This is a genomic window from Bradyrhizobium sp. Ses1 (genome assembly GCF_059512365.1).
Genome location: NZ_JCAMOQ010000003.1, coordinates 224,062 through 333,101, shown reverse-complemented (window position 1 = coordinate 333,101; position 109,040 = coordinate 224,062). Strand labels below are relative to the sequence as shown.

General features: G+C 62.3%; 94 protein-coding genes and 3 tRNA genes (1 of these 97 running past the window's edge). 39 read left to right on the top strand and 58 right to left on the bottom strand.

Annotation, left to right across the window (positions count from 1 at the left end):
* Positions 1 to 114 precede the first annotated feature (114 nt).
* The 3 genes from AC5ZG5_RS06835 to AC5ZG5_RS06825 form a co-directional block, all read right to left on the bottom strand.
* A complete protein-coding gene (locus AC5ZG5_RS06835; RefSeq protein WP_456641682.1) occupies positions 115 to 1,137 on the bottom strand; it encodes a hypothetical protein in 1,023 nt (340 codons plus the stop codon).
* Positions 1,138 to 1,821: 684 nt separating this feature from the next.
* Positions 1,822 to 2,064, bottom strand: coding sequence for a hypothetical protein (locus AC5ZG5_RS06830; RefSeq protein ID WP_456641681.1), 243 nt, complete (start codon positions 2,062 to 2,064; stop codon positions 1,822 to 1,824).
* Positions 2,065 to 2,227: 163 nt separating this feature from the next.
* Positions 2,228 to 2,734, bottom strand: a complete 507-nt coding sequence (locus tag AC5ZG5_RS06825) for a hypothetical protein (RefSeq protein WP_456641680.1) — start codon at positions 2,732 to 2,734, stop codon at positions 2,228 to 2,230.
* Between the two features lie 317 nt (positions 2,735 to 3,051).
* Between AC5ZG5_RS06825 and AC5ZG5_RS06820 the strand changes: the two genes are divergently transcribed.
* Both AC5ZG5_RS06820 and AC5ZG5_RS06815 read left to right on the top strand, forming a co-directional pair.
* Positions 3,052 to 4,734, top strand: a complete 1,683-nt coding sequence (locus tag AC5ZG5_RS06820) for a hypothetical protein (protein WP_456641679.1) — start codon at positions 3,052 to 3,054, stop codon at positions 4,732 to 4,734.
* Positions 4,735 to 5,769: 1,035 nt separating this feature from the next.
* On the top strand, positions 5,770 to 7,176 hold the full coding sequence (locus AC5ZG5_RS06815; protein WP_456641678.1) for an OmpA family protein: 1,407 nt from the start codon (positions 5,770 to 5,772) through the stop codon (positions 7,174 to 7,176).
* 158 nt (positions 7,177 to 7,334) lie between these two features.
* Here the strand turns inward: AC5ZG5_RS06815 and AC5ZG5_RS06810 are convergent, their stop codons facing one another.
* On the bottom strand, positions 7,335 to 7,721 hold the full coding sequence (locus AC5ZG5_RS06810) for an META domain-containing protein (RefSeq protein ID WP_456641677.1): 387 nt from the start codon (positions 7,719 to 7,721) through the stop codon (positions 7,335 to 7,337).
* A gap of 211 nt (positions 7,722 to 7,932) precedes the next feature.
* Between AC5ZG5_RS06810 and AC5ZG5_RS06805 the strand changes: the two genes are divergently transcribed.
* The gene (locus tag AC5ZG5_RS06805; protein ID WP_456641676.1) at positions 7,933 to 9,021 is read left to right on the top strand and encodes a helix-turn-helix transcriptional regulator; all 1,089 of its coding nucleotides are present in this window, start codon (positions 7,933 to 7,935) and stop codon (positions 9,019 to 9,021) included.
* Between the two features lie 711 nt (positions 9,022 to 9,732).
* Here the strand turns inward: AC5ZG5_RS06805 and AC5ZG5_RS06800 are convergent.
* Positions 9,733 to 11,226: a hypothetical protein gene (locus tag AC5ZG5_RS06800; RefSeq protein ID WP_456641675.1), complete on the bottom strand. Its 1,494-nt coding sequence runs from the start codon at positions 11,224 to 11,226 to the stop codon at positions 9,733 to 9,735.
* Positions 11,227 to 11,609: 383 nt separating this feature from the next.
* Here AC5ZG5_RS06800 and AC5ZG5_RS06795 point away from each other — a divergent pair, with 383 nt between their 5' ends.
* Positions 11,610 to 12,038, top strand: a complete 429-nt coding sequence (locus AC5ZG5_RS06795; RefSeq protein ID WP_456641690.1) for an agmatine deiminase family protein — start codon at positions 11,610 to 11,612, stop codon at positions 12,036 to 12,038.
* On the opposite strand, the gene AC5ZG5_RS06790 is transcribed toward AC5ZG5_RS06795, so the two are convergent.
* Positions 11,984 to 12,313: a hypothetical protein gene (locus tag AC5ZG5_RS06790; RefSeq protein WP_456641674.1), complete on the bottom strand. Its 330-nt coding sequence runs from the start codon at positions 12,311 to 12,313 to the stop codon at positions 11,984 to 11,986. The genes AC5ZG5_RS06795 and AC5ZG5_RS06790 overlap by 55 nt on opposite strands.
* A 125-nt stretch (positions 12,314 to 12,438) precedes the next feature.
* On the bottom strand, positions 12,439 to 12,648 hold the full coding sequence (locus tag AC5ZG5_RS06785; protein WP_456641673.1) for a hypothetical protein: 210 nt from the start codon (positions 12,646 to 12,648) through the stop codon (positions 12,439 to 12,441).
* A gap of 357 nt (positions 12,649 to 13,005) precedes the next feature.
* Between AC5ZG5_RS06785 and AC5ZG5_RS06780 the strand changes: the two genes are divergently transcribed.
* From AC5ZG5_RS06780 to AC5ZG5_RS06770, 3 genes are all read left to right on the top strand, one after another.
* Positions 13,006 to 13,287 (top strand): hypothetical protein, encoded by a 282-nt coding sequence (locus AC5ZG5_RS06780; protein ID WP_456641672.1) that lies wholly within the window; start codon positions 13,006 to 13,008, stop codon positions 13,285 to 13,287.
* A gap of 26 nt (positions 13,288 to 13,313) precedes the next feature.
* On the top strand, positions 13,314 to 14,429 hold the full coding sequence (grrM, locus tag AC5ZG5_RS06775) for a cyclophane-forming radical SAM/SPASM peptide maturase GrrM/OscB (protein ID WP_456641671.1): 1,116 nt from the start codon (positions 13,314 to 13,316) through the stop codon (positions 14,427 to 14,429).
* Positions 14,430 to 14,847: 418 nt separating this feature from the next.
* Positions 14,848 to 15,186 (top strand): GIY-YIG nuclease family protein, encoded by a 339-nt coding sequence (locus AC5ZG5_RS06770; protein WP_456641670.1) that lies wholly within the window; start codon positions 14,848 to 14,850, stop codon positions 15,184 to 15,186.
* A gap of 36 nt (positions 15,187 to 15,222) precedes the next feature.
* On the opposite strand, the gene AC5ZG5_RS06765 is transcribed toward AC5ZG5_RS06770, so the two are convergent.
* Complete coding sequence (locus AC5ZG5_RS06765; RefSeq protein WP_456641669.1) at positions 15,223 to 16,419, bottom strand: hypothetical protein; 1,197 nt, start codon at positions 16,417 to 16,419, stop codon at positions 15,223 to 15,225.
* Between the two features lie 718 nt (positions 16,420 to 17,137).
* Positions 17,138 to 17,350 (bottom strand): helix-turn-helix domain-containing protein, encoded by a 213-nt coding sequence (locus AC5ZG5_RS06760; RefSeq protein WP_456641668.1) that lies wholly within the window; start codon positions 17,348 to 17,350, stop codon positions 17,138 to 17,140.
* Between the two features lie 109 nt (positions 17,351 to 17,459).
* Between AC5ZG5_RS06760 and AC5ZG5_RS06755 the strand changes: the two genes are divergently transcribed.
* Positions 17,460 to 17,777: a hypothetical protein gene (locus AC5ZG5_RS06755; RefSeq protein ID WP_456641667.1), complete on the top strand. Its 318-nt coding sequence runs from the start codon at positions 17,460 to 17,462 to the stop codon at positions 17,775 to 17,777.
* A gap of 159 nt (positions 17,778 to 17,936) precedes the next feature.
* Positions 17,937 to 18,188 carry a helix-turn-helix transcriptional regulator gene (locus tag AC5ZG5_RS06750; RefSeq protein WP_456641666.1) on the top strand — a complete coding sequence of 84 codons (252 nt, stop codon included), beginning with the start codon at positions 17,937 to 17,939 and terminating at the stop codon, positions 18,186 to 18,188.
* Here the strand turns inward: AC5ZG5_RS06750 and AC5ZG5_RS06745 are convergent.
* The 3 genes from AC5ZG5_RS06745 to AC5ZG5_RS06735 form a co-directional block, all read right to left on the bottom strand.
* Positions 18,177 to 19,304 (bottom strand): tyrosine-type recombinase/integrase, encoded by a 1,128-nt coding sequence (locus AC5ZG5_RS06745; protein ID WP_456641665.1) that lies wholly within the window; start codon positions 19,302 to 19,304, stop codon positions 18,177 to 18,179. The genes AC5ZG5_RS06750 and AC5ZG5_RS06745 overlap by 12 nt on opposite strands.
* A 171-nt stretch (positions 19,305 to 19,475) precedes the next feature.
* Positions 19,476 to 19,565: transfer RNA gene (locus AC5ZG5_RS06740), tRNA-Ser, on the bottom strand.
* A 276-nt stretch (positions 19,566 to 19,841) separates the two neighbouring features.
* The gene (locus AC5ZG5_RS06735) at positions 19,842 to 20,579 is read right to left on the bottom strand and encodes a hypothetical protein (RefSeq protein WP_456641664.1); all 738 of its coding nucleotides are present in this window, start codon (positions 20,577 to 20,579) and stop codon (positions 19,842 to 19,844) included.
* A 926-nt stretch (positions 20,580 to 21,505) separates the two neighbouring features.
* On the opposite strand from AC5ZG5_RS06735, the gene AC5ZG5_RS06730 reads away from it, so the two are divergent.
* The 8 genes from AC5ZG5_RS06730 (at position 21,506) to AC5ZG5_RS06695 (ending at position 31,268) form a co-directional block, all read left to right on the top strand.
* Positions 21,506 to 22,399: a septal ring lytic transglycosylase RlpA family protein gene (locus AC5ZG5_RS06730; RefSeq protein ID WP_245474534.1), complete on the top strand. Its 894-nt coding sequence runs from the start codon at positions 21,506 to 21,508 to the stop codon at positions 22,397 to 22,399.
* A 240-nt stretch (positions 22,400 to 22,639) separates the two neighbouring features.
* On the top strand, positions 22,640 to 23,899 hold the full coding sequence (locus AC5ZG5_RS06725; protein ID WP_130223364.1) for a D-alanyl-D-alanine carboxypeptidase family protein: 1,260 nt from the start codon (positions 22,640 to 22,642) through the stop codon (positions 23,897 to 23,899).
* A 1-nt stretch (position 23,900) separates the two neighbouring features.
* Entirely contained in the window at positions 23,901 to 24,587 is a 687-nt protein-coding gene (gene tmk / locus AC5ZG5_RS06720; protein WP_456641663.1) for a dTMP kinase, read from the top strand.
* Positions 24,584 to 25,624 carry a DNA polymerase III subunit delta' gene (locus AC5ZG5_RS06715; protein ID WP_130223368.1) on the top strand — a complete coding sequence of 347 codons (1,041 nt, stop codon included), beginning with the start codon at positions 24,584 to 24,586 and terminating at the stop codon, positions 25,622 to 25,624. The genes tmk and AC5ZG5_RS06715 overlap by 4 nt, the downstream gene beginning before the upstream one ends.
* Before the next feature lie 58 nt (positions 25,625 to 25,682).
* Positions 25,683 to 27,635 carry a methionine--tRNA ligase gene (gene metG, locus AC5ZG5_RS06710; protein ID WP_456641662.1) on the top strand — a complete coding sequence of 651 codons (1,953 nt, stop codon included), beginning with the start codon at positions 25,683 to 25,685 and terminating at the stop codon, positions 27,633 to 27,635.
* A 14-nt stretch (positions 27,636 to 27,649) separates the two neighbouring features.
* Positions 27,650 to 28,441 carry a TatD family hydrolase gene (locus tag AC5ZG5_RS06705; protein ID WP_456641689.1) on the top strand — a complete coding sequence of 264 codons (792 nt, stop codon included), beginning with the start codon at positions 27,650 to 27,652 and terminating at the stop codon, positions 28,439 to 28,441.
* Positions 28,438 to 29,244 carry an MBL fold metallo-hydrolase gene (locus AC5ZG5_RS06700; RefSeq protein WP_130223370.1) on the top strand — a complete coding sequence of 269 codons (807 nt, stop codon included), beginning with the start codon at positions 28,438 to 28,440 and terminating at the stop codon, positions 29,242 to 29,244. The genes AC5ZG5_RS06705 and AC5ZG5_RS06700 overlap by 4 nt, the downstream gene beginning before the upstream one ends.
* A gap of 491 nt (positions 29,245 to 29,735) precedes the next feature.
* Complete coding sequence (locus AC5ZG5_RS06695; RefSeq protein WP_456641661.1) at positions 29,736 to 31,268, top strand: hypothetical protein; 1,533 nt, start codon at positions 29,736 to 29,738, stop codon at positions 31,266 to 31,268.
* A gap of 250 nt (positions 31,269 to 31,518) precedes the next feature.
* Here the strand turns inward: AC5ZG5_RS06695 and AC5ZG5_RS06690 are convergent, their stop codons facing one another.
* The 3 genes from AC5ZG5_RS06690 to AC5ZG5_RS06680 are packed head-to-tail and all read right to left on the bottom strand — an operon-like array spanning position 31,519 to position 36,158.
* On the bottom strand, positions 31,519 to 33,168 hold the full coding sequence (locus AC5ZG5_RS06690) for an acyl-CoA synthetase (protein ID WP_456641660.1): 1,650 nt from the start codon (positions 33,166 to 33,168) through the stop codon (positions 31,519 to 31,521).
* 27 nt (positions 33,169 to 33,195) lie between these two features.
* Positions 33,196 to 35,094 carry a TRAP transporter large permease gene (locus AC5ZG5_RS06685; RefSeq protein WP_456641659.1) on the bottom strand — a complete coding sequence of 633 codons (1,899 nt, stop codon included), beginning with the start codon at positions 35,092 to 35,094 and terminating at the stop codon, positions 33,196 to 33,198.
* Positions 35,095 to 35,138: 44 nt separating this feature from the next.
* Complete coding sequence (locus AC5ZG5_RS06680; protein ID WP_130223376.1) at positions 35,139 to 36,158, bottom strand: TRAP transporter substrate-binding protein; 1,020 nt, start codon at positions 36,156 to 36,158, stop codon at positions 35,139 to 35,141.
* A 502-nt stretch (positions 36,159 to 36,660) separates the two neighbouring features.
* Between AC5ZG5_RS06680 and AC5ZG5_RS06675 the strand changes: the two genes are divergently transcribed.
* Positions 36,661 to 37,563, top strand: a complete 903-nt coding sequence (locus AC5ZG5_RS06675) for a polyphosphate kinase 2 family protein (protein WP_456641658.1) — start codon at positions 36,661 to 36,663, stop codon at positions 37,561 to 37,563.
* A gap of 42 nt (positions 37,564 to 37,605) precedes the next feature.
* Here the strand turns inward: AC5ZG5_RS06675 and AC5ZG5_RS06670 are convergent, their stop codons facing one another.
* Both AC5ZG5_RS06670 and AC5ZG5_RS06665 read right to left on the bottom strand, forming a co-directional pair.
* A complete protein-coding gene (locus AC5ZG5_RS06670; RefSeq protein WP_456641657.1) occupies positions 37,606 to 40,356 on the bottom strand; it encodes a cation-translocating P-type ATPase in 2,751 nt (916 codons plus the stop codon).
* Positions 40,357 to 40,851: 495 nt separating this feature from the next.
* Positions 40,852 to 41,322 (bottom strand): hypothetical protein, encoded by a 471-nt coding sequence (locus AC5ZG5_RS06665; RefSeq protein WP_130223382.1) that lies wholly within the window; start codon positions 41,320 to 41,322, stop codon positions 40,852 to 40,854.
* Positions 41,323 to 41,722: 400 nt separating this feature from the next.
* On the opposite strand from AC5ZG5_RS06665, the gene AC5ZG5_RS06660 reads away from it, so the two are divergent.
* A complete protein-coding gene (locus AC5ZG5_RS06660) occupies positions 41,723 to 42,748 on the top strand; it encodes a pyridoxal phosphate-dependent aminotransferase (protein ID WP_456641656.1) in 1,026 nt (341 codons plus the stop codon).
* Positions 42,749 to 42,757: 9 nt separating this feature from the next.
* Here the strand turns inward: AC5ZG5_RS06660 and AC5ZG5_RS06655 are convergent, their stop codons facing one another.
* Genes AC5ZG5_RS06655 through AC5ZG5_RS06630 form a run of 6 tightly spaced genes read right to left on the bottom strand, consistent with a single transcriptional unit; the run spans position 42,758 to position 49,966 of the window.
* Positions 42,758 to 44,206, bottom strand: a complete 1,449-nt coding sequence (locus tag AC5ZG5_RS06655) for an NAD-dependent succinate-semialdehyde dehydrogenase (RefSeq protein WP_456641655.1) — start codon at positions 44,204 to 44,206, stop codon at positions 42,758 to 42,760.
* Between the two features lie 39 nt (positions 44,207 to 44,245).
* Complete coding sequence (locus AC5ZG5_RS06650; protein ID WP_456641654.1) at positions 44,246 to 45,457, bottom strand: ABC transporter substrate-binding protein; 1,212 nt, start codon at positions 45,455 to 45,457, stop codon at positions 44,246 to 44,248.
* A 35-nt stretch (positions 45,458 to 45,492) separates the two neighbouring features.
* Positions 45,493 to 46,353 (bottom strand): alpha/beta fold hydrolase, encoded by an 861-nt coding sequence (locus AC5ZG5_RS06645; protein ID WP_456641653.1) that lies wholly within the window; start codon positions 46,351 to 46,353, stop codon positions 45,493 to 45,495.
* Entirely contained in the window at positions 46,350 to 46,715 is a 366-nt protein-coding gene (locus tag AC5ZG5_RS06640) for a hypothetical protein (protein WP_456641652.1), read from the bottom strand. Before AC5ZG5_RS06640 ends, AC5ZG5_RS06645 begins: the two co-directional genes overlap by 4 nt.
* Positions 46,708 to 48,798 carry an acetate--CoA ligase family protein gene (locus tag AC5ZG5_RS06635; protein WP_456641651.1) on the bottom strand — a complete coding sequence of 697 codons (2,091 nt, stop codon included), beginning with the start codon at positions 48,796 to 48,798 and terminating at the stop codon, positions 46,708 to 46,710. The genes AC5ZG5_RS06640 and AC5ZG5_RS06635 overlap by 8 nt, the downstream gene beginning before the upstream one ends.
* A 4-nt stretch (positions 48,799 to 48,802) precedes the next feature.
* On the bottom strand, positions 48,803 to 49,966 hold the full coding sequence (locus AC5ZG5_RS06630) for an acyl-CoA dehydrogenase family protein (protein WP_456641650.1): 1,164 nt from the start codon (positions 49,964 to 49,966) through the stop codon (positions 48,803 to 48,805).
* A 106-nt stretch (positions 49,967 to 50,072) separates the two neighbouring features.
* Here AC5ZG5_RS06630 and AC5ZG5_RS06625 point away from each other — a divergent pair, with 106 nt between their 5' ends.
* Positions 50,073 to 50,957, top strand: coding sequence for a LysR substrate-binding domain-containing protein (locus AC5ZG5_RS06625; RefSeq protein WP_035690792.1), 885 nt, complete (start codon positions 50,073 to 50,075; stop codon positions 50,955 to 50,957).
* 13 nt (positions 50,958 to 50,970) lie between these two features.
* Here AC5ZG5_RS06625 and AC5ZG5_RS06620 read toward each other — a convergent pair whose 3' ends face one another.
* Entirely contained in the window at positions 50,971 to 51,810 is an 840-nt protein-coding gene (locus AC5ZG5_RS06620) for a universal stress protein (RefSeq protein ID WP_456641649.1), read from the bottom strand.
* Between the two features lie 141 nt (positions 51,811 to 51,951).
* Entirely contained in the window at positions 51,952 to 52,137 is a 186-nt protein-coding gene (locus AC5ZG5_RS06615) for a hypothetical protein (RefSeq protein WP_130223400.1), read from the bottom strand.
* 251 nt (positions 52,138 to 52,388) lie between these two features.
* Here AC5ZG5_RS06615 and AC5ZG5_RS06610 point away from each other — a divergent pair, with 251 nt between their 5' ends.
* The 4 genes from AC5ZG5_RS06610 to AC5ZG5_RS06595 all read left to right on the top strand — a co-directional run bounded on the left by AC5ZG5_RS06610 (position 52,389) and on the right by AC5ZG5_RS06595 (position 57,783).
* Positions 52,389 to 53,480, top strand: coding sequence for an HlyD family secretion protein (locus AC5ZG5_RS06610; protein WP_456641648.1), 1,092 nt, complete (start codon positions 52,389 to 52,391; stop codon positions 53,478 to 53,480).
* Entirely contained in the window at positions 53,477 to 56,212 is a 2,736-nt protein-coding gene (rbbA, locus tag AC5ZG5_RS06605; RefSeq protein ID WP_456641647.1) for a ribosome-associated ATPase/putative transporter RbbA, read from the top strand. The genes AC5ZG5_RS06610 and rbbA overlap by 4 nt, the downstream gene beginning before the upstream one ends.
* 4 nt (positions 56,213 to 56,216) lie before the next feature.
* Positions 56,217 to 57,344, top strand: coding sequence for an ABC transporter permease (locus tag AC5ZG5_RS06600; protein ID WP_456641646.1), 1,128 nt, complete (start codon positions 56,217 to 56,219; stop codon positions 57,342 to 57,344).
* A 97-nt stretch (positions 57,345 to 57,441) separates the two neighbouring features.
* Positions 57,442 to 57,783 carry a hypothetical protein gene (locus tag AC5ZG5_RS06595; protein ID WP_456641645.1) on the top strand — a complete coding sequence of 114 codons (342 nt, stop codon included), beginning with the start codon at positions 57,442 to 57,444 and terminating at the stop codon, positions 57,781 to 57,783.
* Positions 57,784 to 57,792: 9 nt separating this feature from the next.
* On the opposite strand, the gene AC5ZG5_RS06590 is transcribed toward AC5ZG5_RS06595, so the two are convergent.
* A complete protein-coding gene (locus AC5ZG5_RS06590; protein ID WP_456641644.1) occupies positions 57,793 to 58,599 on the bottom strand; it encodes an enoyl-CoA hydratase/isomerase family protein in 807 nt (268 codons plus the stop codon).
* Positions 58,600 to 58,680: 81 nt separating this feature from the next.
* Here AC5ZG5_RS06590 and nthA point away from each other — a divergent pair, with 81 nt between their 5' ends.
* Genes nthA through AC5ZG5_RS06575 form a run of 3 tightly spaced genes read left to right on the top strand, consistent with a single transcriptional unit; the run spans position 58,681 to position 60,337 of the window.
* Positions 58,681 to 59,301: a nitrile hydratase subunit alpha gene (gene nthA / locus AC5ZG5_RS06585; RefSeq protein WP_456641688.1), complete on the top strand. Its 621-nt coding sequence runs from the start codon at positions 58,681 to 58,683 to the stop codon at positions 59,299 to 59,301.
* A complete protein-coding gene (gene nthB, locus AC5ZG5_RS06580) occupies positions 59,298 to 59,957 on the top strand; it encodes a nitrile hydratase subunit beta (RefSeq protein ID WP_456641643.1) in 660 nt (219 codons plus the stop codon). Before nthA ends, nthB begins: the two co-directional genes overlap by 4 nt.
* The gene (locus AC5ZG5_RS06575) at positions 59,957 to 60,337 is read left to right on the top strand and encodes a nitrile hydratase accessory protein (RefSeq protein ID WP_456641642.1); all 381 of its coding nucleotides are present in this window, start codon (positions 59,957 to 59,959) and stop codon (positions 60,335 to 60,337) included. The genes nthB and AC5ZG5_RS06575 overlap by 1 nt, the downstream gene beginning before the upstream one ends.
* On the opposite strand, the gene queC is transcribed toward AC5ZG5_RS06575, so the two are convergent.
* Positions 60,334 to 61,050, bottom strand: a complete 717-nt coding sequence (gene queC, locus AC5ZG5_RS06570) for a 7-cyano-7-deazaguanine synthase QueC (protein WP_456641641.1) — start codon at positions 61,048 to 61,050, stop codon at positions 60,334 to 60,336. The genes AC5ZG5_RS06575 and queC overlap by 4 nt on opposite strands.
* Between queC and AC5ZG5_RS06565 the strand changes: the two genes are divergently transcribed.
* A complete protein-coding gene (locus AC5ZG5_RS06565; RefSeq protein ID WP_456641691.1) occupies positions 61,049 to 61,249 on the top strand; it encodes a hypothetical protein in 201 nt (66 codons plus the stop codon). The two genes, queC and AC5ZG5_RS06565, sit on opposite strands and share 2 nt — an antisense overlap.
* A 111-nt stretch (positions 61,250 to 61,360) precedes the next feature.
* On the opposite strand, the gene AC5ZG5_RS06560 is transcribed toward AC5ZG5_RS06565, so the two are convergent.
* Positions 61,361 to 61,648: a hypothetical protein gene (locus tag AC5ZG5_RS06560; RefSeq protein WP_456671163.1), complete on the bottom strand. Its 288-nt coding sequence runs from the start codon at positions 61,646 to 61,648 to the stop codon at positions 61,361 to 61,363.
* A gap of 121 nt (positions 61,649 to 61,769) precedes the next feature.
* On the opposite strand from AC5ZG5_RS06560, the gene mazG reads away from it, so the two are divergent.
* Positions 61,770 to 62,600 carry a nucleoside triphosphate pyrophosphohydrolase gene (gene mazG, locus AC5ZG5_RS06555; protein WP_456641687.1) on the top strand — a complete coding sequence of 277 codons (831 nt, stop codon included), beginning with the start codon at positions 61,770 to 61,772 and terminating at the stop codon, positions 62,598 to 62,600.
* 78 nt (positions 62,601 to 62,678) lie between these two features.
* Here the strand turns inward: mazG and hflX are convergent, their stop codons facing one another.
* The 7 genes from hflX to dusB all read right to left on the bottom strand — a co-directional run bounded on the left by hflX (position 62,679) and on the right by dusB (position 72,165).
* Positions 62,679 to 64,061, bottom strand: coding sequence for a GTPase HflX (gene hflX / locus AC5ZG5_RS06550; protein WP_456641639.1), 1,383 nt, complete (start codon positions 64,059 to 64,061; stop codon positions 62,679 to 62,681).
* Positions 64,062 to 64,072: 11 nt separating this feature from the next.
* Positions 64,073 to 64,321 carry an RNA chaperone Hfq gene (gene hfq, locus AC5ZG5_RS06545; RefSeq protein ID WP_027578348.1) on the bottom strand — a complete coding sequence of 83 codons (249 nt, stop codon included), beginning with the start codon at positions 64,319 to 64,321 and terminating at the stop codon, positions 64,073 to 64,075.
* 261 nt (positions 64,322 to 64,582) lie between these two features.
* Positions 64,583 to 65,953, bottom strand: a complete 1,371-nt coding sequence (ntrX, locus tag AC5ZG5_RS06540; RefSeq protein ID WP_130223414.1) for a nitrogen assimilation response regulator NtrX — start codon at positions 65,951 to 65,953, stop codon at positions 64,583 to 64,585.
* Positions 65,954 to 65,969: 16 nt separating this feature from the next.
* Positions 65,970 to 68,348 (bottom strand): sensor histidine kinase, encoded by a 2,379-nt coding sequence (locus AC5ZG5_RS06535; protein ID WP_456641638.1) that lies wholly within the window; start codon positions 68,346 to 68,348, stop codon positions 65,970 to 65,972.
* 191 nt (positions 68,349 to 68,539) lie between these two features.
* The gene (gene ntrC, locus AC5ZG5_RS06530) at positions 68,540 to 69,982 is read right to left on the bottom strand and encodes a nitrogen regulation protein NR(I) (protein ID WP_456641637.1); all 1,443 of its coding nucleotides are present in this window, start codon (positions 69,980 to 69,982) and stop codon (positions 68,540 to 68,542) included.
* 9 nt (positions 69,983 to 69,991) lie between these two features.
* Positions 69,992 to 71,167 carry a two-component system sensor histidine kinase NtrB gene (locus AC5ZG5_RS06525; RefSeq protein ID WP_130223420.1) on the bottom strand — a complete coding sequence of 392 codons (1,176 nt, stop codon included), beginning with the start codon at positions 71,165 to 71,167 and terminating at the stop codon, positions 69,992 to 69,994.
* A complete protein-coding gene (dusB, locus tag AC5ZG5_RS06520; RefSeq protein ID WP_456641636.1) occupies positions 71,164 to 72,165 on the bottom strand; it encodes a tRNA dihydrouridine synthase DusB in 1,002 nt (333 codons plus the stop codon). Before dusB ends, AC5ZG5_RS06525 begins: the two co-directional genes overlap by 4 nt.
* Before the next feature lie 288 nt (positions 72,166 to 72,453).
* On the opposite strand from dusB, the gene AC5ZG5_RS06515 reads away from it, so the two are divergent.
* On the top strand, positions 72,454 to 73,650 hold the full coding sequence (locus tag AC5ZG5_RS06515; protein ID WP_456641635.1) for a bifunctional 2-C-methyl-D-erythritol 4-phosphate cytidylyltransferase/2-C-methyl-D-erythritol 2,4-cyclodiphosphate synthase: 1,197 nt from the start codon (positions 72,454 to 72,456) through the stop codon (positions 73,648 to 73,650).
* Between the two features lie 2 nt (positions 73,651 to 73,652).
* On the top strand, positions 73,653 to 74,255 hold the full coding sequence (locus tag AC5ZG5_RS06510; RefSeq protein WP_130223424.1) for a CinA family protein: 603 nt from the start codon (positions 73,653 to 73,655) through the stop codon (positions 74,253 to 74,255).
* Positions 74,256 to 74,361: 106 nt separating this feature from the next.
* On the opposite strand, the gene AC5ZG5_RS06505 is transcribed toward AC5ZG5_RS06510, so the two are convergent.
* Genes AC5ZG5_RS06505 through lipA form a run of 3 tightly spaced genes read right to left on the bottom strand, consistent with a single transcriptional unit; the run spans position 74,362 to position 76,343 of the window.
* A complete protein-coding gene (locus AC5ZG5_RS06505; RefSeq protein ID WP_208826384.1) occupies positions 74,362 to 74,829 on the bottom strand; it encodes a type II toxin-antitoxin system RatA family toxin in 468 nt (155 codons plus the stop codon).
* Positions 74,829 to 75,368 (bottom strand): P-loop NTPase family protein, encoded by a 540-nt coding sequence (locus tag AC5ZG5_RS06500; protein ID WP_130223428.1) that lies wholly within the window; start codon positions 75,366 to 75,368, stop codon positions 74,829 to 74,831. Before AC5ZG5_RS06500 ends, AC5ZG5_RS06505 begins: the two co-directional genes overlap by 1 nt.
* Positions 75,369 to 75,383: 15 nt before the next feature.
* The gene (lipA, locus tag AC5ZG5_RS06495; RefSeq protein WP_130223430.1) at positions 75,384 to 76,343 is read right to left on the bottom strand and encodes a lipoyl synthase; all 960 of its coding nucleotides are present in this window, start codon (positions 76,341 to 76,343) and stop codon (positions 75,384 to 75,386) included.
* A 132-nt stretch (positions 76,344 to 76,475) separates the two neighbouring features.
* On the opposite strand from lipA, the gene AC5ZG5_RS06490 reads away from it, so the two are divergent.
* Both AC5ZG5_RS06490 and AC5ZG5_RS06485 read left to right on the top strand, forming a co-directional pair.
* Complete coding sequence (locus AC5ZG5_RS06490) at positions 76,476 to 77,087, top strand: DNA-3-methyladenine glycosylase (RefSeq protein ID WP_456641634.1); 612 nt, start codon at positions 76,476 to 76,478, stop codon at positions 77,085 to 77,087.
* Between the two features lie 253 nt (positions 77,088 to 77,340).
* On the top strand, positions 77,341 to 79,593 hold the full coding sequence (locus AC5ZG5_RS06485) for a glycoside hydrolase family 113 (protein WP_456641633.1): 2,253 nt from the start codon (positions 77,341 to 77,343) through the stop codon (positions 79,591 to 79,593).
* Between the two features lie 62 nt (positions 79,594 to 79,655).
* Here the strand turns inward: AC5ZG5_RS06485 and AC5ZG5_RS06480 are convergent, their stop codons facing one another.
* From AC5ZG5_RS06480 to AC5ZG5_RS06440, 9 genes are all read right to left on the bottom strand, one after another.
* Positions 79,656 to 82,529, bottom strand: coding sequence for a valine--tRNA ligase (locus AC5ZG5_RS06480; protein ID WP_456641632.1), 2,874 nt, complete (start codon positions 82,527 to 82,529; stop codon positions 79,656 to 79,658).
* Positions 82,530 to 82,663: 134 nt separating this feature from the next.
* Positions 82,664 to 83,434 (bottom strand): PopZ family protein, encoded by a 771-nt coding sequence (locus AC5ZG5_RS06475; protein WP_456641631.1) that lies wholly within the window; start codon positions 83,432 to 83,434, stop codon positions 82,664 to 82,666.
* Positions 83,435 to 83,831: 397 nt separating this feature from the next.
* Positions 83,832 to 85,211, bottom strand: a complete 1,380-nt coding sequence (locus AC5ZG5_RS06470; protein ID WP_028165630.1) for a TolC family outer membrane protein — start codon at positions 85,209 to 85,211, stop codon at positions 83,832 to 83,834.
* 330 nt (positions 85,212 to 85,541) lie between these two features.
* Complete coding sequence (locus AC5ZG5_RS06465) at positions 85,542 to 86,207, bottom strand: protein-L-isoaspartate O-methyltransferase family protein (protein WP_028165629.1); 666 nt, start codon at positions 86,205 to 86,207, stop codon at positions 85,542 to 85,544.
* Positions 86,208 to 86,342: 135 nt separating this feature from the next.
* The gene (locus AC5ZG5_RS06460) at positions 86,343 to 86,522 is read right to left on the bottom strand and encodes a hypothetical protein (RefSeq protein ID WP_208826368.1); all 180 of its coding nucleotides are present in this window, start codon (positions 86,520 to 86,522) and stop codon (positions 86,343 to 86,345) included.
* 227 nt (positions 86,523 to 86,749) lie between these two features.
* Positions 86,750 to 86,824 (bottom strand) — tRNA-Asn (locus AC5ZG5_RS06455).
* Positions 86,825 to 86,960: 136 nt separating this feature from the next.
* Positions 86,961 to 87,398, bottom strand: a complete 438-nt coding sequence (locus AC5ZG5_RS06450; protein ID WP_456641630.1) for a YybH family protein — start codon at positions 87,396 to 87,398, stop codon at positions 86,961 to 86,963.
* Between the two features lie 12 nt (positions 87,399 to 87,410).
* The gene (locus AC5ZG5_RS06445; protein WP_456641629.1) at positions 87,411 to 87,866 is read right to left on the bottom strand and encodes an SRPBCC family protein; all 456 of its coding nucleotides are present in this window, start codon (positions 87,864 to 87,866) and stop codon (positions 87,411 to 87,413) included.
* Positions 87,867 to 87,886: 20 nt separating this feature from the next.
* Entirely contained in the window at positions 87,887 to 88,219 is a 333-nt protein-coding gene (locus AC5ZG5_RS06440) for an ArsR/SmtB family transcription factor (protein ID WP_130223446.1), read from the bottom strand.
* Positions 88,220 to 88,374: 155 nt separating this feature from the next.
* Between AC5ZG5_RS06440 and AC5ZG5_RS06435 the strand changes: the two genes are divergently transcribed.
* The 3 genes from AC5ZG5_RS06435 to AC5ZG5_RS06425 all read left to right on the top strand — a co-directional run bounded on the left by AC5ZG5_RS06435 (position 88,375) and on the right by AC5ZG5_RS06425 (position 90,373).
* On the top strand, positions 88,375 to 89,196 hold the full coding sequence (locus tag AC5ZG5_RS06435; protein WP_456641628.1) for a phytanoyl-CoA dioxygenase family protein: 822 nt from the start codon (positions 88,375 to 88,377) through the stop codon (positions 89,194 to 89,196).
* A 93-nt stretch (positions 89,197 to 89,289) separates the two neighbouring features.
* The gene (locus tag AC5ZG5_RS06430) at positions 89,290 to 89,502 is read left to right on the top strand and encodes a hypothetical protein (RefSeq protein WP_456641627.1); all 213 of its coding nucleotides are present in this window, start codon (positions 89,290 to 89,292) and stop codon (positions 89,500 to 89,502) included.
* Entirely contained in the window at positions 89,492 to 90,373 is an 882-nt protein-coding gene (locus AC5ZG5_RS06425) for an NAD(P)/FAD-dependent oxidoreductase (protein ID WP_456641626.1), read from the top strand. Before AC5ZG5_RS06430 ends, AC5ZG5_RS06425 begins: the two co-directional genes overlap by 11 nt.
* A 204-nt stretch (positions 90,374 to 90,577) precedes the next feature.
* On the opposite strand, the gene AC5ZG5_RS06420 is transcribed toward AC5ZG5_RS06425, so the two are convergent.
* The 6 genes from AC5ZG5_RS06420 to AC5ZG5_RS06395 all read right to left on the bottom strand — a co-directional run bounded on the left by AC5ZG5_RS06420 (position 90,578) and on the right by AC5ZG5_RS06395 (position 97,289).
* Complete coding sequence (locus tag AC5ZG5_RS06420) at positions 90,578 to 90,961, bottom strand: RidA family protein (RefSeq protein ID WP_456641625.1); 384 nt, start codon at positions 90,959 to 90,961, stop codon at positions 90,578 to 90,580.
* Between the two features lie 16 nt (positions 90,962 to 90,977).
* A complete protein-coding gene (locus AC5ZG5_RS06415; RefSeq protein WP_456641624.1) occupies positions 90,978 to 92,585 on the bottom strand; it encodes an acetamidase/formamidase family protein in 1,608 nt (535 codons plus the stop codon).
* Positions 92,548 to 93,396: a helix-turn-helix domain-containing protein gene (locus AC5ZG5_RS06410; protein WP_456641623.1), complete on the bottom strand. Its 849-nt coding sequence runs from the start codon at positions 93,394 to 93,396 to the stop codon at positions 92,548 to 92,550. The genes AC5ZG5_RS06415 and AC5ZG5_RS06410 overlap by 38 nt, the downstream gene beginning before the upstream one ends.
* Before the next feature lie 83 nt (positions 93,397 to 93,479).
* Positions 93,480 to 94,721, bottom strand: coding sequence for an acetamidase/formamidase family protein (locus AC5ZG5_RS06405; protein WP_456641622.1), 1,242 nt, complete (start codon positions 94,719 to 94,721; stop codon positions 93,480 to 93,482).
* 52 nt (positions 94,722 to 94,773) lie between these two features.
* Positions 94,774 to 96,402: an amino acid ABC transporter permease/ATP-binding protein gene (locus AC5ZG5_RS06400; protein WP_456641621.1), complete on the bottom strand. Its 1,629-nt coding sequence runs from the start codon at positions 96,400 to 96,402 to the stop codon at positions 94,774 to 94,776.
* Entirely contained in the window at positions 96,402 to 97,289 is an 888-nt protein-coding gene (locus AC5ZG5_RS06395) for an ABC transporter substrate-binding protein (RefSeq protein ID WP_456641620.1), read from the bottom strand. The genes AC5ZG5_RS06400 and AC5ZG5_RS06395 overlap by 1 nt, the downstream gene beginning before the upstream one ends.
* Before the next feature lie 566 nt (positions 97,290 to 97,855).
* Here AC5ZG5_RS06395 and AC5ZG5_RS06390 point away from each other — a divergent pair.
* Both AC5ZG5_RS06390 and AC5ZG5_RS06385 read left to right on the top strand, forming a co-directional pair.
* The gene (locus AC5ZG5_RS06390; RefSeq protein WP_028165620.1) at positions 97,856 to 98,038 is read left to right on the top strand and encodes a hypothetical protein; all 183 of its coding nucleotides are present in this window, start codon (positions 97,856 to 97,858) and stop codon (positions 98,036 to 98,038) included.
* Positions 98,039 to 98,147: 109 nt separating this feature from the next.
* Positions 98,148 to 98,221, top strand: a tRNA-Cys gene (locus AC5ZG5_RS06385).
* Positions 98,222 to 98,265: 44 nt separating this feature from the next.
* On the opposite strand, the gene AC5ZG5_RS06380 is transcribed toward AC5ZG5_RS06385, so the two are convergent.
* The 5 genes from AC5ZG5_RS06380 to AC5ZG5_RS06360 all read right to left on the bottom strand — a co-directional run bounded on the left by AC5ZG5_RS06380 (position 98,266) and on the right by AC5ZG5_RS06360 (position 108,178).
* Positions 98,266 to 98,985, bottom strand: coding sequence for a tRNA-uridine aminocarboxypropyltransferase (locus tag AC5ZG5_RS06380; protein ID WP_456641619.1), 720 nt, complete (start codon positions 98,983 to 98,985; stop codon positions 98,266 to 98,268).
* A 34-nt stretch (positions 98,986 to 99,019) separates the two neighbouring features.
* Positions 99,020 to 102,124, bottom strand: a complete 3,105-nt coding sequence (locus AC5ZG5_RS06375; protein WP_456641618.1) for an efflux RND transporter permease subunit — start codon at positions 102,122 to 102,124, stop codon at positions 99,020 to 99,022.
* Positions 102,124 to 105,252 (bottom strand): efflux RND transporter permease subunit, encoded by a 3,129-nt coding sequence (locus AC5ZG5_RS06370; RefSeq protein ID WP_456641617.1) that lies wholly within the window; start codon positions 105,250 to 105,252, stop codon positions 102,124 to 102,126. Before AC5ZG5_RS06370 ends, AC5ZG5_RS06375 begins: the two co-directional genes overlap by 1 nt.
* Positions 105,253 to 105,357: 105 nt before the next feature.
* Positions 105,358 to 106,776 carry an efflux RND transporter periplasmic adaptor subunit gene (locus AC5ZG5_RS06365; RefSeq protein ID WP_456641616.1) on the bottom strand — a complete coding sequence of 473 codons (1,419 nt, stop codon included), beginning with the start codon at positions 106,774 to 106,776 and terminating at the stop codon, positions 105,358 to 105,360.
* Positions 106,766 to 108,178, bottom strand: a complete 1,413-nt coding sequence (locus tag AC5ZG5_RS06360) for an efflux transporter outer membrane subunit (RefSeq protein WP_456641686.1) — start codon at positions 108,176 to 108,178, stop codon at positions 106,766 to 106,768. Before AC5ZG5_RS06360 ends, AC5ZG5_RS06365 begins: the two co-directional genes overlap by 11 nt.
* Before the next feature lie 561 nt (positions 108,179 to 108,739).
* On the opposite strand from AC5ZG5_RS06360, the gene AC5ZG5_RS06355 reads away from it, so the two are divergent.
* Positions 108,740 to 109,040, top strand: partial view of a cysteine synthase A gene (locus tag AC5ZG5_RS06355; protein ID WP_456641615.1) — the 5' end (the start) only. 734 nt of this gene lie beyond the right edge of the window; the window shows 301 of its 1,035 coding nt (coding positions 1-301); its start codon is at positions 108,740 to 108,742; its stop codon lies beyond the right edge, outside the window.

Below are 109,040 nucleotides of genomic sequence, written 5' to 3'. Positions count from 1 at the left end.
TCCGACGGATTGCTCCACCCAACTTAAACACTGGAACTCTGCAAGTCAGCTACCCGCGGTCCTCGCCGGACGGATACGGACAGTGCCTTGACTAGGATCCGAGAGTATGCGGAGTTATCGCCGCACACCGCTGAGCCTTATTAAGCTGGCCAGCTTTCGAGCTTGTAGCGCGCATTCGGTGAACGCGTCGGCTAAGGCCTTGGGCCGGTTACGTGCCTCGTGATCCCAACGAGCGGCCTCACGCTCAAGCTCATCTGCCTGATCATTGTCGTATACTCTATCGAGGTGAGCTTTAAGCTCGGACGACCTCACAGGGGAATCTGAAGCTGCGTGTTGCGGTGAAGCATGATCCACCTGGATTGGAAGGACCGTCGTCAGGTGCTGAAGAACGATCTTCTTCAAGAGATAAAAAAGGCGCTCAACCCTGACAAAGTCCTCGTTTTTTAAGCCTGTAATTCCTAGGGTCGCGGAGCTATTGTCCAGCTTAATGTGTGCACAGAGGTCACGTACTTCGTGGATATAATTCTCTAAACTACGACCCGAGATGTTCAGGCTCCGATATTCTGCCTCATACTGTGACAGGAGTTCCGGCAGGCCCGGCCACTTCTTGCCTATCTTAAATTCCTTCTCCAGAACCTTGTAGACCGACAGATATCGGTACGGAAGCGGCAACGTCGGTTGCTTAGTGTCGCTTAGCAGCTTGAACATTTCTCGGCGGTCAATTGTCTGCTCAAAGAGCAAACCTGCTTTTTTGAATTCCTCTTCATGGTCAGCGACGGAGACGCTCGCGAGTCTTGTGGTCAAGCGAGGCATCCCTTCGGAGTCGCCGTCGGTGCTGATAAGCATTCGCTCTTGGCCGAACCATAAGTGTTCAACGTGCTGATCAGTCGCGAGCCGGAGTGAGGACAGCATGTGCTCCACGAGCTGAGACTCGATCAGAGCTTGCTCACGGGTATATTGACCATCGCCTCCAATCATCTCCGAGCGGATCATCTCGGCAGCCGAGGGGCGTCCAATCACCGTTATCCGAAAATCACCAACGCCCTCGACCGTGCACTGCGCTGTTACAAGATCTCTTGTCCCATCGTCCACATAGGCAGACATTAGCGGAGCGAGTAGCGTATAGTTGTATTTCATGAGCCCCAGTTCCTCGCCTCCCGGTCTTGCACCAAAGGTTGAGTGCAAGACAGCTTGGGCTCACATTCTGCGAAATCCGCGCGCAACCCACAGTCCAAACCAACCAAGAATGAGAAGCAGGGTAGGCGGTCCACCGATCAGAGCGGGATAGATCGCAACCGGAAGAGGATCCTCGCGTGGGTTTGCAGGCGGATAGTCACACCACGGTCCACGCTTGCCCCGTTCCGCGATGCTGCAATCGGCGTCATGCTGAGCCCATATAGCCGCCGACTCGCGTGCTGATGCATCCCGATTCCAAATCAAAACGGCTATTCCCCCGGCAACGCAGAGCCAAGCAACCGAGAGTACGATCCAGAGTCTGAATAAGCCTCGTCCCCAATTCATAACATGAGCGTTGCGCACCTTGATGGCGAGCGCAAGGGGGAGCCGCACCAGCAGGTCAGCGAGTCACTCCGCTCGCGCTTGCCGCCAGCTGCTTGCCTTTGAGCTGTCGTGATCGAGCTGCGCTCGTCCTCAACACCGCGTCCATAGTGGATGGTGTAGGGGTCAACATCCAGCATTAATGGAACGCCCATCTTCCCACCGACGATGGAAGCGAGGAGCTCTACAGCGAAGAACGTGGCGACAGCCAAGAGCCAAGCGAGACCTGTGCGCACGCTATCGGTTTCAGACTGGAAGCTTGCATCAATACCGCGGATTCCGCGTGCCGACCTGGCCGGTGTACGGGTTCACGTTGCCGCGGGTGCTGTAGTTGTCCATCTGCGTGCTGTTCGGATTGGTAGCCACGTAGGGCTGCACATACGTTCCGCTGCTGGTGTAATGTCCCGATACACCGTGGCTGCGCGAATTGGAGCCCGTGCCGTAGAGCTGTGCTTGAGCGCCGGTTGCCGCGATCGAGAGAGCAACGGCCAAGAGAAGTCGTTTCATTGAAAATCCCCCCAGTAGGTTGGTTTTAGAAGCGGCGGGATACAACCATAGCGACTCGGCCGCACGCAATGGCCTCGGCATTAGACGATCGGAGTAGCCTCGGCGCTCTGATCTAAATTTCTTGCCTTATCACCAGACTTCACAGCGACCGGCGCACCGGTCGCTATCGCTCCGCCAGCCGTGCCCTGTAGTTCTTGATCATAGCTTCGGTGACGTCGCCTGGATAGCAAAGCGGTGCGCGGCCGCCGGGGCGGCTATAGGCGCTACGGCCGCCACAGGCCCGTCCATTGCGCATGGAGTCGTCCGGGCAAGCACAGGGGCGCCCGGTGGCATGGTAGGCCCGCCGGCTCTCCTGGATGATTAGGGCGGCGATCGCCGCGGCGGTGAGCACCTCGGCTGTTCGCTTCGCCGGCACCGGCGGTGCCGCTTGCGCCGGCCGCTGGGTGGTTTGCTGGTTCGCTCTCGGCGCGTTGTCCGAGGGGAGAGCAGTGCGCGCCAGCCGGGCGGACTCCTGACGCGGCGACACTGCGGCTCTCGGTGGCGGCTCCTGCGCCCTCGGCAGGGCAGCGACGGGCGCCGCGACGGCAGGAGGGGCAGGGGACGTAGCCGGCCGATAGGAGGCGTAGCCCAACAGGGCCAACCCAGCCGCCGCGATCACGAATTTCCGCATATAGCCCCCTAAGCCGGCGCTGAGATTTCCTCAACTTGCACGCGACTTCAAGAGGCTCAGTGTTCCGCGAAGGGCGGAATTTCAGGTCAGACAGCAAACCGCCTCCCGGCCAAAATTCGGTGGACGCCACGGGAAGGGAAGGGCACTCGTTCTCTTTCTTGAGAATGCCGGCCTCGACCCACGAGAGATCGTCGGTCACGAGTTCTAAACCTCGCGCAAAGCTTGCAAATCAGGTTCAGCTCGCTATCCTGGTGTTTGGAAGCTTGTCAGCGGTCCGCGATCGCTCAATCGGCAACGATGCGCGGCGGGGACAGGTCATGGCGTGTAGCCTGACGATCACTAGCGTCCTGGGCATCCTACCGGTAGCCGGCGTACCGTCCGCCATCCGCGTCACCGGCACCGCCACCGACTGCCCGAAAGTCAACCTAGCGCTCCGCTGCCCCGGCTTCACGCCCGGAATCATCTTTAACGGCAGTGCCGTCGTTGGCTCCGGCGGGGCCTGGAGCGCGGATGTTCCCACGCCCACGGACTCGGGCTGCCTATGCGGCGGCCGCATTGTCATTGACGCGGTATGCAGCACCGATCCCACCTGCACCGCCCACTTCAGCGGCAACTTTGCGTGCGAGGGCGCGCAATGCCCGACGGTGGCGTGGAGCGGGTTCATGATTGGCGATTGCAATCCCGATGGCACGCGCACGGTCAACATCTCGGCCACGGTCACCGCGCCCAGCGCCTGTTCGGCGGAGCTGACAGACGGCACGAACGTACTCGCTACCGTTTCGGGCGCTGGCACGCTGATGCTGACTGGAACAGGCAATTACATCGGCACCGTCACGTTCACCGTCGTCATTATTTCGCCGGCCGGCTGTACTGGCATCTCGCTGCCAATCACGCTTCCTGCTTGCGCGGTGTGCCCGAACGTCGTGTGGGACGCGCCGATGTTCGGAGCCTGCGACAACGCCGGCAATCGCCTGGTGACGGTCACGGCGCATCTCTCCTCGCCCGGAGTGTTCACTGCAGAGCTGCGGCAGAACAACGTCCCACTCGCCACGGGCAGCGGGCCGGGCACGGTCACCCTGACCTTTACCGGGCTTTATCCAGGCGCCAGCATGCAGACCTTCGAGGTCGTGATCACTTCGGCGACCACTTGCGGCACCAGCAGCAACACCGTCGCCGTCCCGACCTGTAACTGCCCAAGCGTCATGTGGGGTGAGCAGATCGACGATTGCGTCAACGGCAACCGTTCGGTGCAGATAACCGCCGAACTGTTCTCGCCCATCATCTACACGGCCGAGCTGCACGGCCCCGGCGGCACGTTAGACACGGTGACTGGCTCCGGCACGCAGACGCTGACGCACACCGACAATTATCCTGGCGGCAGCCCGCAGACCTTCTCGGTGGTCACCACCGCGCCCCCCGGCTGCGCCGATCAATCGCACACCGTGAACGTGCCGTCGTGCGACGGCAACGGTAACGGCGAGGGCGGATTCTGCTTGGGCCTGCGCATCGTGATCGCTGCCGCTGGCGCCATGGCGTTGCTGGCGGTCATCCTCATTGCATGCGTGCCGCAGGCCTGGCTGCCGCTGCTGATCGCGGCCGCCGTGTTTGCCGCGCTCGCCGCCATTGCCTGGATCGTCTGGGCGGTGCTCGGCTGTCCCACGCCGTGCGGATGGGGATATCTGCTGAGCGGACAAGTCATGCTAGGCGCCGGCGTCGCCTCCATCATTCTTTCCGGCTGTTGCTCGTGGATGATCCTCGTCGGCCTCATTGTCGCGGCGCTTGGCTTCGGCTCGCTGATGCTATGGAAGGCCCACTGTAACAAGAGCTGGTGCGCACTGGCCAAGGAAATCACTTATGTGATCGGCGGGATCGTGCTTCCGATCATCAGTGTCGTCGTCGCGATCCCAATCCTAGCCGGTTGCGTCAACGGGGTAGCGAGCGCCGTGATCGGCGGCATATTTGGCCCGATTGCGGTCTACGCTGCAGCCTGCCATCCGTAATATTCGCCAGTGCGGTTCGATAGTGCGCGCGAGTCCGGCGAGGACGACTTGCGGCGCCGCACCTAGGGGGGGTGCTTGTCCCGCCAGCTCCGTAGCGATCGTCTAACCGCGGCACGCTGCTGTTGTCGGTGCACATGGTCACCTCCAATACACGCCCCGCCGCCGCGCCGCCGGCGGTGGGGCGCCGGCTGGGCTACGCTGCTATCATCCGGACCTTGCGTCGGTCACGCCGTGTCGACCAATAGCCCTGCGCCGGAGTAGGAATGGCGTAGAGCTTGCAGATGCGCTTAAGTTTTCGTGCTGGGATCTTAGTATGTGCGGCGACCTTCGACATCGGTGCCCGCCAGAGGAGAACGAAAAGACGCGCGCGAGGAATTCCGGTCCACGCAAGGACTTCCTCATTTCGGAGGCGATCCAGGTTGTCGATGACCTTCTGAGCTGCGTCAGCTTCGATGATCGCGCTTTTGATTTCGGCCGAGAGTTTGATGGCTCGCCGGCGGTGATTGTCGCTGCCAGGCGGGGAAGTTGGACATGTGGCGTTGAGTGCGTTCGCTTACTGAATACGGCGTCGAGGAATGGATCGGCGCGACGACGGTGTTGGGCGCGGTGGTGAGAAAGCGACACCGAGCATCGGCTGCAGGTTGCCCACGTAACGGATAACCACCCGGAATAGCGCGGCCCAAGCTCCTTCTTCAGCGCCTTCCAGTGGCCTCCAGAGATGGGCACGGGATTGCACTTCGGCAGCAGACGAGAGGGCCGGCGGCGGCAAACAGGGCAGAGCCGTGCTGTCGCGCCGGATCGCCGGGCTGGTGGCCAAGACCCCCAAATAGAAATATCGGGGAACATGTGTCGAGTCGTTTCAAGGGAGACTGCGAGACCACGAGAGCCCCGGTCTCGAACTTCCTTGCGGGTCCCGATACCGCCGCCGCCCCGGAGCCAGGATGTAGCCCGTTTGGGGCATGTCACCCGGGGGCGATCCGAGCAAGAGATTTCGGAGAGGGCCAAAAGGGGCCGTAGGCAGATCACGAGGGCGGGATGAAAGCAACAAACGTTCATCTATGGGCGGCGGTCATTCTCTGGTCCGGGATGAACTTCTCTGGAGCTCAGGCCGCCGACCTCGAAGCGGGGGCCGCAGATCGATGGCGCTGCGAGCCTGCGAAGACCGCCGCCGACTACATCAGCCGCGATGACCTGCATCGCTTGAGACAGAGCTCGAAAGAGTTTCTGAAGGAAATCGCTTTCTCGCAGATGTCACTCGAAAATGGAACCGTGGTCGCCGAAGCGTTGCGCATCGGTCCCGCCGGCGCGTTCTCCGCAGCGCGGATTCTCCGCGACTTGGTCATCATCCAGGCTCTCGATCAACAAGCCCGGTGCGGGCCGAGAAGGTGCGACAAGGCAGCCATCATTTCCCAATTCAAAGTCAGCGGCCAGACGGACCCCAACCGCGAATGGGCCAAGATTCGAGACCTCTGGATGGAGCGCCGCGACGATGACGCAAGCGCTGCTCGCTCCTGTCTCGAATTGTGGAAGACCCTTCCGGATGCAACCGAAGCCGCAGTGGCGGAAGCCGCCAAGCTCCCACCCGAACTCGCTGGATTGGAACCTGCCGAGATCAGATTCTGCCTTCCAAAATCGGCTGATTCTTCAAACGATACGTCCGAGGTTTCTGACGAGCAGGTTCGGCAGCTTCGCAGCGACTATCGTCGACGGAGCGAGGTTATTCTTGCGGGAATGAATCCAAAGTATATGGAGCCTCTTGAGGAGGCGCTCCGGGTTGGGCCAAAGGCTGGCTATTTCGCGCATCGTGCGTTGCGCAACCTCGTCATCGTCAAGGAGATGCAAACGCAAAAAACTTGCCCGGCCGGATGGTCGTGTCCTCTGACCGATGACATTAGAGTTCTCAAGCGATCCGATTCATGGCCGGAAACGTTGTCCATCTGGAAGTCGGTTCGCGACACTGACTTTCAGCGATCGCTTGTTTGCATGAAGTACTCGAAGACCCTACCCACTTACGAACTTCCGGTTGAGGTCGCCTCGGTCAAGTATCTCGAAGGCAATGATCGTGCGGCTTGCAACGGCAGCTATGTTCGACAGCCGATATTGGTTCACTTCAAAAAGAACCGATCGATTCTTGATGAAGATCAGGTCGAGAAATTGGCCGAGGCCGTTTCGCTATTGAAGGCATGTCCGGAAATCGGAGTGTTTGTGACGGGGTACGCAGATCCAGATGGCCGCAGATCGTTCAACGAGAGTCTTAGCAAGGCTAGGGCAGCATCGGTCGAGGCCCATCTCGTCCAGAACGGGGTCATGCGTGAGCAAATAGACGCGCGCGGCAAGGGGGTGGCCCAAGGGTCATCCAAGAGATCTTCACAATTGTCGAAAGCCTACGACCGCAGGGCGGAAGTACGGCTTGGGAAGCTGATCGAGGGCAAGCTGCGCTAGCGCTCAATTGATGCATGATCAGGTTCGTACGGCAAATCAGCCTCATTTTTTGACGGTAGTGAAGTACTGCTCCGCGAATTTTCTGTGCTGGATCGCATTGCGGAATTCAGGGTTGGAAAGCTGCTTGAGGAAACCTGGCTTAGCACGCGAAACAGGTGTCACTGCACGATACGGAAGCGCAGACGTCCATACGAGGTTTTGAGAACCAACTCCCTTCCTTCCTTGGACCAGTGACAGTCCGCCAGTATCTTGATGATCGCATCGTCAGCCGTGGTGGCCGGCCCACAGTCGATAAGAGTCATCATCGATTTTGGGGCAGAAAGCTGTGTTCGCGACAACAACATGATCTCGAAGGCAGCCGCGTTGCACCATAGGTGCCCCGAAATGGTGCCGTTCGAGACCATGAGCGTCGGATGATGCAAGGCTCCTTGAACTTGATCAGCGATCAGCGCCAGCTTCTTTCCAACCGGGAAACCGAATTCATTTCCAGCCGATTGATCCGCAGATGAGACCCGTACTGACAGCAGCATAAACATGCCGATCAACAACACCGCTGCGGCGGGCGACGAGAGCCTATTGGCTCTGCATTGCATGCGTGCGCTTACGCGGCTTCGTCGCGATTGGCGTACCGTCTCCGAGACCGGCGTCATCTTGTCAGCCTTACTGTCCAAACCCTTGATAGGCTTCAGATCCTGCGGTAGCATCACCCAGTTGAGCTATGTTTTTCAGGACGTATCAAATCTCGTTCGGTGATGTATGGAACCGTTTGACCGGCAGCGGATCACGCACGCCTTGTCGGCCGCTGCAGTCGACCCCTCCCTCTGGACCATGGCGCTCGAAACGGTAGCTGCATGCACGGGATCGTACGGCGTTGCCGTCTTTCCAGTCGCCGGACCACTGCCGTTTCTCTCGAGCGCTCCATCGATGGAAGAAAGCTTCGACGTGTACGTCCGGGATGGCTGGATCAACCGTGATGAAAGGTATCGCGGAGTGGCAAAATTCATCCGTAATGGCGTGGCCACTGACGACGATTGCGTAGATGCCGAAGTCCGCAAGCGATCACCGTACTACCAAGAGTTCCTGAGGCCCTGCGGGTTCACGGACTGGGCCGGCGTAAGGATCGGCCGCGGTGATCTCGTCTGGAATCTCAGCATCCAGAGGACGAGCGATCAGGGCCCGTTTTCAAATGCCGAACTCAACTGGCTTGCAGGACTGTCGAATGCCTTGGATTCTGTCGTCCAAACCAGTGTCGCCCTCGGGCTGGCGAAAGGGGAAGCGGCCCTCCACGCGTTCGATTTTTCAGAGCGAGCGGCGATCCTACTGGACAGGCGGGGAAGCGTGGTGCGCGCTAATGATGCAGCGGGGCGTCTGATCGGAGAAGACCTGCAGATTTCCGCAGGGAGGGTCGTCTGCCAGGATACCAAGGCAACCGATCAGTTGAACCGCGCGATCAAGACACTGCTCTGGAGTCAGGAGACCTCCACCACGCCTCCGGTCGTCTTTCCCAAAACATCCGGAGGCAAGCTGGTCATTTACCCGATGCGGCTTCCCGGTTCTACGAATTCTCCGCTTTCCGCCTTCCACGCAATCCTGGTGGTATCCGATACGGACGCGGCGCATGCAGCCGCGATGACGACTTTCTGCGATGTCTTCAATTTGACGGCGGCAGAGTCCCGCTTGGCCGTAGCCATCGCGTCCGGCATGGACTTGGAGTCTTTCTCCGCCGAACGCCAAATCTCTAAAGAAACCGTGCGCAATCAACTGAAGGCCATCTTTCAAAAAACCGGGACGAACCGTCAGGCACAACTGGCGGTTACGCTCTCCACGCTCCTTCCGAAGAAGTGACAGTGTGCAAGAGAGTAACCCGATCGGAAGCGCCTATTCGCAAAGACACCGATAGCTGCATGCGTTCAAGTCGCCGGGACAACGAGAAGACGCACATTGGATGTAACCGGGCTTATTGCACCAAAGGCCCTGACGCGTCGACGTGGATTTCGGACCATACTGTTCGGTGCAAGTGTTTCCAATTCTCCACTGATTGCCGGACCAATACCGCGTCCTCTTGCAACTGGCGCTCGCGTCCTCGGTCAGCGCAACGAACATGGAAAGACAGACGATCAAAAGAGCGAAGAGATTTCGCGACATTGAACAATCCACCTATGTCACTCGGCAAAAAACAACAGCCCAGGATTTGAGCAATCCTGGGCTTCAGACGGTGCATCCGTTGAATTACCTGGTCGTGCCAGTTGGACTTGGTTCGGAACACTTGCCCGGAAACTGCTGTCGACCGTCACTGTCCGTGCAGAAACAACTGAATTTGCTTCCGTCAGGTCGCGTGCACTGAAGTGCCTGAGCTGCAGTGACGCCCGAAAGAAGTACAAAAAGAAGGACACCTGATAGCTTAACCATTGATCGCTCCGAAACGGCGTTTCAAACTCTGATGAGAGTGACAGATCGAGTCAGGGATCGCTTGATCCATTCGGGTCATGTGTTCCGGGCGACGGCCAGACCATCAAGAGCGTGAGACGGGCAATCCGCGACAACGGATGCAGGAGGTTATCTGTCCTCAGAAAAGGCAAACCGCAAGGTGTCATCTCGACCACCGGTCACCTTGCACGCAGAGTTCACGATCGGAGCTTTTCCAAACATCGTGACGCCCCGGTCATCTGCATCAACCGGACCACTGACTTCATAAGGTTGCGGGCCGCATGATTTAGTGAAGATGTAGGCCGTGCCTGAATACTTGTCGCCTTGCCTGCGGCCACGAAAGAGGACCGTCCCGTGGGTTACGCCCCTGGACGTCAGGCCTTCACGAGGCGCGTCGTAGACGAATTCTCGCTGCGCTCCCGAAGCGCGAAGGATCATCGTTGATCCATTGTGAGACCAGACTTTTCGGTTAGAGATCTCACACTCATCGAAGGCCGCGCTGCCCGACAATCTCGCACACTTCAGGTCTTCAATCTGTGGCGGATTCCCTCCACCAAGAGCGATCTGTTCTTCCAGATCGAAGTGATAGTTGACGACCATGGATACTGAAAATGCGCCTCTCTCTTGTTCAGAGTAGCTTTCGTTCGATGCCGTCCAATCAATGATGGCCTTGACGGTCGCAACTGGATCTCCCGCTTCTTCATCAGGTTCAACCCGCAACGATCCCTCTCGCACTCGGAAATCTCTGTTGGGCCACCTTTCGGCAAACTTCGTTCGTTTCGCCAAAAATTCCTCAAAAGAGAATAGACGTCGATTTACGTAGACGTCTTCATGGTATAGGAGTTTCAAGCGCGCGAGAGCTTCCGAATTTGGCGACGACCAACTGTCGTAAACCTCCTCAAGGAAACGCTCCATCTGCCTCTTTTCCCAGTTTGCGGCCGGAGCGGATGGGAGGGTACTTGCCAGGCTGTGGTAGAACTCCGAAGCTTTTCTGAAGAGCTCCAGGTGGGCGAGAATTGAGGATGAGCAATTTCCAAACGCATTCCCGCCAGAAACGTAGCCGACGAAGATCCAGCGGCCGTCGGTCGCGCGCACGAATGTTGGCCCGCCGCTGTCACCGTGCTGAACTGGATTAATCCCGTCCTCGTTCCGACCGGTGCACCAAAGCCGGGGCGGTTTATAGACTTCCTCGCCGGATTGAAGCGACGATTTGAGGGACATCTCACCGAACCGTCGCTGTCCATCATTCACGCAGCCCTTCTCTCGTGAGAAATAGTCTCGGCAATAAAAGTTGCCGTAACCGACCGTAATCGCTCGTCGACCGTCGAGATCGCCGAACGTTTTGGGCAACGCGTCATCCGGCAATCGGCCGTCGTGAAGCAATTCCGTAGCCCAGTGCGGGAAGCCAACGACCTCGATGCCTTCGGCGGGCACTATGAACGCGATGTCGTGTTCGGCTTGTTTGTGGAACATCTCATTGGCGTCCGGAGAGTTGGCTGCCTTCGCACGAGTCCAGCTGAGTGCCGCCGCTTTATAGGCTTCCGGGATGAAGATTTGCCTGTGCCCAACCGTTCGGCGGTCGCCGTCCGCATCCGTAAAGATAATCGTCACCTTCCGTGCCATTCCGGAATCGGATTCCCAAACACAGTGAGCGGCTGTTGAGACCATGCCGGCACGACTTACAACGCCCGAGCACCCCCACGTGCTACCGCTCTGCCCCACTGCTTGCAATTGGACAACGAAAGGAAACTGATCTAGCCGATCAACCTCTCCGACAAAGGCAAAGGCTGGGCCGGATAGGCAAAGCAATTGGGCGAGGGCGAACAACCTGGTGAGATGCACGGGGACACCTGCCACTTCCGTTTCGGGTGAGGCTACGCGGACCCGACGACTCCGGCATGCCCCAAATGAGCTAAGCTCACCTTTTCGTGGGTGCCGACTCGGCCGCCCGGGGATGTCAACGTGGGACATCCGGCCGTGCTTCGTCCCGGAAACACGGACGGTGAATCTGCGAAAGAAGCCTGAACTTCTGGGCCAGAATCGCTCCAGTTTTCGCCAAACGTGGCGGCGATACAGTCGCGATCGACCTCAACTTCAACGGCTGGGACGGCTCACGGACTGCGCGGCCAGGCGACCGGCTGGCACGCATCCACGACTTCGATGTGCCCGTGTTCGGAGTGCCGTTCGTCGGCGAGGGCGGTGCCTTCATCACCGACGGCTCCGGTCTTGCGTTGGCGAGCCGGAGCTGTCTACTCCCGCGCAATCCGGATATCCGTTCGATCCGTCTATTGTCTAGCTCGCCGCATCGCGCGAGCTATTGCGGACTCGGTCGCCTTCTTCGATCTCGGCTTCGAGCCGCTCGAAGATCGGAAGTCCTTGGCTACCGCGCTTCCGCGCGGGTCACCGGAGTGATGTCTTTGACCGTACACTCCTGAATGTTCCGCGGATAAAACTTCGTGCCGTCGGGAGTGTAGTCGAAGAAATCCAGAGCAGCGCCGGCGAGAGCGACCACTTTTTCGCTCGCGCGGTGGACATCTGCCTCCATCGGAATCTCGTAGGGTCGGACTTCCCTTGAGATTTCGCGCAGAGCTTGCCTGTTCGTGAAGCGAAGAATCGCCCAGTCATCTCCCCAGTCCAAACCGCCGTACGGGCAAGTCCCGTCTCCCCGTTCAATCTCCTCAAGCTTCTTGCGATAACCGTGATCGGCCATCTCAAAACCCTCATACCTGCGTTGAAACGCGGCCGTTCTGACGGTGATCACGCACTCTTCGGCCTTAGCTGCCGGCTGACACGTTTCGCGATTAAAAAAGACATGAGCTGAAGTCGTTATTACGTTCAGAGAGCCCGGAATTGACCAGTGGCTTGATGGCCATTGCAGCGGATGACGACCGTAGCGGCGTAGCGGCGGGCAATCACTTCCTCGGGTAGGCCCTTCTTCTCTGCGAACTTCGGCAGTGCGTAGCGCTTGGGAGAGTCGATGACTCCGGCAAATGCGTGAGTCGTCACGAACACAGTTGCTAGAGCGAGACCAAGGCGGATCATCATTAGTAACCCCCGGCAGTTCCGTTTGCCGCTAGTTTGGTTTTCCGAGCGAGATGTCGAGCTCTTGGCGAGCCCCTGCTGAAACGGACTGTTGCTGTCCAAATCAGGATCCGTTTCCAAAGCGGTAAATTCCGGTTTGCTTTGATTCAGCGTGGATGAGGCCCGGAGGAGTTTCGTTAATTTCTTCCATGCCCGCGGTGTAGCTAATTAATGCTTTGATGTGCAATGAAGGGATGGAGCTACGAAGCCGTCCATCACATAACCTTTGATTACGCGGTGAGGAGAGCACATGACCCAAATGGGCCATGCAAGGAAGGCATAGAAATGTAATTTCACCTGCTTTCCGGCTGGGAGTTTTTCATGAATCGAAATTTCTTTGCTATTCTCGCCACCATTGTGCTTTCCGGATCCGCGACCGCATCTCCCCACCCCAGTAACGAGTCTCTCAAAGACCGCATCGTGGCCGCTCAGCGCATTATTGACGAAATGACGAAATCGGCAGAACGGCCGCAGGATAGCGCCTGCGACAAGGTGGCTTGGTCTCCCTGGCCTTGGCAGAACTATCGTCCTCGCTGGAACAACTGGAATAACTGGGGCAATTGGAATAACTGGCGTAACTATCGCCCATGGTATAACCGATAGCGGGCGGTGGGGCCGGGGCAACGCGAATGACGTCGCTCAGATACCCTTACCGAACCGAACTCTTGGTCGTGCAGCCCACGCCGTTTTGCAACATAAGCTGCACGTATTGTTATCTGCCTCATCGCAACAGCACGAAGAAGTTGGAGCTCGACGTCGCCGAGCGGGTGTTCAGTCGTGTGTTTTCGTTTCCTACCATACGAGACGCCATCACGATCGTTTGGCACGCTGGAGAGCCAATGGTTATGCCAGTTGGCTATTACGAACAGATGTTTTCGCTTATTCAGCGGACATCTGACGGCATCGCCGTTCAACATGCATTTCAAACAAACGGGACCCTGATCTCCGACGAATGGTGCGATCTAATAAGCAAATGGAGCGTCAATGTCGGAGTCAGTCTGGACGGCCCCGAGCAGTTTCATGATCTACACCGGAAATTCCGTAATGGGACTGGCTCGTTCTCATCAGCATATCGCGGCATCGAACTTCTCCAGCGCCGCCAAATAGATTTCCATGTCATCACGGTGCTAACACAGGGGTCGTTGTCCAGTCCGGAATCCATGTTTGAGTTCTTTTCCAATGCAGGTATCGACAACATCAGTTTCAATATCGAGGAAACGGAAGGAACACACGAGTCGGCGCTCACAAAGCAAAAAGAGTTTGCGACCGAGTATCGTAACTTCTTAACTAAATTTCTTGAGCTTGCATTCGTGCACCGACCGCAGATGTCCGTCCGGGAGTTCGAAAGTTGCACGCAGGCGATCCTGGGTTATGGAAAGGGGCTCAGAAACGAACAAGCGGAGCCACTCTCAATTTTGTCGTTCGACACAAACGGGACGATTTCGACGTTCTCACCGGAATTGCTCGGGATGAAGCATCCGTCGTATGACTTCGAGTTCGGGAATGTTCTTGAGGATAGTTTTGAGGTCATTGCCGAACGCGTTCTTGGCAGTAAGCTCTATTCCGACATCGAGGCGGGTCGCAAAGCGTGCGAACGCCTGTGCGAATATTTCAACGTGTGCGGCGGCGGCGCCCCTGCAAACAAGATATTTGAAAACGGCACGGCCAATTCGACCCAAACTGCATATTGTCGATCCCATCAAATTGCTATTGATGTCGTGCTGGACAAGATTGCAAACCGTTGAATCCCGTGGCCCGCGACGGGCAGTCCGCGGCGTCTGTGGTTCGCGGTGAGAACTTTCACTATCGTAGCGAAACAAGAGTTGTCGTACGCCACCTTCTTCACGATGCCGCTTGGGTAGTGCTGAAGTTGGGTGATAAACTAGGCCGGCAATGAGGTAGCTCCGAGGCGCGACATCCGGCTTGGGATCTACATTGCGACGCCTGCCCACGAAGCCGAAGTCGGGGCGGGGATGCTAGGCGGATTACAAGATGAGCGGACGGTGTGCTTAAGGCTCGTGCAGCTTGCCCTGATTTGCGAGTTCTCATTCGCCGGCTAACCAGCGCTCTGGCTTCTAGAGCTTCGGCTACTGCTTTCGACCGATATCTCACAGGTAAAGCTACGAGAAATAGAGGATTAGGTACCTAGATCGCCGACGTGGGATGACGCGACGACTAGAACCAATGGATCGCATCCACCAATTGAGCGACGCGTCAGTACCATTCAATTTCGATGCCCATGCCCTGTTCTTTTCCAAGGACGCCCTTGGAATAGAATTTGCCATGCGCGATCGATTGTCCAGCGCACGAGTGAATGCCATCAATCAGCGAAGGGAGTATTTCCATGTGACGGCCGCGGATGCGAAATACCACCTCACCGGTTGGCCAGCGAGTAGCTGCAGTTTAATGAGACCCCAGAAGCACTGGAATATCGCCAGACCATCGCGCTTGTGCAGAATGCCAGCGGGCGAATTGCCGGCTAGCATGCCGAGGAGCGGGTAGGTCTGGGCGAGGACATGCGCGCTCAGGCCGCAAAACCTAGTCGGCCTGCGGCTGCTCATCCGAATAGACGCGCTGATAACGCTCGTCCGGCGTCTTCCACGATCGCAAGAAATCTAGCGGATCCTGAGTGCCAAGGAATTGCCTGGCAAGTCTCAAGCGTTCCAGCACCGCGGTTCTCTCTGCCTCCGGCAGGTCGGCTGCGCGTTGCTCCACTCCCGCAAAGAACCGCTCGACGTTCATCACGTTTGACCATTGCTGAATGATTTGTCCGAGATGCTCGTGGCTGTCTTTGATTGATTGCTGTGTGCGGCGCTGGTCCTCTTCTCGCTTTCGCCTCTCTTCGGCAGCGAGCTGCTCTAGACGGGCGATCTCTGCTTTTCGATTGGCTTCTTCTAATCTGACAGCGATCTCGTTGGCTGCTACCTCTACCGATTTTACGATTTGCTTCAGGGCAGATCGAAGCGTTGTGTCTTTCGTGTCTTGCCAGGTTGTTGACCAGTTGACGTGGTAGTATGGGGCGTAGGCGACCAGTCGGAGGCGTCCAGATGGGAGGTCGTGTGTCGTTGTCCAAGTAGTGCGGTCGTCACGATAACGAGAGGGTGCAGGCGGGATGTGGTCAGATTCTCGAATATATTTGCCTCCAGCATATCGGAGCAGCACTTCTTCCGACATTTCGACGACAGCCAGTCCGACTGCTATGCTGCCGATAAAGACAACTGTCGGCGCCTTAGGCGACCAAAGACTGTCAAAATAGCTGCGTGACCGTTTTCCGCCTGACACGCGCTCATCAATTCTGCCTCGACTGAGGTGCTCTCCCCGCGGAGCCAACGTCACTCGATGACCGGCCGATTCGAGGGCGTTGAAAAGATCGTTGGCAAATGTAAGCGCTTTATCGAGGCAATCCTTCGAGGTCGTTATGTCGACCAGCAGCTTTTTATAGGGCTTCAAGTAACCGCTTCTGAACAGGTCGATAGCGCCGTCGTCATTGGTCCGCCTGGTGTGTTGGAAGTGCTCTTTGGCGCCGCGTATTAGGCTATGAACGCGCTGCACTCGCTTCGTGGTGGATGGAGTTTTTCCGTCCGGCAATTTCGCCCAATAGCTTTGTTTGGGCCTGGCGACGGCGTGAATATTGCACATGCTAATCAGGGATCCGCGAGAGACTCCCAACTCCTCCGCGGCCTGAGCCAAAGGTTTGGTCCAAACCAGTTCGGACAGTTCTTCTCTGGTAACCATGCCACATCCTCAAGCGGGGGCGCGCGACGCCGGGTGGATGCTCAAATGGACTGTGCGGTGGAGCAAGTCATGGCTGCATGTTGCCCACAACTCTCGTCAACTTCGCGCCTGCTCGCGCCACGTTCGAGTCGTGGCCATCAAGACCTTCCGCTAGACCGCGGCCAAACCGCAACAAGAATCAGCGCTCCGATAATGAGCAGAACTGTAATCATAGTTTGAAGAATGTCGAAGTTCAGAGTGTCGCGGGCAACAAACAGCCCAGCAATCGGCGCCGCGATGAACGCAAAGATGCGGATGATCCAAGGCATCTAAACACCTGCTCGTTTCCTCTTGCGCGCATCCGCATGCTGTTCGAACATCCCCGCGCGAGTCGTGTTAGGTCAGAGCGAGGCAAGGGAATGACAGCAATCGGGGACGACACTCCGATTACGCTCCGCGAGGCATGCGAGCTGGCGTTCCGCGGAATCGTCACAGAGGCATCCCTTCGTGCCGAACATCGTCGTGGCGCCCTTCAAATCTTCCGGGTAGGGCGGCAAGATTTCACCACGCTCCGGTTTATCCGTGAAATGCGGGAAAGGAAATGCGGCGTTCAAAATCAGGACCTCGAGTCTGGCTTGATCGCGAAACATAGACCGTTATCGACGGCCGAGAAGGAGTCCGCACGGGCTGCAGCAAGAGCGAGCTTCCGGCGGCTAAAGACTTCTTCGCGGCCGGAGCGTCAACGCTTGGCAAGCCGTACGCCTGGCCCACCGTCGATCGATTGACCGTCGCCGAGGAAGATGACGCCTGCCGATTCGAGCGCGCGCTTCATCTTATCTACGCTACTTAGGCGTGCGTCCTGGCCATCCTCAAAACGATTGATCGTGTTCACGCCCACAGTGGCCATCTCAGCCAACTGCTGGGTGCTCCATTTCAGGGCCGCGCGGGCCATTCGGCATTGTTCTGGCTTCATATGGTGAAAATATCACCAAAAATGGTTGACATCAAACCGGTGATCTTATTATGGTTAATGGTGTAATTATCACCACTTGGAGACGCCCATGCGACAGGCTGCCTCAATTCTTACCACCGAATCCGCCCCACCCAGCATTTCCCAACTGCTCTACACGCATGAGAAAGTTTGCAACCTCGCGCGCGGCCCGCTGCCGTCTCGCGTTGTCGACGACTTGCGCGGCACAGCGTACGGGATCCAAAAGGAAATCGTTAATACGCCCGCCGCCGATTGGTCGGAGTTTGCCGCGAAGGTGCGCCTGCTGTTCGATGAGTTGACCACCGATCCGACTGAAGGCTGGTTGGATGCGATCAGGGAAGGCGTGCGGGCCGATATTGAGCGGCTGGAGGCGACAGAGGCGGCGTAGCAGCGTTAGAAGGCGCTGAGAGCGGTCGGTATAATCCGTTGGAAACCAGCTTCGTTACTGGCCGCAGCGCCTCATCCGCAAGGGTGGGGCGCTCCACTTTTCGCGTATGCTCTTGGTGACCGATTCCAGGTCAGCGGGCTGGGCAGCCAGGAGCATGAGATGGAAACACGTGACGCGAACGCGCCCAATACCCCTCGCAAGATGCTGGGTGTCAGACAGGTGCTTGCGATAGTCCCATTTAGCCGGACCACACTCTACCAAGAGATGGGCGCCGGCCGTTTCCCGAAGGCGCGTGAGATCGCACCTCGCCGCGTGGCTTGGTATGAAGACGACGTGGTGGCGTGGCAGGAAGGCAGCGCCGCAAGCGTGAAGCAGCGCCTCACTCGTTTGGTCGCGCCGCTATTTGGCTGAGCTACAGTATTCGGACCATTCCTGCATCAGCTTGCGTCGCTTCTCCAGTGCGGTGCGGCGCCGGTAGGCTTGCTCAGTCTCGTTGCCAACCTTATGCGCGATGGCCGATTCCGCAACTTCCCACGCGGCCTCTGTTTCGTCGCCGGCCCAGTCGCGGAACGTCGACCGCATGCCATGCGTAGAAGCTGGCGAGTCGGTGTGGCGCCGAATGCACTTCGTCAGACTGACATCGGAGACCGGCCGGAAAGGCAACTGCGCTAAAGCGAGCGCCGACAGCGGCACATAATGCTCTCGCTCCGACTTGGTGCGGCCCGCGGGGATGGTCCACAGATCGCCCCTCACTTCGTCGGTGTCCATTTCACGGGCTTCGTTGAAGCGGCAGGCCGTCAAAATGATCCACCGCAACATGCGCGCGGCGTCGCTGGTATCGGCGGCCAGCGATTTCCAGAACTTCGGCATCTGCTCATAGGGCAGGGCGGGGTGGTGCTTTACGGACTGCTTGCGCTTCTGTGCTGGCAGCAAATGTCTGAGTATCCCGAGCAGCGCCGGATTATCTCCCGTGCGAAGATCCTTCGCCTTGGCGGCGTCCATGATCTTCTCGATGCGACCGCGGAGGCGCGCGGCAGTCTCCTTCTTGGTCATCCAAATCGGTGCAAGCACCTTGACCACGTCATCCTTGGTGACGTCGGGAACAGGCGTGCTCCCGATCACGGGGTAGGCGTAATCACGCAGGGTGTTCTCCCATTGCTGCGCATGCTTCGGATTGCGCCACCCTGGCTTGTGCGTGGTGACGTACTGCTTAGCGAATTCCTCGAATGTTATCGCCTTGGCCGCCTCAACGCGGACAGCGGCGCGCTGGGCATTCCGTTCCTCAATAGGGTCCTTACCCGCCAGCACCAGCTTGCGCGCCTGCTGGGCGGCGTCACGGGCTTCGGCAAGCTTTAGGACGGTGACCGGACCAAGGCCCATCTCACGAGCCTTGCGGGTGGTCGGCGAGGTGAACCGGAACATCCAGCTCTTCGTCCCGCTGGCCGCCACGAAGAGCCAGAGGCCATCACCATCGCCCAGCCGATCGCCCGGCTTGGCGTGCTCAACCTGTTTAACAGTCAGCGCCATCGGTTCTTACCAAGAAGTGTCCGCCTAATCCCACGGCCATACCCACGGTTGGGACCCGGATTTATCGGGAATGATCGGGACAGGCTGGGACAAGAAAAGCCGATGACTCGGGGGTTTTCAAGGGGTTACGAAACTGTTTGGGATTGATCGGGACTGGCTTGGAATGGCCAATGGCGGAAGGGGTGGGATTCGAACCCACGGTACCCTTGCGGGCACGCCGGTTTTCAAGACCGGTGCCTTAAACCACTCGGCCACCCTTCCAAACCAATGTTTTCAAGTGCTTAGCGGGACGTTTCAATGGAACAAACCGCGAAAATCGGCACCCGATTGGCAGCCTGGCGATTCAGCGCCGTGTTGATCGCCGCTGCCGCCTGCCGTCGTCCTTTCTGAACAAATGGGCGTAGATGCGCAAGGTGATATCAGGCTTGGCGTGCCCGAGACGCTTGGAAATTGTGACCGCATCCACGCCGGCACGGAGCAACTGTCAGGTCACTCCATGCCTTGGAGTAGCGCTTGGTGCCGCTTTCGGTTCGTCGATCAGACGCCCGCTGGCCCTTGCGAGACATCGATCACATGGCGCTCGCTGCCAACGGTGATGACGATGGTGTAGGTCTTCGGTCCGCCGCCCTGGTCGGTCGGCGGTGCCAAGTGTAGCTGGCCGCCGTACCATTCACCCGACATCAGAGTATTGTCCTTGATGACCGCTTGTTCCAGCGCAGCCATATTGCGCTGGCCGGTTTCGATCGTGGCTTCGATCATCGCCTCATTCTGTGCTGCAGCGTTTTCCCGGGCGATTGCTGCAGCGGTCGGACTGTAGAAAGTGCCGGTGCGACCGGAGGGCGTCCTGTAGTGACCATGGCCAGCCTGTGAGGCGCTATACGCATTACCGGCGGCTGCAAGACCGGTGAAGATAGCGGCCGCTACTTGGTGGTTCTTCTCCTCCTGGACCAGCATCTCGTAGGTGACGACCTGCATGCCGAAATCCTGTCCGCCGACATGCTGGACGGCCTCGACCTGGGCCACGCGGAAGTCGACGGGCTGACGTCCGAGATTGTTGATGCCGACCACAAATACAGGTCGCCCGTTGGCCTGAAGCTGCCGCGCCGCTGGACGGACCAGCACCAGCGAATTCTTCTGCCGCGACACGAGCGCGGGCTGGCCGTCGCGCATCAAGGCCTGCTGTTGCGGGTTCGACGTCTTGAATGAAACAGTTTCGCCGGCCGAGACACAACCCGCCAGCGTGGCGCACAACGCCACGATCGATAATTTACGCATTGGAATTCCCCCAAACCTGCCATACCCAAAGCCCAACCGGCGCGCGAGATCAAGAGAGCGGTGGTCTTTATGGCGTGGAGTAATGCGCGTGAGCCTCGCTAAGGAGCTTGCGCAGTTCGTCTCAGGCTGGGAGCCGAAGATCAAGGACGGTCTGGCGACCGCCGCGCAGGGAAGGCGAGATCAAAAAAAACTGTGCGAAAACTGCAAAGGCCGCGCACGTCGAAACGAGAGCGCAGCACGATCGGCCCGGAATGCCCCCGGGGAGGCGTGGCCTTAGCCTAGTTCAGCGCGAAGGCCAGCAGGCTCGAGCACAGCAGCACGAAGCTTGCTGCTGTGAGCGTCAGGAATCCGTCGGAGACCAAGTCGTGTTTGCGCATGATGCACCTGCTACACTCCGATGCTCGTCCGAATCTATTAAAGCTTTACGAACATGCCTTTCGGGAAAGAGGTGATGCGTCTTTCCATTTCGCGTTGGGCTTTACGCCCGGGTGCGAAAACCCTCATAGGCATGGGCCAGAAAGATCCCCGCGCTCACCAGGCCCATCACCGCCGTAACCGTCTCGATCATTTCAGAACTTCCTTTGCGCCCCCTGCGCACGAGGGAGAGAACGACTGCAGCCTTGCACAGTCAAAAGAATCCTGCCGGCAACGCTGCGATCGGCCGTGAAGTGATGATTTGCTGCAACAGATGTGTGAAAGCGGGACAGCTTTGCCCGTAGAATGCCGGGGAGGGCGCAACTGAGAATTTACCATGGTTCGGCTCTCCCCATTTCCGCCGTGTTCCGGTTGCGATATCCTCACGTTCTGATGCGGAAGGTAGGCCGCATCGTGGGGATCAGTGACGCGAAGAGGCCTCGCAAGTGGGCACGCGTCCGGTAGCGTGGTAGTTGGGGTCGATGGGGAAGCGGCAATATCCGATTCGAGCGATGGCGCGGGGGGTGGCTGCGGTCGCGACTTGCCTGGTGCTCGCCAACTGCGCCTCCTCGAACAAGTTCGCGAGCCGCGTCGATCCGAAATACGGTGTTTCCGCAAGCCCGCGCGTGGTCGCCTTCGGCGACCCGGTACCGAAGGGCGGCGGGACCTATCGGGTCGGCAAGCCCTACATGGTGGCCGGGCGCATGTATGTGCCGGAGGAAGACGCCAACTACCGCGCGGAGGGGATGGCCTCCTGGTATGGCGATGATTTCCACGGTCGGCTGACCGCCAATGGCGAAGTGTTCGACATGGCCTCGCTGACCGCCGCTCATCCGACGCTGCCCATGCCCTCCTATGCGCGGGTGACGAATTTGCGGAACGGCAAGTCGCTGATCGTGCGCGTCAACGACCGCGGCCCCTATCACGGCAACCGCCTCATCGACGTCTCCAACAAAGCCGCCGAACTGCTTGAATTCAAAGGCCATGGCGTGGCCCGCGTCCGCGTCGAATATGTTGGGCGGGCGCCGCTGGAGGGCTCCGACGACCGCCAGTTGTTGGCGACGCTGCGCAGCGGCGTGCCGGCGCCGTCGCCGTCCACGGTCCGGATCGCCTCGGCCAGGCCGTTCGTGCCCGACATGTCGTCCTCGGCTGGCCACATCCGCGGCGAAGTTCCGCTGCCGGAGGGGCGGCCCTATTCGCTGGGCAATACGTCGGCCGATTACGCCTCGACCAATGCGACCTCGGAAATGTCCGCCTCCAGCCGTGGGCGCGGGCGGGGCACCGCGAACCTGCGGCAGGTATCATATGACGCCAATGGCAGCTCTGCGAGCGATGCCGGCTCGGCCTATGTCCCGATCGATCCGCGCGGTCCGGCGGAAGTGCTGAGCGGTCGCGGGCTGTACTAAAATCAACAGCTTCACGCGCTTATCTTAAGAAACCCGATCAGCGTCGGCTGCAGCCTCGAGCCGTTCAGGCGTACGCGTTTCCGCCGTCTTTGCCGGATTTGCTTCAAGGAACCGACGCGGCTTACGCGATAGGATCATTTTCACTGCGGGAGTGCGCGCCGGCTACGGCCTTGCGGCCAAAACCTCAGTTGTTTGCGGTACTTCCAACTGGTAGAAGGCACCCGTTTCAGGACATCGCCGATGATCGCTGCTTCTCGATCCGCTTTCCCGGCGCGCCGGCCCTGGTGTTCACCTTGGCGCGCGCTGACGGCGGCTGCGGTCGCGCTTGCGATCGGCTTCGGCACCGCGGTCTATGCCGCCAACAACAGCGTGCAGGGCGCCAAGAAGGAGGAGGGCGGCTTTGACGGCGATGCGCCGACCGCGATCCTGATCGAGGCGTCCTCGGGCAGCGTGCTGTTCGAGAAGAACGCCGACGAGCTCCGCGCGCCCTCCAGCATGATGAAGCTGATGACGGCGGAAGTCGTCTTCAACGCCCTCAAGAACGGCCACATCAAGCTGACCGACGAATACAAGATAAGCGAATACGCTTGGCGACGGGGCGGGGCGCCCTCCGGCAGCTCGACGATGTTCGCCGCCATCCACAGCAAGGTCTCGGTCGACGACCTCTTGCACGGGGCGATCATCCAGAGCGGCAATGACTCCTGCATCGCGCTCGCCGAAGGCATCGCCGGCACCGAGCGCGAGTTTGCGGCCGATTTCATGACCAAGCGCGCCCGGGAGCTGGGGCTGACCAAATCGACCTTCGCCAATTCCAACGGCCTGCCTGACCCCGGCAACAAGATGACCGTCCGCGAGCTGGCGAAGCTCGCGCGCCATATCATCCTGACCTATCCCGACATGTACAAGCTGTTTGGCGAGAAGGAATTCACCTGGAACAAGATCCGTCAGCTCAACCGCAATCCGCTGTTGAACTCGCTGAGCGGCGCCGATGGCCTGAAGACCGGCTACACCAAGGAAGGCGGCTACGGCATGGTCGGCTCGGCCGTGCAGAACGACACGCGGCTGATCGTGGTGGTCAACGGGCTGGAGGACGCCGATGACCGCGCAAGCGAAGCCAAGAAGATGCTGGAATGGGGCTTCCGCAGCTTCGAGACCCGCACGCTGATCGCCGCCAACCAGACCATCGGCTACGCACGGGTGTTCGGCGGGGAAAGCCGCTCGGTGAAGCTGACGAGCCCCGAACCGATCAAGGTGATGGTGTCGAAGAACGGCAATGAGAAGCTGCTCGCGCGCGTGGTCTATAACGGCCCGGTGCGGGCGCCGATCCAGGCCGGACAACAGATCGGCGTCGTCAGGGTCTGGCGGAGCGGCAATCTTGCCGTGGAAACGCCCGTCTACGCGGCGGACGCGATCGGCACGGGATCGACCGTGCGCCGGGCGCTCGACGGCGCCCAGGAGCTGGTCATCGGCATGTTCCGCGCCGGCGTCGAGAAGCTCTGATATGGCAAAGGCGAGGGCCAAACGACCATCCTTGCGCGGGCGTTTCATCACGTTCGAAGGCGGCGAGGGGTCCGGAAAATCCACACAGATCAAGCGGCTCGCCGAGCGGCTGAACGGGACCAAGGTGCGCACCATCGTCACCCGCGAGCCCGGCGGCTCGCCGGGCGCCGAGATCATCCGCCATCTGCTGCTGTCGGGCATGGGCAAGCTGCTCGGGCCTGACGCCGAGACGCTGCTGTTCGCAGCCGCGCGCGACGACCATGTCCGCACCGTGATCCAGCCAGCGCTGAATCAGGGCATCTGGGTGCTCTGCGACCGCTTCTTCGATTCGACGCGCGTCTATCAGGGCCGGCTCGGACAGGTGCCGCCCGGCCTCGTCAGCGCCATGCAGCGCGTCACCATCGGCGACCTCAAGCCGGATCTCACCTTCATCCTCGACGTGCCCGTGGAAGTCGGCCTGAAGCGGGCGGCGGCACGGCGCGGCAGCGCGGCGCCCGACCGCTTCGAGTCCGAGGACGTCCAGTTCCATCAGGATTTGCGCGAGGCGTACCGGCAGCTTGCGGTCGAAGACCCGCAGCGCTGCCTGCTGATCGATGCCGATGCCGACGCCGATGCGGTCGCCGAGCGCATCTGGCATGCGTTGCGCGAGCGCCTCCTCACAGCAATTCCGGCGGCGAGCCACGCATGAGCGCGCGCAAGGTCGAGCAGGAGATCGCGGTCCGGCATCCGCGCGAGACGCCCGATTTCTTCGGGCATCGCGAGGCGGAGACAGCGCTGCTCGCGGCCTATCGCTCGGGCCGCATTCCGCATGCCTGGCTGATCGGCGGCACGGCCGGCATCGGGAAGGCGACGCTGGCCTATCGCATGGCGCGCTTCGTGCTGGCGCACCGCGATCCGCTCGCGCCTTCCGTGCAGCAGGCGGAAACGCTGGCGGTCGATCCGCAGGATCCGGTGGCGCGGCAGGTCGCGGCGGGTGCTCATGGCGGGCTGTTGGTGCTGGAGCGCGGGCTCAACGACCGCGGCGTGCTGCGGACGGTGATCACGGTCGACGAGACCCGCGAAACCATCTCGTTCTTCGGCTCGACGGCTGCGGTCGAGGGCTGGCGCGTTTGCATCGTCGATACCGTCGACGAGCTCAATCCGAATGCGGCCAATGCGCTCCTGAAGATTCTCGAGGAGCCGCCGCAACAATCGCTGTTCCTTTTGGTCAGCCACGCGCCGTCGCGGGTGCTGCCGACGATCCTGTCCCGCTGCCGTAAATTGCTGCTCAGGCCGCTTGATACCGATGACGTCATCCGCGCCGCTTCCGCGGCCGCCGAAATGGCACCCGACGATCCGGCGCTGATCGAGGCCGCCGCAGCGGCGGAGGGGAGCGTGGCGCGGGCGCTGAACCTTCTCGGCGGCGACGCGCTGAAGCTGCAGCAGAAGACCGCAGCGCTGCTTGCGACATTGCCGCAGGTCGATCCGCGCGAACTGCATGCGCTCGCGGATTCGCTGGGCCTCAGCGATCGCGTGGCGCTCGCAGCCTTCATCGAGGGCGTCGAACGCTGGATCAGCGACAGACTGCGCACGGGCGATCCCAACGCCAATTTGCCGCGCCTTGCACGGCTGGCGGAGGTATGGGAAAAGATCGTCCTCGCCGCGCGCGACACCGAAGCATACAATCTGGAACGCAAACCGCTGGTGTTCTCGGTGTTTTCGATGCTCGCGGAAGCCGTGCGGTAATCCGCCGTTTCACCAATCCCGATCATTTTCGCTTGAACTGCACCTTGAGGAATTCGTTGTGGCTCGGAAAGCTTCGAAGAAGAAAAAGACGAAGAAGGCAGCACGTCGCGCCGCCGAGGCCGCGGTGAAAACGCGCACGAAAAAGAAGACGGCGACTACGAAGAAGGCGAAAAAGACCGCCAAGACGGCCGTGAAGAAAGCTGCCAAGAAGAAAACCGCCGTCAAGAAAGCCGCGGGCAAGAAGGCAACTGCTAAGAAGGCAACGACCAAGAAGACGCCTGCCAAGACCAAGAAGCCCGCGAAAAAATCGGCAAAGAAAGCCACGAAGAAGACCGCGACAGAAAAGCCGGTTCCTGCTCCGGAGCAGGCCAGCGCACCCGCGCCCGCGCCGGTGGCGAAGAAGGCGCCGAAGCCAAAGCCGAAGCAACCCGATCCCGCCGCCAACCCCGCGCCTGCGACCGACCGCGGCAACCTGTTCTACATCACGACCGCGATCGCCTATCCCAATGGCCAGCCGCATATCGGCCACGCCTATGAGGCGATCGCGACCGATGCGCTGGCGCGCTTCCAGCGGCTCGACGGCAAGGACGTGTTCTTCCTGACCGGCACCGACGAGCACGGCCAGAAGATGATCCAGACCGCGCAAGGCGAGGGACTGACGCCGCACGAACTCGCCACCCGCAACGCCGCCCGCTTCAAGGAAATGGACGAGCGGCTGAACGTCTCGTTCGACCGTTTCATCCGCACCTCCGAACCGGCGCACCACCGTTCGGTGCAGGCGATCTGGGATCGCATGCTGGCGAATGGCGACATCTATCTCGACAGCTATTCCGGCTGGTACTCGGTGCGCGACGAAGCCTATTACGCCGAGGACGAGACCGTCGTCGGCGAGGACAATGTCCGCCGCGGACCGCAGGGCACGCCGGTCGAGTGGGTCGAGGAGAAGAGCTACTTCTTCAAGCTCTCCGCGTACGAGGACAGACTGCTTCATCTCTACGAGAGCCAGCCCGATTTCATCGGGCCGGACTCGCGCCGCAACGAAGTCATGAGCTTCGTCAGGAGCGGGCTGAGGGATCTCTCGATCTCGCGCACGACGTTCGACTGGGGCGTCAAGGTGCCCAATGATCCCGAGCATGTGATGTATGTCTGGGTCGACGCGCTCACCAACTACATCACCGGCGTCGGCTATCCCGACGAGAACGATACAAACTGGCGCTATTGGCCGGCGGATGTGCACATCATCGGCAAGGACATCATCCGCTTCCACGCGGTGTATTGGCCCGCTTTCCTGATGTCGGCCGGCATCCCCGTGCAGAAGCGCGTCTATGCCCATGGCTTCCTGTTCAGCAGGGGCGAGAAGATGTCGAAGTCGGTCGGCAATGTCGTCGATCCCTTCAACCTCGCGGACCAGTATGGCGTCGATCAGATGCGCTATTTCTTCCTGCGCGAGGTGCCATTCGGGCAGGACGGCAATTACAGCCACGAGGCCATCGTCGCGCGGATCAATGCCGACCTTGCTAACGATCTCGGCAATTTGGCGCAGCGCTCGCTGTCGATGATCGCCAAGCAGCTCGACGGCGTGCTGCCGGAGCCCGGCGAGTTCTCGGACAATGACAAGGCGATCCTGGCGCAGGCAGATAACATGCTGGAGGCGTCGCGAAATGCGATGGCGACCCAGCAGATCCACCAATGGCTGAACACGGTGTGGGCCATGGTGGCCGAAGCCAACCGCTACTTCGCGGGCGAAGCGCCATGGGCGCTGGCCAAGACCGATCCTATCAGGCAGAAGACGGTGCTGTATGTGACCGCGGAGGTCGTGCGCCAGATCGCGATCCTGACGCAGCCTGTGATGCCGGAAGCCTCGGCCAAGCTGCTCGACAGTCTGGGCATTCCCAGGGACGATCATAAGTCGCGCCAATTCGCGGCCTATGGCGAGCGGCTCAAGCCGGGCGTCCAATTGCCGCCGCCGGTCGGCGTGTTCCCTCGCTATGTCGAACCAAAGACCGATTGAGCGGTTGGAAGGACATGCTGGTCGACAGCCATTGCCACCTGGATTTTCCTGACTTTACTGAGGATCTCGACGCCATCGTCGCGCGGGCCGAGGGCGCGGGCGTGGGGCGCATGGTCACGATCTCGACCCGGGTGCGGCGGCTCGATGGGCTGCTTATGATCGCCGAGCGTTTTCCGAACGTCTATTGCTCGGTCGGCACGCATCCGCATCAGGCCGACGAGGAAGACGGCATTGCGCCGGCCGAACTGATCGAGCTGACCAGGCATCCGAAGGTCGTGGCGCTCGGCGAGGCCGGGCTCGACTACTTCTACCAGCACGGTTCGCGCGAGGCGCAGGAGCGCGGCTTCCGCGCGCATATCGCCGCTGCACGCGCCACCGGCCTGCCGCTCGTGATCCACACCCGAGAGGCGGACGAGGATTGCGGTCGCATCCTGGAAGACGAGGTGGCGAAGGGACCGTTCAAGGCGGTGCTGCATTGCTACACCGGCGGGCGTGAGCTCGCGATGAAAGCGATTTCGCTTGGCCTGTCGATCTCGTTCACGGGCATCCTGACCTTCAAGAAATCGGAGGCGTTGCGGGCGCTCGCGGCCGAGCTACCTGATGATCGCATCATGGTCGAGACCGACTCGCCGTATCTCGCGCCCGGCAAATTCCGCGGCAAGCGCAACGAGCCTTCTTACGTGGTCGAGGTCGCCAAGGTCCTCGCCGAGACGCGCGGCGTTTCACTGGAGGAAATTTCGCGGCAGACCACCGAAAACTTCTTCCGGCTGTTCTCCAAAGTGCCGGCTCCGAAAGAGGCGGCATGACGATCACGTTGACGATTTTGGGCTGCGGCTCCTCCGCCGGCGTGCCGCGCCCGGCGCTCGGTTGGGGCGCCTGCGATCCGAACAATCCGAAGAACCGCCGCCGCCGCTGCTCGCTGCTGGTCGAGCGCAACGGCGCGCACGGCACCACGCGGATCGTGGTCGACACCTCGCCCGACCTGCGTGAGCAACTGATCGACGCCAACGTCGATCACATCGACGCGGTCTTCCTCACGCATGAGCACGCCGACCAGACCCATGGCATCGACGACCTGCGCTCGGTGGTGATGCATCAGCGCCGACGCATTCCGGTCTACTTCAACCAGTCGACCGCCAAGGACATCATGGCGCGGTTCTCCTATTGCTTCATCTCGCCCGAGGGCAGCGACTATCCGCCGATCCTGACGCGTCACGGTATCGAGGCGGGCGAGAGCCATACGACCGAGGGGAAGGGCGGTCCGGTCAAGCTTTCCGCCTTCCTGGTCCAGCACGGCAGGATTCCCGCGCTCGGCTTTCGCGTCGGCGGCGCGGCGTACACGCCAGATTTGCACGATATCCCTACGGAAAGCTGGCCGGCGCTGGAGAACCTCGATCTCTGGATCGTCGACGGATTGCGCTATGCGACGCATTCCAGCCATTTCAGCGTGGCGGACGCGCTGTCATGGATTGACCGCTTCAAGCCGAAGCGCGCCGTCATCACCAATATGCACGCCGACCTCGACTATGAGGCGCTCCGGCAAAAGCTGCCGGCCGGCGTCGTGCCGGCGTATGACGGCATGCGGCTGGTGTTGGACAAGGCGGGTTAAAGATACCAACAGGTCGTTCCAGCCCAGGCGACACTTAGCCCCGTAAGCAGGTATCTCGGTGCCATCGACTCCCGCCTGACCTGGCGCGGAGCGGCAATCAATTCGATACTGTGGCGGAAGAGGCCGCCCCAACGTTAATAAAGCCGCCTTCGTGGGCCGTAGGTCTGGGTAGAATCAGATTGCGACGCTACCAATAGCGCTTTCCGCACAATTTGCTGGTGCATTCGCCCTTGCCGCCGAAGACCCCCAGTCTATCTGACACACTCATTTTCTCAGACGATGCGCAGTTCGCGGCTCGGCTGTCGTGCTTCCTCGCTTCCCCGGGAACGTATGTGCCCGTGATCGACGGACCGCGATGGGAACGTCCGGACAGAAATGCGGAGGTCACTCGGCGTATCAATGCGGCGGCCCGCGCGCGGGCCAAGCGGGTCCTGATTGCCGGCGTCCGAGACGAAGCTGCGAGCGCTCTCGAGGGAAAGTTGCCGAGACGCATGACCCAGCGCGTCCGTGCCGCCGACGACCTTGCGATGCTCTTGAAAACCAAGCCAACGACTCCGATGACCTGGGGGCGTGACAACATCGGCATCGGCATGCTGCGGGCGATGCGCGCCAGGAAGTCCATTGTCTTCGAGGACCGAGCTTCCCCAGAAGTGTACGAGCCACCGCGGGTCGACCACCTTGTGGTGTGCGAGATGGAGGATGACATTCTGCAAGTTATCGCGGCAAACTATGCCCACGCACTTGGCGCCGGCTTGTTCCTGATCCCGGCGACACAAAGTGAGCATGCCGACGAAATACTGGAGCGCTTCTACTCCGTCTACGACAATCGCGAGATGTCCGCCTCCGCAGCTCTCAGAGAACTGCGAGACGAGCTTCGGTCAATCGCCGGAAATATCCCCATTCCAGAAAATGGGTCGATTACATTCTTCTCGGACGGCCTTCCGTTTGGTTTCGCATTCCCCGAGGCCCCGTCAACCCATCTGCTCTCGCTAGACGTCGGGATAGAAGTAGTGCACGGCTTTGCCGCAGAACAGCAAGACTCGCGCGGTGTGCAAGTCGCTGTCATGGTCAACCCAGACACCACACCAGCGCCGGAAATCGACGCAGCGGCCAAGATATTGTCTGAGCAGCGTCTTTTTGTGCGAGTCTACGAGGGACCTGCTGCGGACGTGACATCGGTCTCAGAGATGATCGAACTCTTCCCCTACGACCTTCTGGTTGTCGCCACTCATTGCGGAGACGTTTCTGGCCACCGATGGACGTATGAATTCACCGATTCAGAGGGTATTCCGCGCAATCTAGTCGTCGACATAGCGCTCGGCGTTGGACGCACGTCAGACAAGGACCTGTTGCAGGTAACGCAGTTCATGCGCTTCGTCTCGCTCGATGGAGTGCCGTGGAATGATCCGCGCGAAAAGGCAAAGCTGTACGTAGGCACGGCGATCAGAGATTTCGTGGAGCGAGCCCGGCCAAGCAGCGAAGACGAATTAGAGCCAATCGTAAAGGACACAGTTGACCGAGTCGTCGGATCGGCAGCACTTAAGATGCACGACAACAACTTCATCGCACTCCCTAGGTCGGTTGCCAACGATAGCACCCCCATCATCATCAACAATGCATGCGTGTCGTGGCGCCGACTGGTGACCAATTTCATGTTCGGCGGTGCCCGGGGATACGTCGGAACGCTGTTCCCTATCTCCACGACGGAGGCGGAGAGCGTTCTGTTGCGCGCGCTCGGCAAACATCATGGCAAGATGCTGCCGCATGCGCTGTGGTCGGCGCAACGCGAGACCTATGACGACGATCTTCGACGGCCATATGTGGTCGCTGGCGTCTACACGCAGAGGATTCGCGCCACACGGGCGGACGTGCCGCGCCACATAGTGGCTGAACTTCAGCGAGGTCTGGATGGTTGGACGAGATATCGCAGCAACGGGGGACCGCATTCGCCAGAGCGCCAGCGCGCAGTCGACGACTATGTCAGATTCTTTGAACGGGAACTGGAGTGGTTTCGCAAAGAGTGAGACCTAACCTAATCGGCTCACTGAATAGGTCTTGAAGCCAAGCTTCCGATGAACGCAAACAAAACCGAAATCGTCCTCGGCCACTTTAGCGTGGAGGGGAGGAACCATGCGGGCGCCCTGAATCTTAACGGAGCCGGGACATCTTAACGGGGCCGGGACGAACTAAGGATTTCGAGGACTTCTTTCACCTCAAAACTGAAGATATGACTTGCGTGCGAGGCATATCAAACGTCGGTCGGGAGACATGTAGCTACGCCGTAATCGCCTTCGCTGATCCGACCTGGTTGCGCAGCATGAATTTCTGGATCTTGCCGGTCGAGGTCTTCGGAATCGGGCCGAACACGACCGCCTTCGGCGTCTTGAAGCCGGACATCTGCTCGCGGCAGAAGGCGATGATCTCTGCCTCCGTTGCCTGCGCACCTTCCTTGAGCTCGACGAAGGCGCAGGGCACTTCGCCCCATTTCGGGTCGGGCTTGGCGACCACTGCCGCAAACAGCACCGCGGGATGCTTGTAGAGGATGTCCTCGACCTCTACCGAGGAGACGTTCTCGCCGCCGGAGATGATGATGTCCTTGGAGCGGTCCTTGATGATGACGTAGCCGTGCTGATCGAGCACGCCGAGATCGCCGGTGTGGAACCAGCCGCCGGCGAAGGCTTCCTGCGTCGCCTTCTCGTTCTTCAGATAGCCCTTCATCACGATGTTGCCGCGGAACATGACTTCGCCGATGGTCTCGCCGTCGCGCGGCACGGGCTGCATCGTTGAGGGATCGAGCACGGTGACGGCCTCCTCGAGCGGGTAGGGCACGCCCTGCCGCCGCTTCATCTGCGCGCGCTGCGGGGCGGGCAATTCGTCCCAGCCGGGCTGCTCGGCGCAGACGGAGGCGGGGCCATAGACCTCGGTCAGGCCATAGACATGGGTGAGCTTGATGCCGATCCGCTCGGCGCCTTCGAGCACGGCGACCGGCGGGGCGGCGCCTGCGATCAATCCAATCACGGGCTTTGCGCGCCCACCCTTCGGCGCGTCCGGCGCATTGATCAGCACGTTGTAGACGATCGGCGCGCCGCACATGTGGCTGACGCCGTGTTTTGCGATCAGCTCGAAGATCCTGGTGGGCTCGACCTTGCGCAGGCAGACATTGACGCCTGCGGCGGCTGCTATGGTCCAGGGAAAGCACCAGCCGTTGCAGTGGAACATGGGCAGCGTCCAGAGATAGACCGGATGCTGTCCGAGATTACCCGCGAGGATGTTGCTGACGGCGTTGAGATAGGCGCCGCGGTGATGCGTCACCACCCCCTTGGGATTACCCGTGGTCCCCGACGTATAGCTGAGCGCGATCGCTTCCCATTCGTCGTCAGGCCGACGCTCGACAAAGGCGGGATCGCCCAGCGCGAGCGCCGCTTCATATTCGATCTCGCCGATGCGCTGGCCGCCATCGAACGATGCATCATCGACGTCGATGACGAAAGGCTTGGGACCTTTCATCTGCGCCAGCGCGTCGGCGATGACGCCGGCGAATTCGGGATCGACCAGGATGATCCTGGCGCCGCCATGATCGAGCTGGAACGCGATCGACGGCGCGTCGAGCCGGATGTTCAACGTGTTCAAGACCGCGCCGGTCATCGGCACCGCGAAATGCAGTTCGTTCATCGCAGGGATGTTCGGCAGCATCGCCGCAACGGTATCGCCAACCCCGATGCCGCGGCTGGCGAGATAGGACGCGAAGCGCCGGCAGCGATCGTAAGTCTCGGCCCAGGTGAAGCTACGGCCTTCATAGACGGTGCTGACATGGTCGGGATAGATGGCGGCCGAACGCGCCAGGAAGCTGAGCGGCGTCAGCGGCACGTAGTTGGCGGGCGTCTTGTCCAATCCGATATTGTACTGGTTCTGGGCTGCGCTCATGGCTGGATCCCATTAAAGATTAAAGTCTCACAAGAACCCGATGGAAATCCACGGGAAGATCGCGACGATGATCAGTCCAACCATCAGCGCCAGAAGATAGCCCCAGATCGGTCTGATGCCTTCCGCCGGATCGACGCGCCCGATGGCGCAGGCCGCATAATAGCCGACGCCGAAGGGCGGTGCGAACAATCCGATGCCCATCGCCAGGATGATGATCATGGCATAGTGCACCTCGTGGACGCCGACGGCACGCGCAATCGGGAACAATAATGGCCCGAACAGCACGATCGCCGGTATCCCCTCGAGCACGCTGCCGAGGATCACGAATGCCAGGATCGACACCGCGATGAAGCTTGCCGAGCCGCCGGGGAGGCCGGTCATGGCCGCGGCGAGCGCCCGGGAGAAGCCGGACTGGGTGAGCCCCCAGGCCATCCCGGTTGCCGTGCCGATGATCAGGAGGATCGCACCCGACAGGCAAGCCGTCTCGACCAGCATTGGCACGAGTCGCCGCCAGTCGAAATTGCGGTAGATCAAAAGGCCATAGATGAAGAAGCCGACGATAAAGGCGTAGACGATGCCGATCGTAGAGACTTCCGTTGCGGTGGCGATGCCCTCGATGACGGCGTAGCGGATCACGAAAGGCAGGGCCAGCGCCGGCAGGGCGATGATGAGTGTCCGCCCAATCTCGGCGCCGCTCGCCCTCTTCACGTGCCGCAAGTCCTCCTTGCGGTAGCGCCACCAGACCAGCACCGACAGCGTGATCGCCAGCACCACGCCAGGCAGCAGGCCGCCGGTGAACAGTGCGGCGATCGAAACGCCGGTGACCGAGCCGATGGTGATCAGCACGAGGCTCGGCGGGATGGTTTCGGTCTGCGCGCCGGTGGCGGAGAGCAGGGCGACGAGATCGCCGGGACGGGCGCCGCGCGCCTTCATCTCCGGAAACAGCACCGGCGCGACGGCGGCCATGTCGGCGGCCTTGGAGCCGGAAATGCCGGAGACCAGATACATCGCGCCGACCAGCACGTAATGCAGTCCGCCACGGACATGGCCGAGCAGGCTCGCCAGGAAGGCGACCATCGCCCGCGCCATGCCGGTCATCTCGATCAGAAGCCCCAGGAAGACGAACAGCGGCACTGATAACAGGATCAGATGGCTCATGCCCTCGTCCATGCGGCCAACCAGCACCATCAGCGGCGTGCCGGTGGTCAGCGCCAGATAGCCGTAGGTCGCAAGCCCGAACGCGAACGCGATCGGCACGCCGGCGAAGACCGAAAAGCCGGTGACGCCGACAAAGAAGATGATGAGATTGAGGTTGCCGAGCGGTCGCAAGACGCCCTTGAGCAGCCAGAATACGGCAATCACCGCCACTACCGATGCGATTGCGGCCAGCACTGTCCGCACATTGGCCGCGCGGGCGAGCCGCAGCAGCGCGAACAGCGCCATCAGGCCGATCCCGGTCGGCAGCGCCGCCGCCCGCCAGCTATTGAGGATCTGCAGCGCCGGCGTCGTGATGTAGCTTTCCTCGTAAGCGTATTCGTAGGCCGGCCAGGCGATCAGAAGCAGGAACGCCAGCGCCGCGGCGGTGGCGACGAGATCGAGATAGGACCGCAGCGCCGGACGCGCATTGGCGACGACGGCGGTCATCCGCATGTGCTCGGCGCGGCGGAACGCGACCGCAGCGCCCAGCATCGCCAGCCACAGGAACAGGATCGAGGCCAGTTCGTCCGACCAGATCAGCGGGCTGTGCAGCGCATAGCGAGCAACCACGCCGGCGAACAGGATCACGATCTCGGCGACGACCAATAGCGCCGCCGGGATCTCGACCAGCCGTCCGAGGGTGTGTTCGAGCGATTCGGTGAACGAACGGCGGCGAGGGGAGTGGTCCGCCTCGCCGGCCATGATCTCGCTCAGTTCGGCATGAGCCATCACGGCCCCCTGCACTAGAGATTATTGAGTTGGCGCGCTGGAGCTTACGACAGTTTGCCGACGGATTTCTCCAAAAGCTCCCAGGCCTGGTCGCCATACTTGCCCTTCCATTCGGCATAGAAGCCCGCGGCGCGGAGCTTGTCGCGGAACGGCGTGATGCCCGGCTGGTTGAAGATGAGGCCCTTGCCGGCCAGTTCCTGCTGCAGGCTGGCATTCAGCTTGGCGACGTCGGCACGCTCGTTGACGGCCGCCGCATTGACGTTCTTGGCGACGATGGTCCTGACGTCCTCGGGTAGCTTCTCCCAGGCACGGCGGTTGGCGAGGAACCAGAAGCCGTCCCACATGTGGTTGGTCAGCGAGCAGTACTTCTGCACCTCGTACAGCTTGGCGGTCGAGATGATCGCCAGCGGGTTCTCCTGACCCTCGACGATCTTGGTCTGCAGCGCCGAATAGACCTCGCTGAAATTGATCGAGGCGGGGGCGGCGTCGAACGCCTTGAACATCGAGGTCCACAAAGGCGAGACCGGCACGCGGATCTTGAAGCCTTTATAATCCTCCGGACCGTTGATCGGCTTGGTCGACGACGTGGTCTGGCGGAACCCGTTGTCCCAGATCTTTTCCATCACCTCGAGCCCGGCCTTCTTGATCTCGCCGCGGACATAGGCGCCCAGCCCGCCATCCATGGCCTTCCAGACCGTGTCATAGTCCGGGAACGCGAACCCGATGCCGTTGATGGATGCCGCCGGCACCAGCGTCGACAGAATCAGGCCGGACAGCGTGAAAAACTCGACGCCGCCGGAACGGATCTGGCTCAGCACGTCGGTATCGGAACCGAGCTGGTTGTTGGGGAAGACTTGCAGGTCGAAGCGGCCATTGGTCTCGGTCTTGATTGCCGCCGCCATCTCGCGGGCGCGGACGTTCATGGGATGGCTGTCCGGGAGATTGTTGGCGTATTTGTAGGTGAACTCGGCGGCTTGCGCGCGGGCCACCAATGGCGCGCCAAGGCCGCCCAAAACGGCCGAGGCAGCCGATGCCTTCAGTAGCGCGCGTCGTGAAAAGCTCATCTTGGTTTGCTCCCTTATGAGGCTTGTTGTTGTCCGTGCCGCGGGTCGGCAAGCGATCTCGCTGGCGCTTATTGCAGCGTCTGGAGCCGGCGGCAATATAGGCTTTCACACAGGGCGGCGGACGGCTGGATGCTCACATGCGGACTGGCCAATGCGGTCGCTCCGGATTGCCTGACGGGAAGCTGGCGCTGACGCGCCAGATTGGCGTTTCTATCAGGAAGTTCGCCTAAATCTTTGATCCGATTGTATATAAATATATTCCATAATATACCTTATGCGAATTTGGTATAGGCCATAGCCTCGAGCTGTTGTTGTAGCGCTCTCCCGATTGTCTGCGGTCCGTTCACGCGAGTCCTGCACGCCCTCCCTGCTATTGCTCCCGCGCTGGCGATCGGCCCGGGAATTCCAGATCGTACTGAGCTGCCCGATCACTGAGGCCGACAGCATTGCGGCGTCTAGCCGACCGAGCGAGATTGTCTCTTCACAAATGGGAGGTCTCGCTATGCCGAGGAAAGAGATTCTCGACCAAATCCAGAAGTACACCCACCCGTTCCGCGTCGCTAACGGCAAGGGCTTTCAATTGAAGGATTTCGCCCCCGGCGATACGCGCGGCCTGAAGATGGACAAGGGTGAAGCCGCCAACCTCCTTCAACGCGGCACTCAGTGGCTGGCGGAAGAACAGGACATGCTGTATGCGCAGGATCGCTGGTCGCTGCTGCTCGTCTTCCAGGCCATGGATGCTGCTGGCAAGGACAGCACCATCAAACACGTCATGTCGGGGGTCAATCCGCAAGGCTGTCAGGTCTACTCGTTCAAGCAGCCTTCGCAAGAAGAGCTCGACCACGACTTCATGTGGCGCTACGTCAAGCGTCTGCCTGAGCGCGGGCGGATCGGCATATTCAATCGCTCCTATTACGAGGAAGTTCTCATTGTGCGCGTGCACGAGGATATCCTGGAGCGGCAGAAATTGCCTCCGCGGTTCATGAGCAAGCGGATCTGGGACGAACGGCTCACCGACATCGCGCATTTCGAGGACTACCTGACGCGGCAGGGCGTGGTCATCCTCAAGTTTTTCCTGAACGTTTCGCGCGAAGAGCAGAAAAAACGCTTCATGAAGCGCCTCGACGAGCCGGAGAAGAACTGGAAGTTCTCCCCTTCGGATATCCACGAGCGCAAGTTCTGGAACGACTACATGCGCTCGTTTGAAAATGCAATCCGGGTCACGGCTTCGGAGCACGCGCCGTGGTATGTGGTCCCAGCCGACAACAGGTGGTTCACCCGGCTTGTCGTCGCTGCGGCAATCGTGGAGGCGGTCGAGCAGCTTGACCTTGCATACCCGACGCTGAGCGCGGGCCAGAAGAAGGAGCTGGCGGCCGCGCGTGCGGAGCTTGCGCGCGAAGGCTGACGCCTTTGTCCAAGGCTCTGGGATCCAAGGCTCTGCGATCAGTCATGGGCCAGCTTCGGCAGCGACGACAACCTTCCGCAGCGAGCCCGACGAGCGAATGATCAGCTTCTCAGCCTCTACGACGAGGAAGAACACCAGACCGCCCGCCAGCAGCCAGGGCCAGACCCATAACGGGATAGCTTCGTTGCCGAACGTCGCCTGGAACGGCGGCGTGTAAGTGAAGATCAGTTGCAGGATCACCACGGCAACGATCCCGAGCGGCAAGTACGGGTTGCCCATATGCGCCCTGACGTCGAGCGACGAGTCGAGCAGATAGCGGCTGTTCAAGAGATAGAAGACCTGGCCGATTGTGATGGCATTGACGGCGACCGTCCGCGCCAATCCGTCCGAAGCGCCCTGGGCCTTCATCCAGAAGAATGCCAGCAAGGTGTAGGCAAGGAGCGCCAAGCCGACAAAGACGATCCGCCAAATCCCGAATCCTGTGACGATCGGGCGGTCCACCGCGCGCGGCGGCCGCTTCATCACATCGATCTCGTGCGGCTCGAAGGAGATGACCAGGCCAAGCGCGACCGAAGTCACCATATTGACCCAAAGGACTTGCGGGGCGGTGATCGGCATGGTGAAGCCGAGAAAGATGGCCGACGCAATCACCATTGCCTGCGCGACGTTGGTCGGCAACAGGAAAAGCATGGCCTTCTCGATGTTGTTGTAGACCGTGCGCCCCTCCTTCACTGCTGCCGAGATCGAGGCGAAGTTGTCGTCGGCCAGAATCATCCCGGCGGCCTCCTTCGTCACCTCGGTGCCTTTGATACCCATGGCAACGCCGATGTCGGCTTTCTTGAGCGAAGGCGCGTCGTTTACGCCATCGCCTGTCATCGCCACGATTTGGTTATTGGCCTGGATGGCCTTCACAAGGCGCAGCTTGTGTTCAGGGCTGGCACGCGCGAAGACATCAACAGTGCGAACGCGTTCCTGCAACGTCGCGGTGTCCATACCCTCGATTTCGGTGCCCGTGATCGCCGTCTTCCCGTCGCCGAGACCGAGCATCTTGGCGATGGCCGCGGCGGTGATCTTGTGATCGCCCGTGATCATGGTGACCCGGATGCCACCGCCATGGCACTCCTTCACAGCCTCGATGGCCTCTTTGCGCGGCGGATCGAGCAAGCCGACCAGGCCGAGCAAGACGAGCGTCCGTGGCAAGTCGGCCGCGGTGAGACTGCCGGCCTTCACATTCGGATTCTCGAGCCACGCCAGCGCCAGCACACGTTCGCCTTGAGCCGCAAGTCCGTCTGATTGTTTCAAGAAGTGCTCGCGGTCGAGGGGCCTCGGCGGGCCGTCGGCGGTCTGCTGGCGATCGCAGTGATCGAGGATCACTTCCGGGGCGCCCTTGACCAGCAGCACCTGCTCGCCGCTCGCAGCCTCATGGAGCGTCGCCATGAACTTGTGCTCGGATTCGAAGGGAATGGCATCGATACGTGGAGCTGCCGCCTGCTCTGCCTGCCGATCCATACCGAGCTTGGCCGCGAACGGATAGAGCGCCCCTTCCGTCGGATCGCCCTCCACTTTCCAGCGGCCTTCCTCCAGAAACAGCTCCGCATCGTTGCAGAGCATTGAGACCCGCCCCATGAGCGCGAGTACCGGCTCCCTGCCCGCGGCCTCTCCGTCCTTTCTGATCTCCCCCTTCGGCGAATAACCGTCGCCCGTAATTTGATATGCTGACTCAGCCGTAACGGCGGACACCACCATCATTTCCATGAGCGTCAGCGTGCCCGTCTTGTCCGAGCAGATCCGCGACACCGATCCAAGCGTCTCGACCGCGGGCAATCGCCGGATGATGGCGTTGCGCTGCGCCATGCGCTGCACGCCGATGGCCAGGGTAATCGTGATGAGCGCGGGTAGTCCCTCCGGAATAAGCGATACCGCGATGCCGACAACGGCCTGGAACAGCTCCACAAAGTCCATACCCTTCACCCACTTCCCGTAGGCGAATATCAGGACGCTGATCACCCCGATCGCAGCGGTGATGGCGTAGCCGAATTTCTTGACCTGGCGCAGCAACGGAGTCTCGAGCGCACTGACATTGGCGAGCAGCTGGTTGATGCGGCCGAGCTCGGTCTCGCTGCCGGTCGAGACGACCACTCCGGTCGCGCGACCGGACGTGACCATGGTGCCGGAAAACGCCATGCTCTCGCGATCCCCGACCGTTGCGTTCACAGGTACTGCATCGACACTCTTTTCCGCCGGTACCGATTCGCCAGTGAGGGCGGCCTCTTCGGTCCGCAGGTTCTTTGTCTCGATGAGCCGCAGGTCTGCAGGAATCTTGTCACCCGACTCCAGGAGCACGACGTCGCCCGGAACAAGTTGCTCCGCAGCAATCATGCGGCTCTCGCCACCGCGCAACGTCCGCGCCTCCGCGGACAGCATGTTGCGGATGGAGTCCAGTGCCTTCTCGGCCCTGCCCTCCTGAATGAACCCGAGCAGCGCGTTGAGAATGACCACAGCAAAAATGATTGCCGCATCAACCCAAAGGTTCAGCATCAACTTGGTGAATCCCGCGGCGAGCAGCACGTAGACCAGGATGTTGTTGAACTGCGCGAGAAACCGGGCAAACGGTCCCTCCTTCCTGCCTTCCGGCAGACGGTTTGGCCCGTATTTCCGAAGGCGGACCGCGGCCTCAGCCGGATCGAGACCTGTCTCCCGGCTGGTGCCGAGTCGCTCCACGACCTCTTGTTGAGATATCGCGTGCCAGGCAACAATATCGCTGACCGGGTTCGCATTCACTGCTGTGCTCATGCATCTGCAAGGAAGAAAAGCTTGCGACCTGGAATTCCAGAAACCGATCGTCCAAGGCTGGCAGTCGGCACCAAATCCGGTACGATCGCATTCAAGTACGCGTCGGTGAGCGCGAGCATCATCGCACCGTCCCTCGCCAAATACAACTCAAGGAGCAATTGTCCCCCAGGCTGACGACCGGGGTCGATACAGCCGACAGCACGCGAGCGGATACCGAGCGATATCGGGTGCAACGCGTCGACGAACTTCTCGTTCGTAAGATCCGAAGACCCCACGATGCAACGAACGCTCACCAAGGCAACGTATCTAGCCGTGTAGTGAGCTTTCTACCTCTCGCTTGCATCGCAGCTCGCCGAGCTTCTTGGTCGATTGACACGCCTTGACACGTCAGCAACGCTTACCTAGCGCCAACGCGCTCGGTTCGCATCACCCTCGCCTTCCTCTCGTTGTGCTGCACGAGAGCGAGACAGTATTCCGCAACGCGCGCCGCTCGACCTATCTGCCGGTTCCATCATTTAGCTGGATGGTGATCACATCCATCGGTCGCCAGTACGTATCAAAGCCATCGCTGTAGTCTTGGCGAACCGTGCCTATGTTGAGTTTGCACTGGCCCGTCTGCCGAAAGATCGGCCGCACAAGTCCATCTTCCACCCAGGCGCACACGTGCTTGCCAAGGCGGATTGCACCTAACGAACGATCGTAGACAAGGCCAGCAACTCTAATCTTGTAGCTGTTGTATGGTTTGCATTCGGACGCTGCCCAATCTCCATTAACGTATTTATCGCATAAGGTCGCTGATACCCACGCGCGATTTAGATCAGGGTTGGAACGGAATTCCAGGAAGGCTGCGCCGTTTGGCGTGCGCCAGACACTAGGAACTTTCGCAACAAAAACGGATTTGGAATGCGCCGTCACAGGTACGGCCAGCAGGAAAATCGTCGACAGTAACACAACCACTGTCTTCATTCTTGCCTCCTCTTGCATGTGCTCAACGTCGAATGTTCGCAGCAGTGTGCACCGGAGAAAAATAAACTCACCGTTTGTATTCGCCGATGTGTGTCGATTTTCGTTCGATCCGAAAATCCTTTCGTTGTCGGTCCCGACAATGAGAGTGTCGCGCGGAGAGAAGTCCGAACCGTATCCGAGATCAAGACTGTAGACAACGTAAGTTCACCGCGCGTAACAATCGCGCGACGGTGCAGTCTGACGTGTTCTCGATCGTCCCGTTGGTCGCTTATAGTTGGTGGTGACCGGCGCAACTTTGCGACCGCTATCGACCGTAAGGAGCAGCACCCTGACGGAGCTTTCTCGACGCGATTGGCTGCTGATCAGTGCGGCCGCAACCAGCAGTCTTTTGTATCCAGCCATGGCCAATGCATCGAAACAAGATCGAATTCGCCTCTCCTTGAATGAAAATCCGTTCGGTCCCTCGCCCCGGGCGGTGGAGGCGATCAAGGCCCACCTGACCGGTCTCAGCCGCTATACCGGCGACGAACTCACCGAGCTGACGCGGACGATTGCCGCGCACGAGAATGTTGCTGCCGAGCAGGTCGTACTCGGCGAGATTCTCGACGTGCTCGGCCTGTATCTGTCGGCCCGCGGCGGTACGGGCGGCGAGTTCATCTATTCCGAGCCCGGCTATACTGCGCTGGTCGATGCCGTCTCGCCCGCCGGCGGCATCGTGGTCGGCGTTCCCCTCAACGACCGACTCGAGAACGACCTTCCCGCCATCGCCGGCAAGGTCAATGGACGGACACGCGCAGTCTATCTCGTCAATCCGCATAATCCGAGCGGCACGGTGAGCGAGGCGGCGCAGTTCATCGAATTCGTGCACGATCTCTCCAAGCGCACGCTCGTCATCGTCGATGAGGCCTATCTCGAATTCACGCCGGATTTCGAGAAGCGAACCGTCGCCGGCCTCGTTCGCAACGGCGATCAGGTCGCCGTCTTCAGGACATTCGCGAAAATCTACGGGCTCGCCAGCCTTGCCATCGGCTACACGCTGGCGCCCGCCGAGTTGGCCAAGTCGGTGAAGCAGCTCGGCATCGGCGCATTTTTCGGCCTCAATCGGCTCAGCCTCGTCGCCGCGAACGCCAGTCTGAAAGATGCAGACTATGTGCCGTCAGTTCGCGCGAAGGTCACGGTCGAGCGCGATGCCTGGTACGAGCTGTTCCGGCAACGAAAGGTTCGCTTCACGGAATCGCAGGGCAATTTCGTGTTCTTCAACTCCGGCCGGCCGCAACAAGCCATTGCGTCCGCGCTCGCAGCACAAGGCATCGACATCGGTCGTAGTTATCCACCGCTCGATACCTGGGTGCGCATTTCGATCGGCCTGCCGGAGGAAAACGCGATCGCCCGGCGGGCTGTCGCGGACCTGTTGCGCGCGACCTGAGCCGCGCCGTTACGACGGCGGCCTATGCTCACTCACATATTTGATGTTCTGAAAGGCCTGCAGCCCTTCGACCCCGCCTTCCGAGCCGACGCCGCTGTCCTTGTAGCCCCCGAACGGCGTCTCCGGTAGCGATGCCTGCCAGTGGTTCACGATGACGTTGCCGGCCTCGATGCCGTCGATCATGGCGCCGGCATTGCGCATGCCGTTGGTCATCACATAAGACGCAAGTCCGAACGGAAGCCGGTTGCAGAGACGGATGGCGTCTTCCGCCGTGTCGAACGCAGTTGTCGCGGCGATCGGGCCGAACGGCTCCACGTTCGAGACCAGGCAATCCTCATCGACATTCGCGATCAAGGTCGGGCTGTAGAAGCAGCCTTTGCCTCCGATCCGCTTGCCGCCGACCGGAACCGCGATCTGTCGCGAGCGGGCATCATCCAGGAAACGGTCCATCGCCTCCAACCGGCGGGCATTGGCCAGCGGGCCCATTCTCGTCGCCGGATCGAGGCCGTTTCCGACCTTGATGGCTCTTGCGAGCTCGGCGAAACGCGCGACAAAGCGATCGTGGATCGCGCGATGCACGTAGAACCGCGTCGGTGACGTGCACACTTGCCCCGCATTGCGGTATTTCGCCGTTACCGCGGAGAGTGCCACGGCCTCGGGATCGACATCTTCGAAAATCACCACGGGTGCGTGACCGCCGAGTTCCAGGGTCATTCGCTTCATGCCCTGCACCGCCAGCGATGCGAGCTGTTTCCCGACCGAGGTCGAGCCCGTGAAGGTGATGCCGCGAATGATCGGAGAGCCGATCAATTTCGCCGATATCTCCGCGGGATTGCCGAACACGACGTTCAGCACCCCATCCGGCAGACCGCTCTCCTGCAGCAGTGCGGCAATGGCAAGTGCGGTCGCCGGCGTTTCTTCCGACGCCTTGATGATCACGGAGCAACCAGCGGCGAGCGCACCGCTGATCTTCCGCGACGGCGTAATTGCCGGCGCATTCCAGGACGCGAAAGCGGCGATGGGACCGATCGGTTCGCGCAAAGCGAACTGCATGGCCCCTCGCGTTCGCGGCGGAATGACCCGCCCGTAGGCGCGTCGCCCCTCCTCTGCATTCCAGCTGAAGATTCCCGCGGCCTGCTCGACTTCGGCCTTTGCTTCGGCGATCGGTTTGCCGAGCTCCAGCGTGATCAGCGTCGCGATCTGGTCCCGCCGCTCGAGCATCAGGGCGGACGCGTGCTGCAACACCCGCGCCCGCTCGACCGGAGACGTGCGCCGCCACCGCTCGAAACCTGCGGCCGCGGCATCCAAGGCTTCGTCCAGATCGGCCACGGTCGCATGCGGGAGCTCGGCGAGGACACCTCCCGTCGCCGGATCGTAGACCGGCTCACCCTTTCGCGCGTCAAGGCCGATCCATCGGCCGCCGACGAACAGCCTCAGTTCAGGATAGTCCACTGCCATACGGACGCTCTCGTGCTTGCGTGTTGACCGGGAGTGACCTCATTTCTCCGTGAGCAGGGGGCAGTTACCGTCCTTCAAGGAACGAAACGCCTTGTCGCCCGAAACGGTGGCGAGGACCTTGTAGTAGTCCCACGGATACTTCGAATCCGACGGTTGCTTCACCTGCAGAAGGTACATGTCGCGCAGCACACGGCCATCCTCGCGGATGGTGCCGTTCACCGTGTAGAAATCGTTGATGGGCGTCTTGCGCATCTGTTGTGCGACGACCGTTCCTTCATCGCTCTTGGTTGCCTCCACTGCCTTGAGGTAATGCGTCACGGCACCGTAGACGGCGGCCTGAAGGCTGCCGGGCGCCTTGCCATTGAAGCGCTCCATGAAGCGCTTGCTCCATGCGCGGGTCTTGTCGTTGAGGTCCCAATAGAAGCTGTCGGCAAACATCAGGCCCTTGGCGCTGTTGAGACCGAGGGCGTGAATGTCGGGAAGGTTCACGAGCAAGGCCGCGATATTCTGGCCGCCATCGGTCAGACCGAACTCATTGGCCTGCTTGAGCGAGTTCATCATGTCTGCTCCCGCATTTGCGAGGCCGACCATCTGGGCCTTCGATGCCTGCGCCTGCAGCAGGTACGAGGAGAAGTCGGACGTATTGAGCGGGGCTCGGGCCGACCCGAGCACCTGGCCCCCGTTCGCGGTGACCACCTTGGCCGCCTCCGCTTCCAAGGCATGCCCGAAACTGTAGTCTGCGGTCAGGAAGTACCAGCTCTTCAGACCCCTATGCACCAGCGGTGCGGTCGCGACATTGGCAAGTGCGTAGTTGTCATACGCCCAATGGATGCCGACCGGTGAGCAGGCCTTGCCCGTGAGGTCGGGCGTCCCGGGGCCGGTCGCCAGCAGGACCTTGTTCTTGTCGCGCGAGAGCTGCTGAACAGCGAGCGCGACCGCCGAGGACACGACCTCGGTAATGGTGTCGACTCCCTCGGTGTCGTACCAGCGCCGTGCAATGCCGAGCCCGATGTCCGCCTTGTTCTGATGGTCGGCAGACACGACCTCGACCGGAACGCCCGCGACCTTGCCGCCGAAATCCTCAACCGCCATTTTCGCGGCAAGCACCGCACCTGCGCCGACATTGTCGGCGTACGGACCCGACATGTCCGTGAGCACGCCGATTTTCACGACTCCGCCCGAAATCTCGGCCGCAGCCGGCGTGGCCGCCAGAGCAGCCGACACAGCCAGCACGATGGAACGAAGATTCATTTGCCCTTGTCCTCCCCTTTAGTTGAAAATTGCAATTACCGTTTGCCGGCCGTCCGGCTGATCTCCTCGAGCACCGGCAGCAGGTAACCAATGAACGCCTGAGGGTCCTCGCTCATCGGAAAATGGCCGAGGCCTTTCATGATGGTGGCTTGGGCACCCTTCACGCTTGCAGCAACAGCCATCGTTTCCTCGGGCGTGCACGAATAGTCGTACTCGCCGGAAAGCAGGAACAGCGGACAACGCGCTGTATCGATCTGCGCGACGCGCTGGCGGATGTCGCCATCAATCTTGTAGAAATGCAGGTCGCCCTTGAAGACACCGGGACCACCCTGCATGTAGTGCCACAGCGTTTCCCAACGCTCCTTGACCGGCGCCTTCGGTCCGACCAGGCCGGAGACGATCGCCGCGCACACTTCGCCGCCATGCACATCGGGCCGGTGCAGGAAGTTGAGATCATAGTAGGGGTCGACGTGAGCGCCCGCCTGCAGACCGATAATCGCGCGGAAGCGATCGGGGTGCTCCAGCGCCAGATGCAGCACGATGCGTCCGCCGATCGAGCATCCCATCACGATGGGCTTGTCCAGCTCGAGCGCCTGCATGATCTCGAGGATCATCGTGGTGTATTGCTGCGAAGTGAGCTGATATTCCTCGTCGTGCCAACCCGCGGGCGGTGACGACTTCCCGTGCCAGGGCATATCGAAAGCGATCACCCGATGACGGGCAATGATGTCCTTGTGATTCATCAGCGCCCGATATTGCCGGCCATCCGAACCGGCCGTGTGCAGGCACAATAGCGGCACGCCCTGCCCGGCCTCCTCGACATAAAGGCGGTGCGGCCGGCCCAGCAGTTGAAGATTCATGTAGCGGCCGACGATCGGTTCAAAGCTCGCGCTCATGCTGCAACTCCCGCCCGCAGCTTGGCGAGGCTTTCCTTGAAGTAACGAAGGTTCGCCATGAAGATTTGGAGGTTTCCCTCAGCCTTCAGGACGCGGCGCTTGATCAGCGCCATCAGGTCATGCGAACCGGGCTGCGGATCAGCCTGCCAGAACCTCGCCCACTCCTCCTGCGGCGCGCGCAGCGCGAACGACCACGACGGCATCACGAACGGCCCTCGCGTCACCGACGAAACCTGTCCTTCCACGATGTTTACCAGCCACTGCGTCGAGCCGACCTCGAGCAGGAAGTTGGTCGAGAGGAAACGGCCGCGGCGAACCAGGCCGGCGTCGGCGTTTACACGCTCTTTCAATTGCTCAATCATCACGATCTCCCTGTTGTGCGAGTTGCACCAGCGCGTCGATCGCGAGGACACCCTCTCCTTTTGGACGGACGATGAGGGGATTGATTTCTGCGTCGATCACGCCGCGCTCGCTATATTCGGCAAGTTTCGAGAATGCGACAATAGCGCGGGCCAGTGTCTCCAGATCACCGACCGGCCGGTTGCGAAAGCCCTGGAAGATGCGGGAGATGCTCAGCTCCTCGATCATCTCGCGCGCGCCAGCGAGGTCGACCGGCGCAAGGCGAATGCTGCGATCGCGATAGATCTCCGTGTAAATGCCGCCGGCTGCGAGCAGCACGATCGGCCCAGCGTCCGGGTCACGCCGATACCCGAGCAAGACCTCGCCGAGACCCGAGGTCATGGGCTGGACGAGGACATGGCGCAGCGCAATCCCGGGGCAGTTCGCGGCCACAGAGGCGGCGATGCGCAGGATCGCGGCCTTGAGCTCCTCCGCGTTGGTCACGTTGAGCGCGACGCCGCCGACATTCGTCTTGTGTGCGATCTCTGCGGAGAGCGCCTTGACCGCGACGGGATAGGAGAACGGCAGATCCAGCTTCGATCCGTCAGCCGGAAGCGACACGCTCGGCGCATGGTCTATTCCGAGGCCTGCGAGCAGCACATAGGCTTCGAGTTCGTCGAGCTGTCGCGTGCCGGACGAGAGTGGAGCGGCCGGCGGCGCCGGGCGCGGCCTGCGCCTCTTGTAGGCTGCCGCGATCGCGTCGGCGCATGCTTCCGGAGTCCTGAAGTTCGGCACATCGGCTTGCCCAAGCAGACGTAATGCGTCCGGCGCATCCGGCACCAGGAATGCGGCAAGCGGCTTTCCGGATGCCGCGCTGTCGATCACGGGCCTTACCGCGAGCTCGGGCTGAAACCGCGCCGAAGATCCCGTGACCGCGACCACCATGTCGAATTCAGGTGCCGCCAGCATCGCCTCGAGCGAAGCCTTCATGACGTCATAGCGCGTTCCGGCAAGCGTCAGATCGACGATCCGCTCGTGCTGCACGGCGACGCCCGCAGCGCCAATGGCGGCGAAGGTCTCTTTCGAAGGTGTGACGACCTCAATTCCCCTGCCCGCCAGACCGTCCACCACCATCGCCGCGCCGCCACCGGTGGTGGTGAGGATGCCGACCCGAGGGCTTCGGCCCGTGGTTGCGCCGAGGGCAACGCGTTCGAGCAACGGCAACACTTCGAGCAGCGTTTCGAAATTCTCGACCCGCGCGATGCCGCAATCGGCCAGGAAAGCGTCGGCGACGTCATCCTCGCCGGCGAGCGCGCCGGTATGCGACAGCGCCAATTCCGCCGCCACTGGCGAACGCCCGAGCGTGTAGGCTGCGATCGGCTTGCCGCGCGCCGCCGCGCCGAGCGCGAATTCTCTGAGATCGTCGGCGTGCCGCAGGCTTTCGAGAAACAGCATGTAGCTGGTGATCTTGGGATCATCGAGCGTCGCCGCGCATATCTCGCCGAGACTGAGGTCGATTTCGTTGCCGACCGACACCAGGCCCGCAAAGCCTACGCCGCGTGCCTTGCCGCGCGATATCAATCCGCCAAGCATGCTGCCGCTGTGGGAGGCGACGAAGGTGCCGCCAACCGGAAGATCCGGCTCCGCAAAGGCGGCGTTGGCTGTGAGGATCGTGCGGTGGTGCAGGTTGATGGCGCCAAGGCTCGACGGCCCCAGGATGCGCAGCCGCGAATCCCTGCACAGCGATTTGAGGCGCGCGACCCGCGCAGGTCCCGCATTGCGATCTTCGGAGAATCCTGTCGCCAGGATCGTCGCCACGGGCACACCCAGGCGCGCGCATTCCTCGACCGCCTGCAGGGCCTGCTCCGTCGGCGTCAGGATGAAGGCATGATCCGGGACGGCGGGCAGCTCGGACAATGACGGCCATGCCTGCTCGCCCGCGATTTGCGCGCGACGAGGATTGATAGGATAGATCGTGCCTTCGTATCCAGCCTGCCTCAGATAGCGCAGCGGCCGCGACGACGTCTTGGTGCTGTCGTCGGAGGCGCCGATCAGCGCGATGCTTCTGGGCGCGAGCAGCGGTTGAACGAAGCCGGTGTCCGCCATCGCCCTACTCGGCCGCGCGAACCTGGACGCCGCGCTGATCGAAACGCCGCTCGAAGACATCCTCGGCAATCCGGTTCTTGAGGATCTCGATCGAGCCGCCGGCGATCATCCAGCCGCGCGTGCGCCGCATGCAGTACTCCGCCAACCCTTCCGTGCTGTAGCCGAGACCGCCCATGATCTGCACCGCTTCGTTGGCGGCATCGAAACCCGCCTGATTGCAGGCCAGCTTCGCCATGGCGGTGTGGTACGCCGAGGGCAAGCCTTCCTTGACGCTGGCAGCGCGGTAGAGCAGCAATTGCGCGGAATCGAGCTTGGTCGCCATGTCCGCAAACTTCCACTGCAGGCCCTGGAATTCGCACAACAGCCGTCCGAACTGGCGGCGCACCAGCGCGTGTTCCCGCGCCAGATTGAAGGCATAGCGGCCAAGCGCGAGCGAGCGCGACGAATTGCCGAGCCGTTCAACGTTGAAGCCCGATATCTGCTTCTTGAAGCCGCCGGGGCCGAGCAGAACGTTGCTCTTGTGAACCCGGCAGTTCTCGAAATACAGCGGGCTCCACTCTTCTCCGCTCATGAACGAGGACGCCTTGCCGACCGTGAAACCCGGCGTTCCACGCTCCACCAGCACTGAGCCGATGCCTCCGACGCCTGGCCCGAAGCGCAGGTAGACCAGGAACAGGTTGGCATCCGGGCTGTGGGTTCCGAACACCTTGCTACCGTCGATCACATAGTGATCGCCATCGGCCTTTGCGGCGGTCTTCATCTCGGTCGCGGCGGAACCTGCGTCCGGCTCGCTCATGCCGAGGCTGATAACGGCCCGGCCTCCGAGCAGGTCGGGCAGATAGCGGGCCTTCTGCTCGGCGCTGGCATATTCCACGAAGGTGCGGATCGGCCCGAAATTGCCGGCCTGTACCACATCGGCGCTGCGGGGACAGACGGAGGCAATCTGTTCGATCGCGATCACGGAATCCAAGAGCGTTCCACCCTGACCGCCGTCTGCCGGGTCAAAGGCGATGCCGAGCAGCCCCTGATCCGCCAGCAGCCGCGCCACATCGAACGGAAACCGCGGGTCATGCGCGCGGGCAAGCGCGCCCTCGGTAAGATTGCCCTCGGCAAAACGGCGCACCGAGTCCGCGAACATCTGCTGCTCTTCTGAGAGACTGAAATCCATCTGCACCGGGCCAGGAAGAACGATACTGACGCCTGTTTTCCAGCCAAAGCATTGCCCGGCAACTGAACATAGATTATAAGGTCATGATATTTTGTTATGGCCACAAATGCTCCCGCCGCTCAATCCGCTGCACGTGTTTGAAGTAACGGCCCGCCTGCAAAGTTTCACCCGGGCGGCGGAAGATTTGCGCGTGTCGCAACCTGCCGTGAGCCGCCAGATCCAGACGCTGGAGAATTTTTTCGGCTTTCGGCTGTTTGAGCGCGACAAGCTCGGCATCAGGCTGACGCCGGAGGGCGAGGAGCTGCAGCGTCAGATTTCGCCGGCGTTTCGCGTTATCGAAACAGTCACGCAGCGGCTGGTCGCGAGCGGAAAATCGGAGCCGTTGCGACTGCGGGTCTACACGACCTTCGCGGCAAAATGGCTGATTGAGCGTTTGCCTTCATTCTACGCCGCCTATCCCGGCATTAGGCTCAGCATCAGCAATGCGGTGGCGCCGGTCGATTTCGAGAAGGAGAAGGTCGACCTCGCAATCCAGTTCGGCGGCGGCAAATGGCCGGGCGTTGAAAGCGAGCTGCTGTTCCGCGACCTTCTGCAGCCGGTTTGCAGCCCCACCTTGCGGCGCAAGGCGAACCTGCATTCGATCGACGACCTGAAGCGGGTGCCGATGCTGCACTCGCATTATCGGCGGACAGACTGGGCGGACTGGCTGATGGCCTGCAATCGTCTCGATCTCTTGAATGACGCAGGCATCTCGTTTCCGAGCTCGGTGCTGACCTATCAGGCCGCGACCGAAGGGGTCGGCGTGGCGATAGGACAGCTCCACCTCCTCCGCAACGAATTGCGCGACGGCTCGCTCGTGACGCTGTTCGAACAACCGCTCGAACGCCCGTTGGCGCACTATGCGGTCTGGCCGAAAAACCGCCCCCTGCCGAAAAAGGCGCGCAGCTTTCTCGCCTGGCTGAGAAGCCGCATGAGCGATTTTCAGCGGTAGCCCGCCGGGTCTCTCAATGCGCGATCAACAATGGAACGGTCGCGTCCCGCAACAGGGCGCGGGTCACGCCGCCGAAGATCATCTGGGTCGCTCGCGCGTGGCTGTAAGCACCGACCACGATCAGGTCGCCGGTGTGGCGGCCGGCAAAACCAAGGATGGCATCGGCGACCGAAGCGCCGTTGGAGTGGATCCGCTCAACGGTCACCTTTACGCCATGGCGAGACAGATACAGCCCGACATCGGCGCCGGGCTCTTCGCCATGCCGGGCATTCTTGTGCGAATCCACCAGGAGAACAGTCACCGACTGCGCGGCTGCAAGCAGCGGAAGAGCATCCTTGATGGCACGGCGCGCCTCACGGCTGGCGTTCCAGGCGACCACGATGTGCTCGGCCGCGGTGCCACTCCAATGCTCAGGCAACAGGAGAATGGGTACACCGGTCGCAAGCAGCAGGGATTCCGCCGACCACTCCTGCGGCAGGCCGCCTGACCGTGGACTGCCGACGATCACCAGATCGGAATGCAGCGCGTTCAGGGCGGACGCCTCATTGGCTTCACCGGGAGGGATGCAACGAAACTCGCAACTGATGTCCTCGCGGGTGGAGACAGTCGCGAAGCTTTGGCTCGCGGCCTTTGTCGCAGCCAGTTCGCTTGCCGTATGGCGCTGAATGAGTTCGCGAACCGCGGCCTGCCCTCGGACGAAGGATTCGGACGGATTGCCGTCCCAGCCGAATGGCACCACGAAGATCCCGACCAGATGGGCGCGGTGACGGAATGCGAGTTTGACGGCATAGTCGGCACGCGCCTCGCCGGCAGGCGACGGATCGAAGAAGACGGCTATCGTTCTCAGCGGCACGGAAAACTCCCCAGCGAATTGTTGAAAACACGTAGCGCGCAGCAAGACGACAGCGATTGACGTGGATCAATCGCACCGGGTTGAACGCCGGGAGCAGCCGATCACCAATTCTAACTGACGTCACCCGCAACCGTCCCCGCTTCAATCTTGCCAGGGAGGCGTTCTCTCGTCGCGCTCATGGAGGAGGTCCAGCGCTTCTCGAACTTCGTCGTCTTCCAGACAATCGAGAACCCTGCTTCCCTCCTCTGCCTGCTGTTTTTTGGTCTGGAGACTTTTTGGGGTACCGATCCCGGGTTCGGTGGTAACCACGTTCTTCTTGTCGGCCATGGACCTGTCCTCGGTGATCAGAAAGCGAGCGCGCCGTCTCGCTGCGCAATTGGACAGAGCATGGGGCATTCGCGGCGGTGCGGGTTGAGCGAAATCAACTTTGTCGCGCGCATTGATGTGCCGGTCGCTCGGAACCTACTTGGAACACGGCTCACGGGACCGGCGTTCGGCAGAATTTGCGTTACGTCAACAGCCCGCGGATGCGGCGGTGCAAGATTGCAGACAAGCTCTGCAACCAAAGGCACTGACCGATGCAAGATCAAATCGAAGAGATCAAAGGAGGCGCGCAAGCCGGCGATGCGTCTCATTCGCCCGCGCCTGCGCCCGCCTCGCATCTGCCTGTGCCGGTCCGCCCAAGCGGCAAACGGCGCGGTTTGCGGATCACGGTGGCGCTCCTCCTCGCTGCGCTCGGCGCCGGTGGCGGCGGCTATTACATCTGGAAGCAAATGCATCCGCCGCTGCCTGTCGGCATCAGCGTCGGCAACGGCCGTATCGAAGCCGATGAAATCGACATCAGCACCAAATATGCCGGACGCGTGTACGAGCTACTCGCCGATATCGGCGACATGGTTGCGCCCGGACAGATCGTGGCGCGGATGGATACCCGCGATCTCGAGCAATCGCTTTCTAAGTCGGTTGCGCAGGGCCGGCAGGCGCAGCGCGCCATCGAGGAAGCCGAGGCCGTGCTGACCCAGCAGCAGGCGCAGAAGACCCTCGCCGAGCAGGAAAACCAACGGACGGAATACCTCCATAAGAACGGCTGGGCGACCAAGGAATTGCTGGACCAGCGCAAGCAGCAGCTCGACGCGGCCACCGGCGCGCTCGCTGCGGCGCAGGCAAGGGTGCTCGAATCCCAACATGCGCTGGAGGCCGCCCAGCACGATGCCGGTCTCTACAGGGTGCAGATCGCCGACAACACTCTGGTGGCGCCGAAGGCGGGCCGGATCCAGTACCGCCTTACCAATATCGGCGAAGTCCTCGCGGCCGGCGGCAAGGTCTTCACGATGCTGGATCTGACCTATGTCTACATGGACCTCTATTTGCCGACGACGGAAGCCGGCAAGGTGAAGGTCGGCGCTGACGCACGCATCGTTCTCGACGCCTACCCCGATCATCCGATCCCCGCGAAGGTCTCGTTCGTCGCGAGCCAGGCGCAGTTCACGCCCAAGACGGTCGAGACCAAGACCGAGCGCGACAAGCTGATGTTCCGCATTCGGGTCCGCATCGACGCGGAACGCCTGCTTGCGCATGCGGACGCGGTCAGAAGTGGCCTTCCCGGTGTCGCCTATGTCCGCCGGGATTCCGCGGTTGCATGGCCGACGACGCTGCAGGCTGAGCCATGAACGGCAGCGACGATCCGGTCGCCGTCGTTCGAGCCCTCTCCCATCGTTACGGTTCGGTGACGGCGCTCGACTGCATATCGGCCGACATTCCCGCCGGACGCCTGGTTGGCCTGATCGGACCCGACGGCGTCGGCAAATCCTCCCTGCTCGCGATCCTCGCCGGCGCGCGGAAGATCCAGGAGGGTGCGGTCGCCGTGCTCGGCACCGACATCTCCAAGGCCGCCGAGCGCGCCCTGATCTGTCCGCGCATCGCCTACATGCCGCAAGGGCTGGGCAAGAATCTCTATCCCGACCTGAGCGTTAAGGAGAATGTCGAGTTCTTCGCCCGGCTGTTCGAGCAGTCGCGCAAGGAGCGCGAGTGGCGCATCAATGAGCTCCTGGAAAGCACCGGGCTTGCGCCGTTCGCCGACCGGCCGGCCAGCAAGCTGTCGGGCGGCATGCGGCAGAAGCTCGGGCTGTGCTGCTCGCTGATCCATGATCCCGATCTCCTGATCCTGGACGAGCCCACAACCGGCGTCGATCCGCTGTCGCGCCGCCAGTTCTGGGATCTCATCGACCGTATCAGGGGCCGCACGGCGAAAATGAGCGTGCTCGTCGCAACCGCCTATATGGAAGAGGCCGAGCGTTTCGACTGGCTGATGGCGATGAACGAGGGAAAGATTCTCGCGACCGGCTCGCCGTCCGACCTCAAACAGCAAACCGGCACCGACTCGATCGAAGACGCCTTCGTTGCCCTGCTCCCGCAGCGACAGCGTGCCGGCAACGAAAAGCCGATCGGTCCACCGCTCGACGGTCACGCCGAGCCCGTCATTGTCGCCAAGGACCTGACCTGCCGGTTCGGCGACTTCACCGCCGTCGACCGTGTGAATTTCACGATCCGCCGCGGCGAGATCTTTGGCTTTGTCGGCTCGAACGGATCGGGCAAGACGACCACGATGAAGATGCTCACCGGGCTGCTGCCGCCGTCCGAGGGCGAGGCGCTGATCTTCGGCGAAGTGCTGCGCGCCGGCGACCTCGAAGCACGCCGCCGCGTCGGCTACATGTCGCAATCCTTCTCCCTCTACGGGGAACTCACGGTCCGTCAGAACCTCGTCCTGCACGCGCGGCTGTTTCACCTGTCTCTGGCGTTTGCGGAGGCACGCATCGCGGAGCTGATCGAGAAATGCGACCTCGCCGACTATCTCGATGACCTCGCCTCTTCGCTCCCGCTCGGAATCAGGCAGCGGTTGTCGCTTGCGGTCGCCGTCGTCCATAAGCCGGACCTCTTGATCCTGGACGAGGCGACCTCCGGCGTCGACCCGTTGGCGCGCGACCAGTTCTGGCAGCTTCTGATCGACCTGTCGCGCAATCAAGGGATGACCATTTTCGTCTCGACGCATTTCATGAACGAGGCGGCGCGCTGTGATCGGCTGTCGCTGATGCACGAAGGACGCGTGCTTGCCTCCGACACGCCGGCCGGATTGATCAAGGCGAGAAACGCCAAGAGCCTGGAGGATGCGTTCATCAGCTTCCTCGAACGGGAAACGCCGGGCACGGCATCCACCGTGACTCTCGATCAGCCGCAAGCCGAACCGGACAAGACCGCCGGCCGCGAAAGCAGACGCTCCTTTTTCAGCTTTCGGCGGCTGTTCGCCTATACGATCCGCGAGGGGCTCGAGCTGATGCGCGATCGTATCCGGCTGATGTTCGCCTTGTTCGGCACTGCGCTCCTGATGATCGTGTTCGGCTTCGGCATTTCGGCCGACGTCAACAATCTCAGCTTTGCCGTGCTCGATCGCGACCAAACGCCCGAAAGCCGTGCCTATCTGTCGGAGCTGAGAGGATCGCCCTATTTCCTCGAAAAGCCTCCGCTGACCGACTATGCCGATCTCGATCGTCGCCTGAAGAACGGCGACATCTCGGCCAGCATCGAGATTCCTCCAAACTTCGGCCTCGACATCAAGCGCGGGCGGCCCGCCTACGTATCCGCGTGGATCGACGGCGCCATGCCGTTCCGCGCCGCAACCATTCGGGGTTACCTGCAGGGGATGCACCAGCTCTATCTGAGCGATCCCGTGCTGAACACGACGCAGGCGGCAAGGCCCCTTCCCGCCAATATCGAGGTCCGGTTCAAGTACAATCAGGATTTTGACAGCATCTACGCCATGGTGCCTTCGACCCTCGCGATGATGCTCGCGCTGTTCCCGGCCATCCTGATGGCGCTTGCGGTCGTTCGCGAGAAAGAGCTCGGCTCGATCACCAACCTTTACGTTACGCCGGTGACGCGGCTGGAATTCCTCGTCGGCAAACAGCTTCCTTACGTCGCCGTCGCGCTGATCAATTTCATTATCATGTTCGCGATGGCGGTCTTCATCTTCAACGTGCCGCTGAAGGGCAGCTTTGTGGCGCTGCTGGCCGGCACGGTCATCTACGTCTTCACGACGACCGGCTACGGCATGCTGATCTCGACCTTCTGCACGACCCAGATCGCCGCGCTGTTCGGCACCGCGATCCTCACCATCCTGCCAGCCCAGCAGTTCTCGGGCATGATGACGCCCGTCTCTTCGCTTTCCGGTTCGGCGCAGCTTATCGGCCTTTGCTTTCCGATGAGCTATTACCGCCCGATCAGCGTCGGCGCCTTCACCAAGGGCCTGGGCCTTGCCGATCTCGGTTCGAGCATCCTCATGCTGCTCGTCTTCGTCCCCGTGCTGACGGCGCTGAGCATGATGCTGCTCCCCAAGCAGGAGCGCTGAGACGATGCGCTCCCTCTCCAACATCGTCTGGCTCGGCACCAAGGAGCTGCGCAGCTTTTTCAGCGACTGGGTGCTGCTCGGGTTCGTGATCTACTCATTCTCGCTTGCCGTCATCAGCCAGGCGCAAAGCAATTCACAGGAAGTGTTTCATGCCTCGATCGGGCTGGTCGACGAAGACCATTCGGAATTGTCCCGCCGGATCACGCATGCGTTCCTGATGCCCTATTTCAAGGAGCCGGTGGCGATCGCGCAAGCCGATATCGAACATCTGATGGATACCGGCAAATACACTTTCGTCATCGATATTCCCCCCAACTTCCAACGCGACGTCTTGGCGGGCCGCCAGCCCGGACTGCAGATCAACGTCGACGCCACCGCGATGATCCAGGCCGGCCTGGGATCGGGCTACGCGCAACAGATCATCAATACCGAGATTGCTCAGTTCGTGTCGCAGGTGGAACGCGTGCCGGAATCGCCAGTCAACCTGGCGGTCAGGATCGCGTTCAATCCCAACGTGATGACGGCCTGGTTCTCCAGCGTCATGGGCATCATCTCGAGCGTCACCATGCTCGCGATCATCCTCGCCGGTGCAGCGTTGGTACGCGAGCGTGAGCATGGCACGATGGACCATCTCCTGGTGATGCCGCTGAGCCCGTTCGAGATCGCGATGTCGAAAATCTGGGCCAACGGGTTCGTCATTGCGGTCGCGGTCGGCCTGTCGCTCTATCTGGTGGTCCGCTTGCTGCTGCAGATCCCGATTGCCGGCTCGATCCCGCTCTTCATGTTTGGAGCGATCCTCTATCTGTTCTTCGCGACCGCGATCGGGCTGTTCCTGGGCACTGTTGCGCGGTCGATGCCGCAGCTCGGCCTGCTCTACATGCTGGTCGCCGTTCCCATGAACGTCCTGTCCGGCGGCGCCACGCCGCTGGAGAGCATGCCGCCCTGGCTTGCGACAGTGATGCAGGCGTCGCCCTCGACCCACTTCGTGTCCTTCGCGCAGGCGATCCTCTATCGCGGCGCCGGGCTCGATGTGGTGTGGCCGCAATTCCTTGCCGTCGCCGGCATCGCCTCGCTGTTCCTGGTGCTGTCGCTGCTGCGTTTCCGGTCCACGCTCAGCTCGGCCTCGAACTAGTCATAACGATCACGTTCACGTGCTCGGCCGCCGGCTTGATCTTCGTCAACATCGAACGAGCTTGTCTAATGATGATTGGTGCGACCGGAGGTCGAACATGCGCAAATTCATCATTTTTGCCGCGCTCGGCGCGGCCGCTTCAATTGCAGCATCACACGATGTGCGCGCGGCGGACGCGGTGCCGAAATTTGACATCGCCAAAATCTGCAAAGCAGAGACGGCTGAGACGGTAGGGATCGGAGAGACCCTGGCGTCCTGCACGAAGGCCGAAGAGCAGGCGCGGACGCAAGTGGCTGGGCAGTGGAGCAAGTTCACGGCGAAGGACAAGGCGGCATGCATCAGCGAGTCCAGCATCGACGGCGCGCCGAGCTATGTCGAGCTCCAGACCTGCCTCGAAATGGCCGCTGACGCGCATGCTACGACGGCAGCGCGAAAGTAGCCCGAAGCGCTATCGCCCCCTGAACCGCGGTTTCCGCCGTTCCAGGAAGGCCGCCACGCCCTCTTTGTGATCCTCGGTCACGTTTGCCAGCGCGAACTGATCGACATCCATATGGCTAGCCAGATCATCGAGCGCGTGCGCGAGGCGGTTGACCGTGAGCTTTGTCATGGCGACCGAGATCGGCGGCTGCGCCGCGATCTTTGTCGCAAGCGTCATGGCGGCCTCAAACGCCTTGCCGGGCTCGGCCACCTGCTCCACCAATCCCCATTCATAGGCCTCCGCGGCGGAGATGCGGTCGTCGGCGAGGATTACGGCCTGCTTGGTCCGTGCCGGTCCCATCAGATGCAGCATGCGCGGCACGCTCTGCCAGCTCATGTTCATGCCGAGCCCGATCTCGGGCACGCGCATATGGGCATCGCGCGCCATGACGCGGAAGTCGAGCGCAACCGCCAGCGCCACGCCACCGCCGATGCAAAAGCCCTCGATTGCGCCGATCGTGACCTGTTCCATGTCCTGCCAGGCCCGCGTCAGCCGCGGCCCCAGTTTCAGATGCCGGCGCAGCGTGCCGATGTCCATGGTGCGACGCGAACGGCCTTCGGCGTCCTTGAGATCGAAGCCGGCGCTGAAGGATTTTGCGCCGCCGGTGAGCACGACGACGGACGTCGCGCCGTCATCCTCGAAGCTGCGGGCCGCATCGGTGAGCTGGCGCAGCGCTTCCGGCGACAGCGCATTGATGCCGTCCCCGCGATCGAAGCGGACGACCGCGATCCGGCCTTCAGGGCCTAGGCCTTTTTCGATCTTTACGTATTCCGCCACGATTGCCTCCCTGTCATGGTCGAAATGCTAGCAGACTCTATGCCTCGACATCCCCCGGATTCTTCGCCTATCCTCGCCGCCATGAGCGATCATCATCACGACCACGATCATTCGGAACTGTCCGAGACCGAGCTGCGCGTGCGCGCGCTCGAAACGATCTTGACCGAGAAGGGCTATGTCGAGCCGGCCGCGCTCGACGCCATCATTCAGGCCTATGAGACCCGGATCGGCCCGCACAACGGTGCGCGGGTCGTCGCCAAAGCCTGGACAGATCCGTCGTTCAAGCAGGCGCTGCTGGAGGACGGCAGCAAGGCCGTCGGCACGCTCGGCCATGTCAGCCGCGTCGGCGACCATCTCGTCGTGGTCGAGAACACGCCGCAGCGCCACAACATGGTCGTGTGCACTTTGTGCTCCTGCTACCCCTGGGAAATGCTCGGCCTGCCGCCGGTCTGGTACAAGGCCGCGCCCTACCGTTCGCGCGCGGTGAAAGACCCGCGCGGCGTGCTCGCCGATTTCGGCGTGACGCTGCCGAAGGAGACCGAAATCCGGGTGTGGGACTCGACCGCCGAGACGCGCTTCCTGGTGCTGCCGATGCGGCCCGAAGGCACCGAGGGCTGGAGCGAGGCGCAGCTTGCGGACCTCGTGACACGCGATTCCATGATCGGCACCGGGTTCCCGAAGCGGCCGGGAGCGCCATCATGAACGGCGTGCACGACATGGGCGGCATGGACGGGTTCGGCAAGGTCGAGCCCGAGCCGAACGAGCCGATGTTCCATGCCGCATGGGAAGCGCGGGTGATGGCGATGGTGCGCGCGATGGGCGCGGCCGGCGCCTTCAACATCGACACCTCGCGCTATTATCGCGAAGCCTTGCCGCCGCACGTCTATCTTGCCAGTTCCTATTATAAGAAGTGGCTGCTCGGGCTCGAGGACCTTTTGCTGGACAAGGGGTTCATCGCAAAGGAGGACGTCGACACGGGCCATGCCGCGGAGCCGCCAAAGCCGCTCAAGCATGGCAAATTCGAGCTCGATGACGTCGAGCGCGTGATGGTACGCGGCAAGTTCGGCCGCGCGGCGCCGGCGCCCGCAAAGTTCAAGGCAGGCGACAGGGTGCGCGCGAAGAACATCCACCCCCTCACGCACACGCGGCTGCCCCGCTATGTGCGCGGCCATGTCGGCGTGGTCGAGCGCGACCATGGCTGTCACGTGTTTCCGGACTCCGCCGCAATGGAAGCCGGCGAGAACCCGCAGTGGCTCTACACCGTGGTGTTCGACGGGACCGAATTGTGGGGCCCGGAGTCCGATCCGACCGTCAAGATTTCGGTCGACGCCTTCGAGCCATATCTGGAGCGTGCCTGATGGACAGCGCCGCAGCCGCGCGCGGCACCGCCGCCGTCCCGAGCATCCCGCGCGACGATGAAGGCCCGGTGTTCCGCGAACCCTGGGAAGCGCAGGCCTTTGCGATGGCGCTAACGCTGCACGAGCGCGGCTTGTTCACCTGGAACGAATGGGCCGCAGCCCTCGCCGACCAGATCAAGCGCGCACAGGCGGAAGGCGATCCCGACACCGGCGAGACTTATTATCGCCACTGGCTCGCGACGCTGGAACATCTCGTCGCCGAAAAAGGCGTCGCTACCACCGAGACCCTGCACCGCTACCGCAACGCCTGGGACCACGCCGCCGACCGCACCCCGCACGGCAAACCGATCGAACTGCGGCCGGAGGATTTTGCGGGCTAACGCCCGGCCGCCGTGTATTCCCGCCATCCCCTCTCCCGCAGCGTACACGCCGGGCATTCGCCGCAGCCGTAGCCCCAGTCGTGCGGCGCGCCGCGGTCGCCGAGATAGCAGGTATGGGAATGCTCGCGGATCAGGTCGACCAGGCCGGTGCCGCCGAGTTCATGAGCGAGATTCCAGGTTTCGGCCTTGCTCAGCCACATCAGCGGCGTGTGCAGTTCGAAATCCTTGGCCATGCCGAGGCTGAGCGCCGACTGCAGTGCCTTGATGGTCTCGTTGCGGCAATCGGGATAACCGGAATAGTCAGTCTCGCACATGCCACCGATGATGTGGCGGATGCCGCGGCGGTAGGCCAGCGCGGCTGCGAAGGTGAGGAATACGAGGTTGCGGCCGGGCACGAAAGTATTGGGCAAGCCGTCCGCGCCCATCGCGATCGCGACGTCACGTGTTAGCGCGGTGTCGGAAATTTCGGCGAGCGTCGGGATTTCCAGCGTGTGACTCTCGCCCAGCTTTGAAGCCCAGTCCGGCCGCAGCGCCTTGATGCCGGAGATCAGCCCCTCCCGGCATTCGAGTTCGATCGCGTGGCGCTGCCCATAGGCAAAACCGAGCATTTCGACGCGCGCAAAATGCTTGAGCGCCCAGGCAAGGCAGGTGGTGGAATCCTGCCCGCCGGAGAACAGCACCAGCGCGGTTTCGGACGACAAATCTTCGCTCATGGCGCGCGCTTTAGCACCGCCAGCGATGGCGGCCAACCGGTGGAAATCGGCATATTTCAGCGTGTTCCGCTGGGATCGGCCGGTCGCTTACGGCATAAAGCGGGACAACCAGAATTCTGGTGGCCGCATGACCCCTTCCCGCGACATTTCACGCCTCATCGAGATCATGGCCGCCTTGCGCACGCCGGTGACCGGCTGACCCTGGGACGTCCAATATACATTTGGCAGTGCGCCCCCAATGAAAAAGCCGCCCGGAGGCGGCTGTCATCTGGACGATCAACTCGTCACGCCACTTTCGACTACGAGTGTCCTAAGTTGAATTCGGGAGTGTCCTGATCTGTTGACGAAGCCACGGTACGTCATCGAACGCAGCTTGCTCCGCCTCACGGGCGGATGCGAAAAGGCCGGATATCTCGGTCGGCGACCAGTAGACGCCTTCGTACTCGTCCCCCTGAATCTCAGCCTCGCCTCTGTATTCGTAGAACCCATCATGACGTGCAAGGATATAGATCCTCGCCTTGCCATCGGCTCGGTCAATCACCTTGATGCTTTTTGCATGCGTCCACATTGGCTTCCGGAAAGTTGGCGGCTTCTTCATATCATGCAACGCCTGCATGTGTGCTGTTTTAGTCCGTCCGTACCCCTCCCATTAGCGGCAGTGCATACGCTTGCGATTGAATCTCGCTATCGGGTCAACTAGTTGGATGAATTGCATGACAATAACACCCTCCCGCGACATTTCACGCCTCATCGAGATCATGGCCGCCTTGCGCACGCCGGTGACCGGCTGTCCCTGGGACCTCGAGCAGAACTTTGCGACCATCGCCCCTTACACGATCGAGGAAGCCCATGAGGTGGTGGATGCCATCACCCGCGGCGATCTCGACGATCTCAGGGAAGAACTCGGCGATCTGCTGCTGCAGGTCGTGTTCCACGCCCGCATGGCGGAGGAGCAGAACGCCTTTGCGTTCGGCGACGTTGTGGAGGCGATCACCAGGAAGATGATCCGGCGGCATCCGCACGTGTTCGCCGACAAGGACGGCAATCTCGCCCCCTCCCACGTCAAGGAAGTCTGGGATCGCATCAAGGCCGAGGAGAAGGCCGAGCGTGCAGCGCGCCGGCCGCCGGAAGAGGCCGGGCACAAATCGTTGCTGTCCGGCGTCAAGGCCGGCCAGCCTGCCCTCACGCGCGCGATGGAGCTGCAGCGCAAGGCCTCGACCGTCGGCTTTGACTGGAACGATCCGCGCGCGGTGTTGAAGAAGATCCGTGAGGAAGCCGACGAGATCGAGGCGGCCCTTGACGGTGCCGATGCCGATGAACTGGCGGAAGAAACCGGCGACCTGCTGTTCGCGGTGGTCAATCTCGCGCGGCACGTCGGCGCCGATCCGGAAACCGCACTCCGCGGCACCAACGCCAAATTCGAGCGCCGCTTCGCCTATATCGAGCGCGCGTTAGAGGCGAAGGGGCGTTCGCTGCAAGACGCATCTCTCGAAGAGATGGATGCGCTGTGGAACGAAGCGAAAGGTGCCCGTAGCCCGGATGGAGCGTAAGCGAAATCCGGGGTTCTTGCGTTTGGCTCGACCGGTCCCGGATTGCGCTGCGCTCCATCCGGGCTACGGGGCTTCCGCTCACATCACATGCGGCACGGCATCGAAGCGTGACACGACGATATCGCGCTTCGTCTCGTCGACGCGCACGGTCATATCAAAGCGGCCGTCATGCAGCTTCTTGTCAAGCACTTCGGAATTGCGGTGCAGCCAGCTAATGCCGGCGCCGTCGGAGGCATCGATCGACAGGTCCAGCGTCATGCGCTTTGCCGCCAGCCGATCCTCGATCGCGGCGAGCAGTTCGTCGACGCCCTCCCCGCTCCAGGCGGAGACCAGGAAGGCCGGCCGCTCCGGCGGACGGCGGGCGGCGATGTTGCGCAAATTCGCGCGCTCCTCGGGATCGAAGCAGTCGATCTTGTTCCAGACTTCGATGATGCGCTGGCCGCCGTCGGCATCGGGATCGATCCCGAGCTGGCGCAGCACCGCCTCGACGTCGCGCTCCTGGGCCTCGGCATCGTCATGCGAGATGTCGCGGACGTGGAGGATGAGATCGGCTTCCAGCACCTCTTCCAGCGTGGCGCGGAATGCCGCGACGAGCTGCGTCGGCAGGTTGGAGATGAAGCCGACGGTATCAGACAGCATCGCCTTGCCACCATGCGGCAGATGCAGCGCACGGAGCGTCGGATCGAGCGTCGCGAACAGCATATCGGCGGCCTGGACATCGGCACGGGTCAGCCGGTTGAACAGCGTCGACTTGCCCGCATTGGTGTAGCCAACCAGCGCCACCACGCGGTACGGTACACGCTGGCGGCCGGCGCGGTGCAATCGCCGCGTCGCCTGAACCTTCTTCAGCTCGCTTTCGAGCTTGGTGATGCGCTCGCTGATCAGCCGCCGGTCGGCCTCGATCTGGGTTTCGCCGGGGCCGCCCATGAAGCCGAAGCCGCCGCGCTGACGCTCCAGATGGGTCCATGACCGCACCAGCCGGCTGCGCTGGTAATTGAGATGCGCGAGCTCGACCTGCAGCGCGCCTTCCCTGGTCTTGGCGCGGCGGCCAAATATCTCCAGGATCAGGCCGGTGCGGTCGAGCACCTTGGTGTTCCAGGCCTTCTCGAGGTTGCGCTGCTGGATCGGCGACAGCGCGCAATCCATCACTACGAGCTCGATATTGTGCCCGGCGACGAGGCCGGTGATTTCCTCGACCTTGCCCTTGCCGAGATAGGTCGCCGGCCTGATCTGGCTGACCGGGGCAATCACGCTGTCGATCACCGTGAGGTCGATGGCGCGGGCAAGCCCGGCCGCTTCCTCGATCCGGCCCTCGAAATCGCGGACAGAGGCCTCCGCATGCGCCTCGGCCTCGCCGCGGCGCATGCGCATGTACGGGCCGACGACAATCACCCGGCCCGTCTCAACTCCCTCCGCCGACCGTGGCCGGTCGGCGGCCCCTTCACGATTACGGGGCTCCAATCAGTTCACTCTCACCCCTGTGTATCTTCACCGCCTTCAAACAACTGGATCGGTGCGCCCGGCATGATGGTCGAGATCGCGTGCTTGTAGACAAGCTGCGAATGACCGTCGCGCCGGAGTAAAAGGCAGAAATTGTCAAACCAGGTGACAATGCCCTGCAGTTTAACGCCATTCACCAGAAAGATCGTCAGTGGCGTCTTGGTCTTACGAACATGATTTAGGAAGGTGTCTTGTAGATTTTGAGCGCGGTCTGCCGCCATTTTTGTTGTCCCGCCGTCTTGTGGTTCTTCTTATTGGAATGTTGGAACCGGTTGGAGCCCTCTGACGGAGCCTTTCCCCGGTTGCCGGCCTATCCTGAGTTCCCCCTCTGACAGGCTCGGCGGTAGGATTAGAGGGCAGGCCCGCCCATTAGGCAAGCCGGTTGACGCGCCACCCATGAACAAGAATCGGCAATTGCCGCAAAAGCATGGGGAAAAAAGCGATCATTCCCAGTCAATTGCATGGATCTGCGACCGGTTGGCTCAGCCGACCCCCAAGGCCTTGAGCTTGCGATGGAGCGCGGAGCGTTCCATCCCGACGAACTCCGCCGTGCGCGAGATATTGCCGGAAAACCGGCTGATCTGGGCGATCAGATAGTCGCGCTCGAATACCTCTCGCGCCTCGCGCAGGGGTAATCCCATGATGTGCTCGCCATTGCTGCTGGTCGGCATCGCCGGCACCATCGAGCCGACGTCCTGCGGCAGCATGTCCGCGGTGATGATCGCCTCCGGGCCGCCGCCGGCCAGAATCATCACCCGCTCGACATTGTTGCGGAGCTGGCGGACGTTGCCGGGCCAGACATGGGACTGCAGCACCGCCATCGCGTCCTGGCCGATCTGCCGCTTCGGCAGGCCGGTCGCCGCCGAGATCTGGTCCATGAAATAGTCGATCAGTTCGGGAATATCCTCGCGACGCTCCGACAGCGGCGGCACCCGGATCGGCACCACCGACAGGCGATGGTAGAGATCCTCGCGGAAGTGGCCGGCCGCGATCTCCTCCTCCAGGTTGCGCGCCGTGGAGGAGATGATCCGGACGTCGACATGGACCTTTGCGGTGCCGCCGGAGCGTTGAAACGTCTGGTCGACCAGCACGCGCAAGATCTTGTTCTGGGTTTCGCGCGGCATATCAGCGATCTCGTCGATGAACAGCGTGCCGCCATGCGCCTCTTCCAGAGCGCCCGGCTTGCGGGGCTGCTCACCATTGGAAGCCTCGACGCCGAACAGCTCGACCTCCATTCGCTCGGGCGTGATCGCGGCCGCGTTGATGACGACGAACGGGCCGTCGGCGCGGCTCGATGCCTGGTGCAGCGTACGCGCCACCAGCTCCTTGCCGGAGCCTGCCGGCCCCACGATCAGGATGCGGCTGTTGGCCTTGGCGGCGCGCTCGATGGTCTGGCGTAACTGGTTCATGCAGGCGGAGCGGCCGGTCAAAACGCTTGCAGTTGGAGCCTGTTGCTTGAGTTCTTTCACTTCGCGCTTGAGACGCGAATTCTCCAGCGCCCGGTTGGCGACCAGGATCAGCCGGTCCGACTTGAACGGCTTTTCGATGAAGTCATAGGCGCCGCGCTTGATCGCAGCGACCGCGGTCTCGATGTTGCCGTGGCCGGAGATCATCACCACCGGCAGGTCGGCATTGTCCTTCTTGATCTGCTCCAGGAGCTGCAGCCCGTCGAGCTTGGAGCCCTGCAGCCAGATGTCGAGGAAGACCAGATGCGGGCGACGGTTGGCGATCTCCGCCAGCGCCGAATCGCTGTCGCGCGCGGTGCGCGAGGAAAAGCCTTCGTCTTCGAGGATGCCGGCAACGAGGTCGCGAATGTCTGCTTCATCGTCGACAATCAGAATGTCACTTGCCATGGGTTACACCTGCCTGTCAGTCGCCTGTCGCTGCTTGGATTTTCGCTTGGATATTGGTCGTGGATGCCGGGTCGCTGGTCGCGGACGCCGGCGGATTTTTTTCTTCGTCAGGCGCGCTTGACTGCTGCGACTCGGGGCCGGCCGCCGGAGGCGGCTCCTTGGTCCCCGCGTTCGGCGGCTGACCGGAGACGGCGAATCGAAGCCGCATCCAGGCACCGCGCTGCCCGGGACGGAAGTCGGAAGCATCCTTGAGCTCGATGCGGCCACCATGGTCTTCGAGCACGCGGCCGACGATCGCAAGCCCGAGCCCGGTGCCCTTCTGGCGCGTCGTGACATAGGGCTCGAGCAGACGCGCGCGCGCGACCTTCGGCAGACCGATGCCGTTGTCGATCACGTCGATGATGATCTCCTCGCCCTCGCCCTCGCGCTGCGCGATGACGTCAATCCGCCCCTTGCCCAGCTCTTCCGGCGGCACCTGCTCGATCGCTTCGGTCGCGTTCTTGATGATGTTGGTCAGCGCCTGCGAGATCAGCCGGCGATCGAACTGCGCCCGCATCGGGTCCTGCTTGATGTCGGCCTCGATATCGAGCTCGGGGTGCGCGACCTTCATCAGGAACACCGCCTGCCGCACGGTGTCGGCGACATCCTCGCCTTCCATCACCGGCTTCGGCATGCGGGCGAAGCGCGAGAATTCGTCGACCATGCGCCTGATGTCGTCGACCTGGCGCACGATGGTGTCGGTGCATTGTTCGAAGATGGACTTGTCCTTCTCCTCGGTGATGGTCTTGCCGAATTTGCGGCGGATGCGTTCGGCCGAAAGCTGGATCGGGGTCAGCGGATTTTTGATCTCATGCGCGATACGGCGGGCGACATCGCCCCAGGCCGAGGTGCGCTGGGCCGAGACCAGTTCGGTGATGTCGTCGAGCGTGATGATGTAATTGTCCCAGGAGTGGCTGGTCTTCTCGGCGGAGATGCGAACCGACAAATTGCGCTCGTGGCCGTCGCGCGTGATGGTGATCTGGCCCTGGACCAGCCGCTGGGTGCCCTCCCGTGCCGTCTTCATCATCTCGTCAAGCTCGGGAAGCACGTCCGAGAGCGGATGACCCAAGGTCTCCGATTCGGCGTGGCCGATCAGCTTCTCCGCCGAGCGATTGAGGGTGCCGACGCTGCCGGACGGATCGACGCCGATGATGCCGGCGCTGGCCGATGACAGCACGGCCTCGATGAAGCGCCGGCGGCTGTCGATCAGTTCGCTGGCATTGACGAGTTCATCGCGCTGGGTCCGCAACTCCTGCGTCATCTTGTTGAAGGTTTGCCCGAGCTGGGCGAGATCGCCTTCCGATCTATGGACCGGAACCTGGATGTTGAGGTCGCCGGTCGACACCTGATTGGCGGCGCTCATCAGACTGCGGATTGGCGACACGAGCCAGTTGGCGAAATTGAGCCCGATCAGCACCGACGCGACCAGAATGGTCAGCGCAATCACCGCAAAGACCAGCGCGAAGGTCACCTGGATGCCGAGCCTCTGCGCTTCGATCGCGGCATATTCGGCAGCGCTGGCCTGGGTCTGCTTGAGCTGGGCAACGATGGTCGGATCAAGCAGACGCGCCACGTACAGGAACGTGTCGTCATAAGCCCGCAGCCGGACCACGGACGCGACATAGCTTTCGGGGAAAACCGAGATTTCCGGCTCGGTCTCGTTGATGTTCTTGAGAATTTCGAGCGGTGGTAGTGCGTAGTTCAGACGACTACCGGTATCCGCGCTGTCGAGGACGTTGCCGTCCTTGTCCAATAGCAGCGCAACCGGCAGATTACGCGCCGCCGCGCCCGCCGTCAGGAGCTGCATGAACGTCATGCGATCCTGGTCATACAGCGGCCTTGCATGAGCGAGGTCGTTTGCCATCCCCAGGACGTCGCCGCGAATGAGCTGCGCATGCTCCTGCATGTAGGCGCCGGCGATCGTCACCGAATTCTGGATCGCTACCCGCGTCGGTCCCGAAAACAGCCGGTCGAGGCCGCGATCGAGCATGACATTGGCGACGATCGCGACCACCACCGCAGGCAACACCGCAATGATGGAAAACAGGCTGACGATCTGGACGTGAAGCCTCGCCGCCGCACGGCCGCGGCGCCGGGCCTGAATTACCTGCCAGATTTCGCGGATGATGATCCCGAGGAGCAGCAGGATCGTGCCTGCGTTGATCAGCAGGAATGAATAGACGACGTGCTTGGTCGGCTCGATCGGAGTCAGCCCCGTCAGCACCACGAAGGTCAGGAACGCCGACAAAAGCGCAACCGCGATGGCAAAGAGCGCCAGCCACTTCGCAAGCGGCAGTGCCCTTTTCTCGGTACGCGATGGATCGAACGGCTGGGCCGTGGTCTCTGGGCTGGTCATTCCGGCAAGGATGAACTGAAGGCCTCAACGTCCGCTGATCGAGCGGACTGATGCAATCATATCACAATGTTGCCGAATTGCGACATTTCCGCGGCGCGTGTTCAGGAATGAACAGGGTTCCACAGCCCTTGTCGGGAAGTTTCGTCATTCCGGGTTCGCGTCGCCGTGTCCCGGAATGACGGATCTCTGGGTTAGCCCCCGCTCCGGTAGACCTGAATATCGAGGTCCCTGATCTTCTTGCGCAGCGTGTTGCGATTGAGGCCAAGCAGGTCGGCGGCGCGGATCTGGTTGCCGCGGGTGGCCGCGAGCGCGGCCGTCAGCAGCGGCACCTCGATCTCCTTGAGGATGCGGTGGTAGAGCCCCGGGGGCGGCACGCCATTCGGGAAGCCGGAGAAGTGCGAGGACAAATAGGCCTCGACAGCGCCGCCGAGATTGTCCACCCCGTGCTGCGTGTTGCCGCCGGAGTTGACGGCCGGCGGGGCCAGTTCGCCATCGATGACGGACGCGGTGATCACATCCTGCGGATAAAGCGCCGCCAGCCGACGTGCGAGGTTTTCCAGCTCGCGGACGTTGCCGGGCCAGCGGTGCTGCTTCAGCCGCTCCAGCGCCTGGGTGTCGAGCTTCTTCGGCGGCAGACCGTCCTTCTCAGCGAGCGCAAAGAAGTGCCTGATCAGGTCGGGCAGATCCTCGATCCGCTCGCGCAGCGGCGGCAGCCGCAGCGGCACCACGTTCAGGCGGAAGAACAGGTCTTCGCGGAACAGGCCCTGCTGGATCAGGATCCGCAAATCCTTGTTGCTGGCGGCGACGATGCGCACGTCGGTCTTGATCGGGGTGCGTCCGCCGACGGTGGTGTATTCCCCCTGCTGCAGCACGCGCAGCAGTCGGGTCTGCGCCTCCATGGGCATGTCGCCGATCTCATCGAGGAACAGGGTGCCGCCTTCCGCCTGCTCGAACCGGCCCGAGGCGCGGGTATTGGCGCCGGTGAACGCGCCGCGCTCATGGCCGAACAATTCCGACTCGATCAGGTCGCGCGGGATCGCGGCCATGTTGACGGCGACGAAGGGGCCGTTCCGCCGCTTGCCGTAGTCGTGCAGCGCACGAGCGACCAGTTCCTTGCCGGTGCCGGACTCGCCCGAGATCATCACGGTGAGGTCGGTCTGCATCAGCCGCGCCAGCACACGGTAGATTTCCTGCATCGCCGGCGAGCGGCCGACCAACGGGATCGAGTCGAACTCGGAATCGTCGGCGGCGCTCGTCACCCTCTCCTTCGGCTCCGCGAGCGCCCGCCCGACGATGGTGATCAGCTCCTTCAGGTCGAACGGCTTCGGCAGATATTCGTAGGCGCCGCGTTCGGAAGCCCTGATCGCCGTCATGAAGGTGTTTTGCGCGCTCATGACGATGACGGGCAGGTTCGGCCGCATCTTCTTGATCCGCGGTAGCAGGTCGAACGCGTTCTCGTCCGGCATCACCACGTCGGTGATGACGAGATCGCCCTCGCCCTGGCTGACCCAGCGCCACAGCGTCGCCGCGTTGCCGGTCAACCGCACCTCATACCCGGCGCGTGACAGAGCCTGGTTGAGAACCGTGCGGATGGCGGTGTCGTCATCAGCAACGAGAATGCTACCTGCGGGCATTGTCTTTCCTCATCTTGCGTCCTGTGAGGCATGCGATGGCGTACCCGGAACGTCCTCGCGGCTGCTTTGGTCGATTTGTTTGGCGGGGTTGTACATCGGCATCAGCACGCGGAAGGTGGTCTTCCGCGGCTGGGATTCGCATTCGATGATGCCGCCGTGATCGCCGACGATTTTGGCGACGAGCGCAAGCCCGAGGCCACTGCCGGTCTGTTTTGTGGTGACGAAGGGATCGAACAGATTGGGCAACAGGTCTTCCGGCACGCCGGAGCCGTTGTCCTTGACGCAGAATTCCAGCGGTAGCGACACCCGCGATTTCTTGCCGGGCACCGAAAGCCGGACGCCTGGACGGAACGCGGTGGTGAGCTGAATTTCCGCATCGGTGCCGAGATCGGCCACCGCCTCGGCGGCGTTCTTCACCAGGTTGAGGAACACCTGGATGAGCTGATCCTGGTTGGCGAGAACCGGCGGCAGCGACGGGTCGTAGTCCTCGATGAAACGGACGTTGCGCGCGAAGCCGGACTGCGCCAGCCGTTTGACGTGGTCGAGCACCGAATGAATGTTGACCGGGCCGCGGGCGACCGGCCGATCGTCGCCGAACACTTCCATGCGGTCCACCAAGGTGACGATGCGGTCGGCCTCGTCGCAGATCAGCCGGGTCAGCATGCGATCATCGGAGGACGCCTGCTGCTCCAGGAGTTGCGCCGCGCCGCGGATGCCCGACAGCGGGTTCTTGATCTCATGCGCCAGCATCGCCGCCAGCGCGATCACGGAGCGCGCGGCGCTGCGATGGGTGAGCTGCCGGTCCATCTTGTCGGCGATGGTGCGCTCCTGCAGCATCACGACGATATGCCCCGGCCGTTCCGTGACCGGCGCCACATGCAAATCGACCTGGCGGTCGCCGCCGATTCGCGGCGTGCCGAGGTCGACCTTGTATTCGTTGACCGGCGAGCCGCTGGTGCGCACCTGGTCGATCAGCGCCAGCAGCGGGCTGCCGAACGGCACCAGTTCCTTCAGCGACTGCCGCTGCAGGAATTGCGTAGAGATTTCGAAAAACGATTCGGCGGCGATGTTGGCGTCGGCGATACGGCCATCCGGCGCCACCAGCAGCACCGGGTTCGGCAGCGCGTTGAGGATAGCCTCGCTGTCGGAGGGCATGCGCCGGCGAGTCTCTGCGGCTGATGTCATGCAGCAGCACTCCATGCAAAATCGTCATAAGCATCCTGAAGCGATTGATGCACACGCGAGGGCTCGTCCGAGGTCAGGATGCTTTGCCGCCAGCCCTTCAGCGTCGCGGCCGGAGCGCGGCTGCAGTGGGCGGCGATCTCCAGCGCCCAACCGAGATGTTTTCGCGCATGCTTGAGCCCGACACGGACCCCGTAATGGCTCAGGACAGCATCATAGAGCTCACGGATATGGCTGAGCTGCTCGGCGAGCGGCGGCGCCTGCTCGGCGATGCCAGTCTCGAGCCGGCGCGCGATCTGCCCGGGCAGCCAGGGCTGGCCCTGTGCGCCGCGTCCGATCATGACTGCGTCCGCGCCGGACTCATTGAGCGCGGTCACCACCCTCTCGAAGGAGGTGATGTCGCCATTGACGACGAGCGGGATCGAGACGGCGTCCCTGACTTCGCGCACAGCGGCCCAATCCGCCTCGCCCTTGTAGAACTGGCAGCGGGTGCGGCCGTGCACCGTCACCATCTGCACGCCGGCGGCCTGCGCGCGGCGCGCCAGTTCCGGAGCGTTGCGCGAGCGATCATCCCAGCCCAGCCGCATCTTCAGTGTCACCGGCACCTTGACCGCGGCGATCGTCGCCTCGATCAGGCTCGTCGCGTGATCGAGGTCGCGCATCAAAGCGGAGCCGGACTGGCCGCCGGTGACGTGGCGCGCCGGACAGCCCATATTGATATCGATGATGTCGGCGCCGGCGGCTTCCGCGATCCTCGCGCCCTCGGCCATCCAGCGGGTCTCGCACCCGGCGAGTTGGACCACATGCGGCCCGATCCCGGCCGCCTCGCAGCGCAAAAGCGAGATTGCTCTGCCCTGCGCAAGATCGTCGCTTGCGGTCATCTCCGACACGACAAGCCCCGCGCCGAGACTCGCTGCGAGACGCCGAAACGGGGCATCGGTCACGCCGGACATGGGGGCGAGAAGCACCGGGTTGGCGACAGTAATGTCACCTATTTTCAAAGAGTTACGACGCGTTCTTGCGAGGCCGGTCACAGGCTTCTCGTGTTACTGGCGGCAGCCTCATCGCGCCGCTGTCCTCTATTTTGAGCACAATTCTTGTGCAGTCAAGCATTATGCCTATGGTTTAGACATTTCTATCATTTGCGCAAGTGCACCGCAACAAGAACCGCTTTTCCCACAGGGTATGGGAATAGCTCTGTCATTGCGCATCCAGCGTGGTAAGGGCTGTGCGCTGGCGGAAAGCTTGGCGCCCCTCTCCTCAACCCATCTCGTATACAGTTTCGACCAATGCCCAGACCTGAGCGTACCGCCGCCATCCTTGTCGCAGCCGGCCGCGGGCTTCGCGCCGGCGCAGGCGGGCCGAAGCAGTACCGGGTGATCGGCGGCCAGACGGTGATCTTCCGGGCGATGGAGCCGTTCAGCCGCCATCCCGATGTTTTCGCCGTGCAGCCCGTCGTCAATCCCGATGATGCCGCCCTCTTCAACGAAGCGGTGGTCGGCCTTCGCCATCGGCCGCCGACAAACGGTGGCGCAACCAGGCAGGCGTCCGTGCGTGCGGGACTGGAGGCACTTGCAAGCGAGAAGCCGGACATCGTGCTGATCCACGACGCTGCACGGCCGTTCGCGACCGAGGCGCTGATCTCGCGCGCGATCGACGCGGCTGGCCGTACCGGTGCTGCCATTCCCGTGGTCCCGGTCACCGATACCATCAAGCTGACCGGTGCGAGCGGCGATGTCGAAGCGACGCCCGACCGTGCGCTGCTGCGAATCGCGCAGACGCCACAGGTCTTTCGTTTCGACGTGATCCTGGATGCGCATCGCCGCGCTGCGCGCGAGGGCAGAAGCGATTTCACCGACGATGCCGCGATTGCCGAATGGGCGGGATTGACGGTGGCGACCTTTGAGGGCGATCCTGCGAACATGAAACTCACCACACCTGAAGACTTCGTCCGCGAGGAAGCCCGCCTCGCCAGCCAGCTCGGCGACATCAGGACCGGCACCGGCTATGACGTGCATGCCTTCGGTGAAGGTGATCACGTGATGATCTGCGGCGTGCGCGTGCCGCACACCAAGGGGTTTCTCGCCCACTCCGACGGCGATGTCGGCCTGCATGCGCTGGTCGATGCCATCCTCGGCGCACTCGCGGACGGCGACATCGGCTCGCATTTTCCGCCTGTAGATCCGCAGTGGAAGGGCGCCTCTTCCGACCGGTTCCTGAAATATGCCGTTGATCGCGTCGCCGCGCGCGGCGGCCGCATCGCCAATCTCGAGGTGACGCTGATCTGCGAGCGGCCGAAGATCGGCCCCTTGCGCGACACCATGCGGGCGAAGATCGCTGAAATCTCGGGCGTGAACATCTCGCGCATCGCGGTGAAGGCGACCACCAGCGAGAGACTGGGCTTTACCGGCCGTGAGGAAGGCATCGCAGCTACCGCGAGCGCCACCATTCGCCTTCCTTGGAACGACAAAGGTTGGAGCGAGTAACCATGAGCGGCAGCGACGCGCGCGCCCTCTCCCGCTCGCTGCTCGATCTGTGCCGGATGCGGAAATTGACCATCGCGACGGCGGAGTCCTGCACCGGCGGGCTGGTCGCGGGCGCGCTCACCGATATCCCCGGCTCCTCCGACGTCATCGATCGCGGCTTCGTCACCTATTCCAACGAGGCCAAGCGTGCGATGCTCGGCGTCAACGCGCTGACGCTTTCGACTTTCGGCGCAGTGAGCAAGGAGACCGCAACCGCCATGGCGGTCGGTGCCCTGGAGCGCGCCGGCGTTGATCTTGCGGTCTCCATCACCGGCATCGCCGGCCCCGGCGGCGCCACCCCGGGCAAGCCGGTGGGCCTTGTGCATTTCGCGGTCGCCGCCCGCGATGGCCGGATCATGCATCGCGAGCACCGCTTCGGCGCGATCGGACGCAGCGCGGTGCGGCAACGCTCCGTGGTGGAAGCTCTGCGCATGCTGATGGAGCTGGCGCGCGGCCCCCAGGCCGCAACCAAGCCGCGCCGCGAAGCTGCCAGCCGCCTGCGTCCCCGCGTCGCGCGCTCCCCGCGCCGCAGCGCCGTCAAGCGCCGAAGACCGCCGCGGGCCTAACAGCTTTCTCTCCGTCATTGGGAGGAGCGAAGCGACGAAGCAATCCATGCCTCCGCAAAAGCGGTGCGATGGATTGCTTCGCTTCGCTCGCAACGACGGTGAGAGCTTACGATGCAGTAGCCGGCTTGCCGTAGATCACGTCGGCGCGCTTTTCGAATGCGCCGGCGAAGCGTTGGAACGCTGCGTCGAACATCGATCCCATCAGCATTCCCAGCATCCGGCTTTTGAACTCGTATGAGATGAAAAAGCCGACATCGCATTCGGTGTCTGATTTCGGTTCGAAGGTCCAGCGGTTCTCGAGATTGCTGAAGGGGCCGCGCAGATATTCAACCATGATCTTCAGGTTCGGCCGGTCCAGCGTGACGCGGCTGGTGAAGCTCTCGCGCACCAGCTTGAACGACACGGTCATATCGGCAACGAGGACCTCGGTGCCGTCCTCCTTCGGCGTGCGCTGCCGGATCTTCAGCGCATGGCACAGCGGCACGAATTCCGGATAGCGCTCGACATCGGCGACCAGATCAAACATCTGCGATGCGGAGTGACGGACCCGCCGCTTGCTGGAAAACCTCGGCATCAGTGGATACTCGCCGCGTGAGTCATCAGCGAGATCTCCTTCAAATACCGGCCCGCCTGTGTCCGATCCGTGAAACAGACAAGTGATTGGTCCGGTCGCATGCCCTCGAAATATCTGAGGAGCTTCGGCCGCTGTTTCTGCCGATACGTCCAGACGTATCGAAAGAATTCAAGATCGATTCGTTCCGGGCAACCCTCGGCCATTTCGGCGCGAACCTGGCCATAGCTTCGGGCTATCCGTCGCGCGAGGCCGAGCATGCAGGTCCGACGCGGAAGATCAAACCAGATGATGCTATCGCAGACCTGGCGGCGCAGCTCGCCGGCCCCATTTGAAATGTAGTTTCCATCCATAACCCATTGCGGCCGAAGCGCCACCTCAGTCACGCGTTCGTGGAACTTCGCGTTATCGGACGCGACCCAGCCTGGCTTCCAGTAGATCGCGTCGAGCGACACGAACGGAATGCCCGTAGTGGCTGAAAGCCGTTGAGCAAAAGTCGATTTGCCGGATCCCGAAGACCCCATCACAAGAATGCGTCGCATCGGTGCGATCCGGCGTTAGCGTGACCGCGCCACGCGCGCCGCTTGCAGTTTGGCGAAATCGTCGCCCGCGTGATGGGACGAGCGCGTCAGCGGGCTCGCCGATACCATCAGGAACCCCTTGGTATAGGCGACCTTCTCGTAGCCTGCGAACTCGTCCGGCGTGACGTAGCTCATCACAGCGTGATGCTTCCGCGTCGGCTGCAGATATTGCCCGATGGTGAGGAAATCGACATCCGCCGAGCGCAGGTCGTCCATCACCTGCAACACTTCGTGCCGCTGCTCGCCCAGACCCACCATGATGCCGGACTTGGTGAACATCGTCGGGTCGATCTCTTTCACCCGCTGCAGCAGGCGGATCGAGTGGAAATAGCGCGCGCCGGGCCGCACCGACAGATAGCGCGAGGGCACGGTTTCGAGATTGTGGTTGAAGACGTCGGGCTTCGCCGCCACGACGATTTCGAGCGCCCCCTCCTTGCGCAGGAAGTCTGGGGTAAGAAGTTCGATCGTGGTGTTCGGGCAGCGCGCGCGGATGGCGCGGACGGTCTGGGCAAAATGCTCGGCGCCGCCGTCGGCAAGATCGTCGCGGTCGACCGAGGTGATGACGACATGGGAGAGCCCAAGCTTGAAGGTCGCCTCCGCCACATGCTCCGGCTCGGCGGCGTCAAGCGCGCCGGGCATGCCGGTCTTGACGTTGCAGAACGCGCAGGCCCGGGTGCAGGTGTCCCCCATGATCATGAAGGTGGCGTGCTTCTTGTCCCAGCACTCGCCGATATTCGGGCAGCCGGCCTCCTCGCAGACCGTGACGAGGCCATTCTCCTTCACGATGTTGCGGGTATCGGCATAGCCGCGTGTATTCGGCGCGCGCACCCGTATCCAGTCCGGCTTCGGCGGCGACAGCGCGTCGGGCCGGTTCACCTTTTCGGGGTGGCGCGGGCGCAACGGATTGGCTGAGATGGTGTCGATCAGGGTGACCATGGGAAATCTACGGATCTTTGGAACTGTTAGCTAATCCGTATTGCCCGAACCCGCAACCCGGCTCGCGCATGCTAGCAGAACGTGCAACATATGGGCAGCAATCCCCCGCGTTTCCCTCTGATTCCCACCAAAATGGTTCAAAATCCCAGACTGCCGGGCGAAGCGCCGATCCGCCTCGGCAAGACGCTCAAACGCTCATTCTTTGGCCGCAGCGTGCATGAGGTCGCGCCCGACCTGATCGGTGCGACCCTGCTCTTCAATGGCGTCGGCGGCCTCATCGTGGAGGTGGAGGCCTATCACCACACCGATCCGGCGGCCCATTCCTATCGTGGGCCGACAGCGCGCAACCAGGTGATGTTCGGCCCGCCCGGATTTGCCTATGTCTATCGCTCTTACGGCATCCACTGGTGCGTGAACTTGGTCTGCGAAGAAGCAGGCTCGGCGAGCGCCGTGCTGATCCGCGCGCTGGAGCCCACGCATGGGATCGCGACGATGCGGCGGCGGCGCCATCTCAAGGAAGTGCACGCGCTATGTTCCGGTCCGGGAAAGCTGACCGAAGCACTCGGCATAACGCTTGAGCACAACGCCCTGCCGCTCGATCAGGCACCGTTCTCGCTGCACGCGCGCGTCGGCAGTGTCGAAGTTGTCGCAGGCGTGCGAATCGGAATCACCAAGGCAATCGATCTTCCTTGGCGTTACGGCATGAAGGGCTCGAAATTCCTGAGCAAGCGGTTTCCAGTTTAAGTTGAACTTGAAGCGCCATCGTAACGAGATGCGCATCAACAATCGCAACATCGACGCAATCCTGTCACGACGCGCCCACGTTGCGTGTGCAGACTGAGCGCGCGTGCTTCGCTGCACGCGTGTGAGTTGCTTATGAATTGTGCTCTGCTGAAAAGACGGAACACAACGCAGGTGAACAAGTCCTGCGCAGAATGCTGGCCACCGAAACAGCGAAATAGAAAACATAGAAACTAAAACTAAAGGAGCTGTACCGATGGCGGGCCCGTTTACTGTCCAAGGATTCGGATTCCCTTCCAACTACAATGGAGCATTCGTCACGAGCGCGGCGCGCGATGCCATGCAGGCAATCGCGGACACCAATGCAAATTCGATCGAGCTTGCGCCTCGGCTCTTCACGAACACGAGGCATTCGGACGACGTGTTCGCCGATCCCGGCAAGACCGAGAGCGACGCCAACATCCTTAAGGCCATCGCGGATGCGCAGGCGCTCGGCCTTTCGGTTTCGCTCAAACCCATGGTCTCGGCCCTCGATGGCTCGCTTGCACATGTGCTGACACCAGACGATCCCGCCGCCTTTTTCGCGTCCTACAAGACCGAAATCGTTCACATGGCGGAACTCGCCCAGCAAGCCGGCGTCAGCATGTTGGTGATTGGCAATGAGCTCGCCAAGCTCTCCGGTCCCGAATATCGCGACCAATGGGTGGACATCATCAATGCCGTGCGCGCCGTGTATCACGGCGAAATCACCTACGCCGCCGCCACCGACGAAGCCATCAATGTCAGCTTCTGGGACAAGGTCGATGTCATCGGCGTCAACGCCTATCCGCCGCTGACGACCGACCGCGATCCGACGGTCCAGGAAATGGTCAACGCGTGGAACACCATGTCCTCCGATGACTATTGGGCGAAAGTGATGGATCACAAATCGCCGGTCGATTTCTTCCACTCGCTTGCCCTTCAGTACGGCAAGCAGGTGGTCTTCACCGAGACCGGCTATCGCAGCGTGGACGGCACCAATATCAGCCCGGGCGGCTGGGCCGGAAGCTCGACGCCGGATGTCCAGGAGCAATATGACGCGTTCAACGCCTTCTTTCAGGTCTGGGGATCGGAAGGCGGGAGCTGGTTCAGGGGCGCATCGATCTGGAACTGGGATGCGAACAACCAATATTCGGAACTCGGCTACTCGCCGCAGGGCAAGCCGGCGCAGGGGCTCATCACGGAATGGTATGGCGGCGAGCGTCAGCCGCCCGGCCAGACGCTGACGGGCTCTCCGGCGGCCGATCTGATGGATACCGGCGGCGGCAATGACGTTCTGTCGGGTGGCGCCGGCAACGATACGATCAAGGCCGGCGCCGGCAACGATACCATCAGGGGCGGCCCCGACACGATTCCGAAACTGACGGAAACCACCGTCACGGTGACGGGCTACAGCTCCGTCGTCGACGGCATCGGCGCCCAGATGCAGCTTCTGGTCAATGGCCAGCAGGTCGGCAACACGGTCGAGTTCCACAATGCGACCAATCCAGCCGGCTTCCAGACCTTCACTTTCACGTTCGCCAATCCCGCGGCAATCTCGAGTCTCGATCTCGCCTTCATCAATGACATCGCGGGCGCCAGTGGCGACCGCAACCTCTACATCAAGGACATCACGGTCAACGGCGAGCATCTGTCGGCCGCCGACGCGGTCAATCCGAGCTCGCCGGGAACCTGGAATCTCTATCAGAACAAGGCGATCCACTATGACATGAGCGGCCGCCAGGACTTGTTCTTCGGCGCGTCGACCGACAATGACGTCATCGACGGTGGTCCGGGCAAGGACGTGATCTACGGCGGCGCCGGTGCCGACGTGATCCATGGCGGCGCCGGTGACGACACGATCGATGGCGGACCCGGCATTGCGACCGCGACCGATCAACTCTACGGCGACGATGGCAACGACATCATCAAGGCCGGCAATGCCGATACCGGCGCCCTGCTCGACGGCGGCGCCGGCAACGATCAGCTCTATGGCGGATGGGCCACCAATGTCATCAAGGGCGGCGACGGTAATGATTACCTGTCCAGCGGCGGCGGCAATGACACCCTTTACGGCGGCGCCGGCAATGACTCGATGAAGGGCGGTCCGGCGGCGACCCAGATGTTCGGCGATGACGGCAACGACACGCTGATGGGCGGAACCGGCAACGAGCTCCTGTACGGCGGCAGCGGCGACGACCGGCTCAATGGCGGCGGCGGTAACGATACGTTGTCAGGCGGCGCGGGCAACGACACTTTCATGTTCGCCCCCGGCTTCGGCAAGGATGTCATTCTCGACTTCCAGAACACCGATGGCGCGCAGGATCTGATTCAGATCAACCGCACGGTCTTTGCCGATTTCAACGCCGTGCAGTCGCACATGGCGCAAAACGGAACGAGCGTCGTGATCACCTTCGACGACAACAACTCGGTCGAGATCAGGAACACGACGCTCGATCAGCTCCACGCGAGCGACTTCACGTTCGTCTAAGCGAGCTTTCGCCACGGATTGTAGGGTGGGCGAAGCGCAGCGTGCCCTCCCTACAACTTCTCTCAAGATGCCTTCTTCAGCCGCTCGAGCGCCTCGAGGATCTTTGCCTTGCGCTCCAGCGCCGCCTCGCGCTTTTCCTTTTCCTCTTCGACGATCTCTTCCGGCGCGTTGGCGACGAACTTCTCGTTGGAAAGCTTGGCGTCGACGCGCTTGATGTCGGCGTCGGCCTTGGCGATTTCCTTCTCGAGCCGCGCGCGCTCGGCGCCAAGATCGATCACGCCCTTCAGCGGCAGCGCCGCGACCTCGCCGCGCACCAATAGCTGCACGGCGCCTTCCGGGGCAGCATCGGCAAAGGAGATGTCGGCCAGCCGCGCCAGCCGCTTGGCGACATCGTTCCAGCGCTGCCCCCGCGCCTTTGTCTCAGCGGAAGCGTCCACAAGCACCAACGGGGTCAACGTGGACGGTGGGATGTTCATCTCCGCGCGCACCGAACGGATCGCACTGACGAGATCGACCACCCAGCCGATCTCGGCCTCGGCTTCAGGGTCGCTGAATTCCTCGGGGTCATCTTCCAACGCGCCGATCACGGGCGGGATGAGCGCGTCGGTCGGCCCTGCCAGCGAAAGCGTGGCGATCTGCTCAGGCGTTAGCGCGCGCGCCTTGCGCGGCCATGGCGCCAGCGCCAGAACACCGTCGCGCTTCGCCGTGACGGCCCAGAGCTCCTCGGTGATGAACGGCATGAACGGGTGCAGCAGCTTCAGGATCTCGTCGCGCACCCATGCGATCATGGCGCGGGTCTCGGTCTTCGCGGGTCCGTCCTCGCCCATCAACAGCGGTTTGGTCAGCTCGACATACCAGTCGCAGAACACGTTCCAGACGAAGCGGTAGACCGCGCCTGCCGCGTCGTTGAAGCGGTACGCCTCGATCGCTTCGGTCACTTCGCGAGCCGCAAGCGTGGTCTCATGCATGATCCAGCGATTCAGCGTCTCCTTCGCGCTGGTTGGATCAAATCCGGCCATCAGGGCGGCGCCATTCATCTCGGCAAAACGGCAGGCGTTCCAGAGCTTGGTGGCGAAGCTGCGATAGCCGTCGACGCGCTGCGTCGACAGCTTGATGTCACGCCCCTGCGCCGCCATCGCCGCCAGCGTGAAGCGCAGCGCGTCGGCGCCGTATTCGTCGACCAGATGCAGGGGATCGATGACGTTGCCTTTCGACTTCGACATCTTGGCGCCCTTCTCGTCGCGGACGAGGGCGTGCATATAGATGGTCGAGAACGGCACCTCCTTCGTGAAGTGAAGGCCCATCATCATCATCCGCGCCACCCAGAAGAAGATGATGTCGAAACCGGTGACCAGCGTGTTGGTCGGATAGTAGCGCTGCAGCTCCGGCGTCTCGTCCGGCCAGCCAAGCGTCGAGAACGGCCACAGCGCGGACGAGAACCAGGTGTCGAGCACGTCTTCATCGCGGGTGATGAAGCCCTCGCGCTTGGCGGGGTCCACCGCCATGTCGTGGCCCTGCTCCGGCGTGATGACTTCCTGCTCGACGTAGTAGCCGAGCGCGTTGCCCACGGCCTCTTCCTCGGTCTCGGCGACGAACACCTTGCCGTCGGGCCCGTACCACGCTGGGATCTGATGGCCCCACCAGAGCTGGCGCGAGATGCACCAGGGCTGGATGTTCTCCATCCATTCGAAATAGGTCTTTTCCCAGTTCTTCGGCACGAAGCTGGTTTCGCCCGCGCGCACGGCCGCGATCGCCGGCTGCGCCAGCGTGTTGGCGTCGACGTACCATTGGTCGGTGAGGAACGGCTCGATGACCACGCCGGAACGGTCGCCATGCGGAACCATATGCGTGTTCGGCTCGATCTTCTCGAGAAAGCCGAAATCCTCCAACCGCGCGACGAGCTGTTTGCGCGCGGCAAAGCGCTCGATGCCATGGAATTCCTCGGCGAAATGCAGCGCGCCCTCGGGCAGGCCGCGCAGATAGTCCTCGTTGCCGACAAGCGAGAGCTTGCCTTCCTGGTCGAGCACGCTGATCCGCGGCAGCCCGTGGCGGTTGCCGATCTCGAAGTCGTTGAAGTCGTGCGCCGGCGTGACCTTCACAGCGCCAGAGCCCTTCTCCGGATCGGAATAATCGTCGGCCACGATCGGAATCTTGCGGCCGACCAATGGCAGGATCACGTGGCTGCCGACCAGCGCACTGTAGCGCTCGTCGTCCGGATGCACGGCCACCGCGGTATCGCCGAGCATGGTTTCGGGACGGGTCGTCGCGACCACGATGAAGCTTGCGGGATCGTCGGGGCTGAACGCCCTGCCCTCGAGCGGATAGCGCAGGTACCACAGATGGCCCTTGACCTCGACCTGCTGCACCTCGAGATCGGAGATCGCGGTGAGCAGCTTCGGGTCCCAGTTGACCAGCCGCTTGTCCTTGTAGATCAGCCCTTGGCGGTGGAGTTCGACGAACACCTTCACGACGGCGCGCGACAGGCCCTCATCCATCGTGAAGCGCTCGCGCGACCAATCGCAGGAGGCGCCCAGCCGCTTGAGCTGGTTGATGATGGTGCCGCCGCTCTCGGCTTTCCATTGCCAGACCCGGTCGAGGAATTTGGCGCGGCCCATCTCGCGACGGCCCGGCTCCTGCCGTTCCATCAACTGCCGCTCGACCACCATCTGGGTGGCGATGCCGGCATGGTCGGTGCCGGGCTGCCAGAGCACGTCGCGTCCGCGCATGCGCTCGAAGCGGCAGAGGATGTCCTGCAGCGTATTGTTCAGCGCATGTCCCATGTGCAGCGAGCCCGTCACGTTCGGTGGCGGGATCACGATGGTGAACGGCGCGGCGTCGCGCCGCTCGGGGCGGCCGGCCTTGAAGGCGCCACTCTCCTCCCAGACGCGGGACATCCGGCTTTCGATATCGGCAGGCTGGTAGTTTTTCTCGATCATGGCACTACAAATGGGGATGCTTGAGAGCGCTAAAAAGCCGTCCGAACGCGCCAAGTCAACCGGACTGGCGCGTCCAAACCGCCATAACACCCATTAGGGATGGCTGAATTGAGGGGGCTTCGCGGCCCGGGCGGCTAACGCCCCCGCGAAACCCGCTCGATCTCGGCTTTCACGATCCGCTCGACCAGCCCTGGCAGGTTGTCGTCCAGCCATGATTTGAGCATCGGCCGCAGCATTTCCTTAACCAGATCCTCCAGCGTCCGTGCATTGTTGCTGAGCACGGTATTGGCCAGCGAATTGAACGCGCTTTCGACCGCGTTCATGGTCGTGCGCGACAGGATTGGCTGCTGACCATAGGAGGAACTCTCGGTCGCCGCCTCATAGGCTGGCTGTCGCGGTGGAGACGGCGGTGGCTTGGTGGCTTCCGTGAATTCGATGTCGTCCTGCGGTTCAACTTTCTGAAAGGTCGGTGGCGGCGGCTTGGGCGTCGGCGTCGGTGCCGGATCCGGCAGGGCCATTTCGTCAGTCAGTTCGAATACGTCGCCGTCGGGTTGCGGCGGCCTGACTTCGGCCTCCTGCGTCGCCTCATCGAGGCTCGCCAGCATGGCGTCGATGTCGTGCTGGCTGTTCGTTTTGGCTGGTGGTGGCGCCGGCGCAGGTTTTGGCGCTGCTGGCGCCGGCTTCGCCGCTGCGGGAGTCGGCGGCGGCGGAATGTCCTTCACCACCGGCTTGGGGGCAGGCGCGGCGGCGACCGCCGGTTTCTCCGGCGTCGCAACGCTTGCCGGCCTGTCGTTTGCGGGTTTATCCGCGGAAGCGGGCTTGGCCTCATCATCGGCAATGATGCGACGGATCGACGCCAGAATCTCCTCCATGGAGGGCTCTTGGACCTTTGCAGGTTGCGTCATTTCCGACTCCACATCGAAATTACCCTACACCAAGCCACACGAGATTCGGCGGTTCCGGATGAAGCGGCCGGAATTTTTCATCGCTCGAGTCCGGACTTGTCCCCAGATCAACGGTTACCGGTGCGTTGCACGCGGTGCGTTCGCCCTCACGGCAACCGATCCGCAGCGATGGACGCAAAAAGCCGTTGCGAATCGTTGTGTTGCCTATGGAAACGGTATGTCAGGGCAACAATCGATTGCAAGCAACGCGCTTCGAAGTTTTGCGGCGTCTTCATGACCGCCACGCGACATATGGAGTCGGCGGTCGCGCGCGGGACAAACGAGTGCTCAGAAATGCGATGGGCCCGCTAGCAAGCGGGCCCATCTGTCTATTTAGAGCAATATGCGGAAGCGACGATCAGCGGCCGTCGGGCGTTCGAACCCCGGCCCAGCTATCACGCACCTGCTGGTAGTGCACGCTCGCATCGTAGGTTTGGGTCGGCAGGTTGAGCACCTGGGGCTGCAGCCGGCCCACGGCCTGCAGCACGCTGTAGGAAGCAACGACACGATCATGCTGCGCGACCACGAGCGCGTTGCGGGCGTTGACCAGCGCCTGCTGCGCGTTCAGCACGTCGAGCGTGGTGCGCTGTCCGGCCTTGGCTTCCTCGCGCACGCCGTTGAGCGCAATCTCGGATGCCGTCACCTGCGCCTGCGCCGAAGACACCTGGGCCTTACCAGCCACCAACTGGCCCCATGCCGTGACGACATTGGCCCGGGCCTGGTCGCGCGTCTGTTCGAGCACAAGCCGCTGCTGCGCCAGCGATTCCTTGTTTTGGCGGATCAGCGAATATTCGGCGCCGCCCTGGTATATTGGCACCGCAATCTGCGCTATCGCCGACGCCTGGAACTGGCGCTGGATGACCAGCGTCTGATCGTAGGCCTGCTGCGCGCTCGCCTGCAGCGTCACGCTCGGAAAGAGCGCGCCCTCAGCGATCTTGACGTTGAGGAAGTTGACGTCGACGCCAAACATCGCCGCGGTCACGTTCGGGTTCTGCGTCAGCGCGAGTTCGATGGCGGCATTGAGGGTCGGCGGCAGGAAACGGTCGACCGGTGAGCCCGGCGCGAGATTCGTCGGCTCGCTGCCGATGATGCGCCGGAAGTTCGATCGCGTCGTGGTCAGTTGCGATTCGGCCGTGAGCTGCTGCGTGCGGCCGGCGGCAAGTTGCGCCTCCGATTGCGCGACGTCGGTGCGCGTCACCTCACCGACATTGAATCGGTCGCGGGTCTGCTTGAGCGTCTGCTCGAGCACGCGTGTGTTGCTGCGCTGAACCTCCACGATCGCCGCATCGCGCAGGTAATCCATGTAGATCGAGGCAGCGCTGAACAGCACGGTCTGTTCGATATTCCGCAGCGCTTCGCGCGAGCCGGAGACCTGGCTCTCCGCGGCCCGCGTTCGGTTGCCGGTCTGAAATCCATTGAACAGGGTCTGCGAAATCGTGGCGCCGACGGCGCGCGGGACCTGCGTTCCATGCGCAGCCACCCCACCCGAGATGGCATCGGTATACTGATAACCGCCGCTCGCCGTGATCGACACTCTCGGCCGGTAGCCCGACAACGCTTGCGGCACGTTTTCGTCGGTGGATCGCACAAAGGCGCGCTGCGCATTGAGTTGCGGATTGGTCTGATAGGCACGAACCAATGCGGCCTCGATCGTGTCGGCCAGGGCCGGCGTCGGTCCCATGCACGCCAACAAAAGGACCGCTGCCGCGGCTCCGGTGACAACCTTCACCCCACGCATCCCCAATAATCCATCCATTGCTATTCACCACCCGGCTCGAGACCATGAACCGGGCGCCGCTTCGATCGAAGTGAGTCCCGCCTCACCTTATTCCGCAGCTAGGCTGGACGGAACTACCTCGCAACGGAACCCGGTGGAAACTCTTCACGTGGGGCAAACGGGCCACACTTCTGATTCAGAACGGGATTTTAACGCTTCGAATCGCCACCAAGCCGCCACCATACGAACTCCCTCGCTTCGCGCCGGCCGTGAATCCGCCTTTAGTTGTGAATCCGCATTCGCCGGAACGCCTGGAAAGAGGCCCTCCTCCCTCCGGGACGATGCATCTTATTAGAACACGAAAGCCGGCAAGCGCTCCAGGCCCGGCAGGAGCGGCGCCACGGCATCGAATAGCGGCCGATGCCCGAAATCCCCGTGGGTATGTGTCACGACGGCGGCCCGTTGCGGCTGCGACAAGGCAAACACCCCGACCAATCGCCCACCCTCGCGGAGCTGCTCGTAGAGTTCCTGCGGCACGATCTCGGTGGCACCATTGAGGAAAATGACGTCGAACGGCGCGTCCGCGACATCGCCCTTCGCCGCCGGCGCCGCGCGCACGGTCACGTTGGCGGCACCGGTCCCCGCAAGCGCGACCTTGGCCTGGTCGGCGAGCGCGGGCTCGCTTTCGGTGGCAAACACCTCCCCTGCGAGCCGTGCGACCACGGCAGCCGCGTAGCCAGTCGCGCAGCCGACGACCAGAACGCGGTCAGTCGAATTGATCTCAGCCGCCTGCAGCATCTTCGCCATCACGGCTGGCTTGATCAGGTAGCGCTTCGTCGCGCCGCCCTCGCTGACATCGAGGTCGAGATCGAGATAGGCCAGCGCGCGCTTGCTTTCGGGAACGAAGGCCTCGCGCGGCACGGCAAGCATCGCATCGAGAATACGCGCGTCGGTGACGTCACTGGTGCGCACCTGGCCATCGACCATTTTCTGGCGCGCGGTCGAGAAACCGGACATGGGCTGAAACCTGCAAGTCGCGCGGCGCGGCCGCGACGGGAGTGAGACCGCCCGTCTTTTGGAACAAGCAGGATCAAAACGCAACACGCCCGATGGGCCATACCGGCCCCGCGAGTTCTTGCAGGGGAACAGCGCCTATTCGATCGCGACGGCAAGCCGGCCGATCAGCCTCGCAGCTTCGTCAAGACACGTGGAATCGTGCTCTTCGACGATCTGCGCTAGCCGCCGAAGGCATTCGTCGTCGCTCATGGTCGGGATATCGCTCGGGACGATCGAGGGTGTTGTTTTCGGCACCTCGGTGTCGAAGACGGCCATGGAATCACCTCGCAAGGAGCCCTGCTTAACCAAAAATCGACGATGAATGAGTCGATTTGGCGGCTGTCCGCATCAAATCCGCAAAGCGCCACGCGGATGTGACTGAGTCGCGCCCGTCAGGACGAGTCGAATCTGGAGGTTGGATGCGAATCCGCCTTGCCGGGCCGCGCAAGCGCGAAACCAAGAGCTTAGGAAATTCGGCTAACAGCTCGATTTAATTGAGAGATTGGCTCCCCGGGCTGGATTCGAACCAGCGACCATTCGATTAACAGTCGAATGCTCTACCGCTGAGCTACCGAGGAATGGGCGAAACCGGCGTTTCGCTTGCGGTCAGCCCTATAACAAAGCCTTCCCAGCTTGCAAAGGACCAAATGGACCTCTCCGCACAGTTCGAAGAGATAACGGCGCGAACCACCGGGCTGCTCGGCAATCGCCATTTCAGGGCTTCAGGTCGAATCTGGCCTGTCCGGTCCTTGGATCGGCCGGGACGGAAAGATGCTGGTGGATCATCTTCCATTGCCCATCCTTCTTCTGAAACACTCTCGTGCTTCGCGACCAATTCTCGATCTCCGGCGCTGAAGCTGAGCGGTAGCGCATGCGGTTGAGGCCCCACGCGATGGCAATGTCATCGCGCACGATCACCTGAAGATCAGGAATGTCCCATTCGAAGTCGCCCTTGATCAGGTCGAAGCCCTGCTGGCAGACTTCGCGAATGGCATCGATACCGCGGTACTGAAGTGGCGCGACATGTTCATAGGAGTGAATATCGGGATCGAGAGGACGCATGGCGCCGTCGATGTCCAGCGCCGATGAAGTGCGCAGCCAGTCGGCGAAAAGAGCGCGGAGCTCCTGCTCGTCTGCTGCATTCCTGCTCATATGCTTTTCCTTTCAAGTGGTGATGTCCGAGTTCGGCAGGCGGGCGATGAGCTTGTCGAAGCATTCCTGCCAGCCTTCGGCGTTGCCGTCGCGGCGCAGACTGCTGTCGTAGCCAACCTGATGGAACGTCATCTCAGTGCCGCCGCGTGAAGCCTCGAAGGTGACGGTGATCAGAGTCTCCGGTCCTGAGTGGGCGCCATCGACCTGGGTCAGGGTCAGCGCGAGCAACTTCCCCGGCACCATTTCCCGGAACTCACCGCGCTCGAAATAGACGTGCCCGGTCGAGGAGCGAAAATCGACCCGCCACTTTCCTCCCGGCCGTGCGTCGATCTCGCAGCCAGTGACCTCGTAGCCGTCGGTCGCAAACCAATGCCGGATCTGTTCGGCTTCAATCCAGTTGCGGTAGACGAGCTCGGGCGGGGCCGGAAACCAGCGTTGGATGGCGGCGCCCAGCGGCTTCTCCTCCAAGGTCACCTTGCCTCTCTCCATTATTCTCCTCCCGTTTGCTTCGCCAGATGGGTTTCGAGCTTGTCGAAGCGCTGCAGCCAGAGCTTGCGATAGTTGGCGAGCCAGGAATCGATCTCGATCAGCGGACTGGCGACGATCCGCGACGGACGCCGCTGGGCATCGCGGCCCTTCGTCACCAGGCCCGCCGCTTCCAACACGGCGACATGCTTGGAGACAGCCCGGGGCGTCAGCGCGAACGGCTTGGCCAGTTCGGCGACCGAGGCCTCGCCTTCCAACAGCCGCGCAAGGATTGCCCTGCGCGTCGGATCAGCCAGCGCGCCAAACGTGGCGCTCAACGTGTCTTGGGTTGGCATATCTGGAACCAAATAGTTCTGGAACTGATTGGTTCCTATATGAGCGTGCACCTTTCGTCAAGGGCGCACGCGTTCGAATCGCTTGAGCCGATCGCTCAGCTTTCGGCCGTTGGATGAATCTCCTAATGGGATTTCATCCGCCTAATGGAGCCCGCATGTCTGGTTCGAGCAAATTTGCTGTCGACGGTTTCACAACCATCCCGGCGCTCTTTGAAGAGCCGGACTTGCAAGAGATCGAAAAGCAGGTTCACCACCGGCTCGCACAGCCGCATGATCCGATGATGAACCGCGTTGGGAACGATCTCGTCCCGTTGCGCTGGAATGATCCAATCGTCACGCGCTTGCTCTGCCGGACATCCGCGCTCGGTCGGATTAGATCTACAGTCGCGGCTGACGACCTGCGCTGGATTTCGGCCTACATCTCATCCAAAGGCGCCTCTACGCCTGCGCTGCTATGGCACCAGGACTGGTGGTGCTGGGACCACTCCATCAGTTTCGCGCCGACCGCCCCGCAGATCGCAATCCTGTGCTACCTCTCAGACACGAGTGACCGGACGGGCGCATTGCGAGTTCTTCCGGGTTCTCATCTGCGCAGTCTGCCGATCCACTCCGACCTGCCCGAGCCGCATAGTGCGGCCGCCGAGCAGTTGGCGCCCGACCACCCTGCTCTCAGTAACCACGAAGGACAGATCACGCTCAATCTGCGCCGTGGCGATGCAGTGGCGGTGGACTATCGTCTCCTCCATGGAACGCATCCAAATCGCAGCCTTTCACGGCGCGATGCGCTGCTGTTTTCTTTCACGCCGAATTGGCGCTTTCTTCCTGACTCCATTCGCGCGCATCTCGCAATGCATCCGGCCCGCCCAAGTGCTGCTGAATGGCCCACCATCGCCGAGTGGGGAGAAGATCTCTTTCCACGATACGACGGCACGCCGACTTCCCTGCAGATCAATAGAATAGCGCCGTCGCGCACATAGCGTTCACAGCGTCACGTCGCGTTCGATGCAACGGGATGACTTTGTGCCAAGCGCGCCTTGAAACTCGGCACATTATGTAATATACGAAGTTACATGATGCGAGACCGCCGCTCCTCCTCCGTGCTTCATACTCTTTTGCGCATGGCTGAGCCCGGCGAAGCGCTGAACGCCGTTTTGGACGGAGCTTTCGCCGAAGCAGAGGCGCTACTGCTCGATCGCTTCGGCGCCTTCACCATCGCCGATCTCAGTGCCGAATTCTCGCGGCGAGATGTGGCGCACAAGGAAAGGAACCGAAATGCTTCATGACGTGATCGTCATTGGCGGCAGCTACGCCGGCATGGCTGCGGCCCTTCAATTGTTGCGCGCCCGGCGCAAGGTGCTCGTCGTTGACGCAGGCGTCCGGCGCAACCGGTTCGCCTCGGAATCCCATGGCTTTCTTGGTCAGGACGGGGTCGATCCGGCCGAGATCGCGCGCACTGCACGAGAACAGCTCACGGCCTATCCGACGCTCACATGGCTCGAGGGAACCGCTACCGACGCCAAGCGGCAAGGAGATGGTTTCGCGGTGACAACAGCCGACGGCGAGTTCTATCGTGGCAAGAGGCTTATCCTTGCCACCGGCGTCAGCGATGCACTCCCTCCTCTTGATGGGCTCGCCGAGCGCTGGGGCAGTAGCATCTTTCACTGCCCCTATTGTCACGGATATGAACTGAATGAGGGACGGATCGGTGTAGTCGCCACGAGCCCCGACGTGCTCCATCACGTCGTTCTGTTTACGGAATGGGGAGACGTGACGCTCATGCTCAACGGTGCCTTCGAGCCGGATGCGGACGCCCGCGCCGAGCTTGCTGCGCGGGGCGTCGCGATCGAGACAGGTCCTATCGCAGGCATCGAAGGCCACGCAGACGTGAGGCTGCAAGACGGACGCGTCCTGCCTTTCGCCGGCCTGTTCACGGCAACGCGCAACGCGCCCTCCACGCCATTGGCTGAGACGCTTGGCTGCGAATTGGAAACGACTCCGTTCGGCACCCAGATCCGAACCGACGAGACCAAGCAAACGACGGTGCGCGGCGCCTTTGCCTGCGGAGACGTCGCGCGAGCACCGCATTCGGTATCGCTTGCGGTCGGCGATGGCGCAATGGCGGGGGTGCATGTGCACCGTTCACTGGTGTTTTGAGGGGCCCGCATTGGGGAGCGGTCCAGCAATGTAGCGAGATAACGGACGTTTGCGACGAACGCGCGTCGGGGAAGCTATTTCCGTGCGTAATGCACTCCGCTCCAACCGCTTGCTCGCGCCACAACACCCTGTGGTTATGGGTCCTCGCTTTCGCGAGGACGACGGCGTGGCGGGCCGCGCGATCAATCGTGAATGCGCCGGCACTCACGGCCGGCGGCACACCAGATCGATCTCGATCAGCGCGTCGTAAGCAAGCCCGGTGACGCCGACGCAAGTGCGTGCCGGCAGGCGGTCCGGCGGGAAATAGCTGCGATAGGTTTCGTTCATGGCGGCGTAGTCTTCCTTGAAGCGCGTAAGATAGATGCGCGACATCACGATGTGCTCGAAGCCGAGACCGAGACCCTCGAGCACAACGCGCAGATTTTCCATCACCGCCTTGGTCTGCGCGACGATGCCGTCGGGCAATACGCCGGGACTAGCGGGCGTGTCCGGCATCTGGCCTGTGACGAAGACAAAGCCGTCGGCCTCGACAGCGTGGCTGAAGGGCGCGACGGGCTTTGGCCCGCCCGCGATCATGTGGAATTTCAATGTCGGTATCCTTCTGTTATCGCGACAGTGCCGCGTCCTCGAACAACCGCTTGCTCAGGATCGCATGCACGCCCCAATTGCCGTCGACGACCTGGGTGACGCCGAAATCGACCGCTGCCGACATCAGCGCGATCGCCTCGTCCTCGCTGAGACCTTTGATGTTCATCAGGAAGCGCCGCATCTTGCGGAAGGCGTCCTTCATCGCAAGGTCGAGCGAGGACGTCGCATAGACTTCGCTCTGCCCGTGCGCGCCGAACTCGGCGAGATAGTTCGGATGGCTGAAGCCGGTCAGCACCCAATCGGTCGCGGTCTCGATCAGGGGATAGCTGAGATCGGCAAACGGTTGGCCAGCCAGATTGCCTTTCTTGTGCAGGATCACCTGGAACGTGCCGGTCATCGAGCATTCGATCGCCGTTCCGCTCAACTCGCCATCGCCCTGGGCGGCATGGGGATCGCCGACCGAGAGCAGCGCGCCTGGCACCGAGACCGGAAGATAGACGGTCGCCCCCTTGCCGAGCCGCCAATTGTCCAGATTGCCGCCGAAATAGGACGGCGGTACGGAATCGACGAAATCGAGCTCGCGCGGCGCGACCGCGATCACGCCGAAATGCGGCCGGAGCGGAATGCGGATGCCGTCGAGCACGGCGTGGCGGCGCCTCACCGAACCAGGTGCGACGGGAATGCCGGGATAATCGTAGGTCGTATGAACCACGCCGAATGGATCGGTCTGCGGCTCCCAGCGGTAGGAATAAAGCGCGCGCGCATGCGGTGTTTCGTCGTGGTCACCTTCGTGACCCGCGAAGTAGATTTCGTAGATCGTCACCGCCTCGCGCGGCTTGGGGCCGGCGAGCAACTCGTTGTAGTGATAGCCCCACCAGGCCGCGACGCTGGAGCCGAATACCCTGCCCTCATAATGCGGATTGCGGCTCGGCCGCGGCACGATATCGAGGATGCGCACCTCCAGGACATCGCCAGGCTGCGCGTCCTTGACAGCGATCGGGCCAGTGCAGATGTGCACGCCGAACCCCTCGCCCGCGCCGCGCCCGAACACCGAGGCATCCATCGGACCGGCGCCGCGCCGGTCGACATTCTTGCGGTCATTGGTCCAGCCGAACACGCTTTCGGCGCCGGCATCACCCGTGATCATTCTTTCAGGATCATCAGACGCATGCTGGGTCAGGGTTTCGATCGTGATCGTGTCGCCGGAATTGATCTCGGCCTGCGGCGCAAGCGTGCGGCTGAAGTAGCCCCAATGCACGCGGTTCGCGTCGACGGAGAGATGATGGTGGGCCGCGTGATGCTCCCGTTCGCCTTCGTGCGCCGGCCCCGTTGTGACGGCGGCCATATTCCTTCCGACGCTCGATGGCTGATGCGTTCGCAGTTGCGCAAGCGCCTCCTGCGGCCAGCCGCGCTGACCCGCGGCGATCGACGATGGCGCCGCGCGCTCGGCCTCCTGCTGGCGAAACTCGCGCGGTGGCAGACCAAAGCGATGACGGAAGGCGCGGCTGAAATGCGCGGAGTCGCTAAAGCCGTACCGATAGGCGATCTCCGAGATCGATCGATGCGCCTCCGCCAGGTTCGACAGATCAGCCCAGGCGCGCTGCCAGCCGCCGCTCGCGTACATAGTGCGAGAAATTGTCGCCGACGCCCTCGAACAGCTTCTGCAGGTAGCGCTCGGAAATCCCTTCGGCCTGCGCGACACGCGACGGCGCAAGCTCGGGATTGTCGAGGTTGCGCTCGATGGTCTGGCAAATCCGGTGCAGGATCGCGGCTTGCGTGGCCGTACCGGCGACCTCTGAGGCGGGAGAGGTGGACTGGTGCGCAAGCGTCAAGAGAAGATCGACGAGGCTTTGCGCAATGGCCGCCCATTCGACGTCGCTCAGCGTTTCCAGGGTGCGGGAGGTTGCATCCAGCAATCGCGAGAACACGTCGGCAAGGCCGGCGGGCGCGACGACGCGGGCTACGGACGCGATCGGCCTGCCGATGAGGCGGCCGTGCCGCGCTTCGGCTGCAACAGAGAGGATGATCGCGCGCATATCGCGCTGGAACATCAGGCTCCAGTCGCCATGCCGCGGCAGCAGCAGGAGATGGCCAACGGGAACGATACGGTGGCTCGCGCCTTGCCGCAGCATCACGCCGTCCTCGATCGGGAGCAGCGCGATCGGCAATCCCTCGCCCGATTGCGGCAGCGGCGCGATCCCCTGCGATCCCGCCGCGATCCGGGTCAGCGCCACGCCCACGCCATTGCGGTGCGAGGCCGTCGCGTGACCGTCGTCGAATGCGCTTGCGGAAGCCGGCTGCAGGCCGACCGCAGCCAGCACGTCCCGCCAGGCCTCCAGGCGGTCGTCTCGCGCGTAGGATTCACTCGTGAACGGACGGAAGCTCATCGGTTCGACCCAATCAGGGCCGATCGAAGCAACCCGCGTGCCAGACAAGCGCAGTCCTCCGCCAAAATGGCGGCGTCAAAACGACGCCGGCAAATTCAACCCACGATCAAAAGCGGTCCATTCTCAAGGCATTAGTCGCACCTGAAGACGTTCTTGCGGATCGTGCCGTGCACGCCCCAATTGGCGTCGACCACCTGGGTAACGCCGAAATCGGCGCCGACCGACATCAACGAGATCGCCTCGTCTTCGCTCAGCCGGTGCACGGTCATCAGGAACCGCCGCAGCTTGCGGAACGCGTCTCGCATCGCACGGTCGAGGCTGGAATGGTTGGCAATCTCGGTCTGCGCACCGGCGCCGAGCTCGGCGAGATAGTTCGGATAGGTGAAGCCATAGACCGACCAGGCATGGGCGGTCTCCAGCATCGGATGCGTGAGGCCCTCGAGCGCGGTTCCGCCGAGATCATTGTTCTTGTGCAGGATAAATTCGAAATCCCCGGTCAGCGAGGTCTCGATCGCGGTGCCGCCGAGTTCGCTGTCGCCTTGCGCGGCATGGGGGTCGCCGACCGAGAAGAACGCGCCGGGGACGGCCACGGGATAATACATCCGCGCGCCCTTCCCGATCCGCCAGTCGTCGATATTGCCACCGGTATAGCTCGGCGGGATCGAGCTGACATAGTCGGCCTCCGACGGCGCAAGTCCCATGGTCCCGAAATGCAGCCGCGCCGGCACCTTGATGCCGGTAAGGATGTTCTCACGCTTGCGGATGGTCGCATGGTCGACCCGCACGCCGGGGTAATCGATGGTTGCATGCACGATGCCATCGGGATCGGTCTGCGGCGTCCAGACGTAGTTGTAGACGGCCTTCGCGAACGGCTCGCCCGAGGTGTCGAGCTCGAAAATCGTGATCACCTCGCGCGGCTTCGGCTCTTCGATGAGATCGTGATAATGGAAGCCCCAATTGGCTGCGACGTTCGAGCCGAAGCAGCGGCCGGCGTGGCAAGCGCTGCAGCTCGGGCGCGGCCTGATGTCGAGGATGCGCACCTCCAGAACATCGCCGGGCTCGGCGTTCTCGATCGCAACCGGTCCGGTCAAAAGGTGTACGCCAAGCCCCTCGCCCGCGCCGCGGATGAACGGCCCCTCGGTCGGGCCGGAGCCGCGGCGCGCCACAGCCTTATGCTCGCGCGTCCAGTGGAACACGCTCTCGGCGCCGGGATCACCCGCGATCATGCGCTCGTAATCGTCATTGGCGTGATGGGTCAGCGTCTCGATGGTGGCGCGGTCGCCCGAGCGCAATGTCAGCGCTGGTGCGACCTTCTTGCTGAAGTAGCCCCAGTGGACGGTGGCCGGCGAGACCGGCAGGGTAAAGTGCCTCATGCAAGTGCCTCTTCGGGGGATCGGAACGATCGAAGTTCTGGCGCGTGACGCTTCATCTCACCGGCTCCGGCGTCTTGTCGGCTTCCATCACGCTGAGGAAGCGCGCGGTGACGGGATGGCGCGGATTGGACAGCACCTCATGCGCCGGCCCCTCCTCCAGGATCCTGCCGCCGCTCAGGAAGGCGACGCGGTCGGCCACCTCATCGGCGAAGCGGATCTGATGCGTCGAGATGATCATGGTCAGGCCGTCGTCGATGGCGAGCCGCCGGATCACTTCCAGGACTTCGTTGACGAGTTCGGGATCGAGTGCCGAGGTCGGCTCGTCCAGAAGCAGCACGCTCGGGTTCGGCGCCAGCGCGCGGGCGATCGCCACCCGCTGCTGCTGCCCGCCCGACAGGTGCCGCGGCAGCGCATCAGCGCGATGGCTCAGGCCGACGCGGTCGAGCAGTTCGCGCGCGCGACGCTCGGCGTCAATTCGTGTCATGCCATGGACCCAGCGCAAGGGACCCGCGACGTTCTCCTTCGCCGTCAGGTGGCTGAACAGGTTGAACTGCTGGAACACCATGCCGACACCGACATTGGCGCGCTCATTGGCGATCGCGCGCGGCGACAGCGGCCTGCCGTCGTCGTCGAAGCCGAGCCGCCGTCCCCCGACACGCACCGTGCCGGCATCCCAATTCTCCAGATGATTGATGCAGCGCAGCAGCGTACTCTTGCCGGAGCCGCTGGGTCCGAGCAGCGCGATGACCTCGCCGACGCGAACCGTGATATCCAAGCCGTCGAGCACATCTTGCGCGCCATAGCTCTTGCGCAGATCCTTCACCTCGACGGCGACATTGTTGCGCGCGATCGTCGCGGTGCGTCTGGCCCGCTCTTCCGGCGTCAGCGTCCTGGACGGCGGCACCGGGATTTCGGGCTCGATGCCAGCCGCAACGTCGACCGCCGGAGCGGTCTTCTCCGCAAGCTCCAGCTTGGTGATGAGGTCGACCCGGCGCCAGGGCAGATAATCGGCAAGCTTGCGTTCACGCGAGGTGCGGTCGAGATCGAGCAACCATTCCAGGGCGAGCTGGATGACGCTGATCGCGCCGGTCAGCACGAGATAGATCAAGCCGGAGGCGAAGAAGATCGAGAAAAAGTCGAAGGTCGAGGACGCAAGCTGCGTGCTTCGCAGCGTCAATTCCTGGACCGCGATCACCGAGGCCAGCGACGAATTCTTCAACGCGCTGACGGACTCATTGCCGAAGGCCGGGATCATGGTGCGGATCGCCTGCGGCGCGATCACCCGCCGCATCAGCACTGCCGGCGTCATGCCGAGCGCCTGTCCCGCTGATATCTGTCCGCGCTCGACGCCGAGCACGCCGGCGCGCAGCATCTCGGCAATGAATGGCGCCTCATTGCAGGCGAGCGCGAGGCCGGCCGCCAGCACGGCCGGCAGTTTGATGCCGATATGCGGCAGCGCGTCGTAGGCGAACACCATCTGCAGGATCAGCGGCGTGCCGCGGAAGATCACGGTGTAGCCACGCGCGATCGCCGACAGCCACCAGAGGTGGCTGAGCTGCATCCAGGCCAGGATCAGGCCGAGGATCAGCCCGCCTGCGAGCCCGAGGGCGGTCACCTCCAGGGTGAGCTCGATGCCCGCGAGCAGGTAAGGCAGGCTGAGATAGTGCAGGAACAGGGACATCAGTTGACGGTCAGCAGGCCCGGTTCCTTGAGATTGTCGGGATCAAGTCCCCACTTCTTGAGCAGCGCGAGCTGGTCGCCGGACTTGTAGATCTCCGTCAGTGCGGCCATCACCGCGTCGCGAAACTTCGGCTTGTCCTTGGGCACGGCAATGCCGACCGAGTACGGGATCGTCACCGCGATCGCCTTCTCGAGCTTGTCCGGATAGGCCTTCACCGCGTTGTCGACGGTGTTGACGTCGTTGATGTAGGTGTCGGCCCGGCCGGCCAGGATCGCCTGGATGCAGTTGGCGTTGTTGTCATAGAGCTGCAGCGTCGGCTCAGGCTTGCCGGCAGCTTTGCATTGGGGAATGAGGGCTTGCACCAGCGGCACCTCGACGAAGCCGGTGTTTTCGGCCGCCGCCGCGCCGCACAGCGACAGGTTGATGCCGTTGATGCCCTTCGGATTGCCCTTGGCAACCAGCACGCCGTCGAACACTTTCGAATAGGTAATGAAGTCGGCCGCCTTCGCGCGCTCCTCGGTCGCGTAGATGTCCGAGATCACGATGTCCGCCTGCCCGCTGGCGAGCGTTGTCAGCAATGCGGCAAAAGTCACGGCCTTGTAGGTCAGTTTGAAGCCGAGGCATTCACCGATCATTTCGCCGAGATCGATGTCGAAGCCGACATACTTGCTCGGGTCTTTCGGGTCGATCGATTCATAGCCCGGCGTGTGCGGGTTGATCGCGTTGACGAGCGTCTTGCCCTTCCAGTCCGGATATTTCTCCTGAAGCGCCGCGCATGCCGCCGGCGCCGCCGCCTGCGCGCTTAGCGGCACCAGAAATCCTGCGGCGACGATCGCGCCCAGAATCGCGCGACGCCACGGAAGTGCCGTGCTTCCCCACAAAGCCATTTCTGCATGTTGCCAGCTCCTCCGACGTTGTCATGGCCACGGCCATGTCCCAAAGCTCGGAACGAAGGCTACGGGGAACCGCTCCGCAAAAGCTTGTCTGGCGGCGTACAAAAAATTGGATGAAGCGGGCCTGCGGTTTGGGCAACGGCTGCTCAAATTGTATTCGAGTCATGGCCCGACGTTTGGGGCGCGCGATTCACTGCTCGAACACCGCGGAGCACACCGCGCTCAGACTAGCCTTCTGCCAACGCAGGCAGGCGACGGGCGCGGCTTTTCAAGGCTGCCGATCGCGTAACGCTTGCCTTCATGACCGCGTCTCCCTAAGCTCGGGCTTGGCCTGCTCCGCTGCAGGCGTGATTGGGACTTATGCGAATTCATTTTGGTCAAATGTGATTTTTCTCACAGTGCGGTGGACCGCGCCGGCAATAGCGTTCATACGGCGCTAGCAAGACTCTGGTAACCAAGTGAGGGGGCGGCTGCCGGATCGCTAAAATTGGAGCGATCCGCTCAATCCGCCCACAAACCCATTTTGCGACGTTGCGCTCACAACCTCCGGGGAGAGCGCAATGAGCGAAGCTGAATTTGATCTGGTGTTGGATGCTGTGCGAGCAGCCGTCGCCCCGACGCCACAGGAGGATTTCATGGCTCAGCCATTGCCGCGCTTCCAGCCGCCGCCACGCCCCGCGAATGACAACCAGACGCCCTGGCCGCTCATCCCATTTCCGGATGGTTGGTACGCCTCCTGCTAAAGAGCGCCGCAATGCCGGCGACGCAGTTGGAGTTTCAGAATTCTGCAGGAACCGGTTCGGGGCCGGTTGCCTAAGTCCTTGAACCTCTGTATTGATCCGCCCCGCTTGAGGCCACGTGGCGGAGTGGTTACGCAACGGTCTGCAAAACCGTGTACACCAGTTCAATTCTGGTCGTGGCCTCCACTCATACAATCAATGGCTTACGCCTGATAGATGAGGCGTCGCTTTCATCGCTTCCGTCGCCGAAAATCGCGCTTTTTCGGCTTTGGGGCGAGTTGCGGCATCGTCCGCTGCACCTGGCGATATCTTGCCAGCATCCGCTCGAAGCTCGCATTCAGGGTTTCGGCAATGTCCGGCCGCTTTTCGAGCGCGGCGAGCAGCAGGCCGGCCGCCTCGATCGTGGAAAGTCCATCGCGGCGCGGTTCGCGGCGAAGCTGGCCGTAGCGTGACGGCTGGCGGGGGCCCAGAATCACCCGCTGGCATTTCAGCATCCAGGGATTGCGCCACCACAGCGCCTTGGCCTGGCTCCAGGTGCCATCGAGCAGCACGATGCCTTCGATGCGTCCGAGAATGCTGCGCTGGTTCGGCTCGAGCTCGGCCTTGCGGTCGACGGCGACGACCTCGGCATCGGTGTCGAGATCGGCGACCTTGGCGGAGCCGAGATAGAGCACCGCCCAGCGCGACGGGTCCGCCACCGGTCGCCCCAGCGCCTTCGACAGGCTCGGCCAGGACAGCCCGATCCGCACCACTGCTTCCTCGAAGTGGCGCGCGGTCAGCCGTGCGGTGCCGAGCGCCCTATCCTGCTCCTGCGGATGCTGCAAGATCAGGAGCTCGATCCGGCTCTCGATCGGCGTAACACTGTCGCAGATGCACAGCGGCATCGGCTTGCCGCAATGCGGGCAGTCCGCGACCGGCTCGGCAAGGATTGTCTGATCTGATTCCGTCATCCGCCCGCTATACGCTACGCGGCCGCCAATTCAACTATTCCGCGGGCGCTGCCAGCGCGGCAGGTTCGGCGCGCCGCCGCAACCGGTCGATCAACAAGTAAATCACCGGCGTGGTGTAGAGCGTCAGGATCTGCGAAACGAACAGGCCGCCGATGATGGTGATGCCGAGCGGCCGGCGCAGCTCCGTCCCGGGACCGGTGGCGAGCACCAGCGGAATGCCGGCAAACAGCGCCGCCATGGTCGTCATCAGGATCGGCCGGAACCTTGCGCTGCAGGCCTCGAAGATCGCGTCCGCCGAGGACAGGCCGCGCTGCCGCTCGGCGTCCAGCGCGAAATCGACCATCATGATGCCGTTCTTCTTGACGATGCCGATCAAGAGGATGATGCCGACAAAGGCGATCACGGTCAGGGGCGTACCGGTCAGTTGCAGAGCCAGCAGCGCGCCCAGCCCTGCGGAGGGCAAGGTCGAGATGATCGTCAGCGGATGCGCCAGGCTCTCATAGAGCACCCCGAGCACGATATACATCGCGACCAGCGCCCCCAGGATCAGGAGCGGCTGCCTTCCGCTGGTCTTGTTGAAGTCGCCGGCGTTGCCGTCAAAGCTGCCACGGATGCCTTCGGGCATATGCAATTCATCCACCGCGCGCTGGATATTCGACGTCGCCTGCTCCAGCGGCACGTTCGGCAGCAGATTGAACGATACCGTGGTCGAGGGGAAGGACTGCGTGTGATAGACGGCGAGCGGCGCCAGCCCTCGCTGATAGTGGACCACAGCCGACAAGGGCACCTGGGCGCCGTTGGCGCCGGCCACGTAGATTCGCTCGAGGTTGGACGGATCGGTCTGGAATTTCGGATCGATCTCCAGCACCACCATGTATTGGTTGCGCTGGGTATAGACGATCGAGATCTGCCGCTGCGAGAAAGCGTTGTTGAGCGCGTTGTCGATATCCTGCACACGGACGCCGAGGCTTGAGGCGGTCTTGCGGTCGATCACCAGGTTGAGCTGCAATCCGCCGGGGTCGCGATCGCTGGAGACGTCGGTGATACCTTCGACGGTCTCCATGCGCTTGGCGACGATCGGCGCCCACTTCTGCAACAAATCGAGATCGGCGCTCGAGAGCGTGTACTGGTAGTCGGAATCGCTCTGTCGCCCGCCGGCGCGGACGTCCTGAGCCGCGAACATGAACAGGCGGATCCCCGGCACCATGAACAGGTTGCGGCGCAGGCGATCGATCACAAGCTGTGTCGAAACTCCCCCCCGCTCCTCCGGCGATTTCAGGCTGATGAACATGGTGCCACGGCTAGCGCCGCCGCCCATCCCGCCGCTCCCAAGCGATGAGCCGATGCCGGCGACCGCGGGATCGGCCATCACGATGTCGGCCACCTGTTGCTGCAGCTTGAGCATGGCCTGGAACGAGGTGTCAGCCGATGCCCGCGTCGCGCCGATGACGAAGCCGCTGTCGTCGGTCGGGAAATAGCCCTTCGGCGTCTTGATGTAGAGCGTCACGGTCAGCGCGATGGTGGCAAAGAACACGAGCAAGGTCAGGAACGGAAAATCGAGCACGCCGCGCAGCGTCCACGTATAGAAGCGCACGATGCGCGACAGGGTTCCCTCGATCAGGCGGTCGAACCAAGTGGCGCGGGCGGAGGTCGCTTCCTTGATGTAGTGCGCGCAGATCATCGGGGTGATCGTCAGCGACACCAGGGTCGAGACCAGGATGGCGAAGGTCAGCGTCAGCGAGAATTCGCGGAGCAGCCGTCCGACGATACCGTCCATGAAAATCAGGGGCGTGAAGGCGGCGATCAGCGACAGCGAGATCGAAACCACGGTGAAGCCGATCTGCTTGGCCCCCTCCAGCGCCGCCGGATAAGGCGCCATGCCCTGCTCGAGATTGCGGTACATGTTCTCGATCATCACGATCGCATCGTCGACCACGAAGCCGACCGAGATCGCCAGCGCCATCAGTGACAGATTGTCGATCGAGAAACCGGCGAGCCACATGCCGGCGCACGTGCCCGCCAGCGCCAGCGGCACCGAGACGCCTGCCGCAATCGTCGGCGTCAAGCGGCGCAGGAACACGAACACCACCACCATGACCAGCCCGGCGGTGGCAAGCAGCGTCAGTTGCATGTCGAGCACGCTGGCACGGATGGTGCCGGTGCGGTCCACGAGCGTCGAAATCTCGAGACCGGCGGGAATCCACTGCTTCAGCTCCGGCAGCATCGCCGTCACCCGGTCGACGGTATCGATGACGTTGGCATCGCCCTGCTTGGTGATCTGGATCAGGACCGCCGGCTGCTTGTTGAACCAGGCGACCGAGCGGACGTTGCGTACGCTGTCTTCGATCTCGGCGACATCCGAGAGGCGGACGAAATTGCCGTTCGCACTCTTGATCAGGATGTTGCGGAACTCGGCGGCGGTCCGCATCTGCGGATTGATCGAGAGCGTCTCGCTCTGGCGGCCACCATTGAAGATGCCGACCGGTCCGAGCGGATTGGCGTTGACGATGGCCTGGCGGACGTCCTCGGTCGCAATGCCGGCATTCGACAGCGCGACCGGATTGAGCGAGATCCGCACCGCCGGCTGATCGGCGCCCGAGACCGTGACCTCGCCCACTCCCGGCACTTGCGAGATGCGCTGGGCGAGCACGGTATCCGCGACGTCGTACATCGCGCTGGTCGACATCGTCTTCGATGTCAGCGCCAGCACGAATACCGGCGCCGCCGCTGGATTGGCCTTCCTGAAGATCGGCAATGTCGGCAGGTCGGTCGGCAGATCCGCCATCGAGGCGTTGATTGCCGCCTGCACGTCGCGCGCAGCGCGGTCAATGTTGCGTCCGATCGCGAACTGCACCTGGATGCTGGTGCTGCCGAGCGAGCTCACCGACGTGATCTGCTCCACGTCCGCGATCTCGCCGAGCCGGCGTTCCAGCGGCGCCGCCACCGTCGCAGCCATCACCGAAGGGTCGGCGCCCGGCCGCGAAGCGAACACCCGGATCATCGGGAAATCGACGTTCGGAACCGACGCCACCGGCAGGAACCCATACGCAACGATCCCGATCAGGAACAGCCCGATCGCCATCAGCGTGGTGCCGACCGGACGGCGGATGAAGGGCTCCGAGATCGAGATCGACGCCATCACTGCATCCCCTCGGTCGCTCCCGCGACCGGCGGGCCCTGCGGACCCGGGTCCGGTAGCGCGTGCTCGATCCTGCGGTTCAGCCGGTCGAGCGCGAGGTAGATCACGGGCGTCGTGTAGAGCGTCAGCAACTGGCTGAGCAGGAGGCCGCCGATGATGGAAATGCCGAGCGGAAAGCGCAGCTCCGCGCCGGTGCCGCTTTCAATCGCGAGCGGCAGCGCGCCGAACAGCGCCGCCAATGTCGTCATCATGATCGGCCGGAAGCGCAACAGGCAGGCCTGCACGATCGCGTCATAGGGCGACATGCCCCGATGGCGCTCCGCGTCCAGCGCGAAATCGATCATCATGATCGCGTTCTTCTTGACGATGCCCATCAGGAGAATGATGCCGATCAGGCCGATGACCGAAAGGTCCTGCCCGAACAGCATCAGCGCCAGGATGGCGCCGACGCCCGCCGAGGGCAGCGTCGACAGGATCGTGATCGGGTGGATGTAGCTCTCATAAAGCACGCCCAGCACGATGTAGATCGTGATGATCGCGGCGAGGATCAGCCAGGGCTGGCCCGCGAGCGATCTGGAAAATTCCGCGGCGTCGCCGGTATAGACTCCGACGATGCTGTTGGGCATGCCGATCCGGGTTTCGATCGCCTTCACCGCTGCAACGGCATCGCCGAGTGCCTCGCCGGGCGCGAGGTTGAAGCTGAGCGACACCGCCGGGAATTGCGCCTGGTGCGAGATGGCAAGCGGCGCCGTGGTACGCGTCAGCGTCGCCACCGCCGACAGCGGCACCTGCGCGCCGTTCACGCCGGGCAGATACAGTTTGTCGAGGATCGACGGATCGCGCTGATACATCGGCAGCGCCTCGAGCACGACGCGGTACTGGTTGGCCTGCCCGTAAATGGTCGAAATCTGCCGCTGCGCGAATGCGTCGTTCAGGGTGTCGTTGACGGCCTGCAGGCTGACGCCGAGTTGGCCGGCGCGCTGACGATTGATATCGAGTGCCGCCCGCAGACCGGCCTCCTGCGCCTCCGACGACACGTCGCGGAACATCGGATCACGCCGCATCTCGGCGACCAGCTTGCCCGCCCAGAGCGACACCTCTTTGGCGTCCGTGCCGTTCAGTGTGTATTGGTACTGCGACCGGCTCGACTGTGTCGAAATCTGCACGTCCTGCACCGGCTGGAAATAGATGGTCATGCCGGGGATCAAGGCCGTCTTCTGCTTCAGCCGCGCCACCACCTTCGAAATGTCGTCGCGCCGCTCGCCGAGCGGCTTGAGCGTCATCACGAGCCGGCCGACATTGGTGGTCGGGTTGACCGAACCGGCGCCGATCACGGAAACCACGCCGGTTACGTCCGGGTCCGACTTGATCAGGTCCGCCGCCTTGCTCTGTCGCGCCTGCATTTCAGCGAAAGAGACGTCCGGGCCGGCCTCGGTTACCGCAGTGATCGAGGACGTATCCTGGAGCGGCAGGAAGCCCTTCGGCGCGATCACATACATGAACAGCGTGAGCGCGATGGTAGCGAAGGTCACCAGCAGCGTCGCGCGCTGGCGCTGCAGTACCCACAACAGCGTGCGATGGTAGAACTCGACCATGCGGTCGATGAAGCGGCTGATGGCGCCAAGGCCCGGCAGCACGAATTCCTCGTCGACGCGCTTCAAGAGCCGCGAGCACATCATCGGCGTCAGCGTCAGCGAGACCACCGCCGAGGTCACGACCGCGATCGTCAGCGTCAGCGCAAACTCGCGGAACATGCGCCCGACCAGCCCGGACATGAACAGCAGCGGAATGAAGACCGCGATCAACGACAGCGTCAGCGAGATCACCGTGAAGCCGATCTCGCTCGCGCCCTTGAGCGCCGCTTCCATGACCGACTCGCCCTCCTCCATGTGGCGGACGATGTTCTCGATCATCACGATGGCGTCGTCGACCACGAATCCGGTGCCGATCGTCAGCGCCATCAGCGACAGATTGTCGAGGCTGAAGCCGGCAAAATACATGATGCCGAAGCTCGTGATCAGCGACAACGGCAGCGCGACGCCCGCGATCAGCGTGGCGCGCAGTGACCGCAGGAACAGCAGCACGACCAGCGTCACCAGCACGACACTCAGGATCAGTGTGAACTGCACGTCGCGTACGGAGGCGCGGATGGTGACGGTGCGATCGCTGACGACGGTCAGGTTGACGCCGGCCGGAATCAGCCGCTGCAGCCGCGGGATCTCGTCGCGGATCTGGCGGACGACCTCGATGACATTGGCGCCGGGTTGGCGCTGGATGTCGATAATAACAGCCGGTGTGCCCTGATACCAACCGCCGGTGCGGTCGTTCTCGAGCCCATCCACGATCACGGCCACGTCGCCGATCGTCACCGGCGAGCCGTTGCGATAGGCGATGATGATCGGCTTGTAGGCTTCCGCCACCGCGATCTGGTCATTGGCGGCGATCGTATAGGCTTGCTGCGCGCCGTCGAGCGATCCCTTCGGGCCCGAGACGTTGGCGCCGGCAATCGCGTTGCGCAAGTCCTCCATCGAGATGCCATAGGCTGCAAGCCGCGCCAGATCGGCCTGCACCCGCACCGCCGGTTTCAGCCCGCCGAGCACGGCGACGCGGCCGACGCCCGAAATTTGGCTCAGCCGCTGGCCGAGGATGGTGTCGGCGAGGTCGCTCATCGCGCGCAGCGAGATCGTCTCCGACGTCAGCGCCAGCGTCATGACCGGCGCATCCGCTGGATTTACCTTGGCGTAGACGGGCGGATACGGAAGGTTCTTCGGCAATACGCCGGCGGCGGCATTGATCGCGGCCTGGACGTCCTGGGTCGCGCCATCGATGTCGCGGTTGAGATCGAACTGCAGCGAGATCTGGCTGACGCCGAACGAGCTGGTCGAGTTCATCGATGACAGCGACGGGATTTGTCCGAGCTGGCGTTCGAGCGGTGCCGTGATCAGGGAGGCGATGACGTCGGGGCTGGCGCCCGGCAGTTGCGTCGACACTTGCACTGTCGGGAAATCGACCTGCGGCAGCGCCGAGACCGGCAGCGCGAAATAGCCGAGAGCACCGCCGATCAAAAGCGCGATCCCGAGCAGCGAGGTCGCGATCGGCCGGCGGATGAACGGTTCAGAGACGCCCATGGCTTTGCGTACTCGTCCTTGCGAAGTGATCTCTTTGCTGGAGCATGATCTTTTCGGAAAACCGGTTTCCACTTTTCCGGATCATGCTCTGGGATAGTCGTCGCGTCACGGCTGCGACTTCGCTGCGCCGCCTGACGTTTCACCCCCCGTTGCTGCCCCGCTCGAGCTCTTCTGATCGCCTTCGCCCTGCGTGCGCTCGCGCCGCGAACGATGCTCGCCGTCCTTCGCTTGACCATCCTTGGCCTGACCATCCTTGGCCTGGCCGTTCTTGGCATCCGGGCTGCGGCTGCGCTTGCGCGGCGCGAGATCGGCGGTCGGCGCGGCATCGTCCTTGCCGATGATGACTTTCGATCCATCGGCGAGATTGGCAAATCCCGTGGTGACGACGCGGTCGGAGGCCGTGATCCCCTTGCCGATAACGGCGTCATGCTCGTTCTGCTGAATGACCGTCACTGGTTTCGCAGTGGCGATATTGTCCTCGCCTATCACATAGCTGAAGGTTCCGGCTGGCCCGCGCTGCACGGCCGAGGTCGGCACCACGATCGCATTCGGCAGCGTCTCGACTTTCAGCCGCACATTGACGAATTGGCCGGGCCAGAGCTGGAAATTGCCGTTGGGAAATTCCGCCTTCAGTTTCAGCGTACCGGTGGTCGGGTCGACCTGATTGTCGATGCCGGTCAGTTTGCCGGTATCGATCACGGTCACGCCGTCATTGCCGAACACGTCGACCGCGAGCGTGCCCTGGCCGGCGGCGGCATTCACCCGCACGATCTGCTGCTGCGGCAGGCTGAACCACACCGCGATCGGCTGCAACTGGGTGAGCACAACGAGGCCGGTGGTGTCGGAGGCATGAATGATGTTGCCCTGGTCGACCTGGCGGAGGCCCGCGCGCCCGGAGATTGGCGCAATGACCTTGGTGTAGCTCAGCGTCGCCGCCGCGTTGTCGATCGCGGCCTGATCGGCCTTCACCAGCGCTTCCTGCTGCGCAACCACCGCCTTCTGGGTATCAGCTTGCTGCTTCGAACCCGCGTTGGTTTGGGCGAGCTGCTGGTAGCGGGCGAGGTCGAGCCGCTGATTGGCGAGCAGCGCCTCATCCTGCGCCTTCTTGGCGACGGCCTGATCGTACTGGGCCTGATAGATCGCGGGATCGATTTCGGCGAGCACGTCGTCCTTCTTGACGTCCTGCCCCTCGACAAAGTTCACCTTGATCAGCTTGCCGTCGACCTGCGAGCGAACCGTAACGGTATTTAACGCACGCACCGAGCCGACGCCGTCCAGATAGACCGGCACGTCCTGCACGCGCGGCATGGCCGCCAGCACCGGCACCGGCAGGTCCGGCCGGGCGTTGGGGTTGTGGCCGCCGCTCTTCGGCTGCCAGGCGAGCCAGCCGATATAGCTGAGGCCGCCGAGGATCACGGCGGCAATGATCAGCGATACCATCCGCTTGAGCAGGCGCGGCAACAGGCCCTGCTTCTTCACCTCCGCAGCCTTCGCGTTGTCCTTTGCTTCCGGCTTAAAGAGCATCGACCGATCTCTCCACCTTTGGCTCCCAGCCGCCGCCCAAAGCCTGATACAGGCTGATGATCGCCTGCAGCCGCGCGAGTTGCGCCTGCCACAGCGCGTCCTCGGCCTGGAACAGAGTCTGTTGAGTCTGTAGCACAGTTACGATGTCAGCAGTTCCAGCCCGCAACTGCTGTTCGGCCAGTTGGAATGCCCGCTGTGACGACGCCACGACGTCACGCTGCAGCTTCAGCCGGATCGTGGTCTCGCGGATCGCCACCAGCGCGTTGTCGACGTCGGCAAAGGATTGCACCACTGTCTTGCGATAGGTTTGCAGCAGTTCTTCCTGCTGCGCCTGCGTCAACTCGAAATTGCCGAGGATCCGCCCGCCGTCGAAGATCGGCTGCGTCGCGCCGCCGACCAGGCTGAAGAAGGCGGCATGCGGCTGGAATAGTGCCGACAGCGCCGAACTCTGATAGCCGCCTTGTCCGGTCAACTGGATGCTCGGAAAGAACTGCGCGCGGGCGCTGCCGACATTGGCGGTGGCGGCGGCGAGCTGCGCCTCCTGTCGCCTGATGTCGGGACGCTGCGTCAGCAATGCCGACGGCAAGCCCGGCGTCACCCGGGGAATGGCGATGTTGTTGAGCGAGCCGCCGGTGACGCGCACGCTCTCCGGCGGCCGCGACACCAGCGTCGCCAGCGCATTGACGTTCTGGTCGAGGGTCTGCCGGAGCGGCGGCACCAGCGCGCGCTGATTGGCCACCAGGCTCTCCTGCTGCGCGACATCGAGATCGGTGCCGGTGCCGGCCTTGAAGCGATCCTTGATCGCGTTGAGGACACGCTCGGCGCTGGCGATGTTGCGCTGGGCGGTGCGAATTCGATCCTGCGACGTCAGCACCTGGAAATAGGCGTTGGCAACGGCGGTCAGCGTGGTCAGCGCCACCACCTCACGGTCGAAGCGGCTGGCGACCGCGGTCTCTTCGGCCGCTTGCGCGGCATCGCGGTTCTGGCCCCAGAAATCGAGCTGATAGCTCGCGGCAAGCGAGGCGTTGTAATTGACCACCTCGCGCCCGCCGATGCTGAGGCCACTCGCGCTCGAGCCGGAGGTACGTGAATACGTCTCGGACCCAGAGCCGGAGAGCGTCGGCAGCAAGGCCGCGCCGGCAATCCGCGCCTGCGCGTCCGCTTGCTTGAAACGCGCCACTGCCGCCGCAATGTCCAGATTGACCCGCTGGGCTTCTTCCATCAGCGTCGTTAGTTCCGTCGAGCGAAAGCCGCGCCACCAGTCGAGCGTCGGCGGCGCGTCGGAGGCCTTTGCCGGCCGCGCCGCCTTGTAGCCGCCGGGAATATCCAGCGCGGCATCGGGAATATCCTTGGTCAGGATGCAGCCGGCCGAACTCGCGGCAATCACAAAACCCGCAAACATGCGCAACACGCCTCGCAGGCTTGGCACAGGCGCGCGCCGCCGTGCGCTGACAGCAGCCCCCCGGATGCGTTGGGTCACCTCCGTTCTCCTCCGCGCGCCGAATCAAGTCGCGATGAGTTCGCAACGCGTTGGGGGATGGTCTGTCGAACGTTCACGGAGTGATGCTTCCAATGGAACCGCGCCGTCATACTACTCCGAGGGCATGGCAAGCGGACAGTCCTGCCAACCCGACGAGACACTCCGGTCAAGTTCAACCAGGGAACCGCCGAATAGCAAGTTGTCCTTATGTTACGGGCCTTACTTCAATTTCGTCGGCACCGGAAGCTGCCGGAATCTTACGAAGATTTCATGGGGATTTCCGGGCGCCTGTTGCCCCAAATCCCCAATGCTCCGACGCCATCCGGCGGCCCATTTCGCGGACCGAGAGTCGCGAGGCAGATTGCCGCGGACCGGTGGGTCGATTCGGGCCGTCGCGCACCGCGGCGCAAGGGCCTTTCCCTTTTGCCGCCCCCGCACTAGGGTCAGTCGGGAGCGAAATAACCGGCAAAGAATACCCCCGACATGACAATCAACAACGACGTCGTCGAAGCCATCGGCAATACGCCGCTCATCAAGCTGAAGCGTGCCTCCGAGCTGACCGGATGCACCATCCTGGGCAAGGCCGAGTTCATGAACCCAGGCCAGTCGGTGAAAGACCGCGCCGGCAAATGGATGATCCTGGAAGCCGAGAAACGTGGCGCGCTCAAGCCGGGCGGGCTGGTGGTGGAATCGACCGCCGGCAATACCGGCATCGGGCTTGCGGTTGTCGCCAGCGCCCGCGGCTACCGGACCCTGATCCTGATCCCGGAAACCCAGAGCCGAG

Excerpts from the sequence above, each read along its gene's own strand:
- AC5ZG5_RS06835 (WP_456641682.1), bottom strand. The coding sequence starts at position 1,137 with ATGAAATACAACTATACGCTACTCGCTCCGCTAATGTCTGCCTATGTG.
- AC5ZG5_RS06830 (WP_456641681.1), bottom strand. The coding sequence starts at position 2,064 with ATGAAACGACTTCTCTTGGCCGTTGCTCTCTCGATCGCGGCAACCGGC.
- AC5ZG5_RS06825 (WP_456641680.1), bottom strand. The coding sequence starts at position 2,734 with ATGCGGAAATTCGTGATCGCGGCGGCTGGGTTGGCCCTGTTGGGCTAC.
- AC5ZG5_RS06820 (WP_456641679.1), top strand. The coding sequence starts at position 3,052 with ATGGCGTGTAGCCTGACGATCACTAGCGTCCTGGGCATCCTACCGGTA.
- AC5ZG5_RS06815 (WP_456641678.1), top strand. The coding sequence starts at position 5,770 with ATGAAAGCAACAAACGTTCATCTATGGGCGGCGGTCATTCTCTGGTCC.
- AC5ZG5_RS06805 (WP_456641676.1), top strand. The coding sequence starts at position 7,933 with ATGGAACCGTTTGACCGGCAGCGGATCACGCACGCCTTGTCGGCCGCT.
- AC5ZG5_RS06800 (WP_456641675.1), bottom strand. The coding sequence starts at position 11,226 with ATGGCACGGAAGGTGACGATTATCTTTACGGATGCGGACGGCGACCGC.
- AC5ZG5_RS06790 (WP_456641674.1), bottom strand. The coding sequence starts at position 12,313 with ATGGCCGATCACGGTTATCGCAAGAAGCTTGAGGAGATTGAACGGGGA.
- AC5ZG5_RS06785 (WP_456641673.1), bottom strand. The coding sequence starts at position 12,648 with ATGATGATCCGCCTTGGTCTCGCTCTAGCAACTGTGTTCGTGACGACT.
- AC5ZG5_RS06780 (WP_456641672.1), top strand. The coding sequence starts at position 13,006 with ATGAATCGAAATTTCTTTGCTATTCTCGCCACCATTGTGCTTTCCGGA.
- grrM (WP_456641671.1), top strand. The coding sequence starts at position 13,314 with ATGACGTCGCTCAGATACCCTTACCGAACCGAACTCTTGGTCGTGCAG.
- AC5ZG5_RS06770 (WP_456641670.1), top strand. The coding sequence starts at position 14,848 with ATGACGCGACGACTAGAACCAATGGATCGCATCCACCAATTGAGCGAC.
- AC5ZG5_RS06765 (WP_456641669.1), bottom strand. The coding sequence starts at position 16,419 with ATGGTTACCAGAGAAGAACTGTCCGAACTGGTTTGGACCAAACCTTTG.
- AC5ZG5_RS06760 (WP_456641668.1), bottom strand. The coding sequence starts at position 17,350 with ATGGCCCGCGCGGCCCTGAAATGGAGCACCCAGCAGTTGGCTGAGATG.
- AC5ZG5_RS06755 (WP_456641667.1), top strand. The coding sequence starts at position 17,460 with ATGCGACAGGCTGCCTCAATTCTTACCACCGAATCCGCCCCACCCAGC.
- AC5ZG5_RS06750 (WP_456641666.1), top strand. The coding sequence starts at position 17,937 with ATGGAAACACGTGACGCGAACGCGCCCAATACCCCTCGCAAGATGCTG.
- AC5ZG5_RS06745 (WP_456641665.1), bottom strand. The coding sequence starts at position 19,304 with ATGGCGCTGACTGTTAAACAGGTTGAGCACGCCAAGCCGGGCGATCGG.
- AC5ZG5_RS06735 (WP_456641664.1), bottom strand. The coding sequence starts at position 20,579 with ATGCGTAAATTATCGATCGTGGCGTTGTGCGCCACGCTGGCGGGTTGT.
- AC5ZG5_RS06730 (WP_245474534.1), top strand. The coding sequence starts at position 21,506 with ATGGCGCGGGGGGTGGCTGCGGTCGCGACTTGCCTGGTGCTCGCCAAC.
- AC5ZG5_RS06725 (WP_130223364.1), top strand. The coding sequence starts at position 22,640 with ATGATCGCTGCTTCTCGATCCGCTTTCCCGGCGCGCCGGCCCTGGTGT.
- tmk (WP_456641663.1), top strand. The coding sequence starts at position 23,901 with ATGGCAAAGGCGAGGGCCAAACGACCATCCTTGCGCGGGCGTTTCATC.
- AC5ZG5_RS06715 (WP_130223368.1), top strand. The coding sequence starts at position 24,584 with ATGAGCGCGCGCAAGGTCGAGCAGGAGATCGCGGTCCGGCATCCGCGC.
- AC5ZG5_RS06705 (WP_456641689.1), top strand. The coding sequence starts at position 27,650 with ATGCTGGTCGACAGCCATTGCCACCTGGATTTTCCTGACTTTACTGAG.
- AC5ZG5_RS06700 (WP_130223370.1), top strand. The coding sequence starts at position 28,438 with ATGACGATCACGTTGACGATTTTGGGCTGCGGCTCCTCCGCCGGCGTG.
- AC5ZG5_RS06695 (WP_456641661.1), top strand. The coding sequence starts at position 29,736 with ATGACCCAGCGCGTCCGTGCCGCCGACGACCTTGCGATGCTCTTGAAA.
- AC5ZG5_RS06690 (WP_456641660.1), bottom strand. The coding sequence starts at position 33,168 with ATGAGCGCAGCCCAGAACCAGTACAATATCGGATTGGACAAGACGCCC.
- AC5ZG5_RS06685 (WP_456641659.1), bottom strand. The coding sequence starts at position 35,094 with ATGGCTCATGCCGAACTGAGCGAGATCATGGCCGGCGAGGCGGACCAC.
- AC5ZG5_RS06680 (WP_130223376.1), bottom strand. The coding sequence starts at position 36,158 with ATGAGCTTTTCACGACGCGCGCTACTGAAGGCATCGGCTGCCTCGGCC.
- AC5ZG5_RS06675 (WP_456641658.1), top strand. The coding sequence starts at position 36,661 with ATGCCGAGGAAAGAGATTCTCGACCAAATCCAGAAGTACACCCACCCG.
- AC5ZG5_RS06670 (WP_456641657.1), bottom strand. The coding sequence starts at position 40,356 with ATGAGCACAGCAGTGAATGCGAACCCGGTCAGCGATATTGTTGCCTGG.
- AC5ZG5_RS06665 (WP_130223382.1), bottom strand. The coding sequence starts at position 41,322 with ATGAAGACAGTGGTTGTGTTACTGTCGACGATTTTCCTGCTGGCCGTA.
- AC5ZG5_RS06660 (WP_456641656.1), top strand. The coding sequence starts at position 41,723 with ATGGCCAATGCATCGAAACAAGATCGAATTCGCCTCTCCTTGAATGAA.
- AC5ZG5_RS06655 (WP_456641655.1), bottom strand. The coding sequence starts at position 44,206 with ATGGCAGTGGACTATCCTGAACTGAGGCTGTTCGTCGGCGGCCGATGG.
- AC5ZG5_RS06650 (WP_456641654.1), bottom strand. The coding sequence starts at position 45,457 with ATGAATCTTCGTTCCATCGTGCTGGCTGTGTCGGCTGCTCTGGCGGCC.
- AC5ZG5_RS06645 (WP_456641653.1), bottom strand. The coding sequence starts at position 46,353 with ATGAGCGCGAGCTTTGAACCGATCGTCGGCCGCTACATGAATCTTCAA.
- AC5ZG5_RS06640 (WP_456641652.1), bottom strand. The coding sequence starts at position 46,715 with ATGATTGAGCAATTGAAAGAGCGTGTAAACGCCGACGCCGGCCTGGTT.
- AC5ZG5_RS06635 (WP_456641651.1), bottom strand. The coding sequence starts at position 48,798 with ATGGCGGACACCGGCTTCGTTCAACCGCTGCTCGCGCCCAGAAGCATC.
- AC5ZG5_RS06630 (WP_456641650.1), bottom strand. The coding sequence starts at position 49,966 with ATGGATTTCAGTCTCTCAGAAGAGCAGCAGATGTTCGCGGACTCGGTG.
- AC5ZG5_RS06625 (WP_035690792.1), top strand. The coding sequence starts at position 50,073 with ATGCTCCCGCCGCTCAATCCGCTGCACGTGTTTGAAGTAACGGCCCGC.
- AC5ZG5_RS06615 (WP_130223400.1), bottom strand. The coding sequence starts at position 52,137 with ATGGCCGACAAGAAGAACGTGGTTACCACCGAACCCGGGATCGGTACC.
- AC5ZG5_RS06610 (WP_456641648.1), top strand. The coding sequence starts at position 52,389 with ATGCAAGATCAAATCGAAGAGATCAAAGGAGGCGCGCAAGCCGGCGAT.
- rbbA (WP_456641647.1), top strand. The coding sequence starts at position 53,477 with ATGAACGGCAGCGACGATCCGGTCGCCGTCGTTCGAGCCCTCTCCCAT.
- AC5ZG5_RS06600 (WP_456641646.1), top strand. The coding sequence starts at position 56,217 with ATGCGCTCCCTCTCCAACATCGTCTGGCTCGGCACCAAGGAGCTGCGC.
- AC5ZG5_RS06595 (WP_456641645.1), top strand. The coding sequence starts at position 57,442 with ATGCGCAAATTCATCATTTTTGCCGCGCTCGGCGCGGCCGCTTCAATT.
- nthA (WP_456641688.1), top strand. The coding sequence starts at position 58,681 with ATGAGCGATCATCATCACGACCACGATCATTCGGAACTGTCCGAGACC.
- nthB (WP_456641643.1), top strand. The coding sequence starts at position 59,298 with ATGAACGGCGTGCACGACATGGGCGGCATGGACGGGTTCGGCAAGGTC.
- AC5ZG5_RS06575 (WP_456641642.1), top strand. The coding sequence starts at position 59,957 with ATGGACAGCGCCGCAGCCGCGCGCGGCACCGCCGCCGTCCCGAGCATC.
- AC5ZG5_RS06565 (WP_456641691.1), top strand. The coding sequence starts at position 61,049 with ATGGCGCGCGCTTTAGCACCGCCAGCGATGGCGGCCAACCGGTGGAAA.
- queC (WP_456641641.1), bottom strand. The coding sequence starts at position 61,050 with ATGAGCGAAGATTTGTCGTCCGAAACCGCGCTGGTGCTGTTCTCCGGC.
- AC5ZG5_RS06560 (WP_456671163.1), bottom strand. The coding sequence starts at position 61,648 with ATGAAGAAGCCGCCAACTTTCCGGAAGCCAATGTGGACGCATGCAAAA.
- hfq (WP_027578348.1), bottom strand. The coding sequence starts at position 64,321 with ATGGCGGCAGACCGCGCTCAAAATCTACAAGACACCTTCCTAAATCAT.
- ntrX (WP_130223414.1), bottom strand. The coding sequence starts at position 65,953 with ATGGCAAGTGACATTCTGATTGTCGACGATGAAGCAGACATTCGCGAC.
- AC5ZG5_RS06535 (WP_456641638.1), bottom strand. The coding sequence starts at position 68,348 with ATGACCAGCCCAGAGACCACGGCCCAGCCGTTCGATCCATCGCGTACC.
- ntrC (WP_456641637.1), bottom strand. The coding sequence starts at position 69,982 with ATGCCCGCAGGTAGCATTCTCGTTGCTGATGACGACACCGCCATCCGC.
- AC5ZG5_RS06525 (WP_130223420.1), bottom strand. The coding sequence starts at position 71,167 with ATGACATCAGCCGCAGAGACTCGCCGGCGCATGCCCTCCGACAGCGAG.
- AC5ZG5_RS06515 (WP_456641635.1), top strand. The coding sequence starts at position 72,454 with ATGCCCAGACCTGAGCGTACCGCCGCCATCCTTGTCGCAGCCGGCCGC.
- AC5ZG5_RS06510 (WP_130223424.1), top strand. The coding sequence starts at position 73,653 with ATGAGCGGCAGCGACGCGCGCGCCCTCTCCCGCTCGCTGCTCGATCTG.
- AC5ZG5_RS06505 (WP_208826384.1), bottom strand. The coding sequence starts at position 74,829 with ATGCCGAGGTTTTCCAGCAAGCGGCGGGTCCGTCACTCCGCATCGCAG.
- AC5ZG5_RS06500 (WP_130223428.1), bottom strand. The coding sequence starts at position 75,368 with ATGCGACGCATTCTTGTGATGGGGTCTTCGGGATCCGGCAAATCGACT.
- lipA (WP_130223430.1), bottom strand. The coding sequence starts at position 76,343 with ATGGTCACCCTGATCGACACCATCTCAGCCAATCCGTTGCGCCCGCGC.
- AC5ZG5_RS06490 (WP_456641634.1), top strand. The coding sequence starts at position 76,476 with ATGGTTCAAAATCCCAGACTGCCGGGCGAAGCGCCGATCCGCCTCGGC.
- AC5ZG5_RS06485 (WP_456641633.1), top strand. The coding sequence starts at position 77,341 with ATGGCGGGCCCGTTTACTGTCCAAGGATTCGGATTCCCTTCCAACTAC.
- AC5ZG5_RS06480 (WP_456641632.1), bottom strand. The coding sequence starts at position 82,529 with ATGATCGAGAAAAACTACCAGCCTGCCGATATCGAAAGCCGGATGTCC.
- AC5ZG5_RS06475 (WP_456641631.1), bottom strand. The coding sequence starts at position 83,434 with ATGACGCAACCTGCAAAGGTCCAAGAGCCCTCCATGGAGGAGATTCTG.
- AC5ZG5_RS06470 (WP_028165630.1), bottom strand. The coding sequence starts at position 85,211 with ATGCGTGGGGTGAAGGTTGTCACCGGAGCCGCGGCAGCGGTCCTTTTG.
- AC5ZG5_RS06465 (WP_028165629.1), bottom strand. The coding sequence starts at position 86,207 with ATGTCCGGTTTCTCGACCGCGCGCCAGAAAATGGTCGATGGCCAGGTG.
- AC5ZG5_RS06460 (WP_208826368.1), bottom strand. The coding sequence starts at position 86,522 with ATGGCCGTCTTCGACACCGAGGTGCCGAAAACAACACCCTCGATCGTC.
- AC5ZG5_RS06450 (WP_456641630.1), bottom strand. The coding sequence starts at position 87,398 with ATGAGCAGGAATGCAGCAGACGAGCAGGAGCTCCGCGCTCTTTTCGCC.
- AC5ZG5_RS06440 (WP_130223446.1), bottom strand. The coding sequence starts at position 88,219 with ATGCCAACCCAAGACACGTTGAGCGCCACGTTTGGCGCGCTGGCTGAT.
- AC5ZG5_RS06435 (WP_456641628.1), top strand. The coding sequence starts at position 88,375 with ATGTCTGGTTCGAGCAAATTTGCTGTCGACGGTTTCACAACCATCCCG.
- AC5ZG5_RS06430 (WP_456641627.1), top strand. The coding sequence starts at position 89,290 with ATGATGCGAGACCGCCGCTCCTCCTCCGTGCTTCATACTCTTTTGCGC.
- AC5ZG5_RS06425 (WP_456641626.1), top strand. The coding sequence starts at position 89,492 with ATGCTTCATGACGTGATCGTCATTGGCGGCAGCTACGCCGGCATGGCT.
- AC5ZG5_RS06415 (WP_456641624.1), bottom strand. The coding sequence starts at position 92,585 with ATGTACGCGAGCGGCGGCTGGCAGCGCGCCTGGGCTGATCTGTCGAAC.
- AC5ZG5_RS06405 (WP_456641622.1), bottom strand. The coding sequence starts at position 94,721 with ATGAGGCACTTTACCCTGCCGGTCTCGCCGGCCACCGTCCACTGGGGC.
- AC5ZG5_RS06400 (WP_456641621.1), bottom strand. The coding sequence starts at position 96,402 with ATGTCCCTGTTCCTGCACTATCTCAGCCTGCCTTACCTGCTCGCGGGC.
- AC5ZG5_RS06395 (WP_456641620.1), bottom strand. The coding sequence starts at position 97,289 with ATGGCTTTGTGGGGAAGCACGGCACTTCCGTGGCGTCGCGCGATTCTG.
- AC5ZG5_RS06390 (WP_028165620.1), top strand. The coding sequence starts at position 97,856 with ATGAGCGAAGCTGAATTTGATCTGGTGTTGGATGCTGTGCGAGCAGCC.
- AC5ZG5_RS06380 (WP_456641619.1), bottom strand. The coding sequence starts at position 98,985 with ATGACGGAATCAGATCAGACAATCCTTGCCGAGCCGGTCGCGGACTGC.
- AC5ZG5_RS06375 (WP_456641618.1), bottom strand. The coding sequence starts at position 102,124 with ATGGCGTCGATCTCGATCTCGGAGCCCTTCATCCGCCGTCCGGTCGGC.
- AC5ZG5_RS06370 (WP_456641617.1), bottom strand. The coding sequence starts at position 105,252 with ATGGGCGTCTCTGAACCGTTCATCCGCCGGCCGATCGCGACCTCGCTG.
- AC5ZG5_RS06365 (WP_456641616.1), bottom strand. The coding sequence starts at position 106,776 with ATGCTCTTTAAGCCGGAAGCAAAGGACAACGCGAAGGCTGCGGAGGTG.
- AC5ZG5_RS06360 (WP_456641686.1), bottom strand. The coding sequence starts at position 108,178 with ATGTTTGCGGGTTTTGTGATTGCCGCGAGTTCGGCCGGCTGCATCCTG.